The sequence below is a fragment of the Streptococcus caballi DSM 19004 genome (genome assembly GCF_000379985.1).
GTDB lineage: Bacteria > Bacillota > Bacilli > Lactobacillales > Streptococcaceae > Streptococcus > Streptococcus caballi.
This window is the reverse complement of sequence record NZ_KB904074.1, coordinates 1-115,343: the sequence shown is the minus strand read 5'-3', so window position 1 is coordinate 115,343 and position 115,343 is coordinate 1. Positions and strand designations below refer to the sequence as shown.

118 protein-coding genes and 6 pseudogenes (1 of these 124 running past the window's edge) are annotated in these 115,343 nt (G+C 41.3%); 23 read left to right on the top strand and 101 right to left on the bottom strand.

Features of this window, described 5'->3' with window-relative positions; all coding sequences use genetic code 11:
* Positions 1-804, top strand: partial view of a DUF6287 domain-containing protein gene (locus A3GS_RS0104970; RefSeq protein WP_018364320.1) — the 3' portion only. The gene continues 27 nt to the left of window position 1, outside the view; 804 of the gene's 831 nt are visible here — the last part of the coding sequence; its start codon lies beyond the left edge, outside the window; it ends in the stop codon at positions 802-804.
* 42 nt (positions 805-846) lie between these two features.
* Here A3GS_RS0104970 and smc read toward each other — a convergent pair whose 3' ends face one another.
* From smc to yycF, 6 genes and pseudogenes are all read right to left on the bottom strand, one after another.
* Complete coding sequence (smc, locus tag A3GS_RS0104965; protein ID WP_026216280.1) at positions 847-4,386, bottom strand: chromosome segregation protein SMC; 3,540 nt, start codon at positions 4,384-4,386, stop codon at positions 847-849.
* A 118-nt stretch (positions 4,387-4,504) separates the two neighbouring features.
* Positions 4,505-5,191 (bottom strand): ribonuclease III, encoded by a 687-nt coding sequence (gene rnc / locus A3GS_RS0104960; RefSeq protein ID WP_018364318.1) that lies wholly within the window; start codon positions 5,189-5,191, stop codon positions 4,505-4,507.
* A 463-nt stretch (positions 5,192-5,654) separates the two neighbouring features.
* Positions 5,655-6,014, bottom strand: a pseudogene (locus A3GS_RS11520) (YbaN family protein).
* A 1-nt stretch (position 6,015) separates the two neighbouring features.
* On the bottom strand, positions 6,016-6,825 hold the full coding sequence (locus tag A3GS_RS0104950; RefSeq protein WP_018364316.1) for an MBL fold metallo-hydrolase: 810 nt from the start codon (positions 6,823-6,825) through the stop codon (positions 6,016-6,018).
* Entirely contained in the window at positions 6,818-8,173 is a 1,356-nt protein-coding gene (gene vicK, locus A3GS_RS0104945; protein WP_018364315.1) for a cell wall metabolism sensor histidine kinase VicK, read from the bottom strand. The genes A3GS_RS0104950 and vicK overlap by 8 nt, the downstream gene beginning before the upstream one ends.
* Positions 8,166-8,879 carry a response regulator YycF gene (yycF, locus tag A3GS_RS0104940; protein ID WP_018364314.1) on the bottom strand — a complete coding sequence of 238 codons (714 nt, stop codon included), beginning with the start codon at positions 8,877-8,879 and terminating at the stop codon, positions 8,166-8,168. The genes vicK and yycF overlap by 8 nt, the downstream gene beginning before the upstream one ends.
* 239 nt (positions 8,880-9,118) lie before the next feature.
* On the opposite strand from yycF, the gene A3GS_RS0104935 reads away from it, so the two are divergent.
* The 4 genes from A3GS_RS0104935 to A3GS_RS0104920 are packed head-to-tail and all read left to right on the top strand — an operon-like array spanning position 9,119 to position 12,088.
* Complete coding sequence (locus tag A3GS_RS0104935; protein WP_018364313.1) at positions 9,119-9,883, top strand: amino acid ABC transporter ATP-binding protein; 765 nt, start codon at positions 9,119-9,121, stop codon at positions 9,881-9,883.
* An 11-nt stretch (positions 9,884-9,894) separates the two neighbouring features.
* Entirely contained in the window at positions 9,895-10,710 is an 816-nt protein-coding gene (locus A3GS_RS0104930; protein ID WP_018364312.1) for a transporter substrate-binding domain-containing protein, read from the top strand.
* Between the two features lie 17 nt (positions 10,711-10,727).
* A complete protein-coding gene (locus A3GS_RS0104925; protein WP_018364311.1) occupies positions 10,728-11,426 on the top strand; it encodes an amino acid ABC transporter permease in 699 nt (232 codons plus the stop codon).
* A gap of 14 nt (positions 11,427-11,440) precedes the next feature.
* A complete protein-coding gene (locus tag A3GS_RS0104920) occupies positions 11,441-12,088 on the top strand; it encodes an amino acid ABC transporter permease (protein WP_018364310.1) in 648 nt (215 codons plus the stop codon).
* Positions 12,089-12,108: 20 nt separating this feature from the next.
* Here A3GS_RS0104920 and A3GS_RS0104915 read toward each other — a convergent pair whose 3' ends face one another.
* Together A3GS_RS0104915 and A3GS_RS0104910 are read right to left on the bottom strand one after the other, a co-directional pair.
* Entirely contained in the window at positions 12,109-13,152 is a 1,044-nt protein-coding gene (locus A3GS_RS0104915) for a DUF3114 domain-containing protein (protein WP_018364309.1), read from the bottom strand.
* A gap of 69 nt (positions 13,153-13,221) precedes the next feature.
* Positions 13,222-13,959: a MerR family transcriptional regulator gene (locus A3GS_RS0104910; RefSeq protein WP_018364308.1), complete on the bottom strand. Its 738-nt coding sequence runs from the start codon at positions 13,957-13,959 to the stop codon at positions 13,222-13,224.
* A 124-nt stretch (positions 13,960-14,083) separates the two neighbouring features.
* On the opposite strand from A3GS_RS0104910, the gene A3GS_RS0104905 reads away from it, so the two are divergent.
* Positions 14,084-15,592, top strand: coding sequence for a hypothetical protein (locus tag A3GS_RS0104905; RefSeq protein WP_018364307.1), 1,509 nt, complete (start codon positions 14,084-14,086; stop codon positions 15,590-15,592).
* A gap of 233 nt (positions 15,593-15,825) precedes the next feature.
* Here A3GS_RS0104905 and thrS read toward each other — a convergent pair whose 3' ends face one another.
* The 5 genes from thrS to ccpA all read right to left on the bottom strand — a co-directional run bounded on the left by thrS (position 15,826) and on the right by ccpA (position 21,894).
* Positions 15,826-17,775: a threonine--tRNA ligase gene (thrS, locus tag A3GS_RS0104900; protein WP_018364306.1), complete on the bottom strand. Its 1,950-nt coding sequence runs from the start codon at positions 17,773-17,775 to the stop codon at positions 15,826-15,828.
* Between the two features lie 54 nt (positions 17,776-17,829).
* Entirely contained in the window at positions 17,830-18,150 is a 321-nt protein-coding gene (locus tag A3GS_RS0104895) for a nucleoside triphosphate pyrophosphohydrolase family protein (RefSeq protein WP_026216279.1), read from the bottom strand.
* A 288-nt stretch (positions 18,151-18,438) separates the two neighbouring features.
* A complete protein-coding gene (locus A3GS_RS0104890; RefSeq protein WP_018364304.1) occupies positions 18,439-19,773 on the bottom strand; it encodes a glycosyltransferase family 4 protein in 1,335 nt (444 codons plus the stop codon).
* A 4-nt stretch (positions 19,774-19,777) separates the two neighbouring features.
* Positions 19,778-20,782 (bottom strand): LTA glycolipid anchor biosynthesis glycosyltransferase, IagA/BgsA family, encoded by a 1,005-nt coding sequence (locus tag A3GS_RS0104885; RefSeq protein ID WP_018364303.1) that lies wholly within the window; start codon positions 20,780-20,782, stop codon positions 19,778-19,780.
* Between the two features lie 110 nt (positions 20,783-20,892).
* Positions 20,893-21,894: a catabolite control protein A gene (gene ccpA, locus A3GS_RS0104880; RefSeq protein ID WP_018364302.1), complete on the bottom strand. Its 1,002-nt coding sequence runs from the start codon at positions 21,892-21,894 to the stop codon at positions 20,893-20,895.
* Positions 21,895-22,122: 228 nt separating this feature from the next.
* Between ccpA and A3GS_RS0104875 the strand changes: the two genes are divergently transcribed.
* The 3 genes from A3GS_RS0104875 (at position 22,123) to A3GS_RS0104865 (ending at position 24,592) form a co-directional block, all read left to right on the top strand.
* Positions 22,123-23,208, top strand: a complete 1,086-nt coding sequence (locus tag A3GS_RS0104875; RefSeq protein WP_018364301.1) for an aminopeptidase P family protein — start codon at positions 22,123-22,125, stop codon at positions 23,206-23,208.
* A gap of 155 nt (positions 23,209-23,363) precedes the next feature.
* Complete coding sequence (locus tag A3GS_RS0104870) at positions 23,364-23,861, top strand: NAD(+) diphosphatase (RefSeq protein WP_018364300.1); 498 nt, start codon at positions 23,364-23,366, stop codon at positions 23,859-23,861.
* Between the two features lie 14 nt (positions 23,862-23,875).
* The gene (locus A3GS_RS0104865) at positions 23,876-24,592 is read left to right on the top strand and encodes a DUF554 domain-containing protein (protein WP_018364299.1); all 717 of its coding nucleotides are present in this window, start codon (positions 23,876-23,878) and stop codon (positions 24,590-24,592) included.
* A gap of 55 nt (positions 24,593-24,647) precedes the next feature.
* Here the strand turns inward: A3GS_RS0104865 and A3GS_RS0104860 are convergent, their stop codons facing one another.
* The 3 genes from A3GS_RS0104860 to A3GS_RS0104850 all read right to left on the bottom strand — a co-directional run bounded on the left by A3GS_RS0104860 (position 24,648) and on the right by A3GS_RS0104850 (position 28,027).
* On the bottom strand, positions 24,648-25,697 hold the full coding sequence (locus A3GS_RS0104860; protein WP_018364298.1) for an ArsR/SmtB family transcription factor: 1,050 nt from the start codon (positions 25,695-25,697) through the stop codon (positions 24,648-24,650).
* A gap of 4 nt (positions 25,698-25,701) precedes the next feature.
* Positions 25,702-26,943, bottom strand: coding sequence for an MFS transporter (locus A3GS_RS0104855; RefSeq protein ID WP_018364297.1), 1,242 nt, complete (start codon positions 26,941-26,943; stop codon positions 25,702-25,704).
* 175 nt (positions 26,944-27,118) lie between these two features.
* Complete coding sequence (locus A3GS_RS0104850) at positions 27,119-28,027, bottom strand: ROK family protein (RefSeq protein WP_018364296.1); 909 nt, start codon at positions 28,025-28,027, stop codon at positions 27,119-27,121.
* A gap of 112 nt (positions 28,028-28,139) precedes the next feature.
* Here A3GS_RS0104850 and A3GS_RS0104845 point away from each other — a divergent pair, with 112 nt between their 5' ends.
* Entirely contained in the window at positions 28,140-28,817 is a 678-nt protein-coding gene (locus tag A3GS_RS0104845; RefSeq protein ID WP_018364295.1) for an NAD(P)H-dependent oxidoreductase, read from the top strand.
* Between the two features lie 177 nt (positions 28,818-28,994).
* A complete protein-coding gene (gene gloA / locus A3GS_RS0104840) occupies positions 28,995-29,384 on the top strand; it encodes a lactoylglutathione lyase (protein WP_018364294.1) in 390 nt (129 codons plus the stop codon).
* A 118-nt stretch (positions 29,385-29,502) separates the two neighbouring features.
* Here the strand turns inward: gloA and A3GS_RS0104835 are convergent, their stop codons facing one another.
* The 31 genes from A3GS_RS0104835 to rplK form a co-directional block, all read right to left on the bottom strand.
* Positions 29,503-29,781, bottom strand: a complete 279-nt coding sequence (locus tag A3GS_RS0104835) for a hypothetical protein (RefSeq protein ID WP_018364293.1) — start codon at positions 29,779-29,781, stop codon at positions 29,503-29,505.
* A 272-nt stretch (positions 29,782-30,053) separates the two neighbouring features.
* On the bottom strand, positions 30,054-31,397 hold the full coding sequence (locus tag A3GS_RS0104830; protein WP_018364292.1) for a dihydrolipoyl dehydrogenase family protein: 1,344 nt from the start codon (positions 31,395-31,397) through the stop codon (positions 30,054-30,056).
* Positions 31,398-31,596: 199 nt separating this feature from the next.
* On the bottom strand, positions 31,597-32,064 hold the full coding sequence (smpB, locus tag A3GS_RS0104825) for an SsrA-binding protein SmpB (protein ID WP_018364291.1): 468 nt from the start codon (positions 32,062-32,064) through the stop codon (positions 31,597-31,599).
* A 2-nt stretch (positions 32,065-32,066) separates the two neighbouring features.
* Positions 32,067-34,478, bottom strand: coding sequence for a ribonuclease R (gene rnr, locus A3GS_RS0104820; RefSeq protein WP_018364290.1), 2,412 nt, complete (start codon positions 34,476-34,478; stop codon positions 32,067-32,069).
* 84 nt (positions 34,479-34,562) lie between these two features.
* Positions 34,563-34,799, bottom strand: coding sequence for a preprotein translocase subunit SecG (secG, locus tag A3GS_RS0104815; RefSeq protein ID WP_018364289.1), 237 nt, complete (start codon positions 34,797-34,799; stop codon positions 34,563-34,565).
* Between the two features lie 46 nt (positions 34,800-34,845).
* Positions 34,846-34,992, bottom strand: coding sequence for a 50S ribosomal protein L33 (gene rpmG, locus A3GS_RS12280; protein ID WP_083901871.1), 147 nt, complete (start codon positions 34,990-34,992; stop codon positions 34,846-34,848).
* Entirely contained in the window at positions 34,989-36,164 is a 1,176-nt protein-coding gene (locus tag A3GS_RS0104810) for a multidrug efflux MFS transporter (RefSeq protein ID WP_018364288.1), read from the bottom strand. Before A3GS_RS0104810 ends, rpmG begins: the two co-directional genes overlap by 4 nt.
* Before the next feature lie 118 nt (positions 36,165-36,282).
* The gene (gene coaE / locus A3GS_RS0104805; protein ID WP_026216278.1) at positions 36,283-36,882 is read right to left on the bottom strand and encodes a dephospho-CoA kinase; all 600 of its coding nucleotides are present in this window, start codon (positions 36,880-36,882) and stop codon (positions 36,283-36,285) included.
* Positions 36,879-37,700, bottom strand: coding sequence for a DNA-formamidopyrimidine glycosylase (gene mutM, locus A3GS_RS0104800; RefSeq protein ID WP_018364286.1), 822 nt, complete (start codon positions 37,698-37,700; stop codon positions 36,879-36,881). Before mutM ends, coaE begins: the two co-directional genes overlap by 4 nt.
* A gap of 74 nt (positions 37,701-37,774) precedes the next feature.
* Positions 37,775-38,215 (bottom strand): hypothetical protein, encoded by a 441-nt coding sequence (locus A3GS_RS12690; protein WP_156808873.1) that lies wholly within the window; start codon positions 38,213-38,215, stop codon positions 37,775-37,777.
* Positions 38,216-38,279: 64 nt separating this feature from the next.
* Positions 38,280-38,804, bottom strand: coding sequence for a mycothiol transferase (locus tag A3GS_RS0104790; protein ID WP_018364284.1), 525 nt, complete (start codon positions 38,802-38,804; stop codon positions 38,280-38,282).
* Positions 38,805-38,946: 142 nt separating this feature from the next.
* Positions 38,947-39,423, bottom strand: coding sequence for an NUDIX hydrolase (locus A3GS_RS0104785; RefSeq protein WP_018364283.1), 477 nt, complete (start codon positions 39,421-39,423; stop codon positions 38,947-38,949).
* 1 nt (position 39,424) lies between these two features.
* Entirely contained in the window at positions 39,425-40,324 is a 900-nt protein-coding gene (era, locus tag A3GS_RS0104780) for a GTPase Era (RefSeq protein WP_018364282.1), read from the bottom strand.
* A 27-nt stretch (positions 40,325-40,351) separates the two neighbouring features.
* A complete protein-coding gene (locus A3GS_RS0104775) occupies positions 40,352-40,804 on the bottom strand; it encodes a diacylglycerol kinase family protein (protein WP_018364281.1) in 453 nt (150 codons plus the stop codon).
* Positions 40,785-41,282 carry an rRNA maturation RNase YbeY gene (gene ybeY / locus A3GS_RS0104770; protein WP_018364280.1) on the bottom strand — a complete coding sequence of 166 codons (498 nt, stop codon included), beginning with the start codon at positions 41,280-41,282 and terminating at the stop codon, positions 40,785-40,787. Before ybeY ends, A3GS_RS0104775 begins: the two co-directional genes overlap by 20 nt.
* Positions 41,283-42,244: 962 nt before the next feature.
* Positions 42,245-42,826 carry a uracil-DNA glycosylase family protein gene (locus A3GS_RS0104765; RefSeq protein WP_018364279.1) on the bottom strand — a complete coding sequence of 194 codons (582 nt, stop codon included), beginning with the start codon at positions 42,824-42,826 and terminating at the stop codon, positions 42,245-42,247.
* 389 nt (positions 42,827-43,215) lie between these two features.
* A complete protein-coding gene (locus A3GS_RS0104760) occupies positions 43,216-43,722 on the bottom strand; it encodes a GNAT family N-acetyltransferase (RefSeq protein WP_018364278.1) in 507 nt (168 codons plus the stop codon).
* A gap of 226 nt (positions 43,723-43,948) precedes the next feature.
* Positions 43,949-45,001: a PhoH family protein gene (locus tag A3GS_RS0104750; RefSeq protein ID WP_026216276.1), complete on the bottom strand. Its 1,053-nt coding sequence runs from the start codon at positions 44,999-45,001 to the stop codon at positions 43,949-43,951.
* 79 nt (positions 45,002-45,080) lie between these two features.
* Positions 45,081-46,247, bottom strand: a complete 1,167-nt coding sequence (locus A3GS_RS0104745) for an MFS transporter (protein WP_018364275.1) — start codon at positions 46,245-46,247, stop codon at positions 45,081-45,083.
* Positions 46,248-46,819: 572 nt separating this feature from the next.
* Complete coding sequence (locus tag A3GS_RS0104740) at positions 46,820-48,076, bottom strand: LysM peptidoglycan-binding domain-containing protein (protein ID WP_018364274.1); 1,257 nt, start codon at positions 48,074-48,076, stop codon at positions 46,820-46,822.
* Between the two features lie 214 nt (positions 48,077-48,290).
* Positions 48,291-48,680 carry an NUDIX hydrolase gene (locus tag A3GS_RS0104735; RefSeq protein ID WP_156808872.1) on the bottom strand — a complete coding sequence of 130 codons (390 nt, stop codon included), beginning with the start codon at positions 48,678-48,680 and terminating at the stop codon, positions 48,291-48,293.
* Between the two features lie 86 nt (positions 48,681-48,766).
* Positions 48,767-49,558: an alpha/beta hydrolase gene (locus tag A3GS_RS0104730; protein WP_420805164.1), complete on the bottom strand. Its 792-nt coding sequence runs from the start codon at positions 49,556-49,558 to the stop codon at positions 48,767-48,769.
* Between the two features lie 40 nt (positions 49,559-49,598).
* A complete protein-coding gene (locus A3GS_RS0104725; protein ID WP_240430887.1) occupies positions 49,599-50,831 on the bottom strand; it encodes a PTS sugar transporter subunit IIC in 1,233 nt (410 codons plus the stop codon).
* Positions 50,832-50,916: 85 nt separating this feature from the next.
* Complete coding sequence (locus A3GS_RS0104720) at positions 50,917-51,132, bottom strand: YozE family protein (protein WP_018364270.1); 216 nt, start codon at positions 51,130-51,132, stop codon at positions 50,917-50,919.
* A complete protein-coding gene (gene msrA, locus A3GS_RS0104715) occupies positions 51,129-51,638 on the bottom strand; it encodes a peptide-methionine (S)-S-oxide reductase MsrA (protein ID WP_018364269.1) in 510 nt (169 codons plus the stop codon). Before msrA ends, A3GS_RS0104720 begins: the two co-directional genes overlap by 4 nt.
* A gap of 89 nt (positions 51,639-51,727) precedes the next feature.
* Complete coding sequence (locus A3GS_RS0104710) at positions 51,728-52,222, bottom strand: hypothetical protein (RefSeq protein WP_018364268.1); 495 nt, start codon at positions 52,220-52,222, stop codon at positions 51,728-51,730.
* A 23-nt stretch (positions 52,223-52,245) separates the two neighbouring features.
* On the bottom strand, positions 52,246-53,103 hold the full coding sequence (cvfB, locus tag A3GS_RS0104705; protein WP_018364267.1) for an RNA-binding virulence regulatory protein CvfB: 858 nt from the start codon (positions 53,101-53,103) through the stop codon (positions 52,246-52,248).
* Positions 53,104-53,150: 47 nt separating this feature from the next.
* The gene (frr, locus tag A3GS_RS0104700; protein ID WP_018364266.1) at positions 53,151-53,708 is read right to left on the bottom strand and encodes a ribosome recycling factor; all 558 of its coding nucleotides are present in this window, start codon (positions 53,706-53,708) and stop codon (positions 53,151-53,153) included.
* Between the two features lie 8 nt (positions 53,709-53,716).
* Positions 53,717-54,457: a UMP kinase gene (pyrH, locus tag A3GS_RS0104695; protein WP_018364265.1), complete on the bottom strand. Its 741-nt coding sequence runs from the start codon at positions 54,455-54,457 to the stop codon at positions 53,717-53,719.
* A gap of 140 nt (positions 54,458-54,597) precedes the next feature.
* Positions 54,598-55,287: a 50S ribosomal protein L1 gene (gene rplA / locus A3GS_RS0104690; RefSeq protein ID WP_018364264.1), complete on the bottom strand. Its 690-nt coding sequence runs from the start codon at positions 55,285-55,287 to the stop codon at positions 54,598-54,600.
* A 97-nt stretch (positions 55,288-55,384) separates the two neighbouring features.
* Complete coding sequence (rplK, locus tag A3GS_RS0104685) at positions 55,385-55,810, bottom strand: 50S ribosomal protein L11 (protein WP_018364263.1); 426 nt, start codon at positions 55,808-55,810, stop codon at positions 55,385-55,387.
* 171 nt (positions 55,811-55,981) lie between these two features.
* Here rplK and A3GS_RS0104680 point away from each other — a divergent pair, with 171 nt between their 5' ends.
* A complete protein-coding gene (locus A3GS_RS0104680) occupies positions 55,982-56,332 on the top strand; it encodes a DUF3397 domain-containing protein (protein WP_026216275.1) in 351 nt (116 codons plus the stop codon).
* Between the two features lie 45 nt (positions 56,333-56,377).
* Here A3GS_RS0104680 and A3GS_RS0104675 read toward each other — a convergent pair whose 3' ends face one another.
* Entirely contained in the window at positions 56,378-58,792 is a 2,415-nt protein-coding gene (locus tag A3GS_RS0104675; RefSeq protein WP_018364261.1) for a DNA translocase FtsK, read from the bottom strand.
* Positions 58,793-58,966: 174 nt separating this feature from the next.
* Between A3GS_RS0104675 and A3GS_RS0104670 the strand changes: the two genes are divergently transcribed.
* Both A3GS_RS0104670 and A3GS_RS0104665 read left to right on the top strand, forming a co-directional pair.
* On the top strand, positions 58,967-59,770 hold the full coding sequence (locus A3GS_RS0104670; RefSeq protein WP_018364260.1) for a peptidylprolyl isomerase: 804 nt from the start codon (positions 58,967-58,969) through the stop codon (positions 59,768-59,770).
* Positions 59,771-59,919: 149 nt separating this feature from the next.
* Positions 59,920-60,573, top strand: coding sequence for a metal-dependent transcriptional regulator (locus tag A3GS_RS0104665; protein ID WP_018364259.1), 654 nt, complete (start codon positions 59,920-59,922; stop codon positions 60,571-60,573).
* A 27-nt stretch (positions 60,574-60,600) separates the two neighbouring features.
* Here A3GS_RS0104665 and A3GS_RS0104660 read toward each other — a convergent pair whose 3' ends face one another.
* The 19 genes and pseudogenes from A3GS_RS0104660 to A3GS_RS13040 all read right to left on the bottom strand — a co-directional run bounded on the left by A3GS_RS0104660 (position 60,601) and on the right by A3GS_RS13040 (position 75,096).
* On the bottom strand, positions 60,601-61,290 hold the full coding sequence (locus A3GS_RS0104660; RefSeq protein WP_018364258.1) for a 5'-methylthioadenosine/adenosylhomocysteine nucleosidase: 690 nt from the start codon (positions 61,288-61,290) through the stop codon (positions 60,601-60,603).
* Positions 61,291-61,299: 9 nt separating this feature from the next.
* On the bottom strand, positions 61,300-61,620 hold the full coding sequence (gene macP / locus A3GS_RS0104655) for a cell wall synthase accessory phosphoprotein MacP (RefSeq protein ID WP_018364257.1): 321 nt from the start codon (positions 61,618-61,620) through the stop codon (positions 61,300-61,302).
* 2 nt (positions 61,621-61,622) lie between these two features.
* On the bottom strand, positions 61,623-62,174 hold the full coding sequence (locus A3GS_RS0104650) for an NUDIX domain-containing protein (protein WP_018364256.1): 552 nt from the start codon (positions 62,172-62,174) through the stop codon (positions 61,623-61,625).
* 109 nt (positions 62,175-62,283) lie between these two features.
* Complete coding sequence (locus A3GS_RS0104645) at positions 62,284-63,072, bottom strand: ABC transporter permease subunit (protein WP_018364255.1); 789 nt, start codon at positions 63,070-63,072, stop codon at positions 62,284-62,286.
* 1 nt (position 63,073) lies between these two features.
* Positions 63,074-63,901 carry an ABC transporter ATP-binding protein gene (locus A3GS_RS0104640; RefSeq protein WP_018364254.1) on the bottom strand — a complete coding sequence of 276 codons (828 nt, stop codon included), beginning with the start codon at positions 63,899-63,901 and terminating at the stop codon, positions 63,074-63,076.
* Positions 63,894-64,352 carry a hypothetical protein gene (locus tag A3GS_RS0104635; protein ID WP_018364253.1) on the bottom strand — a complete coding sequence of 153 codons (459 nt, stop codon included), beginning with the start codon at positions 64,350-64,352 and terminating at the stop codon, positions 63,894-63,896. Before A3GS_RS0104635 ends, A3GS_RS0104640 begins: the two co-directional genes overlap by 8 nt.
* A complete protein-coding gene (locus A3GS_RS0104630) occupies positions 64,342-64,794 on the bottom strand; it encodes a LytTR family DNA-binding domain-containing protein (RefSeq protein WP_026216274.1) in 453 nt (150 codons plus the stop codon). The genes A3GS_RS0104635 and A3GS_RS0104630 overlap by 11 nt, the downstream gene beginning before the upstream one ends.
* Before the next feature lie 131 nt (positions 64,795-64,925).
* Entirely contained in the window at positions 64,926-66,305 is a 1,380-nt protein-coding gene (gene glmU, locus A3GS_RS0104625) for a bifunctional UDP-N-acetylglucosamine diphosphorylase/glucosamine-1-phosphate N-acetyltransferase GlmU (RefSeq protein ID WP_018364251.1), read from the bottom strand.
* 625 nt (positions 66,306-66,930) lie between these two features.
* Positions 66,931-67,893 (bottom strand): Gfo/Idh/MocA family protein, encoded by a 963-nt coding sequence (locus tag A3GS_RS0104620; protein ID WP_018364250.1) that lies wholly within the window; start codon positions 67,891-67,893, stop codon positions 66,931-66,933.
* Between the two features lie 97 nt (positions 67,894-67,990).
* Entirely contained in the window at positions 67,991-68,962 is a 972-nt protein-coding gene (locus tag A3GS_RS0104615) for a ketopantoate reductase family protein (protein WP_018364249.1), read from the bottom strand.
* 11 nt (positions 68,963-68,973) lie between these two features.
* Positions 68,974-69,357 (bottom strand): hypothetical protein, encoded by a 384-nt coding sequence (locus A3GS_RS0104610; protein ID WP_018364248.1) that lies wholly within the window; start codon positions 69,355-69,357, stop codon positions 68,974-68,976.
* Positions 69,354-69,809 carry a LytTR family DNA-binding domain-containing protein gene (locus A3GS_RS0104605; RefSeq protein ID WP_026216273.1) on the bottom strand — a complete coding sequence of 152 codons (456 nt, stop codon included), beginning with the start codon at positions 69,807-69,809 and terminating at the stop codon, positions 69,354-69,356. Before A3GS_RS0104605 ends, A3GS_RS0104610 begins: the two co-directional genes overlap by 4 nt.
* 171 nt (positions 69,810-69,980) lie before the next feature.
* Positions 69,981-70,428 (bottom strand): annotated as a pseudogene (locus tag A3GS_RS12275) (ASCH domain-containing protein).
* 7 nt (positions 70,429-70,435) lie between these two features.
* Entirely contained in the window at positions 70,436-70,585 is a 150-nt protein-coding gene (locus A3GS_RS11515; RefSeq protein ID WP_240430889.1) for a DUF3977 family protein, read from the bottom strand.
* An 87-nt stretch (positions 70,586-70,672) separates the two neighbouring features.
* Positions 70,673-71,371: a 3-oxoacyl-ACP reductase gene (locus A3GS_RS0104595; RefSeq protein ID WP_018364245.1), complete on the bottom strand. Its 699-nt coding sequence runs from the start codon at positions 71,369-71,371 to the stop codon at positions 70,673-70,675.
* A complete protein-coding gene (locus A3GS_RS0104590) occupies positions 71,364-71,600 on the bottom strand; it encodes a DUF2829 domain-containing protein (protein ID WP_018364244.1) in 237 nt (78 codons plus the stop codon). Before A3GS_RS0104590 ends, A3GS_RS0104595 begins: the two co-directional genes overlap by 8 nt.
* 67 nt (positions 71,601-71,667) lie before the next feature.
* Positions 71,668-72,498, bottom strand: a complete 831-nt coding sequence (locus tag A3GS_RS0104585) for an alpha/beta hydrolase (RefSeq protein ID WP_018364243.1) — start codon at positions 72,496-72,498, stop codon at positions 71,668-71,670.
* Between the two features lie 182 nt (positions 72,499-72,680).
* A complete protein-coding gene (gene metG, locus A3GS_RS0104580; protein WP_018364242.1) occupies positions 72,681-74,672 on the bottom strand; it encodes a methionine--tRNA ligase in 1,992 nt (663 codons plus the stop codon).
* Positions 74,673-74,775: 103 nt separating this feature from the next.
* Positions 74,776-75,096 carry a hypothetical protein gene (locus A3GS_RS13040; protein WP_018364241.1) on the bottom strand — a complete coding sequence of 107 codons (321 nt, stop codon included), beginning with the start codon at positions 75,094-75,096 and terminating at the stop codon, positions 74,776-74,778.
* A 107-nt stretch (positions 75,097-75,203) separates the two neighbouring features.
* Here A3GS_RS13040 and tehB point away from each other — a divergent pair, with 107 nt between their 5' ends.
* Both tehB and A3GS_RS0104565 read left to right on the top strand, forming a co-directional pair.
* On the top strand, positions 75,204-76,082 hold the full coding sequence (gene tehB / locus A3GS_RS0104570; RefSeq protein WP_018364240.1) for an SAM-dependent methyltransferase TehB: 879 nt from the start codon (positions 75,204-75,206) through the stop codon (positions 76,080-76,082).
* Positions 76,083-76,264: 182 nt separating this feature from the next.
* Complete coding sequence (locus A3GS_RS0104565) at positions 76,265-77,092, top strand: exodeoxyribonuclease III (RefSeq protein ID WP_018364239.1); 828 nt, start codon at positions 76,265-76,267, stop codon at positions 77,090-77,092.
* Positions 77,093-77,579: 487 nt separating this feature from the next.
* Here A3GS_RS0104565 and A3GS_RS0104560 read toward each other — a convergent pair whose 3' ends face one another.
* The 6 genes from A3GS_RS0104560 to serC all read right to left on the bottom strand — a co-directional run bounded on the left by A3GS_RS0104560 (position 77,580) and on the right by serC (position 83,612).
* Positions 77,580-79,592 (bottom strand): M13-type metalloendopeptidase, encoded by a 2,013-nt coding sequence (locus tag A3GS_RS0104560; RefSeq protein WP_018364238.1) that lies wholly within the window; start codon positions 79,590-79,592, stop codon positions 77,580-77,582.
* Positions 79,593-79,695: 103 nt separating this feature from the next.
* The gene (locus A3GS_RS0104555) at positions 79,696-80,049 is read right to left on the bottom strand and encodes an arsenate reductase family protein (protein WP_018364237.1); all 354 of its coding nucleotides are present in this window, start codon (positions 80,047-80,049) and stop codon (positions 79,696-79,698) included.
* Positions 80,050-80,076: 27 nt separating this feature from the next.
* Positions 80,077-80,565, bottom strand: coding sequence for a methylated-DNA--[protein]-cysteine S-methyltransferase (locus A3GS_RS0104550; RefSeq protein ID WP_018364236.1), 489 nt, complete (start codon positions 80,563-80,565; stop codon positions 80,077-80,079).
* A gap of 73 nt (positions 80,566-80,638) precedes the next feature.
* Positions 80,639-81,820, bottom strand: coding sequence for a phosphoglycerate dehydrogenase (locus A3GS_RS0104545; protein WP_018364235.1), 1,182 nt, complete (start codon positions 81,818-81,820; stop codon positions 80,639-80,641).
* Positions 81,821-81,886: 66 nt separating this feature from the next.
* The gene (locus A3GS_RS0104540) at positions 81,887-82,441 is read right to left on the bottom strand and encodes a GNAT family N-acetyltransferase (protein ID WP_018364234.1); all 555 of its coding nucleotides are present in this window, start codon (positions 82,439-82,441) and stop codon (positions 81,887-81,889) included.
* A gap of 79 nt (positions 82,442-82,520) precedes the next feature.
* On the bottom strand, positions 82,521-83,612 hold the full coding sequence (gene serC, locus A3GS_RS0104535) for a 3-phosphoserine/phosphohydroxythreonine transaminase (protein ID WP_018364233.1): 1,092 nt from the start codon (positions 83,610-83,612) through the stop codon (positions 82,521-82,523).
* Positions 83,613-83,737: 125 nt separating this feature from the next.
* Between serC and A3GS_RS0104530 the strand changes: the two genes are divergently transcribed.
* Entirely contained in the window at positions 83,738-84,370 is a 633-nt protein-coding gene (locus A3GS_RS0104530) for a copper homeostasis protein CutC (protein ID WP_018364232.1), read from the top strand.
* Positions 84,371-84,851: 481 nt separating this feature from the next.
* Here A3GS_RS0104530 and A3GS_RS0104525 read toward each other — a convergent pair whose 3' ends face one another.
* From A3GS_RS0104525 to upp, 17 genes and pseudogenes are all read right to left on the bottom strand, one after another.
* Positions 84,852-85,193 (bottom strand): P-II family nitrogen regulator, encoded by a 342-nt coding sequence (locus A3GS_RS0104525; RefSeq protein ID WP_018364231.1) that lies wholly within the window; start codon positions 85,191-85,193, stop codon positions 84,852-84,854.
* Between the two features lie 12 nt (positions 85,194-85,205).
* On the bottom strand, positions 85,206-86,441 hold the full coding sequence (locus A3GS_RS0104520) for an ammonium transporter (protein ID WP_018364230.1): 1,236 nt from the start codon (positions 86,439-86,441) through the stop codon (positions 85,206-85,208).
* Between the two features lie 136 nt (positions 86,442-86,577).
* Entirely contained in the window at positions 86,578-87,450 is an 873-nt protein-coding gene (gene rsmI, locus A3GS_RS0104515) for a 16S rRNA (cytidine(1402)-2'-O)-methyltransferase (protein ID WP_018364229.1), read from the bottom strand.
* A 4-nt stretch (positions 87,451-87,454) separates the two neighbouring features.
* A complete protein-coding gene (yabA, locus tag A3GS_RS0104510) occupies positions 87,455-87,775 on the bottom strand; it encodes a DNA replication initiation control protein YabA (protein WP_018364228.1) in 321 nt (106 codons plus the stop codon).
* Positions 87,768-88,568, bottom strand: a complete 801-nt coding sequence (gene ricT, locus A3GS_RS0104505; RefSeq protein ID WP_018364227.1) for a regulatory iron-sulfur-containing complex subunit RicT — start codon at positions 88,566-88,568, stop codon at positions 87,768-87,770. The genes yabA and ricT overlap by 8 nt, the downstream gene beginning before the upstream one ends.
* The gene (locus A3GS_RS0104500) at positions 88,565-89,440 is read right to left on the bottom strand and encodes a DNA polymerase III subunit delta' (RefSeq protein WP_018364226.1); all 876 of its coding nucleotides are present in this window, start codon (positions 89,438-89,440) and stop codon (positions 88,565-88,567) included. The genes ricT and A3GS_RS0104500 overlap by 4 nt, the downstream gene beginning before the upstream one ends.
* Before the next feature lie 2 nt (positions 89,441-89,442).
* Positions 89,443-90,087, bottom strand: coding sequence for a dTMP kinase (gene tmk, locus A3GS_RS0104495; RefSeq protein WP_018364225.1), 645 nt, complete (start codon positions 90,085-90,087; stop codon positions 89,443-89,445).
* Positions 90,088-90,179: 92 nt separating this feature from the next.
* Complete coding sequence (locus tag A3GS_RS0104490; RefSeq protein WP_018364224.1) at positions 90,180-90,833, bottom strand: CBS domain-containing protein; 654 nt, start codon at positions 90,831-90,833, stop codon at positions 90,180-90,182.
* 103 nt (positions 90,834-90,936) lie between these two features.
* On the bottom strand, positions 90,937-91,647 hold the full coding sequence (locus A3GS_RS0104485) for an ABC transporter ATP-binding protein (RefSeq protein WP_018364223.1): 711 nt from the start codon (positions 91,645-91,647) through the stop codon (positions 90,937-90,939).
* Positions 91,647-92,411 carry an ABC transporter ATP-binding protein gene (locus tag A3GS_RS0104480; RefSeq protein ID WP_018364222.1) on the bottom strand — a complete coding sequence of 255 codons (765 nt, stop codon included), beginning with the start codon at positions 92,409-92,411 and terminating at the stop codon, positions 91,647-91,649. Before A3GS_RS0104480 ends, A3GS_RS0104485 begins: the two co-directional genes overlap by 1 nt.
* A 2-nt stretch (positions 92,412-92,413) precedes the next feature.
* On the bottom strand, positions 92,414-93,367 hold the full coding sequence (locus A3GS_RS0104475) for a branched-chain amino acid ABC transporter permease (RefSeq protein WP_018364221.1): 954 nt from the start codon (positions 93,365-93,367) through the stop codon (positions 92,414-92,416).
* A 3-nt stretch (positions 93,368-93,370) separates the two neighbouring features.
* Positions 93,371-94,240, bottom strand: a complete 870-nt coding sequence (locus A3GS_RS0104470) for a branched-chain amino acid ABC transporter permease (protein ID WP_018364220.1) — start codon at positions 94,238-94,240, stop codon at positions 93,371-93,373.
* 74 nt (positions 94,241-94,314) lie between these two features.
* Positions 94,315-95,493: an ABC transporter substrate-binding protein gene (locus tag A3GS_RS0104465; RefSeq protein WP_018364219.1), complete on the bottom strand. Its 1,179-nt coding sequence runs from the start codon at positions 95,491-95,493 to the stop codon at positions 94,315-94,317.
* 94 nt (positions 95,494-95,587) lie between these two features.
* Positions 95,588-95,848 carry a DUF2129 domain-containing protein gene (locus A3GS_RS0104460; RefSeq protein WP_018364218.1) on the bottom strand — a complete coding sequence of 87 codons (261 nt, stop codon included), beginning with the start codon at positions 95,846-95,848 and terminating at the stop codon, positions 95,588-95,590.
* A complete protein-coding gene (locus tag A3GS_RS0104455; protein WP_018364217.1) occupies positions 95,841-96,293 on the bottom strand; it encodes a YlbF family regulator in 453 nt (150 codons plus the stop codon). Before A3GS_RS0104455 ends, A3GS_RS0104460 begins: the two co-directional genes overlap by 8 nt.
* 108 nt (positions 96,294-96,401) lie before the next feature.
* Positions 96,402-96,995 (bottom strand): annotated as a pseudogene (locus tag A3GS_RS0104450) (ATP-dependent Clp protease proteolytic subunit); the annotation flags it as partial.
* 118 nt (positions 96,996-97,113) lie between these two features.
* Entirely contained in the window at positions 97,114-97,743 is a 630-nt protein-coding gene (gene upp, locus A3GS_RS0104445; protein WP_018364215.1) for a uracil phosphoribosyltransferase, read from the bottom strand.
* Position 97,744: 1 nt separating this feature from the next.
* Between upp and A3GS_RS13300 the strand changes: the two are divergent.
* Positions 97,745-97,939 (top strand): annotated as a pseudogene (locus A3GS_RS13300) (hypothetical protein); the annotation flags it as partial.
* Here A3GS_RS13300 and A3GS_RS0104440 read toward each other — a convergent pair.
* From A3GS_RS0104440 to A3GS_RS0104425, 4 genes are all read right to left on the bottom strand, one after another.
* Positions 97,919-100,465 carry a glycoside hydrolase family 68 protein gene (locus A3GS_RS0104440; RefSeq protein WP_018364214.1) on the bottom strand — a complete coding sequence of 849 codons (2,547 nt, stop codon included), beginning with the start codon at positions 100,463-100,465 and terminating at the stop codon, positions 97,919-97,921. The pseudogene A3GS_RS13300 and the gene A3GS_RS0104440 sit on opposite strands and share 21 nt — an antisense overlap.
* A gap of 167 nt (positions 100,466-100,632) precedes the next feature.
* Positions 100,633-101,796, bottom strand: a complete 1,164-nt coding sequence (locus tag A3GS_RS0104435) for a MalY/PatB family protein (RefSeq protein WP_018364213.1) — start codon at positions 101,794-101,796, stop codon at positions 100,633-100,635.
* Between the two features lies 1 nt (position 101,797).
* A complete protein-coding gene (locus A3GS_RS0104430; protein ID WP_018364212.1) occupies positions 101,798-102,892 on the bottom strand; it encodes a cystathionine gamma-synthase in 1,095 nt (364 codons plus the stop codon).
* Positions 102,893-103,271: 379 nt separating this feature from the next.
* Positions 103,272-104,915 carry a putative polysaccharide biosynthesis protein gene (locus A3GS_RS0104425; protein ID WP_018364211.1) on the bottom strand — a complete coding sequence of 548 codons (1,644 nt, stop codon included), beginning with the start codon at positions 104,913-104,915 and terminating at the stop codon, positions 103,272-103,274.
* 90 nt (positions 104,916-105,005) lie between these two features.
* Here A3GS_RS0104425 and A3GS_RS0104420 point away from each other — a divergent pair, with 90 nt between their 5' ends.
* From A3GS_RS0104420 to A3GS_RS0104400, 5 genes are all read left to right on the top strand, one after another.
* Positions 105,006-106,451: a UDP-N-acetylmuramoyl-L-alanyl-D-glutamate--L-lysine ligase gene (locus tag A3GS_RS0104420; RefSeq protein ID WP_018364210.1), complete on the top strand. Its 1,446-nt coding sequence runs from the start codon at positions 105,006-105,008 to the stop codon at positions 106,449-106,451.
* Positions 106,452-106,697: 246 nt separating this feature from the next.
* Positions 106,698-107,480: an ABC transporter ATP-binding protein gene (locus A3GS_RS0104415; RefSeq protein ID WP_018364209.1), complete on the top strand. Its 783-nt coding sequence runs from the start codon at positions 106,698-106,700 to the stop codon at positions 107,478-107,480.
* A gap of 23 nt (positions 107,481-107,503) precedes the next feature.
* The gene (locus tag A3GS_RS0104410) at positions 107,504-108,448 is read left to right on the top strand and encodes an ABC transporter substrate-binding protein (RefSeq protein WP_018364208.1); all 945 of its coding nucleotides are present in this window, start codon (positions 107,504-107,506) and stop codon (positions 108,446-108,448) included.
* 17 nt (positions 108,449-108,465) lie between these two features.
* On the top strand, positions 108,466-109,488 hold the full coding sequence (locus A3GS_RS0104405) for a FecCD family ABC transporter permease (protein ID WP_018364207.1): 1,023 nt from the start codon (positions 108,466-108,468) through the stop codon (positions 109,486-109,488).
* Positions 109,485-110,489 carry a FecCD family ABC transporter permease gene (locus A3GS_RS0104400; RefSeq protein WP_026216272.1) on the top strand — a complete coding sequence of 335 codons (1,005 nt, stop codon included), beginning with the start codon at positions 109,485-109,487 and terminating at the stop codon, positions 110,487-110,489. The genes A3GS_RS0104405 and A3GS_RS0104400 overlap by 4 nt, the downstream gene beginning before the upstream one ends.
* A 342-nt stretch (positions 110,490-110,831) precedes the next feature.
* On the opposite strand, the gene A3GS_RS0104390 is transcribed toward A3GS_RS0104400, so the two are convergent.
* The 7 genes and pseudogenes from A3GS_RS0104390 to A3GS_RS12675 form a co-directional block, all read right to left on the bottom strand.
* Positions 110,832-111,341, bottom strand: coding sequence for a YbhB/YbcL family Raf kinase inhibitor-like protein (locus tag A3GS_RS0104390; protein ID WP_018364203.1), 510 nt, complete (start codon positions 111,339-111,341; stop codon positions 110,832-110,834).
* 10 nt (positions 111,342-111,351) lie between these two features.
* A pseudogene (locus tag A3GS_RS11505) lies at positions 111,352-111,965 on the bottom strand (SAP domain-containing protein).
* 10 nt (positions 111,966-111,975) lie between these two features.
* On the bottom strand, positions 111,976-112,629 hold the full coding sequence (locus A3GS_RS0104380) for a DUF1803 domain-containing protein (RefSeq protein ID WP_018364200.1): 654 nt from the start codon (positions 112,627-112,629) through the stop codon (positions 111,976-111,978).
* Positions 112,613-113,137 carry a YiiX/YebB-like N1pC/P60 family cysteine hydrolase gene (locus A3GS_RS0104375; protein WP_018364199.1) on the bottom strand — a complete coding sequence of 175 codons (525 nt, stop codon included), beginning with the start codon at positions 113,135-113,137 and terminating at the stop codon, positions 112,613-112,615. The genes A3GS_RS0104380 and A3GS_RS0104375 overlap by 17 nt, the downstream gene beginning before the upstream one ends.
* Positions 113,138-113,265: 128 nt before the next feature.
* The gene (locus A3GS_RS0104370) at positions 113,266-114,201 is read right to left on the bottom strand and encodes a manganese-dependent inorganic pyrophosphatase (RefSeq protein ID WP_018364198.1); all 936 of its coding nucleotides are present in this window, start codon (positions 114,199-114,201) and stop codon (positions 113,266-113,268) included.
* Between the two features lie 150 nt (positions 114,202-114,351).
* Positions 114,352-114,969 carry a hypothetical protein gene (locus A3GS_RS0104365; protein WP_018364197.1) on the bottom strand — a complete coding sequence of 206 codons (618 nt, stop codon included), beginning with the start codon at positions 114,967-114,969 and terminating at the stop codon, positions 114,352-114,354.
* 207 nt (positions 114,970-115,176) lie between these two features.
* A pseudogene (locus tag A3GS_RS12675) lies at positions 115,177-115,343 on the bottom strand (IS4 family transposase); the annotation flags it as partial.

The following is a 115,343-nucleotide window of genomic DNA, read 5'->3' as shown; positions in this document are numbered from 1 at the left end:
GCTTCTAGTCTTGTTTTATTACTAGCTGGTACTGGACTAGTTGCCAATAGGCAGCTGATAAAAAAACAGCAAGCCAACGCTGGTATTAGCAGACAAGAACATCGTAAGAAGCAAAAACAATCCCTACAACAGACTACAGGTCTGACCGTTCGCTCAGACCTCGTCAGCAAACCAAGCCCCAAGGCTGTATCACAGGAGATGATTGCTGATGGGCAAAAGCTACTGGAAAATCGGAAGCTGACTGATAACCAAGTTTCATACTTTGATTTTAATGCCTTGGCAATTGGTGATTTTTCCAGCCTAGCTGGTCAGTGGACAGATGCCAATGGTTACCAATTTGAATTCTCTCCTCAAGGGCTAGTTGGCCAAGACGACTTGAGTATTACTTCTTTAACTTATGATATCAATGGTGAAGCTGTTTCTCAGATTAACAGACATTCGGGTGGGGGATTTATTTTACACTATTATCCTGCTGGCACTGAGATTCCAAGCTGGCATTTCCAAATTACCCAGTCTGACCCATCTGATATTGGCCGAGACCGTTTGGTTGCCACACAAATCAATCGTTTTGACTACGAATCTACTAATCAATTCGTCAGCAGTGTGTTCTACAAAACATCTGATAGCTATCGTCAGTCAACAGAAGATACCTCAAGTTCAGAAGCAACTGTTGAAGCTAGCCCAACAAGTGAGCTAGAAACCTCAGACAGCTTAGAAAGTTTATCAGGTAGCACAACAGAAAGCAGCTCAGTCATAGACACCCAGCAAAACGAATCTAAACTGACAGTAACAGCTATAGAATAATCCCAACTCCAAGGAATTGGGATTTTGATTTATAAACAGATTTTACTGTACCAGACTTTCAGCATCCTTGAGTTTGACCGATACAATCTTGGAGACACCAGACTCTTGCATGGTGACCCCGTAGATGCTATCAGCAGCAGCCATTGTCCCCTTGCGGTGGGTCACGACGATAAACTGGCTGGATTTGTCAAAGCGGTTGAGGTAATCCCCAAAACGCTTGACATTGGCCTCATCCAGAGCTGCCTCCACCTCGTCCAAGATAACAAATGGAATGGTCTTGACGCGGATAATAGCAAATAGCAGAGCTAGAGCTGAGAGTGCCTTCTCCCCACCTGACATGAGATTGAGAGACTGGATTTTCTTACCAGGCGGTTGCACTGAAATTTCCACTCCTGCTGTCAGCAGGTCACCCTCTGTCAAAATCAAATCCGCAGACCCACCGCCAAACATCTGAGTAAAAGTCGTCTTAAAGGACTCTCGAATGGCTTCAAAAGTCACCTTAAAACGTGATTTCACTTCGTCATCCATATCATTAATGGTATTAAGCAAGAGATTTTTGGCATGTACCAAATCATCTTTCTGACTGTTAAGGAAGTTCAGACGATTTGACACCTCATCATACTGTTCAATAGCATCCAGATTGACAGGACCAAGTGATTTGATTTGACGGCGCAGGTTTTGCAGCTCCTGTCTAGCGGCTGCACTATCTTCTAAGCTATTAGCCTGCTCTTTTGCCTCTTCAAATGTCATCTGATAGTCCTCTGACAAATTGTGGGCAAAACTGCGTAGCCTATCTTGAACTTGATTAAGATCGGCTTCCAGCTGAGCTTGTTGACGAATCAAGTTCTCGTTTTTCTGACTTTCTTTTTTTATATTCTCAGCTAGCTCTTCTAGATTAGCTTCGCAATCTTCCAATTCAAAACGCAGGCGAACAAGGGCCTCTTCGTCACTAGACTTGCGCTCCTTGGCTTGATCAAACTGGTTTTCCAACTTAGGCAGCTGGTCTTCTGATAACTGATTAGTTTGAGTTTCCATGAAGGATTGCAAGTTAGCTTTTTCATTTTTTACTTGAGACAAGCTGACTTCCAGACGTGTCTGATTAGCCTGCTCAAATTTCAACTCGCTCAAATAATCGCGTTCAACTAAGCGAGCCTGGGAGAGCTGTTCATTTAGGCTGTCAACTTTTTGATTGATGCTATCCTTGTCTTCCTTGATTTGGTCGATTTCAGCTGTTAAAGCTAATTTCTTGGCCTTGATGGCTTCTAGGTCAGCTTCCAACTGAGTCTGCCTAGTAGTCAAGCCATCTTCCTGACCATTTTCCTTAGCAGCTTGCAACCCTTGGTAGATCTTGGTCATGTCGGCTAAGCGTTCAGATAATTGATTGTACTGCAGCTCAGCCTTTTGCTCAGCCAATCGAGCTTCCTCCCCCTGGGCTTTAATGGCTTCCAACTGTGCCTGTTTGGTTTTAAGCAGTTTATTGCAGTCCTCAACACGATTTTCTTGATCTACCTGACCTGCTTTTAAGCTCTTCAATTCTTGCAAAAGATTATCCAGTTCAGGTTTGATGAAGGTTGTGTTATTTTGACGATTGGCACCACCAGAGAAGGAACCACCTGGACGAATTTCTGTTCCATCCAGAGTCACGATGCGTACTTGATAATGGAGTTGACGCGCAGCCTGATTAGCATGGTCAACTGTGTCGAAAATCACTGTCAGACCAAGCAAGTTTTTGAAAATATTGGACAAATGGCTGTCGAAGCTAACCAAATCACTGGCGATGCCTAAGAAACCTTGGCAGCTCCGCAATTTTTCCTTGTTTGGTGCGGAAAGTTGACGCTCTTTGATAGTTGTCAAAGGTAAGAAGGTCGCGCGACCCTGGCGATTTTTCTTCAAAAAGGCAATCGAACGTTTAGCAGCAGCTTCGTTTTCTACGATGATGTTCTGGCTGCTGCCACCCAGCGCAATTTCTAAAGCAGTTTGATAATTTTGGTCGAAGCTCAAGTGCTCACTAACCGCACCAATGATGCCGCCCAGCTGATGGGAAGCTTGTAAAACAGCCTTAACTCCAGCATAGAAATTGCTATGGCTTTTAAGAATGGCTTCCAGACTGGAGCGGCGAGCTTCCTTGGACTTAATCAAGTCCAATTGGTCGAACATTTTGCTCTGTTCTTGCTCATAAACCTTCTTAGCCTCATTAGCCTCACATGCCAAGGTTTGGTAGTCATCCAACAGGTCTTTGACCTTTTCTTTACTGGCCTGATAGACTTCCATGGCTGTCTTAGCCTGAGCCTTGATAATCTCCAATTGTTCTTTGGTTTGGGCTAATTCAGCTGATTTTGAAGCTGATAATTGTTTTTGATTGTCAATGTCCGCCAAAACAGAGGTCAAACGGTTTGAAGCAGCCGCCTCTTTCTGCATAAGATTAACAAAAGCTTCACGTAATTGCTCAATTACCTGATCAGGATCCGTCGAAAAACGCTGCAATTCTTCTTGCAGATTCTCAATCTGGTCTGCCACTTCTTGCCGTTTTTCCTTGAGACTGGTCATATGGTCCATCTTAGCTGCCAAATCCTGCTCCAGCTGACTTTCTTCCTCAGATAAATCAATCAAGCGCTGCTGAGCCTCTGCCTGTTTTTCTTCCTTCTGACTGGATTCCAGCTTGATCAAGTCCATCTGACGTTCCAAATCAGCAAGCAAGCTAGTCAGGTCAAGCAGGCCAGCTTGTTTATTTGCTATGGTTTCTGATAGCTGATGACGCTTATCTTTCAAACTCTGATTTTTTTCTTCCAGATGCTGACGCTCTTGGTAATAGGAAGTTAGGCTATCACGAACAGCAGATAAATCCTGCTGAAGTTGCTTGTGCCGCGCCTGATTGCCTTCGATGTCTTCCACCAAAATGTCCAAGTGAAGCTGTTTGCGCTTATCTTCTAAGGTCAAAAACTCCCTAGCAATCTTAGCCTGCTTTTCCAAGGGCTTAACCTGAGTTTCCAACTCATAAATGATATCATCCAAGCGGTCAAGATTATCTTGAGTTTGGCTTAGCTTGCTTTGCGTTTCTTTTTTACGAGTTTTGTACTTGAGAACGCCAGCCGCTTCTTCAAAAATAGCACGGCGTTCCTCTGCCTTGCTGTTGAATATCTCTTCAACGCGCCCTTGAGAAATAATAGAAAAGGAATCACGTCCTAATCCCGTATCCATGAAGAGATCATGAATATCGCGCAGACGCACTTTTTTACCATCAATCAGGTACTCGCTGTCACCACTGCGGTAAATGTGACGCTCAACACGGATTTCTTCCTTGCCATCCTTGATGAAACCATCAGAATTGTCCAATTTCACCAACACTTGAGCATAGTTGAGCGGTTTACGGTTTTCTGTTCCTGCAAAAATGACATCTGGCATCTTGCCACCACGCAGGCTCTTGGCACTGGACTCCCCTAGCGCCCAACGCAGACTCTCCGTAATGTTACTTTTGCCTGATCCATTAGGGCCGACCACTGCTGTCACGCCCTGATCAAATTCTATTTTGGTCTTATCAGCAAAGGACTTGAAGCCCTGCATTTCAATTTCTTTTAAAAACATAAAGTCGCTTGTCAGAGACCTAGCTTGAGAGAAAAAGGTCTCCTATTTCAGTTAGGAGGCTTCTTTTTCAGCAATTTTAAGTTAAACTCTCTGTTTCATTCCTTTCAGCGTCAGCTTTTCACTGCAAATCAGCCAAGGCTTTCTTAGCTGCATCCTGCTCTGCCAATTTCTTCGATTTGCCTACCCCTCGGCTCAAAACTTCACCGTCAACTGATACGGTCACTTCAAAGGTTTTAGCGTGGGCAGGACCAGTTTCGTTGGTCACTTGATAGTCAATCAGCACATTTCCCTTGGTTTGCAGGCGCTCTTGCAGACTTGTTTTATAATCCTTAACACGTTCATAATTGCCCAACTCCACCTGAGGAATCATCACCTGGTAGAGGAAGGTGTTGACTTTTTCGACACCCTTGTCCAATAGCAGAGCTCCTAAGAAGGCTTCAAAAAGATCTCCCAAAATGGTATCGCGGTTGCGACCGCCAGATTTTTCCTCTCCATTTCCCAGCTTGATATAGGCATCAAAGCCACAGTAACGAGAAAAGCCAGCCAAACTTTCTTCACGTACAATCATAGAACGCATTTTTGACAAGTCACCTTCAGGTTTCTTGGGGTATTTTTGAAAGAGATACTGTGAAATCAATAGTTGCAGAACAGCGTCTCCTAAAAATTCCAAACGTTCATTATGTGAAATGTTTAGGAGGCGATGCTCATTGGCGTACGAGGTGTGGGTAAAAGCTGTTTCAAGCAGATTTTTGTCATCAAAAACAATATCAAAATCCTGCTGAAGTTTTTCTTCTAAGACTTGCATAAGATGCCCTTTCCAATTTTTTCTATCTTTATCTATCTACTTCATTCAAGACCTCTCCATTGTAACATAAAAAGCCAATCTAGGATACTACCACCTTATCCCAAGTCTAAACAAGGTAGATTTGGAAAGTTTACTCAAAAAAGCTCATCTCTTTGAAAGACAAGGAAGTATACACTCCTAAATAGAATTTACCAGAACAAACGAGAAATGTCTCACTCAAAAACTATCTTTGTTAAAGCAGACAAATTCTGTCATCAGCATTGGGAGGATTTTCTTTTACTATCGGTTTTAGAAAGTCGGCTAACAGGACATTTGATGAAAAAAAAGAAGTTTTGGGATAGAGTAGCTATATCTTTCAGGGATTTTTCAAAAATTTAGTCAGAAAAAGGAGCAGTCTTTCACAGAGGCGCCCCTTTCTATTTGTTTTTCCTTTTCCTCCTAAGAAAATGCCCTGCCTCATTCCTTATCGGGAATGAATGACCTTGAAAAGATAATAGGTGATAAAAACAGTCAGAGTAAAGAGCGCCCCTTTCACCTAAACGATAAGCGCAAAAAAGATTGAAATCCCCATGAGCAGGTAAATCTGCCAGATAAATTTCTTTTTGTCCTCAGCTGAAATACTCTTGGTCTCGGCATCATCAGCTACGCAAAACTCATAAATCTGGGTCTTGTGCAACCAAGTATCGAACTTTTCTGAGCTCCTAGCAAAGCAAAAGCCTGCTAGCAAGAGAAAAGGTATCGTTGGTAGGACTGGTAGGATAACACCAATGATACCCAGCCCAAAACTAATAAAACCAGCAATCAAATAAGCCAGTCTTTTCATCTTAAATCCTCGTTAATGGGGTAGCTGTGTCAGGTGATGTATCAAAGACTTTGAAATCATTGTTAACACCGAAATCTGCCTGTATGAGGTTGTTCTCCATAGTCATATGAGCTAATTCTTTGATATTATTTTCCTTACTCAAATGCCCCAGATAAATCTTCTTGGTGCGGTTACCTATAGTGCGAATCATGGTTTGAGCCCCATCGTCGTTGGACAAGTGTCCTTTGTCTGATAGGATACGCTGTTTAAGTCGCCAAGGATAGGCACCTGAGCGTAAGATCTCGATATCATGATTGGATTCAATCAGATAGCCGTCAGCATTCTCAATTAGCCCCGCCACACGGTCACTAACATAGCCTGTATCAGTTAACATAACAAAGGATTTGTCATCTTTCATAAAACGATAAAACTGCGGATCTGCCGCATCGTGACTTACTCCGAAACTTTCAATATCAATATCACCAAAGGTCATGGTTCTGCCTCGTTCAAAGACATGTTTCTGAGCAGCATCCAGTTTACCAATCATATTGCGCTCATCCATAATTTTCCACGTCTTCTCATTAGCATAGACATCTAGATTGTACTTGCGAGCCAAGACACCTACACCCTTGATATGGTCAGCATGCTCATGTGTTACTAAAATAGCATCTAAATCTTCTGGTTTTTTATCAATTTCAGCAAGAAGACTGGTAATTTTCTTACCAGTCAAACCTGCATCAATCAACAAACGTTTTTGAGATGTTTCTAAGTAGAAACTATTGCCTGTCGAGCCTGATGCTAAAATACTATATTTAAAGCCTTTTTCAGTCATTTTCTTCTTCGTCATCCCACTCATCGTAAATTTCCGAATCCTTTTCGTAAGGAAGGACGATGGTGAATGTTGATCCCTTTCCGTAATCACTTTTAGCCCAGATAAAGCCCTTGTGCTGCTTAACAATTTCCTTTGCGATGGCTAAGCCCAGACCTGAACCACCTTGTTGACGGCTTCTGGCCTTATCCACACGGTAAAATCGGTCAAAAATCAGTGGTAAATCCTTCTTAGGAATGCCTAATCCTTGGTCTGAAATCGAAATAATCAGCTGCGTTTCAGTTGTCTTCATACTAACCGTAATTTGACCGCCATCAGGTGAGTATTTGATGGCATTATTTAAAATGTTATCTAAAACCTGATTCATCTTGTCCGTATCAATTTCTACCCAGATAGATTTGATAGGATAATCTCTGATAATCTCATATTGCTTGTCACTAACCGTATGCTGGTTCTTGATTTGGTCGAATCGGTTAAGAACGGAAGTCATGAAAGCCGTAAAATTGGTCATTTCAATATCTAAATGCGTCACTTGATTGTCAATCCGCGACAGATTTAACAAATCCGATATCATTCGCATCATACGATTGGTTTCATCCAGCGATACCTTGATAAAACTAGGTGCTATGTCTTCTTTCAGAGCTCCTTCATCCAGAGCTTCCAAGTAAGATTTGACAGAGGTCAGCGGTGTTCGCAGTTCATGGCTAACATTGGAAACAAAAAGTCTGCGTTCGCGTTCTTCCTTTTCCTGTTCAGTCGTATCGTGCAAAACAGCGACCAATCCAGAGATAAAACCACTTTCACGTCGGTTGAGGGCGAAGCGGATACGTAAAGTGATAAATTCACCTGTTTCGTCACGTCGGTTGAGAACTACCTCAGGCATTGTAGAAACCAAGTCGTGATAAGTATAGTTGTTATCTGGCCCCAAAATGTCAATGATGTTCAGCTTGAGAGCTTCTGAACGCGTCAAATCAAGCTGATTGCGTGCCGTTTCATTGATCATGGTAATATTTCCGGCACGATCTGTTGCCAAAACGCCATCTGTCATATAAGCCAAGATGCTGGCCAGACGATTCTTTTCCTGCTCTAGATTTTCATGTGTTAAGCGAAAGACTTTGGATAAATCGTTGAGATGCTCAGCCAATTCCGCCAAATCAGGGTCTCTTTGAATGGTAATATCATCCGAATAGTTGCCTGTAATCAACTCTCTGACCTTATTGCTCAACAACTTAATATTCCTAGACGTTCTGAAGTCTCTAAAAGCCAAATAAACAAAGTAGACAGCCACAAAAGCTAGCAAACAAAGCAGGGCCAGTTCAAAAGCCCTTAAATTTGCAAAAATATTATTCATAAGATTTCATGTAGTAACCAACACCGCGGCGAGTTAGAATGTATTCAGGACGACTTGGAATGTCTTCAATTTTTTCACGTAGACGACGGATGGTCACATCCACTGTACGCACATCACCAAAATAATCATAGCCCCAAACAGTTTCAAGCAAATGTTCACGTGTCATGACTTGCCCTATATGAGTTGCTAAGTGATGAAGCAATTCAAATTCGCGATGGGTCAGTTCAACCTCCTGACCACGCTTTTTAGCTACAAAAGCATCTGGCAAAATACGCAGTTCACCAATACTAATCTCAGCTGTACTATTCTCAGAAGCATTTTCCTCAGCCACTGCGCTCTCAATATTTTCAGTACGTCGTAAGTGTGCCTTAACACGCGCCAACAATTCACGGTTAGAGAAAGGCTTAGTCACATAATCATCAGCACCGATTTCAAGACCGATAACCTTATCAAACTCGCTGTCCTTGGCAGACAGCATAATAATAGGAATATGACTCGTTTTACGAACTTCTTTGGCCACTTCAAGACCATCAAGTTCAGGCAACATCAGGTCCAAAATAATTAAATCAGGCTTTTCCTCTTCAAACTTAGCTATAGCCTCGCGACCATCAAAAGCAGTCACTGTATCATAGCCTTCCTTGGTCAAATTAAATTTAATAATATCTGAAATAGGTTTTTCATCATCAACGATAAGAATTTTTTTCATATTTTCACCTCTTAAGAATCTTACTCAATCATCCATTTAAGCACTTGTAAATGGATGCACTCTCCTAGATTATATCAAAAATAGCCTTAAATGGAAAATCTTGCACATCTAGCGATCCCTCTTTACTTTAAAAACACCTTTTATCTAAATTTTCAGATAATATTTGACAGTATATACTCTCTATGATAAACTGTATATATTCATGTGAGAAAACATGACAAAAAATAAAGGAGATGACTATGGCACTTATTGAATACAAAAACGTAGAAAAGTATTATGGTGATTACCATGCACTTCGGGATATAAATTTAGAAATTGAAAAAGGACAGGTTGTCGTTCTTTTGGGACCTTCTGGCTCAGGAAAATCAACTCTGATTCGAACCATGAATGCCCTAGAATCTATCGAAACAGGCAGTCTAAAAGTCAACGGACATGAGCTTGCCAATGCTAGCGCTAAAGACTTGGTTCAACTACGCAAAGAAGTTGGTATGGTCTTCCAGCACTTTAATCTTTATCCCCATAAAACAGTGTTAGAAAATGTCACCCTAGCGCCCATTAAGGTTCTCGGAAAATCTCAAAAAGAAGCGGAAGCTATTGCTGAGAAATATTTGACTTATGTTAATATGTGGGATCGTAAAGATTCATACCCAGGCATGCTGTCGGGTGGACAAAAACAACGTGTTGCCATCGCTCGCGGCCTAGCTATGCAACCTGAGCTACTCCTCTTTGACGAACCAACATCTGCCCTAGACCCTGAAACCATAGGTGATGTTTTAGCGGTTATGCAAAACCTTGCTAAAGAAGGAATGAACATGGTTGTCGTGACACATGAAATGGGATTTGCCCGAGAAGTGGCCGACCGTATCATCTTTATGGCTGAAGGACAAATTTTGGTAGATACAACTGATGTTCAAGGTTTCTTTGACCATCCAACTGAGCCACGCGCTCAACAATTTCTCAGCAAAATTATCAATCATACCAGCGAACGCGTTGCGGTTAAATAGGAGGTCAATCTATGACGATCAAAAAAATGTTAACCTTCCTTGCTGCAGCTCTTCTCTTACTTTTAACCGCTTTGGGACAACCTCAAACTACTCAAGCTGACACACAATCTGCTCAAATCCAAAAAATTCAAAAGGCGGGTGTTCTAAAAGTCGGTGTCAAACAGGATGTGCCAAACTTTGGTTACTATAGTGCAGAAACAGGTAAATACGAAGGTATGGAGATTGACATTGCTCGTAAGATTGCCAAAAGTTTGGACGTTAAAATTGAGTTCACTCCTGTAACCGCACAAACACGTGAGGCTGTTATGGATAACGGTCAGGTTGATCTGGTTATCGCGACCTACACCATTACGCCAGAGCGTCAGGCTTCTTACAGCTTTAGCACTCCATATTATACCGATGAAGTCGGCTTTCTTGTTAATAAATCTAGCGGTATATCTAACATCGCAGATTTGAACGGCAAAACAATCGGTGTCTCTCAAGGTTCTACAACCAAGGTCGCTATCGAAGAATATGGCAAAGCTCACAACCTCAGTTTTAAATTTGTACAACTTGGATCTTATCCAGAATTAGCGGTCTCTCTCTACGCCAAGCGCATTGATGCCTTCTCTGTCGACAAATCTATCTTGTCTGGTTATCGCAGTGAAAAAACAAAAATCTTATCTGGCGGATTTAATACGCAATTGTACGGGATTGCCACTAAGAAATCCAACACTGAGGTTACTAGCTATATCAATAATCTGATTAACAAGTGGTCAAAAGATGGCAGCCTGCAAAAGATTTACAAAAAATATGATTTGAAACCTGCTACAACCGATAATAATTAAGAAAGGGAGAACACAATATGACCATACTCACAACAAGTCCATTTGCCCTTTCACGTTGGGCAGCTTTCTTTAGCAATTTTGGTGAATTTGCTAAGGGATTTCTCTATACTTTAGGAATGTCAGTCGGTGCACTCATCCTAGCTCTCATACTTGGTATCATTTTCGGTGCTATGTCTTCTTCAAAAAATAAAGTACTCAAAGCCATCGCTCGTGTCTATGTTGAAGTCTTTCAAAACACGCCGCTATTGGTTCAGTTTGTCTTTGTTTATTACGGCTTAGCCATTTTGTCCAATAGTACCATCATGATTTCAGCCTTTTTCACAGCCGTGCTCTGTGTAGGCGTTTATCACGGTGCTTATATCGCGGAGGTCATTCGTTCAGGTATTGAAGCTGTGCCAAGAGGGCAGACTGAAGCAGCACTTTCTCAAGGATTCACCTACAGCCAGACCATGAGCATGATTATCCTGCCTCAAGCCATTCGAACCATTTTACCACCGATGACCAATCAGGTTGTTAATTTGATAAAAAATACATCAACTGTTGCCATCATTTCTGGTGCTGATATTATGTTCACGGCCAAAGCTTGGGCTTACGACACAACCAACTATGTACCTGCCTTTGCTGGTGCAGCTCTCCTCTACTTTATCATGTGCTTCCCACTGGCAACCTGGGCGCGTCGTAAAGAAGAAGCTAATAAGAAATCCTACTCACTTTAAGAAAGGAGAAAAACATGTCAGTTTTAACACCAACTAATATCAAGTTCATTCTCCAAGGCCTAGGATTGACGCTTTACATTTCCTTTTTTGCTATTGTCTTGTCAACAATCTTAGGAACAATTCTTGCGGTCATGCGTAATGGTAAGAATCCTTTTTTCAGATGGATTTCCAGCATCTACATAGAATTTGTCCGTAATGTCCCTAACTTGCTTTGGATTTTCATTATTTTCCTTGTTTTCCAAATGAAATCAACACCAGCTGGTATCACTGCTTTCACAGTCTTTACCTCAGCTGCCTTAGCCGAAATCATTCGAGGAGGTTTAAACGGTGTTGACCATGGGCAAACGGAAGCTGGTTTAGCTCAAGGGATGACAGGTTTTCAGATTTTTATCTACATCGTCTTTCCACAAGCTTTTCGTAAGATGCTGCCGGCTATCATTTCACAATTTGTCACAGTTATCAAAGACACTTCTCTCCTCTACTCTGTTATTGCCATCCAAGAACTTTTTGGTAAGAGCCAAATCCTCATGGGACGCTATTTTGAGGCGAGTCAGGTCTTTACCCTCTACGCTCTCATTGCTGCAATCTACTTTGTCATCAACTTTCTCATCTCAAGCTTCTCACGCCGTTTGGCCAAAAAATGGGAACAAGCTGCGGAATAGAAAAAAACCATATGTTTTCACTAAACATGTGGTTTTATGATATTTTTAATTTGTCGCTTAAAAGACCTAGTCTCTTTATCAATCAGCTTTTTAGGGCTTCTATTGTCTACAGCATAGAGGCCTCTTTTATTAAAATAGCTGTGCTCATAATCAACTGGTTTCTTCAGCAACCTAACTTTCCCATTGTTGGGGGAGCGATAGCCTTTACATGCCAATTTTCGAAATTGAGGGTCATGAACTTTAACAGGATTGATATCTAGTTGCCTATGGCGACTGTCGTTTCTGGATGCATAGTTAAAACTGGCTCCGTTGATAATACCTTTCTGACTAACTTTTTCTGCGTCTACCTCATTGAGGAAATTACCTTGGCTATCCAGAATAAATTCCGTATGAAAGCCTAGCAGGATTTTAATATTGACTGACATTTGTCCATCGGGGTAGATTATTTCTCCTTCTTCAAAGGAAACTTTATTGTGGAGGCGAGCAGACTCTGTCAAAGTAAAATCAAAGTTCTTACGCCAGCGTCTTTCCTGACGCTTGCCCTTTAAAAATCGAGCTAAAGCTTGCCCATCTGTCATGTCTGCTTTTCGAAAATGCTGCCGAACATATTGAGCCTGTTGACTGGAAATGACGTAGCGAAGCTGGTGTACTTTTTTGGCTAATTCATCAGGCTGAGACAGACTGCCCGCAGGAAAAGCTAAATGAACTAGCTCAGCCAACTGAGACCAGAAAGCGTCATCTGGTGCCAAGTCGGCTGAGAAACGTCCGACCAAGAACTGATTATCAGCCAAATCACCCGATAAATCATCCGGTAAAGCCGCCATGTTTAGCAAGATAGTCAGCAATTCTTTAGCAGGCTTACTAGTCAGAGCATTCTGCCACAAGATTTTAAAGGTCGGCGAACCAAGGTGATCATCCGACAAATCAAGCTTGTGCCGCAATAAGACCTGTAAGTCCCTCAGCGACCAACCAAAATCACGCCAAATTAATAATTGTTGAGCTTGCTTGTAACGCTGCTTTAGATTTTCTTGATTAAATTGATTTCTAGGAAAAATTGACCACATGTGCTCGCCTCCTTTCAAAATTATATTATAACAAAAATGAAAATTGAAGACGAGTTTTCTAGGTCAGGCTTATCTGTGAGAGGCAACATAGGCTTCAATGACGTGACTAGCGTAGTCAGCCACGCCTGTACCAAATTGATCAATGTTATGCTTGAAATCTGGATTAGCAGCATAGCTCTTACCAATATAGTTAAAGACTTCAATAGAGCAATCAAAGGCATACTCGTTAATAAGATGATAGAGCTGGTCAGCTAAAGCTTGATTGACAGCATCGATAACATCCATATTATCAGTAAGATGCTGAGCAAAACTAGCAAAGACCTGGTTAAAGGCAGTCATCATTTCTTCCTCCTTGCCGACTTGCTTTTGTCTTGCCCTATCCATAACTTCTTTGCCATATTTTTGAACGGCTTGGTCATAATAACCAGTATGGTTGTCATAAGTGAAACCAGTAAATTTTTCTTTAGTTGTCATTGTAACATTTCCTTTCTGCGCTTGAATAGTTTTTTGTAAGGTATCAATCAAGATCTCCAAGTGATCTTTTTCTTTTTGCAGCAAATTAAGCTGCCTAGAAAGATGTGACAAAAGGTCTGACTTCTTCTCGTTTAAGAGCTCTGCGATTTCTGCCAGAGAAAATCCTAGGTATTTATAAAAGAGAATAACCTGCAAGCGCTCTAAATCCGCCTCGTCATAGTAGCGATAGCCATTATCCCCCTTTTGAGGAATCAACAGACCTATCTTGTCATAGTGGTGCAAGGTTTTGACAGAAACCCCTGAAAGCTGCGCAGCTTCTTTGATAAGATACATGATAAACCTCCTTACAAGATTATGATAAGCCCTGACCTTAGAGTAGAGTCAAACATTTTCTTAAGGTAAAATTAAGTTCTTTAAGGTATAATGGTGGTATAAGTAACAAAAAAGGGGCAAAGGAATGAGATATTCTCAAGCTTGTAAACAACTGCTCATGCTAACAGTCGCGGGACTTCTAGTCAGTTTAACTTGCTTCTCACAATTTTCTGTATTTGCTGCTGAAAAGGCAGGGGAACAACCCAAACCAGCTGAGTCTGAAAACACAGGAAGCCTTACAAACAAGTCTGAGTCAAAAATGAGTGCTGTCCTACACGCTGATGCAAGCGAGGTCATTTCCAAAGAAGAAAGCGATGCAGTTAATGCTGAACAAACAGCTGCTTTAATTGAAAATGGTGGTAGTCTAACTCTCAATAAAGCCTTCTTAACTAAAACTGGTGACAGCCAAGATGATGCCAGACTAGGCTACAATGCTATCTTACACGCTAAAGATAAAAATAGCAAAGCTTATCTGGTTAATTCCAAGCTGAGCGCCGATAGTTTGAATAGCGCTGGACTTTTTTCAACCGAACAAGCTCAGATCTATGCCAACAAGACAACTATTTCTACCACTGCTGACCAATCAGCAGCTCTCTACGCTAGTAAAGAAGGACAAATTCTAGTTAATAAATTGACTGTCGCAACACAAGGAAAGGATAGTGCAGGGATAACAGCTGACTTGGGCGGACAGATTTCAGCCACTAATTCTGTCCTCAGCACCAGTGGCAGCCAGTCTCCTCTTTTAAGTTCTAAGGGGCAGCTTGAGGTTAAGAATATAACAGGATCCGCTGGCACTAGCCCCATTGCCAGTCTCATTGGTTCTGGAAACCTTCTTATTCAAGATTCAGACTTGACCAACAGCACCGATGATAGATCAGCAGATACGGCAGATCAAGAAACACCTAGCCCAATCTCTATTTACAGTGAGGATGCTTATCAGGATGAAGAAAACAGACCAACAGCTTCTCTAAATATTAGCAACTCCAATATCAGCTCTGCTATTTCCTCAGGAGACCTAATCTACCTCACCAATACACAAGCAAACATCACCCTGAATAACAATCAGCTGACTTATAACAATGCTAAAGTTAACCTTCTGAAACTGGCAGGTAACAACAAAAATATGGGGCTGGCAGGAAGTAACGGTGCTCAGGCTAACTTACTCTGTCTCAATCAGGATTTAAAGGGAGACATTGAAGTAGATAGCATTTCCAGCCTCAATCTTACCCTCAAAGAAAAATCCATCTATACAGGAAAAACAAAAATTAGCTTAAACGCAGTTAACACCAATCCCAGCGATAATCCCATCACTGTTAACATCTCCAAAAATAGCAAGTGGATTATGACAGCAGATTCTACCATCAGCCAACTCAACATGGAAAAAGGTGCCAAAATCCTTGATAAAAACGGTAAAAAAGTTAATATTAGTTTAGCTGGGCAAAACCTAGTCAAAGGCAACAGCAAGTATACCTTAACCGTCCAAGAAAGCTACAGCCCTTCCATACCAGAGCAAGCTGTTGAAGAAGACAAGGTCATGATTGACCGCAACGATTTTGATAACTATTTCAAAACTTCAACTAATTTCGCTAATTAAGTCAAAAGGTCTATCTCAAACGAGATGGACTTTTTCTCTTCCTTAGAAAGTTGTTAAACCTACTTCAGACAGATTCATTTTCCTTGAACTATACTGTCAAAATTATTTTAGCAACCAAAGAGAGGTGGTTAATCAATCTTGGTAGAAAATTAGTCAAGATAAACTGATTTTCTTGCGCGACTAACCACTATTTGCGGTAAGCAAAAGAAGCCCACATGGACTTCTTCTTTTACCTATTCAGCATCAGCTGGTTTTGATTTACGAGCAATATCAGCTAGGATATTTTCTGTAAATTCTGCCATGCTTTCTGTGTGGGTGGCTTTACTACCATAGCGGCGGACGTTGACAGTGCCGTCTGCCATTTCTTTGTCCCCAACGATGAGTTGGTAAGGAATTTTTTGGGTTTGGCTGGCACGGATCTTATACTGCATTTTTTCGTTGCGTTCATCCACTTCTACACGGATACCGCGGTCACGAAGCGTTTTTGCGACTTCCCAAGCATAGTCAATGTGAGCTTCATTTGAGATTGGGATAACAGTGACTTGTTGGGGAGCCAACCAAGTTGGGAAAGCTCCCTTGTAGTTTTCAATCAGGATAGCAGTAAAGCGTTCCATTGTGGAAATGACACCGCGGTGAATCATGACTGGACGGTGTTCTTCTCCGTCTGCACCGACATATTTGAGGTCAAAGCGTTCTGGCAAGAGGAAGTCCAATTGGATGGTTGACAAGGTTTCTTCATTACCAAGGGCTGTTTTCACTTGAATATCGAGTTTTGGACCGTAGAAGGCTGCTTCTCCTTCTGCTTCAAAGTAATCTAATTCCATGTCATCCATGGCTGCTTTGAGCATGGCTTGGGCATTTTCCCACATTTCGTCGTTGTCATAATATTTGTGCGTATCTTTAGGATCGCGGTAGGACAGGCGGAAACGGTAATCCGTCAAGTTGAAATCTTCGTAAACGTCAATGATCAACTGAAGCGTCTTTTTAAATTCGTCTTGAATTTGTTCTGGTGTCACGAAGGTATGACCATCGTTCAATGACATTTCACGCACACGCTGCAGACCAGTCAGGGCACCAGATTTTTCATAGCGGTGCATCATACCGATTTCAGCAATACGGATCGGCAGTTCGCGGTAGGAATGCACATGGTGTTTGTAGACCTCAATGTGGTGTGGGCAGTTCATTGGACGAAGGACAAATTCTTCACCGTCACCCATGTCCATAGTTGGAAACATGTCTTCGCGGTAATGATCCCAGTGGCCTGATGTCTTGTAGAGGTCAACAGAGGCAATCGGTGGCGTATAAACGTGTTGGTAGCCCGCAGCAATTTCCTTGTCAACAATGTAGCGTTCTAGTGTGCGACGAATAGTTGCACCATTTGGCAGCCAGAAAGGCAGACCTTGACCAACTTCTTGTGAAATCATGAAGAGATCAAGTTCTTTACCAAGTTTACGATGATCACGTTCTTTGGCTTCTTCCAGACGTTTGAGGTAGGCTTTAAGATCTTTCTTGTCAAACCAGGCTGTACCATAAATACGTTGCATCATAGCGTTATCAGAATTTCCGCGCCAGTAGGCCCCAGCCACATTGAGCAAGTGGAAGACTTGGATACGACCCGTTGATGGCACGTGTGGGCCACGGCAGAGATCCACATATTCACCTTGGCGGTAGATGGTGAGACCACCTTCATCTTCTGAATGTTCTTCAATCAATTCTAATTTGTATGGATCGTTTTTGAAGATTTCACGCGCCTCATATTTAGTTACTTCTTCACGAATAGAAGGGAAGTTTTCTTTGACGATTTTCTTCATTTCTTCTTCGATACGCGGAAGATCTTCGTTAGAAATTTGACCTGCTTGATTGTCCGTGTCGTAATAGAACCCATCTTCGATAGCTGGACCGACACCCAGATGAATATCGGGGAAAAGACGACGCGCAGCTTGGGCAAAGAGGTGAGCAGCTGAGTGACGCAAGATTGGCAAAGCATCCTCATGGTCAGGCGTAACAATCTCGATACTGCCATCTTCTGTAATCGCACGTGTCGTGTCAATCAGTTTACCGTTAAATTTACCTGCTAAAGCTTTCTTGGCAAGAGAATTCGAAATACTTTGAGCAATTTCAAAAGTTGTAATACCAGACTCAAATTGACGCACAGCGCCGTCTGGAAAAGTAATGTTTAGCATTATAGTCTCCTTTAGTTTTATTTTCAAATAAACAATTATTAGATCAAAGAGCGGTCAGTTCTTGTTAATATGAAGCATCTGTTCTTTCTCAGATAGGAAGTTCTCCATTTCTGTTTGGATATCCACTTCCAAACGATCTGACAATTCCAAAAGCCACCAGATGTTTTCAGCTAATTTGGACTCTAGCTGATAGGGCGTCTCATCATAGTAGCGACCTTGCTTGGTCATAACCAAACGATTGAGATTGCCAATATCATTAGATAGGGCGAGAAGATCCTCCTCGACAGACCATTCTTTTCCGTGATGCTTGATTTCAAGCGCATGATAAGCCTGCCGAATCGCTTTACTTCTCTCTAATAAGTCGTCTGGAATCATCTTTTCCCCCTTTGCATAGAACAAAAACAAAACGACATCCTTAAAAAGGACGTCGCAACGTGGTTCCACCTTCATTCGTGTACAGCAAAAAAGAAACTGCTGCCACCTCAAGTTTGGCTGTAACGTAGCCACCGTTTTATGTTTGCATAAAAGCTAGGAAGGAGTATCAAGTCTTGCCTCATGCGCTCTTCTCACCAACTAGCGCTCGCTCTAATGATAAACAATAACTTAACATGTCTTCATGTGCTATTATAACACGATTAAAAAAATTTTCAAGACTTCATCTTTTTAATCCAAAAAGTCTTTGATAGAAGTAATCATTTTACGCGGAGCCTTGACAACCTTGACAGACGTTTTGGCGGTAACCTGAACGGCTCGTTTAGGTAAGTTAGCTGCATTTTTAGCTAATTTAATAGAGCGTTCTGTCCGACTACCCCTAACTGTCATAGAAAGTTTTTCAGGTTTCTCATTTTGCTCGGAAATGATAGTGTCCAAGTAAAAAGCATAAACCGATTTGGCAAAATGCTGGGCTGAAATATCATACAACTTTTCTTGATATTTTTCCTTTGTTATGTGTGGTGTATCTACGATAGCATCCAAAATGGCATCTGCTAAATCAGCCTCATGATAATAAAGCGTCCCAAACATTTTATCATCAATGACATCATCTAAGTAAGGATTGCCGTGCGCGATAATAGGACGGCCGCTAGCCAAACTCTCAATATAAGTTAGCCCTTGCGTCTCACTAGTTGAAGCTGAGATGAAGAAATCACAGGCCTTATAGTAAAGTGCAGCATCTTCATGCTTAACCATGCCAGTAAAAATAATATAGTCTGTTAAATCAAGCTGCTCTGCTTGTTCCTTCAAATCATCCAAATAAGGCCCATCACCAACAATGACAAGTTTGACCTTAGCGTTTTCGCTAATAACTGCTGGGAGACTTTTAATAACCGCTTGAATATTTTTCTCAAAAGACACGCGCGACAGGCTCAAAAGCATGGTTTCATCTGACAAAATACCAAGCGACTCCCGTAAATTTTCGGTATCTTCCTTGGTAATATCTTCTCTCACGTATTTCTCCACAGGAATACCAGTTGGAATAATACGTTTAGGAATTTTGACTTCGTAACCGTCCAACAAATTATAGACAATACGTGACGGGCAAATAACTCCATCCAAATCATTGAGGTAACCGCGCACAATATACTTTACCATGCTAGGCCTGATAATTTTACCATTTGCAATATAGCTGACGTAATCTTCATATTGAGTATGGTAGGTATGGATAACAGGGATATGAAGTGCCTTCGCCACCATTTTCCCCAATAGCCCCACACTGAACTCTGTTTGGGTATGAATGATATCCAACTGATACTGCTTGGCTATTTTATAAGACGAAATCAACCCGCGATAAACAATCCGTCTATCGGTAAAGGAAATAAAAGGGACACTAGGCAATCTGATGATGGTTGGATCTTCATATCGCTTAACCTCTGGGTCAGTCGTTGTAAAAACATAAACTTCGTGCCCCTCTTTTTCTAGCTCCTCTTTTAGGGTTCTGATACTGGTTGACACCCCCGAAACTTGGGGAAAATAAGTGTCAGTAAAAAGACCTACTCGCATCTTATCACTCCATTCGTTCCATCACTTTTTCATAAACCGAGACTAGCTGGTGAGAAATTTTTTCAATGCTGCGACTCTGCGCCACGCGGTATCCCGCTTCTTCTTTATGACTTTGTCCGCTTAATACCTTGTTTAGGGCAGCGACAAAGCCATCCACATCAGTCGCTAGTTCAGCGGAACTCTCATCAATCCATCCATGATAAACAGGAATATCTCTCAGAACGACATGTTGATGACTGGCTAAAGCTTCCAGAACAACAATTCCTTCTGTTTCTTCGCGACTTGGGAAGAAAAAAGCATCACTAGCGGTCATAGCACCTTCGTAAACATCCCCCTTAATATAACCTGCAAAGGTTACATTTTTAGGATGCTTTTTAGACACAATTTGTCTAACCTTGTGCGGAATAACCAATTTATTTGTCTCTCCGAACCAGATAAAGCGCACATCAGGCATCTTCTCTGCGACTTGGACGAACTCATCAATGCCCTTACGCATGAAATAGAGACCCGCACACATGACAACCTTCTGACCCTCTTTAATCCCAAAGTAATCTCGAAAGGCCTTTTCCTTCTGAGCTGAATAGCTGTAACGTGTCAAGTCAATACCATTTGAAACAGCATAAATAGGATTCTTAATGCCATAACCCGCAATCAAAGATTTTGAGTATTCTGTTGGTGTGATAATGGCATCCGCTTCTTGATAAAAACGGCAGAGATACCATTTAAAAAGAGGCGAAATCAGATTGGATCCTATAAAGGAGTTTCTGAAATCTTCCTCAGTCGAATGACCGTGCATGATAACCTTCTTACCAGCCTTCTTGGCCTTGGACATCAAGCGCCAACTTTTATAGCCATATGTATTGATATGGACTAAATCATAGTCTTCCTGGGGGTTGGTCGTATAGTCTTGTCCCGCCAAAGTAAGAGCTCGTTCTTGATGCTTAATTGCTCGGCCGATACCCGACTTTCTTAAATACTCCTCAGCCTCTAAATACAGTAAAACTTTCATAAAGTCTATTATAGCTCATTTTTCAGGATTTTTCATCCAACAAGGCCCATTTCAGTCTTAAGGCGGAGAAATAAGAAAAAGCAGCCGACATAAATTCGACTGCTTACTTCTTACTTTGTACTTTGACGTTTAGTAATGCCGTGATTAAGCAAAATTTCTTTATCATCTAATTCTTCTTTGTTCATGATTTTGGTTAACATGCGCATGCTAACAGCACCCAAATCATAGACAGGCTGACTAATGGAGGTCAAATTAGGACGTGTGTAAAGAGTAATTGGTGAATCATTGCTAGTAATGATTTCAAAATCTTCCGGAACACGTTTGCCAGCTGCAAAAAGACCATTCAAGAGACCTGCTGCCAACTCGTCTTCACCAACAAAAGCCGCCGTTGCACCTGAGTTAATGACACGTTGTGCCAGCTCAAAACCTTCGTCGTATTTATACTTAGCTTCAAAAACCAAACCTTCTTTGAAAGAAAGATTGTTCTTTTTCAAACCTTCCTTGTAACCAGCCAAACGAACCTTGCCATTAATATCGTCGATGAGCGGACCAGAAACAAAGGCGATTTCTTGATTATTTTCAGCCAAGATATTGACTGCATCTTCAACTGCACTCTTGTAGTCAATGTTGACGCTTGGTAGTTGATGTTCTAAATCAACTGTACCAGCCAAGACGATTGGTGTGCGTGAACGAGAAAATTCAGCACGAATTTTTTCAGTCAAGTGATGCCCCATAAAAATAATACCATCCACTTGCTTGGCAAAGAGAGTATTGACAACATTAACTTCCTTGTCATCGTCTTCATCACTAGAAGCTAGAACAATATTATATTTGTACATAGCTGCAATGTCATCAATCCCTTTAGCTAAAATAGAAAAGTAAGAATTTGCGATATTAGGAATAACGACACCAACTGTTGTCGTTTTCTTGCTCGCTAAACCACGGGCAACTGCATTAGGTCGATAATCTAGGCGATCAATCACTTCAAGCACTTTTTTACGAGTATTTTCCTTAACGTTTTTATTTCCATTTACAACACGACTTACTGTTGCCATGGAAACGCCCGCTTCACGGGCAACGTCATAGATTGTAATCGTATCATCAGTATTCATGTCTTCAACTTCCTTTCTAATTTGAAAATTACGCTTTCAAGATAATTTTAACACCTTTTGGAAACACTTTCAAGTGATATAACTTTATTTTTTGAAAAAGTTTTCAAAAACTTTTCCGAGCACTTGATTTTTTTATTAATTTTTGAAAGAATATTAGATGAGCAATGAGTTGATCTAAACCTTTAAAGCTAAGGATTAAACAGCTCATCATTGGAAAGAAGGTTTACCATGACAAAATTAGATCATATCCGAGCTTATCTCAATCAAGAAGAAGCAAACATCGCGATTTTCTCCGATCCTGTTACTGTCAATTATCTGATTGGCTTCAACTGCGATCCGCATGAACGTCAGATGTTTTTATTTGTCTATAATGACTTGGCTCCCGTTCTCTTTGTGCCAGCCCTTGAAGTGGCGCGTGCTGAGAGTATCTTAGACTTCCCAGTATTTGGCTACATGGACTCTGAAAATCCATGGCAAAAAATCAAGGCGGTGCTGCCAAGCACTGATAGCAAAAAGGTCCTAGCAGAGTTTGATAATCTTAACGTCACAAAATTCCAGGGCCTGCAAACTGTTTTTGATGGACGTTTTGAAAACCTGACCCCTTATGTCCAACACATGCGTCTCATCAAATCCCAAGACGAAATTGAAAAAATGCGCCTTGCGGGTGACTATGCTGACAAGGCTGTTCAAATTGGTTTTGATAATATCTCCCTCGATGTGACTGAGACTGATATCATAGCCCAAATTGAATTTGAAATGAAAAAAATCGGCATTAACAAAATGAGTTTTGATACCATGGTCTTGACTGGTAACAATGCAGCTAACCCTCACGGCATTCCAGGCACCAACAAAATTGAAAACGATGCTCTACTTCTTTTTGACTTGGGAGTTGAAAAAAATGGTTATATGAGTGATATGACGCGCACTGTTGCTGTTGGTAAACCCGACCAATTCAAGAAAGATATTTACGAACTCTGTCTTGAAGCCCAGCTGACAGCTCAAGACTTCATCAAACTTGGCGTTACAGCTGCTGAAGTGGATGCGGTAGCCCGCAATGTTATTGAAAAAGCTGGTTATGGCGAATATTTCAACCATCGCTTGGGACACGGCATTGGCATGGATGTCCACGAATTTCCATCCATCATGGCTGGCAACGACTTAGTCTTGGAAGAAGGCATGTGCTTCTCTGTTGAACCAGGGATTTACATTCCTGGTAAGGTGGGTGTCCGCATTGAAGATTGTGGACATGTGACCACTTCAGGTTTTGAAGTCTTTACTAAGACACCAAAAGATTTACTCTATTTCGAAGGCTAAAAAAAGCATTCTAAATGTTGATGCTAAGACCTAGTTAAGATTCAACAAGTCTCATCATCCAGTAGTTAAACCACTTAAGGGTCATGTAAGTTTTCACTTACTGACCTTTCCTTTTTATTCTCATCATTATTTTTACTACTAAGAAAGGTTTGCTAATGACTTATAAAACGATGACTTACTGTGTTGACTGTGGTACATCTCTTGAAAAACGTTTTTTGAAGGAAGAGGGGCTCATTCCCTACTGTCCCAATTGTGAGCTGTTTCGCTTTCCTATCTTCAACACAGCTTGCAGCATGATTATCATGAACCAAGAGCAGGACAAGATTCTCTTGATTAAGCAATATAACCGACCAGATTATATTTTAACAGCTGGCTACATTAATCAAGGAGAGGATGCTGAAGCGACTGTTCGCAGAGAAATCAAGGAAGAATTAGGCCTTGAAGTCACTAGCAGCCATTTCAATCAGAGTCAATATTTTGAAAAATCCAATACACTCATGCTTAACTTTGCAGTAACCGTCACAGGACAAGTCACCCCCAACCATGAAGTTGACGAATGGACTTGGTTTGATCACGAAGAGGCTAAACTTGCCATCAAAGATGGGAGCTTAGCTGAACATTTTTTACTAACTTACCTAACAAAGACTAGATAAATAAAGGAGTAATTATGCCAGCTGGTATTATTATCAACTCACTCGCTATCGCTCTGGGAGGAATTCTAGGAACTCTTTTCGGTGATAAATTAACCGACGAATTTAAGCAGAACCTCAACATGATTTTTGGGCTCTGCTCTATCGGAATGGGAATTTCATCCCTCATCAACATGGTTTACATGCCAGCCGTTATTTTCGCTGTAGTGATTGGAACATCATTGGGTCTGTTGACCAAATTCGGACAGAATATTGAGCGTGGTGCTAGCTTCGCCTCACATATTTTTAATAATAAAAACCGTAGCTTGGCTGAAAAAGAATTTCTCATTAGCCTTGTCACTGTGGTTGTTCTCTTCTGTGCCAGCGGTACAGGCATTTATGGGAGCTTGGATAGTGGGATGACTGGTGATGCAAGTATCCTCATCTCAAAATCCATTTTGGACTTCTTTACAGCCGCCATCTTTGCTTGCAGCCTTGGCTATGTAGTATCTGCTATCGCTATTCCACAATTTATCATCTTTTTCATTCTCTTCCTACTAGCTAAGTTTATTCTGCCTTTGACCACACCAGACATGATTAGCGATTTTAAAGCCTGCGGTGGCTTTCTCATGATTGCAACTGGCTTTCGCATTCTAGGGTTAAAACTTTTCCCAACCGCTGACATGATTCCTGCCATGATTATCGTCATGCCTATCAGCTGGACTTGGGCTAATATCATCTTACCCATTTTATAAAATAGCAGAGCAACAAAACCCATCTTCTTCAGTCAAGTAGATGGGCTTTGTTATGTTATAAATCAAGGTCCCTTTTCAATCGGTCGAGACTTTCTCGTAATAATGTTTTATTGAGCTTATATTTAACAGACGAAGAGTCTTTGCTATTGAAAAGGATAATATTGGCATTGATGAGCTTCTGGGTATGGAAGGAGACGTTAGCCGCTGTGATGCCCAATCTTTTTGCAATGTCTTTTGACTTTGCCTTGGGCTGCACAATTTCAAGGAGGACCTTATAACGATTTTCATCCCCTAATAATTTCAAAATATTGGTCAAACGTTCGGTATCCAGCTTGTAAGACGTCGATAAAATCTGAAAAATGCGGCTATCCATCATCAGGTAAGCTGGCGCCTCAGTCTGATTCTTTTGATAAGAAATTGAGGAAAAATTAAACCAAGGACTTAAAATGATAACTTCGCAATCCTCTTTTCCAGTGGCATCCAACAGTTCTTTCAGCGGAAAATGATAATTTTGAGTCTGCTCAAATAAGTCGTCTATCTTTAAATGATCTGCTAGATAATCTCGCTCCTTTTGGTAAGCCTCAAAATATGGCTGATACAGGGGGAGGAGTTCCTTATAAAGCGAGACCAATCCCTGCACAGTCTCTGCTAGATGCTGTCTTGCCCAAACCCAAGCCCATTTAAGGGCAGGCTGATCCGTCAAATTATCCAACTGTCCCAAGAAATTGCCGTCGTCAACTACTTCTTGCACTTCATCTGATAGACAGTCAAAGAAAACATCCTCTAACTCTTCTTTAGTCAGCTTGTAAAAGCTATCATAGACCTCTTCTATTGTTTTTGGATCCTGTCCCTTATTCAAGAGCTTTTTATACAAGTTAACTGGAAAACTCACATGCTGAATACTCAAATAAAAGCGCTCAACCCTAGCTTGATAAGGCCGAAAAGCTTCCTGAATCTTATCCAAAGCCTTGTAGGCATCTTCCAAGACCACCAGAGACTCTGTCGAAAAGAGTTTTTTTTGTTCCTCTTGATTTAAAGCCAATAAAGATGGGCTCAAAAGTAACTCTATCAACTGACTATGATGTTTGTAATAATGATATTTCATGTTGCTAATCCTTTTTTCGTGAACTAAATAAAGTATACCCCACTAGGAGGAGAGAAAGCAAGAGACAGAAAACGACAAGAAGCTGAGCTGACAAAATAAGAACCAAACCAGACAAAACAAAGTTGAAGATAAAGGTTCCCAACATAAAATAAGTCGTCAAACTATTACTCATCAAAGCCATTTTATCTTCCGGCAAAGTATTGAGCAAGTAAGCATACATTTTAGGATTGACAATACCAACTGTAATCCCAATCAAAAATAGACTGATTAAAAGAGCAGCAATATTGTGACAAAACATAGAAAAATAAACCATCAAAAGCAAATAAATACTGCCATGGAGTGCTTTCATGATACCCAAGTCCTTGAGAACTGTCGTGACCAACAGATTTCCCAAGATTTGTCCCAGTGTTAAGACCATACTGACACTAGCGATAGTTGTGGCAGAATTAAAAAAGATAAAGCCTTTATCCGCACTCATCACCAAGACTAAAATTGTCGATAAGCCATTTAAAAGAGCATTCAGACAGGGAACGATAACCAGACAGAGACGAATAATTGGTATTTCCACCATAATGGCAACCATAGACTTAAAATCTCCTATAAATCCTTTAATAAATGACTTCTGTTTTTGGTCAGGAGTGATAGGTTTCTGATTAAGAAGAGCATTGAGCTTAGGAGATAAACGGGTCATCAACAAAGCACAGACAGCAAAGGTTGCTGCGTTGATATAAGCCAGTTGGCTGTAGGACATAATCCCGATCAAAATAGCTCCGCTGGCATTAAATAAAATGGAAAAAGTTGATTTTAAAGAAGAGGAAAAAGCTGTCGCCATCTCTCTGTCCTGATCAGACACTAGCCTCAGGCTGATTGGAATATAAAGACCATTCTCATACTGACCTGCCATGGCCGCCAAGAGATTAACAAAGGCTGCAACAATGACGACCCCTAGCGCGGGTTGAAAAGACATGACCCGACCGACCAAAATATAAAGCAGCAACCTAAAAACTTGAGTGGCAATAATTGTATTAACCTTTTTTGACGTTTTATCTGCCAAATATCCCCAGAAAATACCTGAAAGGATTGGAAAAGTTTCGGAAAAGCTGACTAGGGCCAAGGCATATTTGGTGTCTGGCAGTAACAAGACGTAATTCATCAGAGCTAGATAATAAAGTGTATCACCTAAATTGGATAAAAGATCCAACCCCAAAATAGAAAGATAGAGTTTATTGCTTAAAAGAGATTTCATAAAGCACCAACTTTATTTTTATTAAGTAATTACTTAATTTCAAGTTTATACCATTTCATTTAAGAAGTCAATACTTTATTTATTGCTTATATTTCTTTATTTGGAAAGTAAATACTTTATTTTTCAAAGTAAATCAATACTAAAAAAGCTGAACTAATCTTTCAGCATTCTTTTCCTATGATGATCTTAGTCTCTTATTCTCGTGTAAAAAGTAGGCGGCACCGACCAAATTAGCACCATTCCGATGTTTACAAGCCATGATTTCTGGGCGACGAACAACCGCGAAGACAAGTCCGCCTTCTGATTCCAGTTGATCTAGCTGAGTTTCCAATTCAGTAAGCAAAATTTCCTGTCCACTGATACCGCCACCAATAACCACGCGCTCCACATCAAGCACCGCCTGTAAATTTACAATGTAAGCAGCCAAATAGCGGCAATAACGTTGAAAAATAGGATAAACACGTAAATCTCTACGCTTGATATAATCAAAAACAGCTGGCCCATCTGTCTTATCTTCCAAGCCTAGAGCTTGGGCACAGTTAGCAATCATGGAGACTGCTGAAACATGCTGACCAGCAAAGTTGCCGTCTTCAATAGGCTGGCTTTGCGCTGGAACCATAAAGGTCAATTCGCCTGCTTGGAAGTGTGATCCTTGGTAGAGCTGACCATTGATGACAAGACCTCCTCCTAGACCCGTTCCCAGAACCATGGCCAGGCCATTTTGCTGCCCCTGAAGATTTCCCGTGGCCAATTCTGCCAGCACAGCTGCTTTGCCATCGTTAAGCACAGCAAATGCCTTGCCATATTTGTTCTCAAAATAGGTTTTTGCATCAAATTCGTGTAAAAAGCGCAGCATACCACCATAATAAACCACTCCGCTATCCGTATCAACAGTTCCTGGACAAGATAAGGCAATGCCGTCAATTCTTTCAAGAATTGGCTGAACTAAATGATCAATAATATCAAGGCAATCTCCCAGATTATCAGTAGAGGGTTGAGCTGGAAACTGCTCCACAATCTGATAAGACTTATCAACTAAGGCACTCTTTAGCAGTGTCCCTCCTAAATCAATGGCAAAAATCATACTTTTCCCCGCTTCACTTTCTTTCTACACATCATAGTAGCATAATTCTTTCAAAATTGTCAGCCTTTTTAAAATGTGTTATCATAAAAATAAGCAAGCAAAGGAGGAAATCATGGAAAAAACAGCTATTAAAAAGCAGGTTCGCGCGGCCTTTGACCACCGTGTAGCGGTGCGTGTTTATAATGATCAAGAGATTGAGCGTGGTGACATGGATTATATTTTGGATACAGCCTGGCTCAGTCCCTCATCCATCGGCCTGGAAGGCTGGCGCTTTCTCGTTTTAGACAGGAAGCACGTTGCAGACTTGAGAGATGAACTGAAAGAAATTGCTTGGGGGGCCCAAGCTCAACTAGATACGGCTAGTCATTTCGTCGTTCTGCTGGCTGAAAAGGATGTTCGCTATGACTCTGAGAGCATCAAGGACAGCCTGATTCGTCGTGGGCTTGGAGAGGGTGATGCTTTAGACAGTCGCATAAAACTTTATCAAGACTTTCAGACAAGGGATATGGACATGGCTGACAATCCGCGTGCCCTCTTTGATTGGACAGCCAAGCAAACCTACATCGCTCTCGGCAATATGATGACAGCTGCCAGCATGATTGGCATTGACTCTTGTCCTATTGAAGGCTTCAATTATGACAAGGCTAATGCTATCTTGGCTAAGCATGGTCTCATCAATCCTGACAAGGAAGGCATTACTTCCATGGTGTCATTTGGCTACCGCCTCAGGGACCCTAAACACCCTCGTTCACGCAAAGCACGTCAAGACGTTATCGTTTGGGCTGATTAAAAGCTCTGCTATAATAGTCTATTATAGTTATTTAGTTTATCTGCTGTTAATTCTAGTACTTCGTTAACTCGGTTTGATTTCCCCCTCAAGAAAACTGCGCCTCATTACGACATCAATTTACTTGGGTCGATAATAACAAACGGAACACCTATACCACAAATCAGAAAGGAAACTACCATGCCCTTTTTACATACTTGTATCCGCGTCAAAGATTTGGACGCTTCTATCGCTTTTTATCAAGAGGCTCTCGGCTTCAGGGAAGTTCGTCGCAATGATTTTCCCGAATATAAATTCACCTTGGTCTACATGCAGCTAGCTGACGACCCAAATTATGAGTTGGAATTAACCTATAACTACGGCCACGAAGCCTACGACTTGGGCAACGGCTACGGTCACATCGCTGTTGGCGTCGATGATTTGGAAGCAACCCACGATGCTCACAAGGCAGCTGGTTTCTCTGTCACTGACCTTTCTGGTCTGCCTGGAAAGCCTAAGATGTACTACTTCATCACCGATCCAGATGGCTACAAGATTGAAGTCATTCGCCTTAAACAATTTAAAGAATAATAATAACTGAATCTCCCTGAGTTTATTACTCAGGGAGATTTTTTGCTTTAGTAAAGGATAGATTAGATGGAGCATGTTGTTTAAGACCCTGAGGAAATTGAGATTGGTGGTTCAGAATCTAGTTGCTACATAGCATAAACAGGTTCAGATGTTGAAATAGGTGCAAAAAACAAGGTAACATCATCTGTTTTATCACCAAATCAACAGGCAAGAAGAGATAGAGTAGGCTTGACAACACCGCCGCCATAAAGCCAAGGCGTTGCAGCATTCGCTGCACTTGGGAAAAAGTCATGACAAAGGGCAGAACAAAAGTAGCAATGTTAAAACTAAAACTTTGGATTAGAACGATAGCCTTGGCATCAGGCTTGTCACTCTTTTCAAAGTAATGAACAACCATATCCAAAAACACCTGCCCAGCATCCCAAAGAAACAGGCAATCAAAAGCTGGAGTGTAACGGTCAGTTGGTGCTCAGATGACAAAATAGAACAAGGCAGAATCACATTCATAAGAACAACCGACAATTGCCACCATCCTTCCTCCTAAAACCATAGCGATGCTTGGAAAATAACCCAAATAAATAATCAAGAGAAAAGACCTAAAACAAACTCAGCAATTAAACTTCAACTTTGTTTTAAGTCTCTTGTGTTAAGTACCCAAAGACTCTTTACTCATCTCATGGCTGTTTTAAGAGCATTAATCAGCCCATTGGTTGTGCCTGGGAAGGCAAAAATGATTTGGCTGAGGTCAGCTGCTTTGATTTTCTGGTTGATGACAAGGGTGAGGAAGTTAATCATTTCACCAGCTTCATTGCCCAGTAAACTAGCTCCGACTAATTCTTTTTCTTGGTTGATAATGAGGGTGATATGGGCTTCGTCTTCCAATTTGGTTTGGAATTTAAGTTGTTGACCAAATGGAATGGCAACTACCTTGTATTTGTCAGGCTCCGATTGGGCCTCCTCAACTGTCAAACCAACTTGGGCTATGCGTGGGAAGGTAAAGACTAAGTTCGGCACAACAGGATAGTTGATTGGCTCAGTATTTCCAAGAATTTGTCCTGCAATATAGTCTGATTCAAAGCTAGCTGTCGGTGTCAAACGTGGAATGGTCTTATCAATAACATCTCCGCTGGCAAAAATATTTGGCACAGCTGTTTGCAGGTGGTCATTGACGACGATTCCTGAGCGATTAAATGCGATTCCTAAGTCTTCCAAACCAATGTTTTCTACGTTAGAGATACGACCTGTCGCATCCAAAACATAGTCAGTCTCGATTTTCAAGCCTTGGGCTGTTGTCACGCGCAGGCTATTTCCCACAGAAATAACGGTTTGAACAGCCTGACCAAAGTGGAAGGTCACTCCTTCTTGGGTCATCTTATCCACGACAGTTTTCACGTAATCAGCAGGGTAGGCAGCCAAGGCCTTGTCCGCAAATTCAACAATATGAACTTCTGAACCAAGTTTGGAAGCCATTGTGGCGAATTCCATGGAGATGATGCCCGCTCCGATGAAGACCAGACGCTTTGGCATAACATCTAAGTCAAGAAAATCACGGCTATCGTGAAGTAATTCCTTGCCTTCAATATTAAGTCGAGCTGGGCGTTGCCCCGTACCAATCACAACGTAATCCGTTGTAATCTTTTGGTCGTCAACGGCTACTGTATGGGCATCCACAAGTTTTCCATAACCCTTGAGCAGGTCAATCTTGAGCTGAGCAAACATGCCCTCCATAAATGGTGCATAGGTTGGAATTTCTTGCTTCTTCATTGCCATCAAGGCAGACCAATCTAGGCTGCCATTGCTGGCGATACCTGCTTTTTCATAGCGTGCAAGACCGTCCAAAAACTCAAAAGGCGTATCTAACAAAAACTTAGCATTACAACCATAATTGGTACAAGTCCCAGCCGTCACATCCTTCTCCACAACGGCAATCTTTTTACCCGCTTGCGCTAAAGTTACCGCCGCATGCCAGTTAGCATGACCCGAACCGATAAAAACAACATCATATTGATACATTTTATTCCTCATTTCTAAGCCATCACCATAGTGACGCAAGAACTAGTTTAGAATCTTCTAACAAGCTTGTCAATTGATTTGACTGTTAATGTATGCGAACAGAAAATCGGAACCTTTCTCATCAGTCCGAAGAAACGTGCTGATGTCCGCACTAACTAAGAAAAAATTACAGAAAAAGCCTAGGAAAATCCTAGACTCATCATCTCCGATTCATACTCTTCATGACACGCTTAATATCTCTGTCCTGCTCACGGCGTTTGATAGATTCACGTTTATCATAGTCATGTTTTCCTTTGGCCAGACCAATTAAAACCTTGGCGAAGCCATCTTTAAGATAAACTTTGAGCGGCACCAAGGTCATACCTGTCCCTTTAAGTTCATTTTCTAACCTAACAATCTCCTTCTTTTTGAGCAAGAGCTTGCGCGTGCGTTCTGGATCTTGATTCCAGATATTCCCTTGCTCAAAAGGAGAGATATGAACATTGATTAACCAGGCTTCCCCATTTTTTATTTGTGCATAGCCATCCTTAAGCTGGATACGAGCCGCGCGAACCGACTTAATCTCCGTCCCCGTCAGTACCATTCCCGCTTCGATTGTATCGACAATGGTATAATCATGCCGCGCCTTTTTATTCTGCGCGACGACATTTCCTTCACCCTTAGCCATACCTACCTCCTTTTCTTAGCTCTCTTTGCGACCTCCTTGTAGAAAGGCTTTTTTGATTTTTTCTTTTTAGAAGAAAGAGCTGATATCTCACTTCGCTTATTGTTAGAGTTGCTGTCGCTATTCCTCTTACCTTTACGTTTTTCAGAGCTGCGCTTGGCTCTTTTATCAGAAATCTTATTACGTCCTCTATCCTTTTGCTTGTCGTCTCGACCAGCTCTGCCATTGCCACGGCCAGACTTTCGACTTCGACGATCAGATTTGGCAACTTTTTCAATGACATCATAATCACTTGGCAGGTATTCAAAGTCGATGTCGCCTGTTTCCTTTTCAGCACGAACCAGCTTAATCTTGATTGGCTGACCTATGCGGAAGACCTTGCCAGACTTCTCACCTTGTAGGGTCAGCGTGCGCTCATTATAATTGTAAAATTCAGGTAGGGTCGTCACATGAATAAGTCCTTCTATGGTATTAGGGAGTTCAATGAAAAGTCCAAACTTGACCACACTGGACACCACGCCGTCAAATTCCTGACCGACGTATTCTTCCATGTATTCAGCCTTCTTCATAGCCTCAACAACACGCTCTGCATCAATAGCGCGGCGTTCCAAGGTTGAGGATTGCGTAGCAATCTCTGGAATGACTTCCTTGAAGTGCTCAATCTTGTCTTCGGTTAAATGGCTGTATTCACGTACCATGCGATGCACTAGCAAGTCAGGATAGCGACGAATGGGGCTGGTGAAATGTGTATAATATTCAGCCGCCAAACCATAGTGACCGTGATTGTGTTCAGAATAGCGAGCCTGTTGCATAGAACGTAAGAGCATCATGTTGAGCACTTCTGCGCCAGGCTTACCTTCCATCTTAGACATAAATTCTTGCAGGGCAGACTGGCTGATTTTATTAGCCGTCCCGTGAATATGGACACCAAAAACAGAGGCATAATCCAAGAATTTCTGAACTTTCTCAGCCTTGGGTTCTTCGTGAATCCGATAGATAAAAGGGAGTTTGAGACGAGTGAAATGCTCAGCAACACATTCATTAGCAGCCAACATGAAGGATTCAATCATGCGTTCTGCAATACCGAGACTACGCAGGACAATATCTACTGGCATGCCCTTGTCATTGACGATGATTTTTGCTTCACTAGTGTCAAAATTTAGAGCGCCACGACGTTCGCGCATGCTTTCCAAAATCTTATGTAGAGCCACCATGTGATGGATGGATTCAACGATTGGTTGATACTGCTCAATCAATTCTTCATCGCCTGCGATAATGTCATTGACCGCACTATAAGTCATACGAAAGGTCGTCTTGATGACTGACTGGCAAATCTGATGATTGACCACATGACCATTGCGGTCAATTTCCATGATAGCCGACTGAGTCAAACGGTCCACATTAGGGTTTAGCGAGCAAATACCATTTGACAAGCGTTCTGGCAGCATTGGCACAACGCGGTCTGTCACATAGACAGAGGTTCCGCGATTAAGTGCTTCACGGTTGAGAGCAGAGCCTTCCGTCACATAGTAAGACACATCTGCTATATGGACACCCAGTTCAAAATTGCCATTGTCTAAGAGCTTGATATGTACCGCATCATCCAAATCTTTGGCATCTGCACCATCAATGGTAAAGGTGACTTCATTGCGCAGGTCAACACGTCCAATCATGTCCTTGTCACTTGGCGCATCAGGTACCGCATTTGCCTCAGCCAACACGTCTTCTGGAAATTCAGAAACGATGTCCATTGACTCTAAAACTTCTAGAACATCTATCCCGACATCCCCCTGGTGACCAACAATATCACGCACGCTGGCTACAAAATAATCATGCTTACGCGTTGGGTATTTGTCAATATCAACCTTGATAATCTCTGTTCCATCAAGAGCAATGGGTTCTTTCTTGATATAGATTTTCTGCTGAATCTTTTGATTTTTGGATTTGATGTAGCCAGCGTATTTAGGCTTGTCATCATCTAGGATAAATTTTCCGACAACGGTCTTGATGCTGCGCTCCACAATACCAACGACACGCGCCTCAGCTGCTGTTCCCTTGAGACGATCAGCAGGTTTCTTAACAACCACTTCAACCGTATCACCATCGATGGCATGCCCCACATCATTGCGCCCAATGAACATATCCTCTTCATCGTCATCAACGCTGAGAAAACCAAAGCCTGCCTTGTTGGCACGAAAAATTCCTTGAACAGTGATAAGCTTCTTAGTCTCCTCTTTAGGACGTAAATTAAGGTTGCCATCGTTATCAAAACGTAACTTACCCTTACTTTCTAAACTGGAAATAGCCTTGATCAGACGCGGAAACTTCTCCGCACCAGCCATGTCAAGACCAGCTGCCAAGTCATTAATATTTGACTTGCCGTTTCTTTCTAAATAAGTAATAATTGCTTCTTTCATATTTTCCTTTACTTGTTTAAATTTATTGATTAACTTACTAACCATTAAAAAATGAGCCAGACCAACTCTGTCAAGCTCACTTTTTTATTTACTTGATAAAATCGCAAGAACTAAAGCAATGGCCAACCAGAAGAAAACCAGAACTGCTGTAAAACGTTGCATAAAGGCTTCAAAGCCACGTGCTTTTGTTCGTTCAAACAGTGCTTCCGAACCAGAATTATCAAATACATTACTGCCTGGATTTTTTTGCGGTTGCATAAAAATAGCAATAACAATAATCACTGACAAAATAAGCAGTGCAGTAAGTAGTAAGTTGTACATATTTCATCCTCCACTATGGTCAAAGCTAATTTTAGCATAATTTACTTCAAGATTCAACATGTAGGGTTACTTTTCTCTCCTTAGGACAATACTTAGGCACCTGAATTTTCTCAGGGTGACTGACCTTATTTTTGCTGGTCAGATAATTTTTACTGCCACAGGAGCTGCATTTTAAATTAATTTTTACTCTCACACGATTTCCTTAACATTTAAATATTTTCGAAAGTTGGTAAAACTCCACACAAAATTGGTAAAGACAATGAGGCTGGTCACATAGAAAACCGAACGGTAACCCAGACTTGTCGCCACAGCCGAACCGATAAATGGTCCCAAAACTTGTCCTATATTACTAAACATCTGATTGTAGGAAAAAATACGTGAAATGCCCTCCCGAGGTGTGATTTTAGTTAAGAGAGAATTGATACTCGGCATAAGAGCACCTGTCCCAAAACCGTAGAGAAAGCGCACAATTCCTAGCTGCAATGGCGATTGACTGAGGGCACATAGGACATACATACTAAAACTGTAAAACAGTGCCAGCAAGAGTAGGCGATGATTACCAAGTTTGTCACCAATTTTTCCTAAAGTTGAACTGGACATCATGCTAGAGAAGCCCATGGCTGAGACAATCAGACCTGACACAAACATGAGGTTCTCCCTTTGCCCAAGATGTCGAATGTAAAGGCTCAAAATAGGAGCTACTGACTGAGCCGAGATTTGAATAATCATGCTGGTCACAAAAAGTCCCAGCAAAACTTGTCTGTCCTTGACCTTTTTTAAAACCTGACGCGTTGGCATGACATCTGATTTTTCCATCGGTTGAAAATCTTCCTTAACAAAAAAGACTGTCATCAGGTTACAAATCAGTAAAATGAAACCAACCAATAAAAAGACCTGACGAATACCCAGCAGGTCAGCTAAAAAGCCGCCCAACAGTGGACCAATCAGACTTCCTGCCGTTACTCCTGTTGCCAAAGTTCCCAATGCATAACCAGAATGCTGCCTAGGAGCCTGACTAGCAATCAAGGCTGTCGAATTAGGCACATAACCTGAGAAAAGACCATTTAGCACCCTTAAAAGCAAGAGCCAGAAGACGTTTGGTACAAAGGCCAGTCCACCCATGGTGAAGGTCATGACCAAACTAGCTCGGATCATCATCGGCTTACGCCCATACCGATCAGCTAACCTTCCCCAGACAGGAGCAACTAAAGCCGATGCCAAGGCTGACAAGGAAACCGCTAAGCCAGCGTACCATTCCACCCTATTTTTAGGAGCACCTAGCTCCTCAACATACAAAGCCATAAAAGGCATAACAAGTGAAAAGCTTGCCCCAGTAAAGAAATTACCAAGCCAAGCCACCCTCATATTCTGCCTCCAATTTACTTCAGAAACTGCCTGCTCACTTATAAGTCATCATCTTCTTTCCAAAAAAAGTTCATTGATTATTATAACACAGACTTGGAACTTTTGGCAGGTCACCTGCCTACTTTTGTGCTGTCAGGTCTGTCAAAGCTTGACTGACCTGCTCCACCAGCTCAGTCAAGGTGCCATTATTGTCAAGCACCAAAGTTGCCTGCTTCTTCTTTTCTTCTAGTGGCATTTGGGCAGCAATTCGGAGCTCCGCTTCTGCTTTGCTATATGCATTTCGTGCCATCAAGCGCTTGATTTGCGTCTCCTTATCCACAGCCACCAACCAAATCTGATCAAACCAGTCCACATAATCTAGCTCAATCAAAAGCGGAATATCCATGAAAAAAATCTCTTGACTTTGTGCTAGCTGATCACGCCTTGTCGCTAACTCCTGACGAATGATTTTATTTTGCAACTTCGCAGATTTCTCCCGATTCTCAGGACTAGAAAAAATCAGCTGGGACAATTTAGGCCTGTCCAGCTCACCTGCCGCATTCAAAATACCAGTACCAAAGGCAAAGATGAGAGCTTGATAGAGTTTGCCGCCTTTAGCCTGCAGCTCATGGACGACACTGTCTGCATCAATGACCTCATAGCCCGCCTTGCGGATTTCAGCTACCACAGTGGATTTTCCCGAGGCGATACCACCCGTAACTCCGATAATTTTTGTCATAATCTTTGACACTTGGGACAAAAATGACTGCCCCGTCCTCCTACATGTTTCTTAACAATGCTGGTGCCGCAGCGCGGGCACGGTTCGCCCCTACGACCATAGACTTGCAAGCATTCCTGCATCGTTCCATCCTCCCCCAAAGCATTGCGATAGGTCCGAATGGTCGATCCGCCCTTGTCAATGCCTAGTTGTAAGATTCGAATCGTCTCATCATGCAGTCGCTTGATTTCCGCCTTTTTAAGACTGTTAGCTAGACGCTCCGGATGGACTTTAGATGCCCACAAAACCTCGTCCACATAGATATTCCCCAGCCCTGCGACCAGCTTTTGCTCCAAAAGGAGCGGCTTTATGAGTTTTTTAGATGATAGCAAAGCTCGCTCAAAAGGCGCTCGTTTGAAATCTTTCGCATTGGGCTCTGGACCGATTTTCTTTTTGACAAAGTAAGTTTCTTCTTCTGACTTTGACAGCAACTCAAAGGTTCCAAACTTGCGCACATCTTGGTAAACCAAAGTTGATCCATCATCCAAACTGAAAAAAACATGAAAATGTTTATTGTCTAGCACTTGATCAGGAAAGAGCAAATATTTACCTTCCATACGTAGATGCGAAATCAGCACTTGTTTTCCTAAATCAAAAATCAAATACTTACCACGGCGACGCATAGCCTCGATGGTCTGGCCAGGCAAGTCCAATTTAAAGCGGTCAGGGTCTGTTTTAACCATCTTGGGCACACGCAGATCTACCGCTTTTATCATTTTTCCAACTACCAAGCGCTCTAACCCGCGCCTGACTGTCTCCACTTCAGGTAATTCTGGCATAATCACATTATAAAGGGCATTGACGCTGTATTAACTTTGCATCTAATCACAATCTACCCTAACCTTTCTATATATTAGTCCATTTTTGAACAGTTCTTATAGGTATCCAAACAATAAATCATTGACAAAGTCGCAACAATTAAAAATAAAGAGAATGTCACCACCGCAACAACCGAAAAAGTCACTGACAAAGTCTCATAATGAGGTGCTTCGTCTACCATACGTTTCAAGGGAAAATCTTGACAGGCAGCTATCAAAGCCGGTAAGACCGTTAAACTGCACAGATAACTCAAGAGGACAGACCACCAACTTTTTGCTTTAAACATGTAGCCGCCTAAAGCAGGAAGAAGCATCAAGAACAGAGGGATACCAAATGTAAAAAGGCTTATAAATAAAATCGTGCCTCCAATCCAAAAACAGAAACACAAAAGCACCAATGTACAGGTGATAGTGTACAGGGAAGCCAGTAAGTCACAATATCTTTGTTCTTTTTTGTCATTATCAGATGTCATCATTTCTCTAAACTCTCCGTAAGAAGGTAGCCTACAGCATCATTGTTGCTCTGCTATTTCCAAAATCCTAATCTTTCAAGCCTAGTAAGCGTCTCGCGTAGATAGCTTGTCCTGAATGCATGACCGCATCGTCAATGATCGAGACGAGACGAACGCCGCGTGTCACCGCAGGTGTCCAAGATTCATCAACAATGTCTGATAAGCTACTTTCGTCCAGATTTTGCAGGTAAGTAATAGCCGCATCTGCCGCAGCATTGAGATAGCCTCGCAAATCTTCTAGGTCATCAGTCACAATGCGCTGCGCTTCTTCCAAGCTATGATTCCAACCATCTTCATTTTCCGCCAGTTCAAAGGAAAACTTTGCCTGCCAATCCTGACTCTTCCAAATAGAGTCCTGACCAGCTAAGGCCGCAATCTGTAAATCCAATTCACGCGCCGTGTGCCAAGTCAACCAAGTCAATGATTTGAGCTGTGCGGAAGTGCTAGCAGCAGGAAAGGCATTGGCTTGCACCAAAGAAACACCTTCCAACATGCGCAAAAAGCGTTCTCTGGCACGATTAACACTATCCACTAACATATCCAAATAAGTCATAGGAGACCTCCTTCTGATTATCACAGAAAATCAAGCGAAATAGGAGCCGTTCATTTCGGTCATGGTCGCAAAAACCTATCCTTTTGATTTTCAAAAACTATAAAAATAGGGAGGACGTTTTGTGCCCCACCCCAACTCACTATCAATGCCCCATGACAAAGCTGTTTGTAAAATATTCATCCAGCATGAGACGATGTTTGGCAGAAACTGACTCTAACTGCTCCATTTCTTCTCTTGAAAAATAGCGGAGCTCGAGGGTTTCTTCATTGTGAAACCCCTCAATAGTGATTTCTGATATAGCTTTCAGTTCATAAATGAAAACGACTGTCTGCACCGCATCACCATTGGGATAAACTTCCTCAAAATTAGTATAAACATTAAGCAGACGAGTCGCTTCAACCTCTATGCCTGTCTCTTCCAGAAACTCACGCTTACAAGTATCCAAAGACGACTCACCTAATTCCATGGTACCACCAGGAATGGCCCACGTCTTTTTATCACCGCGTAGCTGCATAAGTACCTTACCTTCATTGTCGGCTAAGATGCCACCAGCGAAGTTGAGAATCACCTTGTCGTGTCCAACCTTTGAGCGGATGTAGGAAATATAGTCCTCTGTCATCCTAGTATTCCTTCTCATTATAGCCAAAGTCAGCTAAGTCCAATTTCTTATCGCGCCAGTTTTTCTTGACCTTGACCCAAGTTTCTAGGTAAACTTTATCACCCAGCATGATTTCAATGTCACGGCGAGCCATTTTACCGATTTTCTTGAGCATAGCCCCTTGCTTACCGATAATAATCCCCTTTTGGCTGTCACGTTCCACCATAATTGTGGCGCGAATATGAACCTTATCTGTTTCCTCGTCGCGTTTCATTGACTCAATGATGACAGCAACAGAGTGAGGCACTTCTTGCTCAGTCAATTTGAGGATTTTCTCGCGAATCATCTCTGACACCAAGAAACGTTCTGGGTGATCAGTAATTTGATCTTCTGGGAAATATTGGAAACCTTCTTCCAAATTGTCCTTGAGAATGGTCATGAGGGTTTCAACATTATTTCCTTGCAAGGCAGAAATAGGCACGATTTCCTTGAAGTCCATTTGCGAGCGGAAATCATCAATCTGCTCCAAAAGCTGGTCAGGATGAACCCTGTCAATCTTGTTGATGACTAGGATGACAGGAATTTTTGCCGCTTTGAGACGCTCCATGATCATATCATCACCCTTACCGCGCTTCTCGTCGGCTGGTACCATAAAGAGAACCGTTTCTACTTCGCGAAGCGTGGAGTAAGCCGACTCCACCATGAAATCTCCCAGTGCTGTTTTAGGCTTATGAATTCCTGGCGTGTCAATAAAGACGATCTGCTCAGTGTCCGTCGTATAGATACCCATGATTTTATTGCGCGTCGTTTGCGCCTTGTCACTCATGATAGCTATCTTTTGCCCCATAACATGATTCAAAAACGTTGATTTGCCGACGTTAGGACGGCCTAAAATGGCTACAAAGCCAGACTTAAATGTCATTTTACTTCCTCTTATTGTTTTTCTTTTTTAAAATAGCAGAGCCCAGACCTTGGGTAGGAAAATCAGCATACCGATAATGATGGCTAAGATTGATACCATCAACACCGCTCCTGCTGCCATATCTTTAGCCTTCTTGGCACGCATGGAAAAATGGTAATCACTCGCCAAATCCACCACATTTTCAATAGCAGAGTTGACAATTTCAAAAGTAATCACCAAAAAAACGCACAAAGCCAACATCATCCACTCAACAATGGATACCTTAAAAACCAAGCCCGCTACAAGCACCAGAAAAGCTGAGACAGCATGCTTACGCATATTGCGCTCTTCAGCAAAAGCTGTCTTAATCCCTGTCACAGCAAAAGAAAAACTATCTAAAAAGTTGGTGTTTTTCCATTTCTTCTTGGTCGCTTCTGGCTCAATCTTCCCTGATTTCTCGTAAACCTTAACCTCGTTTGCATCATTCTCTCTTAAGTCCATAGGCAGTCAATATCTCTTCCTGTAAAGTAAACATTTCTTTTTCTTCTTCGGGTGTGTAATGGTCATAACCGTTGATGTGAAGGAAGCCATGGACAGCCAAGAAGCCCATTTCACGCTCAAAAGAATGACCATAATCTGCTGCCTGTTCACGCGCCTTATCAATGGAAATAAAGAGCTCACCGATATAACTGTCAAACTCATCCATCATCTCTGCTAGTTCAGGATTGTCTTCCAGGTCTTCCTCATCAAAAGAAAAAGGAACGTCTGGCTTATACTCTAAACTAATAACATCCGTTGGGCGGTCGGTGTCACGATAGGCTAGATTAAGTTCGTGGCTGCGCTCATTAGTAATGAAAGTCACCGCCATTTCCTTGTTTTCCTTACCAATCTTTTGAGCTGCAAACTCCAATAAATCCAAGGTTTGCTTCTTAATTTCTTCAGAAACTTGACCAGTTTCATCAATCATTTCAACATACATTCACAAATACACAGGACTCCTCAAATCATTCAGTAAAATTGAAGCCCTTACCCTTCCTATTCGTTCTACATTTCTCACCTCCCATTATACCACAAGCCTAACAAAAAAACAGGATAGTCCTGCTTTTATAAGGTGTGATACTAGAAGGTATTACAGATCATTCTCCATTCAGAAAGATTTATTTTTCATTTCTCCAGTTATTTATCTTATAGTTTTAAACTTTAACTCCGTCTTAAAAATTACTCTTTTCCCCCAAAAAACAGTAATCGGTTATAATAAAATATTACTAAGTAAACAAGGAGGAATTGCGAGGATGCCATCAACTTCTATCAGCTGAATGTTAGCCGTTTTAGTGGAAATTTGTGAAGCTGCTAACTATGGACAATTGATTTCCTTGCCCAGCATATCACGCCAATACTATATTGATTAACTAACTCGGCAAATTTCTAGGAAGGCTGAGGACAAGGAGCCTTCTGACCCAGAAACTCTTCAAGACGAAATCAAGAAAAAAAGACTAATTTTATCTCTTAGAACCTGTATTCACACGCAAAGTGCTTATAGATCAGAGATAGTTTTTCGCTAATCAAGGCAGTTTCTTGAGGGAATACTGACTGTATTTTGAAAAAACTAACGATGAGTAGCTGAAAATCTAGCCTTAGATAGAAGTGCTGAACTGTGAATACAGGTTCTTATATCTTCATTTTTTACCAAGTCATAACCACCCGTGAAAACGGGTGGCTTGTACACCAGCTATAAGCCGTTTCCCTCCAGCGACGTCTAAAGACCTTCGCTGAACTTCGTTCAGACTAGTGCTATGATTTACTTGACTAAAACCCGTAACAACGGGCTTTTATCTTGTTAGGGATCCGATCCATAACAAAACCTCTAGCGCTTGCTGGGCACTAGAAGTTCTTATCTCTTATTGATTTTTTAGCAATAGTGAACTTCTCTTCTTACTTATCTTAACTGGGTTGACTTAAAATGCTGGCCACCTTTTCTTTCAAGATAGGCAGGAGGTCTTCTTCAAACCAAGGATTCTTTTTCATCCACATTTGATTGCGAGGTGATGGGTGAACTAAGGGCAGATAATTAGGGAGATAGTCTTCAAAATGGTGAACCGTCTCGGTCAAATTCTTCTTGAAATTATCTTTGAGATAATATTTTTGTGCATAAGCACCGACCAGAATGATTAACTGAACGTCAGGCATTTGCTCCAAGAGCAGTGCATGCCATTTTTCCGCAAAACCCTTACGAGGTGGTAGATCACCTGATTTCCCCTTACCTGGATAGTAGAAATCCATAGGAATGATGCCAAAAAGTCCCGAATGATAAAAAGTCTCGTCATCAACGCCCATCCAGTCACGCAGACGCACACCGCTACGGTCATTCCAAAAGAGTCTGGTCTCCTGCGCCACAATGCCTGGCGCCTGCCCAACGATGACAATGCGAGCCGTCCTTGGTGCCGAGTAAAGCGGTTTGATACCATCTAAAGTGTACTGTTTATTTTGCTCATCTTGCATGATGGCTTGTGTGATTTTATCCATGTCTCCTCCTATTCTCAGTGTCGCGGTTTTTCTAAACTAAGAAACGCACTACCATTTTACAAGTATTAGACTTTTTTATCAAATGGAACTTTCTTTCTGAACAAGCTCAATCTATGAATGCAATATGGCGCCAAAAAATATTAGCTGAAAGATAAGAAAACAATCCGATCCTCAATGAAATTGATAAGGCCTAAGACAATAAGAATAATGTCCTGGTAGTAGTTCAGATAAAGAAGATACTGCGCATGTCCCAGCGGTATGTTGCCCAGATTTAGCTGCTAGCCACGGAACTCCTTATTATAGAGAGCATACTAAAGAAAAAGAAGCCTTGGTACGACTTCAGGTTCAAAAGTGTTACTGTCTATTTTTGACGCCAATATCAATCATGCTTATTTCCCTAAGTTTTTCTCCATAATGACAACTCTATACAAGTCCTGCTCCACCTCAACGCCAGTCGGCTGAAAACCCTGATTTTCCCAAAAATGCTGAGATTGGGGATTTCCTTTGACATATGCCAATCGAACCTTTTGAAAGTTTTCTGAAAAATGGGCTAGCGCTTCTGCTACAAGCTGACTACCAAGGCCTTTTCCTTGATAAGACTGATTAAGCATAAACAGACCAATAAAAATCGTCTGCTCATCAGGATAAGCATAGACAAAATCCATGACAGCCGCTAAATCAGCACCGTTCCAAAAACCTACAAAGAACTTATCAGTCTTCGTTTTACCATCAGGTAACCGCTCTATGTCTTCTCTCACACTGTCCAAACTTGGTTCTGGCGGACAATACTGAAAATACAGAGGATTACTTTCATACAGAGCTAAAACAGCTGGAAAATCAGCTTGCGTCACCCTGCGACAATTATAATGTTCAGACAAATTTTCAATAGCAACCACTATTCAATTTCTCACTTTCTATATCCTGTAATAACGGTGCAAGATGAGGCATTGATGGTCAGCACAATCTTACCATCGGTCACGTAATCATTTTTTCTTGATGACTAATTCTACTATTAGCTCTTTGGATAAAATCCCTGGTCCACAAAATTGGATTCCCAGCTCCAAAGGCAGAGGCTTCTGCAAGCATACTTACCCTCGTTCAGCCGTATGCAACTTACCCCAATCAGTCAAGAGGATTTATAGCTTGGCTACCTTCTAGTTCCTTGGCTGGCTCACCAATACTTTCATAACTAGTCAAGCCTGATTTTTCTTCTGAAAAATGGCTACCTTCCTCGTAAGCATTGATGATTTCTGCAACGACGGGGTGGCGCACTACATCCTTGGCTGACAGGTAAACAAAATCAATCTGCTTAATCTTTTTCAATTTCTCTGTCGCATCAATCAAACCCGACTTCACATTACGAGGTAAATCAATCTGACTAATATCCCCATTGACAATCATCTTGGAATTGAAGCCTAAGCGGGTCAAGAACATCTTCATCTGCATGATGGTGGTATTTTGCGCTTCGTCCAAGATGACAAAGGCGTCATCCAAGGTCCGTCCACGCATGTAAGCCAGTGGAGCAATTTCAATGATTTCTCGCTCCATAAGACGGGTTGTTTGCTCCTTACCTAAAATCTGATAGAGAGCATCGTAGACAGGACGCAGGTAAGGATCAACCTTCTCCTTGAGGTCTCCGGGCAAGAAACCAAGACTTTCACCTGCTTCTACCGCAGGGCGGGTCAAGATGATACGCTTGACTTGTCCGCGCTTGAGAGCCGTGACCGCTAGCGTAACAGCTAAGAAAGTCTTCCCAGTCCCTGCTGGGCCGATACCAAAGACCACATCGTGGTTCTTAACGCTATCCACATAAATCTTTTGCCCTAATGTTTTGACGCGGATAGGTTTGCCATAGCTGTCCTTGATGATCTCTTCTTCGTAGAGGGCAACAAACTTGTCAATCGTTCCATTTTGTGCCATGGAAAGGGCTGTTACCACATCAGAGGTATTGACAATCATGCCACGCCCAACCAAGACAAGGAGAGCCTGGATGGTCAAGCGAGCCAATTCGACAGCTTTTTCGTCATCACCTAGAATCTGAACGCGCTCGGTGCGAGCATGGATAATGACCCCTAAATTTTCCTCCATCAACCGCAGGTGACGCTCGTTGGAGCCAAAGAGCGCCAGCATGTCATCAGGATGTTGTAAAGCAATTTCACTAGAAAATTCTTGCAAATTCATTCTCTTTTCTTCTTGTTGGTGACTTCATTATACCAAAAAATCACGCAAAAGCGTGATTCTGGCCAATTATTTGCTAAAATAGCTGCGCCCCCAAAATGAGCAAGGGAACACAAAGGATAAGCAGAATTCCCAGCGCGAGGAAGGTCAAGGAAAAGCCCAGCGTGTCAATCAGGAAACCTGTCAAGGGGAAGATAACAATCATGGACAGACTGAAAAGCATGGCATTGACGCTGAGCATGGTGGCTCTCACATCACTTGGAATCAGTAGCTGCAAGTCATTGCTGTAAATGGGAACAAAGAGGGCGTATAAGCCGTCCGTCAACAAGTAGATCAAAACATAAACAAGGGGTAAGCCTGTCATGGCAAATAGGTAAATCAGACCTGTCAAACCAACTAAAATTGGAAACAAACTGAGCGCTCTGCGATTTTCCCCAATCTGGCTAGCCAACCAAACAGCCGCAATGTTAATGGCACTGGAAACTAACATGATTAGGCTAATCTGCCACGAAGTCAGACTTTCCAACTCATTTTGATAGTAAAAATAAAACATGCACATAACAGCACTGATGATTTGGCTGGTGACCAGCCAAATGAGAAGATTGGGATTACGCTTAAATTCTTTCAGAACGATTTTAACAATCTTATGCAGACTGGCAGATTGCCTAGCTTCTTTCTTGACAGTCGGTTCTTTCATGAGGAAGATGAGAAAGACAACCACCAGTGAACAAGCGATTTGAATAAGATAAGTCAGTTCTAGCAAGCCATGAACAAAGAATCCCGCTGCCACTGTACCCAAGGTTCTAGTGCCTTCTGAGATGCCTGAAAGAAAGCTGGAGATTTTGAGAAATCTCTTTTCCAGCCCAGCTTCTTTAACAGACTCAAAGAGCATGGCTGCGCTCGTCCCCGAATCAAAATTGTAAGACCAGGCGTTGAGAATCATGCCCCCAGCATAAATCCAAAAGTTGCCCTGACCAGCTAACATCAGCAGGCAAGACAAGATGGAGGTCAGACGACTGAGGTAAAGATTGGTTCGATAGCTAAATCGGTCAGCCAAAAGACCTGAGGGGACTTCTGACAAGAGGCTGGTCGCGTGAAAAAGGCTCTCCAGCATCCCAATTTGCCACAGGCTCATACCGTGCTGACTCAGAAAGAGCAACCAAAAACTGGTAATCCCAAAGAAACTAAAAAACTCTGTTGCCCCCAAAAGAGCAATATTATGATGATACGATTTTTGAAACATAGAAAATTTCCTTAATATAATACTAGTGCCACAAGGGTTGGATTAGAGAGCAATCTGTAAAAACAAGCAGATTGCTCCAACATCTTTCAAGAAAATCAAACGATACTAGAGCAAGTGTCAAACCTATCTGATAACAGCGACAATGTAAAACACTTTTCGGATCGCCTGTCACTTGCAGAGATGGCAATCTGAAACAAAAATACAAAGCCGCTAAGCGATACAAAGGAAAATAGGGAAGTTGACGAAGATACATTAAACATCTAGGAAGATTCATCTTTTTCCAAAGCATCGTAAGCATGTTAAGTTCTCAACCAAGTATCATTTTGATTTTCACTGAGTGTTAAATTGTACCAAGTACGCGCATATAGCCCACTCTCCTTCAGTATTTTCTATGTTCGTATCAAAAACAGTCCCATTATAACATAAAAACAGCCACTTAAAAAGTGACTGTCAGAACGAAGATAAACGATGGTCTTGAAATGAATGAGTGACAAGTTCCTCTGGAAAAAGATAAATTGCTATTCTATGAGCCCAGCGACCCCAAAATAGCAGTTTTTTAAATGCTGCTAATCTTAATTAAAAGACACATGTACATGATCGTAGTGGTTGGCTGTCACGCTGCCACGGTCTGGCATTGGATTCCAAGTATTAGCAGGTCCGTAGATGCTTGCATATGGAGCATAGAACCGCTGTTTCCAAATGATGTAGGAAATACCTCTGTCAGCCATGTGATTAATGGCATACTGGGCAACCTGATCTCCGAGAACTGAACTTTGCGGCACCATAAAGTCAATGGCCAAACCTGAACCGTGGTCGTCAGAGGCCCCAGCACGATAGCCACTAAAAGAAGTGATGCCAAAGGTGTTGGCTACTTCTTCTTTAAAAGCTGCCGTTTGTGATTGCAGACCCGTGTTATCATCCGTTACAGAGCTCGTTTGACTAGCTGAATTCGCACTGGTTTCCACCATCTGCTTGATTGCCTCTTGAAGGGGCTGACTGGATTGACCATAGCTTGTTTGACTGTCCTTGCTCTCAACGATAGCTTGAGTCGCACTTTCAACCGTCGGGATGGTCGTCTGGTTGGCATTAGTTTCTTCAGTCGTGCCGGCTTGACTTGGTTGATTATGACTCTCTGCCACCGGAGCAGTTGTCTGGCTATCTGCTGTGATAGATGAACTTTCTTGACCAGTCTCAACTTCTGAATCGGCACTGGTTGCCTCAGCTGCCACCTCTTGACTGACTTCTGGCGCCACCTCTTGGCTACTTTCTTGAACTTGATTTTCAGTCTGCTCTAAACTTGCTTCAGTTGTGGAAGATGGCTGAACTTCTTGTGAAGATTCACTTGTGCTTACTTTTGTGGTACTGTTTGCCTGATTGGCTTCAGCCACCGATTGCAAATCACCGATAGCCACAACTTCATTGCCAACAGTGACCTCATTTTTAGCCAAATCAGCCGAAGCAGAGATGGTCTCGTCAGAACCTGCTGCAGCTGGTGTCTCCACTGTAACAGAAACCACTTCCTGCTTGTCATCATAGATTGTCGTCAAGATGGCATCAGGATAGATCAAATCAATATTAGCAATTTTATTGATGTTGGCTAAGACAACCATATCAATCCCCATCGCATCTGCAATGGTACTTAGGGTATCACCGTATTTCACGGTGTAGGTTTTTTGATTGTCTTGGCTAACAAGGTCAGCCTTGATTTCTTCTACCGAACGAGCTGTCCAGGCGCTAGCATTTTCATCCGCCTTGACCTGACTAGCCGCAAAGACCGATAAAACGAGAGTTGAAAATAAAAGTGATTTTTTAGTAAATGTATGAGACATAGTGTCTTTTCCTTTTCTGCTTTTTAAGAGTATGGAATATATCATACCATAATGAAAGGTAGAAAAGATGCCTTTTAAGTTTTCTTAAAGAAATTGCTTTCTGCTTGTAAAGGACTTCATAGTTTGATACATCGTACTAATATCTTGTCACATTTGCCATCTTTGTAGATAAAGAAACGAATCACGCCTAGCGTGACTCGTTGACAACTCATTCTCAAATAAAGCTGAAATTCTGAGGTAATTCCTTAACCTCTTTCAAGAACTTAGGATAAATGTCTCCTTGATTGATCTGGTCAAGAGGTAACCACATATAATCTATCCAGCTGTCTTCATCAACTTGTCTAAAGCTCTTTCCCAAATTTGTCTGTCTGACGTTCACTTGTAGGTAAAGAGTCAGATCATGAAAGGCATTCTTTTGAAATCCTTCTGCAAACCATAAAGGCCTGACAAGCTCTGCTTCATTGTCAAGGTCCAGACTTTGCTTTAGCTCTGCCAGAAAACTTACTTCTGCGCGCTCCGTCATGTCAACACGACAACTTGGTAAATAGTAGGCTGGAAAAAGTTCATTTTTAGATAGCAAAATGTTATCGTCATAAAACACCACAGCTGCCACATTATAGAAAATCGTCCATCTTGGGTGTTAAAAGAAATTTTCATCTTCTGTCTCTTTCATCTATGTTGTCTTCAACTCTAGAAAGGCCTGATAGACTTATTGCCCTTCATTTTGATATTTAAAATATGCTCTGATATCAAGGCCAAAACTTCCTCGTTTTGAGGTAGGTCAGAATGCTGGGCATCGTCTCCTGTTACAGTGATTTGCGTGTAGTGCTTAACCTGCTTTTGAAAAATATACTTGCCTGACTCGACACTAGCAATGGGAACAATGTAATCACCATCGTAAGAATTGGTTCCTGCAACATTATAAACCGTTAAATCTTCTGGCAATTCCTCACGATTAGCAATTAAGTCTGTTAGCATTTGGGTACGGTGAGAACTAGACTCCAGCTCAAAATTGTAAGGTGAGCCAATAGTCATCAGTTTCATCATATGAAAAGAACTATCGTCATAATATTTTTCTAGGTAAAGGGTCCAATCCAGACCGCCATTGGAATGACCGATGGCATTGAAACTTCTAAAACGATACTTCTTTTGCAACTGAGTCAAAGCCAGCTGCAACCACTTAGCCTGCTTTTTAATGGTAGTATAGCTGTCAGTGTTATCCTCAAAGGCAATGACAATATAGGGCTGCTCATCATTAGCTGCTAAGTGACCACTATAAGAAATCTTATTATCTTTCTTAACTGTCAGCTTGAGCAGGCTGTGCTTTTTACCTGTTTTGTTGAGTGAGCTAACCATACTATTAAAGCGCTCCTGAGTGGCGCTTGAACCCGGAACCAAAATGGTTGGTCTCATTCTTGAACGATAAATTTGGCGCGTAAACTTAGTCGTTCCGACAAGATGCTGGCGGCCAACCACAGCCATAAAGATAAATAGACAAAGGACCAGAAGTCCTAACAAGCGACTAAGCCACATTTTCATGACAAGCCTCCCTTTCCAGTATTTTCCTGACAAAAGGATAATAAATACCAGCTGAAACGACTAGAATCACGCCCACAACTAACAAATAACGCCAGTCACCATTGGAGGCTAAAAAGCCAAAAAGTAAGTTGGGCGTTCCAGCAGGAACATCATAAATAGCAGGCTTCAGAAATCCTAATGACAAGCAAATCGCTCCTGAAGCTTCCGCCAAAGCTGTTGATATTGCCATTGGGAGCAAAAGCAAAGGCTGAAATAAAATAGGAAAGCTCATCAAAAAGGGTAAAGGCTGGTCGAAAACCAAGGGTAGAGCCGACAAAATCAGATAGGTCTTGCTCTGACCAGCAGACTTCTTTCTAAAAACGATAAGAATTGCCAAAGCCAAGGCTAACAAAATTCCTACGCCACCAAAAAGGGCAAAAGAAGATTGTAAGGTATAAAGGGTCATTAAGTGCTCTACCTTTCCCGAAGAATGGCTGAGCACCGCATTAAGATTGTCCGTCACCACAGGCAGGTAAAAATCCGCTCCTGTTAGAGAGGCTGGATTGGGAAAACCGAAAAGCTGAAAAAAGACTGCCAATAAAGACCAAACCAAAACCGTAATAAACTGAGTCGGACCATTACCAATCAAGTCAAAAAAGAGACTTTGCCAAGCATAGTTTAGGTCTAAGTTGGGAAAAAGATTGGCTAAATCGTTAAAACTCGTTGACAGATAAACAAGGCCTATAATTGGGAGCCAAACCAACAAGGGCGTTTTTCTTTCCCAACGTCTTGCCCAATTGCTAAGAAAAGAAAAGAGAATTGTCACAAGTATAGAGAGAAACCAGAAAGGCTGGGCCAACAAATGATTATTGAAAAGCACATTGGATTGCCCCAGACAAAACCAAATAAAGATAAAAAGAAAAAGGCTAGATAAAAAAGATTGCTCTGATTCCCTACTAACTAACTTCTTCAGTAAAAAGGCTGAAAAAAGCCCCATCAGCAAGTCTAAAACCAAACCATTAATAGACAGCAAACGATCAGCAAAAGTAGACAGCCAACTATTTTTATATAGGTTTAGAGACAAAGTCTCCGAAAAAAAGCTGCGCTCTGTCAGAAAGAGACTTTGAATGATACAGATATAAGAATAAATGAGAGCAATAGGAACAAATCGCTGCATGCTCTCATAAACCATTTCTCGCAAGTTATTAAATCGCATTTGATCACTCCAATCTGCCAAAGTCTCTCTTATTATAACACAGCAAGAAAGACAAAAAAAGGAAAGCAACGAGCGCCTTCCTCCACTAACACAAAACAATCCGATGTTAATGCGCTAAATAGTCTTCCCAAATCTGGTCAAATTGACTGAGATTAAAGGAAAAATTAGCCTCATCCTCTAAATAACGACTGACTTCTTCAAAATCATCTGTATGTTTAGGAAAAGTCGTGTCATCAAAAGCCAAATCAGCTAAAATAGCGACTGGATCATGGCTTTTGGGATTTCGCTGGGTCATGAGCCAGCTATAAAATGATTTTCTCATTGCCACTTCTCCTTTAAAAATGAATGTCTAATAGCAGAGCTTTGCTCATAACGTTGTGGATTCTTTTTATAGAAAGCTTGATGATATTCTTCAGCTTCATAAAATGGCTGCGCAGGCTCAATCCTGGTCACGATAGGCTGATCAAAACGACCTGAAGCTTGCAAGTTAGCCTTAGACTGCTCTGCTATTTTCTTTTGAAGATCATTAAAATAGAAAATAACAGGACGATAATTATCCCCACGGTCTTCAAACTGACCAAGAGCGTCTGTCGGATCAGTCTGTGTCCAGTAAATTTCCACTAATTCAGCAAAGGAAATCTTACTACTGTCAAAAATAATTTCGACGGCTTCGGTGTGACCAGTTGTGTGCGAGCAGACCTCTTCATAGCTTGGATTGACTACATGACCGCCTGTGTAACCAGACCTCACTGACAAAATTCCATCTAATTCCTCGAAAGGCTGCACCATGCACCAAAAGCAGCCGCCCGCAAAAATTGCACGTTCCATTTGGCACCTCTTAAATTATAATGCTTTTATTTTAGCAGAAAAATCCCAGAAAGTCTGAGATTTTACTATATAAAATAACTTATACCTACTTACAAAAAATTCACACATTGATAGATAAGCCCCATCATAGGACAAACGATCAGCGGCCAAAATAGCAAATGCTCCGGCAAACCCAGACTCATCATCCATTCTTTAGTTTTCCAGATCGGACAATCTTCTGTTCCCACGATCATGAGCTTCCACAAGTATTTCTTTCGAAAGAACCAATCCAAGCCAATCAAATCACCTAAGTTAACCAAAAACATTTGCCAATAGCCTATCCGGAAGAGAGGTATAAAACCTCTAATCTGAAATAAAGCTGTTGTCATCAAGCCAATGGCTAAAATGAGCAAATAAAGGAAAAACAAGCTCCACCTGACCCTACATAATGGCTTAGGGTCAGCTTTAGGAGCTAGCGCTTGAATTTCTTTAGGTAACATGTTGACCACAGCAGCTGGGTAAGCCAGCCAAAGACGAGCAAGTATGAAATTAAAGATGAAACTCATGACCATACCGACCAAAGTCACTTTTAAAAAAATGGTCATAAAGTACCCCTTCTTTCTCAAAACTAGTCAATCAATTCTGTACCAAACTGATCTTGCTTAATTTTCTTAGCTTTCATAAGCCCGCCTAGAGCTTTTTTAAATTGTCCCTTGGAAATACCGAAAGTTGCCTTGATATCATCTGGTGAAGATTTATCATTCAATGTCATAAATCCGCCATTTGATTCCAAGTAGGTCAGAATCATCTGAGCATCATTTTCCAACATTTCAAACGAACGCGGTTTAAGAGACAAATTCAGGGTACGGTCAACTTCTCGAAAACCAATAACACGAGCATTAACGACTTCACCTAGACGAGGTTCCGCATAACGCTCACTTGGGTGGATAAAGCCAAGCATATTGTTTTCTGGCAAATAAACAAAAGTTCCTGATAATTTCAAACGATAAACAATAGCTGGCCAGGTTTGATTTTGCATATTATTGTAGGCAGGTGCAGCCATCTTTTGGAAAACTTCAGGTTGAGCAGGAATCGCCCAAATACGGCCTTTTTTGTCCACGTCAAGACGCACATAAAGTTTGTCGCCTTTTTTAGGCCAAAGTTCCTTAAGCTCAGGCAAGATGTCCAGCGATACCACAAATTGCTTATCTTTAAGACCAGTGTCTAAAAAGACACCCAAGTCACGACGCACATCGGTTACCACCCCCCAGCCATAACTTGTCCTGCTAGTTGCCACTGGAACAGTTGTCAGCCTTGCTTTCTGATGTAAGTCTGTGTAAACAAAGCCCTTAACCATTTCACCAATCTGGTGCTGACCCTCTGATTTATCTAAGGCGAAGGTCACACCATCTTTTTGGACAAAGTAGGACTTATCATTTTCATCTGTCACCAAACCTGTGATGACGGTTGCAAGTAAATGATTCATAATTTCTCAATTCTATAAAAATAGGAGCGGGGCACAGCCCCAACTCCTTACACTTCCAAGAGTTCTTTTTCTTTGTTGGCTGTCATGCTATCAATGTGTTTAACAGCTTCATCTGTCGCTTTTTGAATGTCTTTTTCAAGAGTTTTCAACTCATCTTCAGTAATTTCTTTTGCCTTTTCTTGCTTTTTAGCCTCATCCATTGCATCGCGGCGAATGTTGCGGATAGCAACTTTTGCATTTTCACCAACTTTTTTCACTTCTTTAGCCAAGTCACGGCGTGTTTCTTCTGTAAGAGCTGGGATAACCAAGCGGATAACAGAACCATCATTAGCTGGATTGATACCAAGGTCAGATGCGTTGATGGCATGTTCAATATCTTTCAATGATGACTTATCGAAAGGTGAGACTAAAAGCACACGCGCTTCAGGTACCGTAATAGAAGCTAATTGGTTAAGTGGTGTTGGAGCACCGTAGTATTCAACTTGAATACGATCCAAAAGACTAGCATTAGCACGACCTGCACGGATAGATGCAAATTCACGTGCTAATGATTGGTGAGATTGTTCAAAGCGTTCTTTCGCTTTTTCAATAATAGCATTTACCATAATATAGATTATTCTCCTTGTTCAGTTGATTTATTGGAAACAGTTGTACCGATATTTTCTCCAAAGACAACACGCTTAATGTTACCTGGTTCATTCATGTTGAAGACTACAAGGTCAATATCATTGTCCATTGACAATGTGGAAGCTGTTGCATCCATGATTTTAAGGCCGCGTTTAATAACTTCAACGTGTGTCAATTCGTCAAACTTAACAGCATTGGCATCCTTCTTAGGATCGGCATTATAGACGCCATCCACACCATTTTTAGCCATGAGAATAGCATCCGCTTCAATTTCAGCCGCACGAAGAGCAGCCGTTGTATCGGTTGAAAAATAAGGCGAACCAATACCAGCACCAAAGACAACGATACGACCTTTTTCCAAGTGACGAAGGGCACGTCCGCGAATATATGGCTCTGCTACATTTTGCATTGGAATAGCTGTTTGCACACGCGTATCAACACCATATTGTTGCAAGCTGTCTGCCATAACAAGGGCATTCATAACCGTACCAAGCATACCAGTGTAGTCTGCTTGAACACGATCCATACCAGCTTCTGCAGCAGGTTCACCACGCCAGAGATTACCACCACCAATGACAAGTGCAATTTGGACACCTGAACTATGTACTTCAGCAATTTCTTTAGCAATTTGTTGCACAGTTGGAAGGTTAATACCTATACCTTTTTCCCCAGCCAAAGCTTCACCAGATAACTTAATCAAAATACGTTTGTACTTAGGTTCTACCATTTTATTACTCCTTATTTTACCCATACTATTTTACCATAATTTAGGGGAATTACCTAGAAAATATTTTAGGATTACAAGACTTTCACATGATAAATCGACTACAAAAATGGCTACCTCAAACGAGATAGCCATTCAACTCATTAAAGTGAGTTTGTATCAACCTTGATACCAACACCTTGTGTAGTTGTGATTGAAAGGTTAGTGATGTAAGTACCTTTAGCAGTAGCTGGTTTAGCTTTTACAATAACGTCGTTGAAAGCTTTGAAGTTTTCAACAAGTTTGTCTGCGTCAAATGATACTTTACCAATAAGAGCTTGAACGTTACCAGCTTTGTCAGCACGGTAAGTGATTTTACCACCTTTAGATTCTTCAACTGCTTTAGCAACATCCATTGTTACTGTACCAGTTTTAGGGTTCGGCATTAAGTTACGTGGACCAAGGACACGTCCAAGACGTCCAACAACTGCCATCATGTCTGGAGTTGCGATAACAACATCAAAGTCTAACCAACCACCTTGGATTTTTTGAACCAAGTCATCTTCACCAACGAAGTCTGCACCAGCAGCTTTAGCCTCTTCAGCTTTAGCACCACGTGCAAAAACGAGAACACGTTGAGTTTTACCAGTTCCGTTTGGCAATACCATTGCTCCGCGGATTTGTTGGTCTGCTTTTTTAACGTCAATGTTAAGATTGTAAGCAACTTCAACAGTTGCGTCAAATTTTGCAAAGTTAGTTTCTTTTGCAAGAGCTACAGCTTCTTCTACGCTGTATGCTTTTGTGCTGTCGATTTTTTCAAGAGCAGCACGTAAGTTTTTACTTTTTTTAGCCATTTTAATTTTCTCCTTGTAATGTGGTCATATCGATTTGATTTAAAATCTCCCACGTCACTTAAGTTACTGATGAAGTGAGCGGGTCTAGGGGGTTGTTTTAGTCAACAACAGTGAATCCCATAGAACGAGCTGTACCTTCGATCATACGCATTGCAGATTCGACATTTGCAGCGTTTAAGTCTGGCATTTTAGTTTCAGCAATTTCTTGTACTTGTGCACGAGTAACTGTTGCAACTTTAGTTTTGTTAGGTGTCCCTGAACCTTTTTCAACACCTGCAGCTTTTTTCAAAAGAACAGCAGCTGGTGGTGTTTTAGTTACAAAATCAAATGATTTATCTTCATACACTGAGATAACAACTGGGATAATCATACCAGCTTGGTCAGCTGTACGAGCGTTAAATTCTTTAGTGAATCCCATGATGTTAATACCTGCTTGACCAAGAGCTGGTCCAACTGGTGGAGCTGGTGTAGCTTTACCAGCAGGAATTTGAAGTTTAACAACTTTTTCGACTTTTTTAGCCATTTAAAAAATCCTCCTGTTGTGGTTTTGGCGGTAATTAAGATTTTTACCTCCCACAGATATGCTAAATAGCATACTAAATTAGTATAACTCATTTCTTGAAAAATGCAAGGATTTTATATCTTTTTCCAGGAAAAAGTTTACTTTCAAAGTATTTCAGTATAAAATAAGACTATGATGATTTACAAGTTAATTGCCTTGGTCTTTGTTATACTGACACCTATTTTTTCACAAATAATCATTAGCCTATTTAAACTTAAAAAACATGGCATTCTTTTTACCGATTTGTCTTTTCCTTTGTTCGCTTTGGAAATCTTTCTCGTTTCAAGTAAATTTTTAACGCACAGTCTCATCCCCTATTATTTAATTGCCTTATCTCTGCTGGCTATTTTATTAACCATTCATCTTATTAGACGGACAGAAAACTTCTCCTACAAACGCTTTTTCAAGTTTTTCTGGCGGACAGGGTTTTTCCTAACTCTTGCTTTTTATCTGGTACTTCTAGTTATTATTTTTATCGTTTAAAGCGACAAAAGAGGTGGTTTCCCATCTCTTTTTTGTATTTAAATTTTATTCGGTATTGGTCATGAGAACTTTTCGTGGTTTAGTACCTTCGGCTGGGCCAATGACGCCTGCTGCTTCTAATTCTTCCATAAGACGTGTAGCTCTATTGAAGCCGACTGACAGGCGGCGCTGTAACATTGAAGCGCTAGCCTTTTGCGTCTCAAGTACCAGAGCCTTAGCTTCTTCAAAAAGGGGGTCTCCCTCAGAAGCACTGCCATTGCCCGCCATATCCTCACTTTCTGAAACCTCACCAGGATCAAAACTGTGGTCGTAATCTGCCTCAGCTTGCTCTTTGATAAAGCTGACAATGCGTTCAACATCGTCATCCGAGATGAAGGAACCTTGCAAACGGACAGGATGATTTTCATCAATAGGCTTGAAGAGCATGTCCCCACGCCCCAGAAGTTTCTCAGCGCCATTTTCATCCAAAATGGTACGGCTGTCTGTCCCAGAAGAAACTGCAAAGGCCACGCGCGAAGGCACATTGGCCTTGATTAGACCACTAATGACGTCAACTGATGGACGTTGTGTGGCCAGAATCATATGAATCCCTGCGGCACGCGCTTTTTGTCCCAATCTTATGATCGCGTCTTCTACTTCCTTGCTGGCCACCATCATGAGGTCCGCCAACTCGTCCACGATAACCACGATGAGAGGCAGTGGAATTTGTTTTTCCTGAGAATGAGCATTGTATTCTTCTACCTTAGCATTGTAGCCAGCAATGTTACGGACACCTAGATGGCTAAATAATTCATAGCGGTTTTCCATCTCGTCTACAACCTTCTGCAGCGCCTTACTAGCCTTGCGCGGGTTGGTGACAACAGGAATCAACAAGTGGGGAATATCATTGTAAACCGATAATTCAACCATTTTAGGATCGATCATCATAAACTTGACTTGGTCGGGACGCGCCTTCATGAGGATACTAGCAATAATACCATTAACTGCAACAGATTTTCCTGAACCAGTCGAACCCGCAACCAGCAGGTGGGGCATGCGCGCCAAGTCAAAGCTACGCGCGGTACCATTAACGGCCTTACCAAGTGGAACCTCCAAGAGTTTGTTTGGGTCGGTCTTGGCCTGCTCCCAAAGTTCACGGAAAGTGACTGTGGCAATTTCTGAGTTTGGCACTTCAATGCCGACCAAGGATTTCCCTGGAATAGGCGCCTCAATGCGGACATCCTTGGCTGCCAAGGCCAAGGCTAGGTCATCAGCCAAATTTGAGATGCGATTGACGCGAACACCGACAGCTGGCTTAACTTCGTACTTGGTGACCGAGGGACCAATCTCTGCCCGCTCTACTTTAACGTCTATGCCAAAGCTCTTAAAGGTATCTTCTAAAACCTTGATATTCTTGCGAACCAGACTTTTCTCCCTAGATTGATTTTTAGGCTTATCAGGCGCAAAAAGGTCAATAGTGGGCAGTTTATACAGCAGATTAGCCTTTGGAGTAAAATCAACTTCCAGCTGTTCATCAGAATCGTCGTCATCAAAGCTCTCTTGATCGTCTTCGTAGTATTCTTCCTGATAATAAGGCTGCTTTTCTGAGTAATCATCCTCTGCCAGAGCATCCATATCAATATCGTCAAGATTACCAGCTCCTAGAATCTCTGGCTGATAGTCCTGCGATAGGTCTTCAAAAATAGGAATATCTTCTGAAGTTGATGCATCCAAGATTTCACCAGTTTCTTGGTCAACCACAAGACTATCCAAGCCTTCTTCTTCAATTTTGGCTGCCTCTGCTTCTGCTGCCAAACGCTTTTGCTCAGCTAAAGCTTTGGCCTCTTCCTTTTTCACAAAACGTTCTTGCTTTTTAATCTCGTGCTTAGCACTGATTTTTTGCAGACCTTGCTTAACAAAATTGGTCACATCATAGACATCCCATGAGCTCATCATAAAGAGCCCTAGTACAATGAAAAGAAGACCGATTAAGAAAGAGCCTAGGTTAGAAAATAGGAAGGCAACCGGCTTATAAATCAAAGCTCCCAACATGCCACCACCGATAAAATGAGTCACCTTGAAGGCAATCAGGTCTTGAAAAATCAAATTGGCCGTCGTTGAGAAGACTTCTTTGCTGCGATAGGCTGACAAGGAGAATAAATAGGCATGCCACTCAATAAGTAAGCCCAAGGTTGTCATAACAAAACCACCAACCAATCCTTCACGCTTGTGAAGAGCCTTAAAAGCAAAGATATAAATCAAGACCGCAAATATAACAAAGTATGCTAGGCTGCCAACTGCAAAGCGAACAACGTTATAAGCCGTCACACCGAAAGCACCTAGGCGAATAATGGCAAAGAAAAGAATAAAAGCCGTTATAAGGGCTACAATTAGCCTTTTAACCGCTTTTTGCTTCTCTAGCTCAGCCTTTGTTGGACGCCGCGTTCGACGTCCTTTTTTAGAATTTTTTGTTTTAGCCATAGAACTACTGTCCACTACTCCTTATTCTTTTTCATTCTGTGCAAGTAGCTTTATTTTAACATAATTTGACCAATAGCCAAAATATTCGCCTTTGGTGAGACTAGGGCATCTTTGGACGAAGTCGGGGCTTTTATGCTAAAATAGAACAAAGACATCACTAAGGAGTTCTATCGTATGAAAAAATTGCTTTATCTTGGTCTGGCAGCTCTCAGCCTCAGCACACTAACAGCCTGCGACAGTATCACCAAGGCTCTCAAAGGTGAGGACTATGTAGCCTCCAGCCAAGCAGCCAAGAAAAAATCCCAAGCTGAGGAAACTTATCAAAAAAACTTAAGCAAGGCTCTCAAGGCTGACCAGTCGGCCTTTCCACAATTATCAACAACTGTCGCCAAGAATGAAGCTCAAGTTATCATGCACACTTCCATGGGTGACATCACACTCAAACTCTTTCCAAAATACGCTCCGCTAGCTGCGGAGAACTTCTTGACCCACGCAAAAAATGGCTATTACAACGGTTTGACCTTTCACCGTGTTATCGCCGACTTTATGATTCAGACAGGAGACCCTAACGGCGACGGCACAGGCGGTGAATCCATCTGGAAAGGTAAGGATAGCAGTAAGGACTCAGGCAATGGTTTTGCCAACGAGATTTCACCTTACCTTTACAATATTCGCGGTGCCTTGGCCATGGCAAATGCTGGCGCAGACACTAATGGTAGCCAATTTTTCATCAATCAGAATGCTAGCGACCAGACTGCCGACTTGAGCAGCAGCAAGTATCCCAAAAGCATCATCAGCGCTTACAAAAAAGGTGGCAACCCTAGTCTAGACGGCAACTACACCGTCTTTGGGCAGGTCACCAGTGGCATGGATGTAGTTGACAAAATCGCTGCCGTCAAAGTTGACAGTAATGACAAACCTGAGAACGCCGTCACCATCACCTCCATCCAAGTCGTCAAAGACTATCAGTTTAAATAAAACGTAACCTCTCGTTGAACTCAAGACGAGAGGCCTTTTTATGGAAAATAGCTAACGCAGGAAAACAGCCAACAAAGGAAAGATTAACAATAAACTCGTCAACTATTCAGCGAAAATTTGTTATAATAGTCTTCGAGAAAGGATGGCTCATGACTCCAAACAAAGAAGATTATCTCAAATGTATCCATGAACTTGGAGAACATCAAGAAAAAATCAGCAATAAACAAATTGCTGAACACATGACGGTTTCTGCTCCGGCAGTGTCTGAAATGATCAAAAAAATGATTGCCGAAGAACTGATTGTCAAGGATAAGAAGCTGGGCTACTACCTGACGCAAAAAGGGCTGCTGCTGGTGTCTGAGCTCTATCGCAAGCACCGTTTGATTGAAGTCTTCTTGGTCAACCATCTGCACTACTCTGTTGATGAAATCCATCAAGAGGCCGAGGTTTTGGAGCACACGGTTTCCACAACTTTCGTGGATCGATTGGATGAGAATCTTAGATTCCCTCCATTTTGCCCACACGGTGGTACAATTCCCAAAAAAGGCGAATTATTGGTGGAAATTAACCATATCACCCTAGCGCAGATTCATGACTTGGGGCATTACCGCATTAGTCGCGTTCATGATGAATTCATGCTGCTCAAGTACTTGGAAGAGCAAGGATTGGGTATCAATTGCGACTTTGAGCTGGTTCAGATTGATGATTACGCGCAGACTTATACCATCTCCTATCAAAGTAAAAGTCTAGCCATTCCAAATAACATTGCTAGGCAAATCTACGTTAGCCAAATAACTCAATGAAAAAAAGTCTGGAAAATATCAGACTTTTTATAGTACTTGCAAGAAATGCAGCAAAATTGCTGCTGATTTTTTACCTGCTTGAATGATAAATTCATCAAAGGTGATGTTGGCATCATGAGCAGCTGTGTCAGACATGGCACGGACGACGATGAATGGTTTGCCAGCGCTGTATGCGGCTTGGGCAATCGCAGCGCCTTCCATTTCAACAGCTAAGGTCTGAGGAAAATGCGCCTTGATGGCATCAATCTTATCCTGCCCTGCAATAAAAGAATCTCCTGTAGCAATCAAGCCAACTTTACTCGGAACAACTTCCTCAGCCAAGACCTGCTCAAATGTTTTGACAAAATGCGGGTCAGTTTCAAAATAAAGAGGTTGCATAGACATCTGGCCGTAGTTATAGCCAAAGGCTGTCAAATCAACATCGTAGTAAACAAGCTTGTCTGCCACAACGACATCTCCAATATCAAGGCCTTGAGCCACCGCACCAGCTGAACCTGTATTAATGAGAGCATCAACTGCAAAATGATCCAGTAAAACAGCAACTGACATGGCAGACATGACCTTACCAACACCAGACTGTACCAAAACAACTTCATGCTGACCTAGTTGCCCACAATAATAAGTGTTGGCCAGGACGACTTCTTCTTTTTTATCCACCAAATTTTCCACAAGCAGTTGCAGTTCTTGTTCCATGGCGGCAATAATTCCAATTTTCATATAATTCCTTTATAATTTTAAAATGGCAAAAATCAAGATAGCCAGAAGGAGAATAATCACCAAGAGAAGCTTGTTAAGTTTACTTTGAAACTCTGAGCGTTTTGCGTTTTCAATACGACGACTCTTGTAAACCATCTGATCCTTCTCATCTTCCCTTTTCAAAGAATCGAAAAATCTTTTTTCCTCATGCTTGACCGCATCGCGTGGACTAGTCTCGATAATCTTGGTTGCTTCCCTATCCTCATTTTCCGTGAAAGGTTCTGTCTGGTCAAAGGATTCCCCTCGATTAGCACGTTCGATAATCTCATCTGTTAAGAGTGGTTTTCCCATGACTATTTTCCTCCAAAATGCAGAGCAAAATACTGAAGCGCAATGATAGTCTTAGCATCTTCAATGGCGCCTGATTTAACTAAATCCATGCACTCATCGTAGGTCAATTCAAAGAGTTCCAAAACTTCGTCCACATCTTGAGGACGTGGATTGGGAACTTTTTTCAAATTAGTCGCCAAATAGAGCTTGATATGCTCATTACAAAAGCCGATGGCAGTGTAAAACTCATGAATCAACTCCAAGTCACCTGTATAGCCAGTTTCTTCTTCCAATTCACGCAGGGCAGCTTCTTTTTCAGAGCCATTTTCTCCAAGCTCCAACTTGCCTGCTGGAATTTCATAGGAAATCTTTTCAATGGCTTTACGGTATTGTTTAACGATAACAAGTTTATTGTCAGGTGTAACCGTCAAAATGGAAACCGCACCACGATGAAAAACCAGTTCACGTTTAGCTTGACCAAGGCCATTTGGCAACTCCACATCATCAACCGCTACCTTAAAAATTTTCCCATCAAAAATCTCTTGACGCTTTATTGTTTTTTCTTCAAACTCCATGATTTTGCTCCCTTATCCAGATTACACCCTACAATTTTACTACATTTTAGCTAGAATTGCTATTTTCAGCTTAGTCAACTTGCAAAGTTTCCTTGATAAAAGACCGTTTTCATGCGGTTAGGTCGCGTTTTTGATAAATGGCAAAGCTAAGAAGCAGACTGACACTACTGATAGCCAAAGCAAGGATCGGCAGCCAGCTGTTTAGTTCAGCCTTACTGAAAACATCAGCTCCATTGGCAAAATAATAAGGCGTGACATACTTGATTTTCTCAAGGTCAGGAATAATGCGCCCCATCATGTCCATAACATAGAACAAGAGGGTCAAACCCAGCGCAGCACCAAGCTGTCTGCGACGGCTCAGAGCTGAAATCAAAAAACAGAGACTGGCCAGCTCAAGCTGCATGATAAAAGCCAGCGCATGATAGGTCACAAAGGATCTAACAGAAAAATCTAAACCAGTCTGCCACAGCCCCAAACTTTCCAAACCTACACACACCAGATTAAAGATGACTAGTATGATGATCAGACTGACAAATTTCCAAGCCAAAACCATAGCACGACTATGGGGCAAAGTATAGAGAAATTCGCTGGTATGCCCTTCTTCCTCCTTGGACAGGATGCCCGCTCCCATCATACTGGCAAACATCCCCGCCCCCAGTCCAAACATGAGGGCAATTTCTGTTGCAAAATACCCATCCAAAGTGGCAATGCTGACTTTATCCAGACCAATAGCCTTGCTCATATCTCCCATTTTGGCATACATATCAGCCATACCAGCGATACTGTCTTCTAAACTCTGGTAAAGCAAGATACAGCCATAGCAGGTTATGCCAACCGCCAAAGACCAAATCAAGAGACTCTTAAGCATTTGCTTACATTCATGTTTTAACAAAACCATATCAATCCTCCTCATAATAATGCCTAAACAAGTCTTCCAAAGAAGGCTCTTCCACCAAGAAATCATCTGGCTGCAGGCTATCTAATTTCTTCAGCAAGTCGCTGCTGCTGCCCGCAAAAGAGAATGTTTTCTCCTGTTCGCCTTTCCAGACAGTCACACGCTTGGACTGGCTGCGTGTCAAATTTTCGAGTGTATCAATTTTAAGGATTCTTCCTTCTTTGATGATAGCTGCGCGCTGGCAATAGTTTTTGATTTCGGAGAGGACATGCGAAGACAAAAAGCAAGTACTGCCAGCTGCGCAAGCCTCCTGAACCAACTTGAAAAAGCGCTCCTGCATAAGAGGATCAAGACCTGAAGTTGGCTCATCCAAAATAAGAAGCTCCGGCTGGTGCTGCAAAGCGCAGACAATCCCGACTTTCTTGCGATTGCCTAGCGACAACTCCTGAATTTTCTTGTCCAGAGGAACTTCTAAAAGCCGACAAAGACGATTGGCCTCAGCGCTGCAATCCTTTTTCCTAACCTTGGCCGCAAAAGCAATGACATCCTTGACCTTCATATTGGGATAAAACATGGCTTCTGATGGCATATAGCCGATATGACTGAGATTTTCAGTCAACGAACCATAACGGCCTCCAAAAAGCTTCACCTGACCGCTACTGGGCTTGATCAACCCCAAGAGACAGCGAATAGTCGTTGATTTCCCAGCACCATTTGAGCCTAAAAATCCAAAGATTTCGCCTTTTCGTACTGACAGACTCACATCTTCTGCTCCCATGTGCTTGCCGTAGTATTTTTTTAGATGCTGAATATCAATTACCGTTTCAGTCATGATATCTTTCCTTTCCTTGTTTGTAAGTATCCAAAAGCTGATTAAGCTTCTTGCTGTCAATGTTGCGTTTGATTTTGTTGGCAATAAAAATAGTCAGGTATTCCAGCATCACATAGATGATAAAGCAAGCAGCTGCTAACAGATTGCCATCAAACCAGCTCAGCCATTGCCCCACAAGACCATAGAGGCAGGAACAAACGATTAAACCTAACAGCTCTCTACCTGCTAACCTGTCGGCCTCATCAAAGTTTTTAAACAGGAAAACCTGAATCTGCGTGATGACATAGGCCGCAATGACCATTTCGATTAAATAATAGATATTAGCTGTTGTTCTTCCCTGCAAAAGCTGGTAAGCAGCATAGAAAAAATAAACGCAAAAGCAATAGACAGCTGTCTTATATTCATTGGCAATTTCCTGACTTAAGAAACCTTCCCACCACTTAGTCTTCATCTGTCATTCCCTCCTGCAAGACCTGTCTGAGTTTATTAGCGTATTTGCGCGAAATAATAATTTTTTCGCCGTTATACAATGTGGCTTCAATTCGTCCATAAGCCTGACTTTTGAAAGACTGAATCTTGTAGATATTAACCACCATAGCCTTGGCGCAGCGAAAGAAGCCACGCTTGCGGTAGCGTTCTGCCAACTCCCCCAAGCTCGCAGCAATCTGATAAATGCCTTTGTCTGTGCAGGCAAAGGTTTTGCTATCAACACTTTCAATATACAAAATATCATCTGCCCTCACATAGCTTTGCCCCTTTTCAGTGAGTCCCAGAAGCTTTGCCTCTTCCTGTGTTACAAGATCAGCCAACTGTTCTACTTGTGCTGTCATCTTCCGATAGCGAATGACGACTTCCTCGTCGCCATCAGCAATCTGCTCCAATCTTAGTCTCACAGGCTACCTCCTTTTGTTTACAAGTATAGCAAAATACTTTCAGGGTGCAAGAGCAGATTCTCTAAAGTGCAAAAATATATCCTAAGTTGCGACACACAAAAAAGCAAGGCCTAGCCCTGCTTTGATAAATCTTATTTTGTTGAAGGATGATGGGGTTTCCCGATAGCATAGCCGTCTTTAATGACCTGACGTTCGCGGCCAATAGCTAGCGCATCTGTTGGGACATCTTGGTTAATAGCTGACGCTGCTGCAATTAAGGCGTTGTCACCGATGGTTACAGGAGCAAGGAGGGTTGAATTGCTACCGACAAAGACATTGTTACCGATGGTTGTGGTATATTTATTCTTACCATCATAGTTGGCAAGGATCGTTCCCGCACCAAAATTAACATTCGATCCGACTTGACCATTACCGATATAAGTCAAGTGACCAGCCTTAGTATTTTCACCTATGCTCGAACCTTTAACTTCCACAAAGTTACCGATATGGGCATCTTTACCAAGAACTGATTTTGGACGGATGTGAGCAAATGGACCGATGGTTACACCATCTTGGACTTCTGATTCTTCAATCATTGAGTTGGTCACAACCACATGGTCACCAATCACAGAATCAACGATGTAAGTCCCATTAGTCAAAACTGAAGCCGCACCAATCTTCGTTTGACCTTTTAGGGTCACATTAGCTTCTACAACTACATCTGGAGCAATAGCAACATCGACATCAATGTAAGTTGCCTCTGGATTTTGGAAAGTAACTCCATTAACCATGTGAGCCTTGTTGATACGACGGCGCATGACACTTTCAGCTGTCGCTAACGCAACACGGTCATTGACACCTAGACTTTCGTTGAAATCACGCAACTTGTAGGCACCGACTTTTTCGCCAGCTTCTTTGAAAATACCAATAACATCAGTCAGGTAATACTCCCCTTGAGCATTGTTGGTATTGATATTTTTAAGGGCTTCAAAGAGGCGTTTATTGTCAAATACATAAGTTCCCGTGTTGATTTCCTTGACTTGTTTTTCAAAATCATTGGCATCTTTTTGCTCAACAATCTTCACCACTTCGCCATTGTCGTTACGGATAATACGACCGTAACCGAAAGGATTGTCAGCTTCTGCAGTCAAAATAGTAGCCACATTCTTGTGATGAACATGAAAATCAATGAGATTTTTTAAACTTTCTCCAGTAATCAATGGTGTATCACCAGCAATAACCAAAGTCTGACCGTCAAGTCCAGCCAATTCATCTTCTGCCATCATAACCGCATGACCTGTACCAAGCTGCTCAGTTTGGAGGACAAATTCTGATTGACTAGCTAAGACTTCTCGAACCAATTCGGCCTTGTGACCAATAACCGTCACATTTTTTTGTGGTGCAATAGCTGCAACACTTCTGAAAACATGCTCAAGCATAGTAATACCGGCCACTTTGTGCATGACCTTTGGCAAATCAGATTTCATGCGAGTTCCTTTACCCGCTGCCAAGATAATCGCGTAATTATTCATATTTTGCTTCCTTTTTATCATTTTAAAACCAGTTTATTATAGCATATTTTGGCTATTTCTAAAAATTAGGCCCTAATATACAAACCATTTACAGGTAAAATTGAGGCCCTTTAGCTTGTTAGGAGCTCTATTAGATGATATTAAGACCAGAAAAAATGCATAGCAAATTTGCAATATGACATGGAGATTGTACAAAATACACAGTAACTTTGCCATGTGAAACTGAGGCGGTACAAATTAGGCGGCCACTTTGACAACTGAAACCAACTCCATATAAGTTATACCGCAGATTTGTCAAATAAAGTTGTTGCGGTGCAAAGTGTGTGATGGTTTTACCATATGTATGAAGTCAAGTGCAGAAGAATTCTCGCCTGTTTATCAATAACTATCCGTGACTCCAACAACTTACCACGACTCATTGATAAATACTTGCCAGCAATGCGAAAAGTTTGCCATTCATTAAAAATACCCATCACCAGTGCAGAAAGCTTCTCGCTATTAAACAATAGCTATCAACAAGTGTGGATGGCTTGTCTCAACTTTGATTCTGTTCGTCAAACATTTTGACAGACAGGTCCGTTGTTGGAAATAAAGGTAAAGGAAAAAGGAGTCTCATCTCCTTTTTCTATATGCTAGCGATGGCTTCCTCTAAAACTTGCATGACAGCTCTGCTATGTTTCAAGGCTGCCTTTTGGCTGACAAAGTCGCGGTTTTCTATCATGTCTTGGAAAGCGACAAATTCATCATACATGCGGTGATTAAGACTATTTTGATTGACAATATCAAATCCTTGACCATTTAAACTGAGACAGACTTCTGGCATGGCATTGGTTGCTCCCAATACTGCCAGCGAGCCCTTGTTCCCCTGAATAGTCGAGCGGATTTCAGCGTTGCAATCTTTGGCTCCGATACAGACACACTTGAAACTACCATAGTCCATAACCAGTATTCCCGACGTATCCACTCCACGCTCCATGTTAGCCAGATAATGCACCTTTTCAGGCTTACCAAAGAGACCGACAACCAAGTGAATATTATAAATATTGAGGTCACGCAAAGCTCCTCCTCCCTGTTTAGGATCAAAAGCTGGCGCAATTTCCCCACGTTTGAAAGCATCATATCGCGAGCTATACTGAGAGTAATTGCACTCGACAATCTTAATATCCCCCAGTTTTGGCAGATTGGCTTTCAGATAGGCAAAATTCCCCAAGTATTGGTTGGTGATAGCTTCCACGAGAAATAGCTGACGCTCCTTAGCCAGCGCAGCCAATTCTTCAAACTCCTCCAAATGCAAGGTAAAAGGTTTCTCACAAATCACATGTTTTCCAGCCAGCAAAGCCTTTTTAGCATAAGAAAAATGTAAATGGTTGGGCAGACCAACGTAAACTGTATCCACCTCTGGATTGCTTAAAATATCTTCGTAGTCGCTGCTTGCCTGCGCCAAACCGTAAATCCCAGCTAGCTCACGCGCCTTATCCAGACTGCGAGGCGTTGACAAAATCGCAACCAGTTCAATCCCTTCAATCTCCTTCAAAACAGGCAAGACTTCCTTAACAATCATGCCTGTGCCCAGTAGTGCTAGTTTCATCTCTCCACCTCCACTTTTTACTACCTTTACTATAACGAAAAAGCCTAGAAATTTCTAGACTTAGGTGACCTTTAACTGAAAATAAATGAAACAGAACTTAACCGGCAGACAACTGGCTCATTTTCACCTCTAACGCTTCAATGTTTTTATAAAATAGCGGAGCTGGTACCCACTGGGCTTTGCCTTCTTCATACAATGTTCGGCAGACAAAAAGCAGGTCTGGTAAATTGCAATGCAGGGTCATGATTTTTCGAGAAAGGATGTTTTTGGCAAACATACGTTTCATAAGCGGTGCGGAGATGATGGTTGGCAGTTTGTAAGGTAGCAGTTCGTCCTTATAGTTTTTCAGTTCAACACCCCGACTAGCTACAATTTGCGACGTTTCCCGAATAGACTTGACCGCCATTTTTAAATAATGGGTGGAGTCCATAAGCATTTCTGCTGCTGCACTTGCTTCTTCTGGATTGGCATAGCTCCCCATGACAGAGATAACTCCAGCATTGATGGCCATGTGCAGCCATATCCATTCCAGCATATCATAGGGTTGCTCCAGCTTGATATGGCAATCCGCAAAAAGCTGCGCCAAGTCAGGATAGTTGGGAATGTCTGCTTTTTCTTTTCTTTCTAGCATAAAATGATCAAAAAGGCAGCAGGTCAATTGATGATCAATAATATTGCCGCCAGCGACAGGATAGCCAAGAATATAGGGATAATCCCTGACCAGTTTTTCAACTTCCCTTCGTTCCTGCCAAATCCCACAGGCCAAAATCAAAGTTCCAGAAATACCGTCAGCTGCCAAACTGTCTATGACATTGGCAACACCGCCAGAAGGAACACTGACAAAAATAAAGTCATATTTCTTCTGAGAACAAGGATTCACCTGATAAACAGCCTGACTTTCTAAGCCTCTGGCATCAAAGCGGCCGTCCAGCAAGTCTACTTGCAGCTCTCTAAAGGCAAGCTTTGGACTGTCTTTTCGAATATAATGTTCTACTTCATGTCCTGCCTCTTGAAAAGCATAACCGTAAATAGACCCAATCGTCCCTAAACCGACTACTAAAATGTTCACTTTGCTTCTCCTTATCGTCTGCGTCTTTTGATAAGTGCGTTGATTTCCTGCGCTTCCTGACTAAGATCAAAAAGATCTAAAGCCTGGGAAGCCACATAGACAAGAAAGCCAATCAAAAGAAGCACCCTGTCATCAGCATTCCAGTCAAAAGGTTTGCTGGATACAAACAAAATCCCCTCAATGATGATAATGTCAAGTAAGCTGCTGATGAGAGCTGATTTTAGCTCAAACTTTTTTTTAGCAAGAAGACTGAGATGGATGAGTATATTGACCAAAAGGACTTGAAAAATCGTGACTAAAAGCAGCCAATGAGCTTTCAATAGCAGGGCTGCCACAGCCAGTACAATCAAGGAAATGCCTGTTGAGGCAAAGATATGTGTTAGTAATTTTTTCATTTTTCTCCACCTCGCAAAGCAGCCTTCACACCATTCAAATAAGAACGGTTGACAATCACTTTTTCTCCATTTATCAGCGTCGCTTCCATGCGGCTATTAAAGAGCGGCCGTATACTTTCCAGCGCATTGACATTGAGTATACAGGCCTTGCTAATTTGAACGAAACCGCTGCTGCTCAAATCATTTAGGAGCTGGTAGAGCCGCAAATTCGTCTGATAAACCCTATCCGCCAAATAAACAAAGGTCTTTTTATCCACGCTTTCAATATAATAAATATCGGACACATTGACCAAATGCTCTGCACCATCCTGATAACAGCTGAGCTGCTTATCTACTGTCTCTAAAAAAGAGAGAATCCGCTCAACCAACTTATCCTTCTGAGCATAGTGGATGTGAACCTCTAATTCTTCATACTTGCTGTCTTGCTCGATCCCTAATTTCATAGTCTCCATTATAGCACAGCTTTCCCAACAAAAAATCCCACATCAACCAAGATGCAGGATTTTGGGAGTGAGATACAGATATCAAATTAGTCTCTCCCTTGACTAACCACACTTTTCTTTCGAGAGATCATTATACTTAATCTTTAAATCTCCAAGATTCTTCAAGGAATAACGTGAACTTCATTTTTCAGGATAAACCACTTCAAACTCTTCCAAAACAATCTTAGAATCCGCTGTGAAAATCAAGCCACACTCTTTAAAATAAGGGGCAAAGAAATCTTGATGAGCCTTACGCCACCAAGCTAAACTTCAATCGCCTTCACCTTCTTTGAAGGCATAGTCAGCAGAAACTTGGTTAAACGGCACGATTGACATGACACTTTCTTGATTTGAATAATGCAGATGGCGTCACCATTACCATCTAGCACCACATCGTAGGAACCAGCCTCTGGAAGAGGTTCCTTTTCTAGCTCATATAAATCACAGGCTGACGCGGTCGCTGTTTTGTACCCGCTAAAACCAACTGAGCTTAGTTGGTTAGGGCCGCACCAAAAGACCACGCGTCCATATCTTGATCAATCTCTGGGTGTAATTCTAAGAATTGCACCCACATGTCTTTAGCTGTCATGCTTTATCTATACCTCCGATGCAATGCCACAAATAAATTTTCTAGCTCTGCGATTTTTGGGCTGTTTTTTAACACTTTCTTTCAAATCCCAAATATAAACTTGCTGACCAAGCCAGACACGCAAGTAAATGGACGTAGGTTTAACTTTACCAGCGATTTCCTTGACTTCATCCTCAGTCTTATCAGCCCGCTCAAACTCAGTACGCAGCCATCACGTTTACCATAACCGAGCTTGATGTCTTTTTCATTTCAAACTCCAACCGCCGTCAATCTTGACGATTTCTCCCTGCATTGAACTGGCCTTGCCTGTGGCTAAAAAAACTGTCAGCTCTGCGATTTCGCTGGGCTGTGACCAGCGCCCAATAGGTGTCTCTTGAGCTACCCAATCGGCGAGACCCCCAGGCTCAAAGTCGGCTTGTGTCATGGCGGTTTGTACGGCACCTGGTGCAATGCCGAAAACCTGAACCTTGTCCTTGGCATAGTCCAATGCCAGCTGGCGCGTGAAGCCAGCAAGAGCATGCTTAGCACTTGTGTAGGCAGCGCCACCGCCACCCGCTATGAAGCTAGCGATAGAGCACATGTTGATGATAATCCCTGACTGCTTAGCCACCATTCCTTTGAGATAGTGGCGAGTAATCTTGACTGTCGCAAAAAAATCAACTGCAAACAGAGCGCCAAACTCCTCATCCGAGACATCCAGCAAGGGCTTGTAATCATCTAAAATACCAGCTGTATTGCAAAGGATATCGACTGTGGGTAACCATGTGAAGAGAGAGGATAAATCAGTGGATAAGTCTAATTGAAGAAAGTGAAAGTCACCCTCAAGCGGTGGACAAGTCGATTTATCCACACCATAGACGCAGTCACCCTTCTCTAAGAAATACTGCGCCTGTGCATAACCAATACCGGATGCACAGCCTGTTACTAAAACGGTCCTAGTCATTGACCTCAACCCAGTCTTCGGCTAGCACATCGCAAGGTGTCGGGCTCCACATGGAGAAGCCTTCACCGTCACCCGAAACATTGATGAGGAAGTACGGTGTTGCTTCCAATTGTTGCCCATTGACTTCAAGCGTATCAAAAAGCTGCACATAGTTTTCAGCACCGCCCCAACCTGTACGAACGTATTTTTTCTTAGCTTTGAGTCCTGGTAGAATTTCTTCAAATGTCATGGTTTTCTCCTTTGTTTTGATGCTTCTATTATAACAAAAAAAGAAGGCAGACGCCTTCTTCATCTCACTAGCCCTTAATGTTATCCGAAGAAACACCTGAATGGTCATCTTCCAATCCAAGCCAGTTAATAAATTTTTCCACAGATTTATCCCAAAACGCCCACTCGTGGCCGCCTATCCAGGTTTCAAAGGTGTGGGCAACTTTGTTTTCTACCAAACTATCCACAAATTTTTGATTAGCTTGTAAGAGTGAGTCCTCGGTTCCGCAAGTGATGTACATTTGAGGTATAGCTGCGCTGGATTTACTTAATTGCTGTGCTTGATAGGTTGGATTTTTATCTGAGTCTAAAACCTTGCTCAAATCGCCAAAGATAGCTTGATAATAATCACGACGTTGGAAGGGGAATGGGGAGTCGTCAGTGCTAGCGATAGCTTCTTCCAAAATCAAACCACTAGAGAAGGCCCCGATAGCGCAGAAATTATCATGATACTTAAGGCCATTGTGGAGTGCGCCATAGCCTCCCATAGAAAGGCCTGCAATGTAGGTATCCTCGCGCTTATGAGAAAGGGGAAACATATTGCGGGTCAAATCCAGCAGTTCTTGACCGATGAACTGGCTGTAGTTGTTCATATGGTCAGGCTGATCTAGATAAAATTGATTTTCTCCAGCTGGCATAACGACGGCAAGATTGTGATGCTTAGCAACCGAAGCAATACGTGTACCCACCAGCCAATCGTTTTGATCTCCGATAATGCCATGAAGAAGATAGAGGGTCTTGTAAGGTGGCTTAGCAATAAGATTGCCCGCCATATCTACCTTGTCAGAAGGGAGGTAAACATTAAAGGTCACGGTTCGCATGAGGGATTGGGACATGGCGTTGACGGTTAATAGGGTCATGTGAGGTCTCCTTTTTGTTTTTATAGGGATATTGTATCATTTTTAAAAATGATTGGGGAAATTCACTAAAATGACTATATATTTTTCCAAAATCTGAATGAAGTCCTCCAATTGACTATTTTTTACAGACTCTTACAAGCGACTATACAAAAAATCAGAGCATACGCCCTGGTTTTCCTTATTTATCCAATAATCGCCCCATTCGGCACACTTGGATCAACTGTCAACACAGCCAATTTCCCATCATGTTCCGCAGAGAGAATCATGCCTTGGCTGACGTATTTTTTCATCATTTTGCGGGGTTTGAGGTTGGCCACGATTTGGAGTTTTTTACCGACCAATTCTTGTTCATTTGGATAGAATTTGGCAATTCCTGACAGGATTTGGCGGTGGTCAGCATCTCCTGCATCCAAGCGGAAGCGGAGCAATTTGTCTGATCCTTCCACCTTTTCAACTTCGATGACCTCAGCAACGCGGATCTCTACCTTATCAAAGTCGTCAAACTTGATTTGTCCCTTACTTGAGGTCAATTCGACTTCTTCTGGCACCCATTCTTTTTCAGCAGGCGCTTTGCCAGCATTCATTTGCCCTTTGATGTAGGCAATTTCTTCTTCCATGTCAAGACGTGGGAAGATTGGTGTACCTTTGGCAACGACTTTGATATCAGTTGGAAGGCCTGATAGTTCAAGGTTTTCAAGGTCAAAGGCAGAGCCAAGTCCCAATTGTTCCATAATGGCATTTGATGTTTCCATCATGAATGGTTGAATGAGATGCGCTACGACACGAAGGCTAGCTGCCAAGTGAGCCATAACCGCCGCTAATTTGTCGCGATCAGCTTCGTCCTTGGCAAGTACCCAAGGAGCAGTTTCATCAATATACTTGTTAGTGCGAGAGATAATTGTCCAGACAGCATCAAGCGCTTTTGGATAATCAACAGCTTCCATTTGTTTGTGATAGGCTGCAATATTGTCAGCCACAACTGCTGCCAAGTCAGCATCAAATTCTGTTGCAGTCGCAAAGGCTGGAACCTCACCACCAAAGTATTTGTTAATCATGGCAACCGTACGGTTGAGCAGATTTCCAAGGTCATTAGCAAGTTCATAGTTGATACGGCCAACATAATCTTCAGGTGTGAAAGTCCCGTCTGAACCAACTGGAAGTGAACGCATGAGGTAGTAACGGAGTGGGTCAAGACCGAAACGTTCTACCAACATTTCTGGGTAAACGACATTACCTTTAGATTTAGACATTTTACCATCTTGCATGACAAACCAACCATGCGCTACTAAACGTTTTGGCAATGGTAAATCCAGCGCCATAAGCATGATTGGCCAGTAGATGGAGTGGAAGCGAAGAATATCTTTACCAATCATGTGGATATCAGCAGGCCAGAATTTATCAAAGTTGGCCTGATCTTCTTGTCCATAGCCAATCGCAGTAATATAGTTCATCAAGGCATCAATCCAAACATAAATAACATGTTTTGGATTTGATGGTACCTTAACCCCCCATGTGTATGTCGTACGAGAAACGGCTAAATCTTCCAAACCAGGTTCGATGAAGTTTTTGAGCATTTCGTTCATACGACCATCTGGTTGGATAAATTCTGGATGTTCTTTGTAGTAGGCCACTAAACGATCAGCATATTTGCTCATGCGAAAGAAATATGACTCTTCAGAAACTTTTTCCACTTCGTGACCTGACGGAGCCACCCCACCAATCATATTGCCATTTTCATCACGATACACTTCTGCCAATTGGCTTTCGGTGAAGAATTCTTCATCAGAAACGGAGTACCAACCTGTGTATTCACCAAGGTAAATGTCCCCTTGCGCCAGCAATTTTTCAAAAACTTTAGCAACTGCTTCTTCGTGGTATCTGTCAGTCGTACGGATAAATTGATCATAAGAAATATCAAGCAAGCTCCACAATTTCTTGACATCTCTAGCCATGCCATCAACGTAGGCTTGTGGGGAAATGCCTGCTTCTTGAGCTTTTTGTTGGATTTTTTGGCCGTGTTCATCAAGACCTGTCAAATAGTGCACATCAAAGCCCATCATGCGTTTGTAACGTGCTAAAACGTCACAGGCAATCGTTGTGTAGGCAGACCCGATGTGTAATTTACCAGATGGGTAATAAATCGGTGTGGTAATGTAAAAATTCTTTTCCGTCATTTTCTAATCCTTTCAGGCGCAAATGAAACGCCATGTTAATCACTCACCATTATAACATATTTTTATAGCCAGCTCTAACTATTTCAAAGACTGTGCTCAATCATCAGATGAGGGCAAGTACCAGCAAGACTGCCATGATGATAATTAACACTCCTACACCAATAATTGTCAGCCAAAAGCCGAGCGGATTTCTGGGATTGACACTGATACCGACACCGATTCTCTTAGGAATCCAAAATGGCTCCAGTGGGTCTAGTTGTCTAGCGCAAGCCAGCGCTGAAAACCACATTTCCATTAATACAATAAAAAATATCGCAATAACAGTCAGTTTAGTGTCAAACTGCTTGAGAAAAACTTGTCTAAAGATGACAAGGACTAAAGGTAAAAACTCGGCTAATCGTAAAAAGCTCCGCCATTTTTTCATAAGAGTCACTCCTTTTTCTCATATTATAAGCCTCTAGCTTCTCAAGAGCAACTGCTTACCTGCTTTTTTGCTATAATAAAGTATCAAAAATAAAGCGAGGACAACCTATGCCTAAAATAGATACTGACCAACTACTTGCCTATAAGCGCCTACCCAAGTGGAAGGTTGATGACATTCCGCAAGCCTTGCTTGAACGTCACAATACCAAAGTCGGCACTTGGGGAAAGCTGACCATCTTATCTGGCTCACTAAACCTCTATTTTTTTGATAAGCAGGATCGAGTTTTAGAAAAAACGACCTTTGACAAAAATTCTGATATTCCCTTTGTTGAACCACAGGTTTGGCACAAGATTGAGGCGGCTTCCGATGACTTAGAATTTTACTTGACCTTCTATTGCCAGAAGGAAGACTATTTCCATAAAAAATACGGCATGACAAAGACGCACTCAGAAGTAATCTTTTCTGCTCCCTATCTCAAGGAAAATAGTAAAGTGCTTGACCTTGGTTGTGGTCAGGGGCGTAATTCTCTCTACCTGACCATGTTAGGACATGATGTGATCTCCGTTGATGCCAATGGGCAGAGCCTGGTGCAGTTGGAAAATAGGGCTATGGAGGAAGAACTTCCTAGTAAAATCGATTGGTACGACATCAACAGTGCCAACTTACAAGACAAATATGATTTTATCCTATCAACCGTTGTCTTTATGTTCCTCGATGATCAAGCTGTGCCTGATATCATCCAGGACATGCAGAAGCATACGAACATAGGCGGCTATAACCTCATCGTCTGCGCTATGGACACCACTGCCTACCCTTGCCCGATGCCATTTCCTTTCACTTTCAAGGAAGGTGAGCTCAAGGAGTATTACAAGGATTGGGAATTCATCAAATATAATGAAAATGTAGGCGAACTGCACAAAACTGACGCCAATGGCAACCGCCTGAAAATGCAGTTTGCAACTATGTTGGCTCAAAAAGTGAGATAACACTCAATGAAAACTGTAAAAATCCTAGCACTTAACTAGGATTTTTTAATAAAGTCACAGGCAGTACAGCGGCTAGCAATAATACTCAGATTTTTACCCACGTTTCTAACAATCCCCAAACTCGCATAGTCTGGTCTTTTTTGCTAGAATAAGAAGAAAGTAAACTAGAAAGTGATCTAATTATGAAACTCATTTCTTGGAATATTGATTCTCTCAACGCTGCTCTTACCAGCGATTCTGCACGCGCTCTCCTGTCCCGTCAGGTGATTGATACCCTTGTGGCTGAAAATGCTGACATCATCGCCATTCAAGAAACAAAGCTTTCTGCCAAGGGACCAACTAAGAAACACCTAACCATCTTAGACGAGTATTTCCCCAATCACAAGGTCGCTTGGCGTTCATCCGTTGAACCTGCGCGAAAAGGCTACGCTGGTACCATGTTTCTCTATAAGAACGAGCTTGAACCTGTCGTTACTTACCCAGAAATTGGTGCCCCGACCACAATGGACAGCGAAGGCCGCATCATTACCCTGGAATTTGACAACTTTTTTGTCACCCAGGTTTACACCCCCAATGCTGGTGATGGCCTGAAACGTTTGGAGGATCGTCAAATTTGGGACGTCCGCTACGCAGACTACCTTGCAGAGCTTGACAGCCAGAAGCCCGTTCTTGCTACTGGTGATTACAATGTTGCCCATGAGGAAATTGACCTGGCAAATCCAAACAGCAATCGCCGCTCTCCTGGTTTCACCGACGAAGAGCGCCAAGGCTTTACCAACTTGCTAGCTAAGGGCTTCACAGACACTTTTCGCTATGTTCACGGTGATGTGCCAAATGTTTATTCTTGGTGGGCACAACGCAGCAAGACCAGCAAGATCAATAATTCAGGCTGGCGCATTGATTACTGGCTAACATCCAACCGTATCGCAGACAAAGTCACGACTTCTGACATGATTAATTCTGGTGAGCGTCAAGACCACACACCAATCAAGCTAGAGATTGATTTGTAGGAGACAAGATGGCTTGTATCTTTTGAAGTCCTAGCCGTTCAGCCTAGTTTTATTTTTTACTAGACAGAGCACAGTAAAATTGTTGATAACATTGATCTCATTTAGACAGATCATCTACTGCTGATTTTCATTTTCATAGAAATATCTTGATAGAGTTAACGTAAGAAGCTGTACTCACAACATCATAATGCTCTTAAAATAAGACTAATGTGTGATAAACGGATTACTCTAGGATAGAGTGAATCAAAAACAGCGATGAACTGGCTTCTCCTGACTGGAGTGAAGTGAAAACCACGGTAAACGAACTTCTCTCATTTGGAAATAGTGCAAACTATGCTTTTGATACTACTTTTATGTGAGAATAGTTCAAAATAAATTTTGGTTTTGCTGCTCCTTATTCTAACTCTAATCTAATTGATAGGAACACTACCAACACAAAAAAAGCCAAGTTGAAGCAACTTGGCTTTTTGATTTATCACAAAGAAAATCACCAGATGCTGACACGATCTTTCTTAGGCAGATACATGTCATCACCTTTTTTGATTGAATAAGCTTCGTAGAAAGGATCAAAATTCTTAAGTTGAACATTAGCTCTGAGTTCATTTGGCGCATGAACGTCCAAGCTCATAGCATACTGAGCATATTGAAGGCTGGATTTCTGACGCCAAATACGAGCCCAGTTTTCAAAGTACTCCTTGGCTTTAGCATCCTTGTCTGCACTTTGCAGAGCTTGGTAGGAAGCTGATAGACCACCAGCGTCAGCAATATTTTCACTAACAGTCTGTTTACCGTTGACCGTTTTGCCATAAATTTTAATGCCATCAAAGAGATTTTGCATAGCTTTGGTCTTCTGTTCAAAAGCCTTATAATCAGCTTTTGTCCACCAATCCTTCATATCTCCAGCCTCATCAAACTGGGCACCATTGTTGTCAAAGGCATGGGTAATCTCGTGACCGATGACTGTTCCAATACCGCCATAGTTGCTAGCGACTGACTGCTTCTGACTGTAAAACGGTGCCTGCAAGATGCCAGCTGGAAAATAAATAGCATTTTCAACTGGTGTATAATAAGCATTGACATCATAGGAAGCCATACTCCAAATAGACTTATCAACTGGTTTATTATAGTTATCAAAATTATATTTGACCTGGACACGTGTGACATTTGCTAGGTTTTCAAAATAAGTTTTCTGCTCGTCAACATCAAAGGACTTGGTCAAATCAGACACCTTATCAGGATAACCAATGTAGTAGTGCATCTTCTCTAACTTATTAATTGCTTCTGCCTTAGTTTGATCGGACAGCCAATTATTCTGTCTGAGACGACTCCTGTAAACATCAATGATATGGTCAATCATATTGGTAACATCGCTCTTAGCCGCTTGGCCAAAATGTTTTTGACCATAGTAGACACTCAGAGTTTCCGTAAAGACACCTGTCGTCGAACTAAAAGCACTGTCCACCTTAGACGGAGCCTTCTTGGTACCGCTGATGTAGAGACTATATTCTGCGCTAGCCTGTCTCAATTTTTCTGTCAAAGCTGGGGCATCGCTCATGGCTTCCTGCACAAGCATCCAAGACTTCATGAGTCTAAAATTTTTAGCATTGACCACCTTAGACAAGTTCTTAAAATACTTTGGGGTCGTTATATTGGCTTGTGCAACATCTTGGTTAACAAGTTGATTCATGACTTGATCAAGGGCAACTCCATTATCATAGGCGTGAATATCCTTACTCTCTGTCACATGGATGCTATTTTTGACCTCACTTAGTTCCTCACTAGAAGGAATATAAGGCACCATTAAACTATCAAACTTGATAGCTTCCTTGACAATTTTCTGAGACTCTTTTCCCTTATAGCCCATGAGTTTCAAAACCTTAGTGGCTGATGATTCATAGACTGACAAGAGTTGTTTTTTACTAGCCTCGTTCTTATAATAAGTCACATCTGGCAGAATAGTAGATGGACTGGATAAATAAAGCATGCGCTGATTAGAGTTTTCTGGATTCGACGATACACTAATTGCAAAAGGCAAGGGGATATTTGCCAAAACAAAATCTGGAATATTTTTTGTGAAATCGTCATAGGAAGACAGACCTTCAATCTTATCCAGATAAGGCTTAACTGGCTTGATACCATCTTTTTCACGCTTTTTAAAATTAGTTGCCATCTGGTAAAGATCGGTAAATTCTTTCTGGTCATTGGACGTCAGTTGATCTTTATGAGCAACCATTTGCTTGACGTCTTTTTTCATCTTTTTCTTAATTTTGTTCGATATTTCACCAAAGGCATTTTGTGCTGGTTGGTCACTTGGAATTTTGGTCTTTTCCAACCACTTTTTGTTAATGTATTGGTAATAATTTGACTGTACAGTTGCATTCTTATCCACAGCGATTTTCTGTGGCACAACGGTCTTATAAATATAGTAGCCACCACCTGCTAATCCTAGAACAAGCACAGCACCAGCAGAAGACAAGATAATTTTAGTTCTCTTTTTCATAAATTCCCTCCTTTTTGTACCACTATTTTAATACAAAAATAAGACTTTCACAAGTCAAAAAGATTAAAAAGGCATGACATTTTCTAATGTCATGCCTTTTTGATCATAAAATAAGATTTTCATAGGCTGTTCGATAACCAATTTGTAAAAGTTTACCATCCTTCAACAAAATTGGTCGCTTAATCAGCATGCCATCACTGGCCAACAAATCTGCAGCCTCTTGTGCTGACAAATTGTCAATCTTATCTTTAAGCCCTAAAGCTCGATAAGATTGACCGCTGGTATTGAAGAAATTCTTAATCGTATAGTCAGATGACTCCATCCACTCCAAAATAAGTTCTGCCTTGGGCGGATTTTCTTTGATATCAATACTAGTGAAGTCTTTTCCTAGTTTCTCAAGCTCTGCTCTGGCCTTTCGACAAGTAGAACACTTAGGATATTGGTAAAATGTAAACATATGTTTCTCCTTTTAATCGTCTATGGTCTATTCTTTAAAAGTGGCACCTTCCTGTTTCAGCAACCAGGCTTTTTTAGCCAGACCGCCTGCATAGCCTGTCAAACTACCATCTGCACCTAGAACTCGATGGCAGGGGATAAATAGGCTGAGCGGATTTTTTCCAACTGCACCACCCACAGCCTGAGCAGACTTGCAACCTATTTGCTCTGCTATTTGCCCATAGGTCAGCGTATGACCAACAGGAACTTGAGTTAGAACCCGCCAAACTTTTTTTTGAAAAGTGGTCCCCTGTGGCGATAGCATCCGGAGAGGCTGAAGATTTTCTCCCGCAAAATAAGCATCTAGCCAAGATCGCGCTACTTGCAAGGAATCAATATCACAATCCTCTACTTTGTCAAGATCAAAACCACGTCCTTCATACTTCTGTCCGACAAACCAAGCCCCCAGCAAAGCCTCTTCATTGGCCAATAAAATGATATCACCCAAGGGCGAATAATAATTGGTCTTGTAAAGCATAGCATCCCCCTATAGATGACATTATATCAAAAAAGCTGGAATAACTCCCAGCTTAGCTTTTGTCATTTATATACTATTTTTTCAACTCGATGAGTCGGACACGGACAATATTGTCATTAGCTTCAAAGTTAGCAACCAACTCTTCTACTTTGCTCTTATCGCTTTCATCTAAATCAAGAATGGTATAGGCATAATCACCTCTTGAACGGTTCAAGATATTGTCAATATTGATGTTCAAGTCAGAGACGGCTGTTGAAATCTTAGCCACAATGTTTGGGACATTCTTGTTGATTAAGGTAATACGGAAAGGCGCATCCTGAACTTGGTGCATATTAGGGAAATTGACAGAATTGGTAATTTCACCTGTTTCCATAAATTGGCGAATTTCTTGTCCAGCCATGATAGCACAGTTAAGCTCAGCTTCTTCTGTTGAGCCACCTACGTGTGGAAAAACAGTAATCTTGTCTTTATTGAGCAATTCTTCTGAGCCAAAGTCTGTGATATAGCGTTTAACCACACCAGCCTCGATTGCATCAAAGAGCGCAGCATTATCCACCAACTCTGCACGGGCAAAGTTAATAATAGTCGTCCCTTTTTGCATAAGGTCAAAGGCTTCTTTGTTGAAGGTATGCTTAGTGTCAGGCGTTAAGGGTACATGAATAGTAATGTAGTCACAGTTAGCAAAGATTTCTTTGAGCTCTTTAACACGACGAACGTGATGAGAAATATTCCAAGCTGCTTCAATAGAGACGTAAGGGTCATAGCCAAAGACTGTCATCCCCAAACGACGTGCGTCGTTAGCAATACGAGAACCGATGGCACCAAGTCCGATAACCCCCAATTTTTTACCACGAATTTCAGTGCCGGCAAATTGTTTCTTACCAGCTTCAACTTGCTTAGGCACATCATCACCTGAAAGCGTATTGGTCCAAGCGTTGGCTGCAATATAATCACGCGCTGACAAGAGGATAGAAGCCACAACTGCTTCTTTGACCGCGTTAGCGTTAGCACCAGGTGTGTTGAAGACAACAATACCTGCAGCAGTTGCTTCATCAATAGGAATATTATTTGTTCCAGCACCCGCACGCGCAATAGCTTTCAAATTTGACGGGAAATCCACACCGTGCAAGTTTTGACTACGAATGATATAGGCATCTGGGTTCTCAGCCTTATCACCATCAATTTGGAACTGGTTCCCCAATTCTTTCAAACCAACTTGATTAATATTATTAAAGGTTTTTACACTATATACCATCTGATTCACACAAAGGCTAGTTGGTGCTAGCCTTCCTTTTCTTCTTTTATTTTTTGTTCAAAGATTTTAGAAACTGTGGTAGGTAGCCTCGTCCACTTCTTGGTAGAGAGCCTTTTCTGCCTTGGTTTTGATTTTTTGGTAAGCCAGGCGCTCACCATCAATAGGAACTTTACCACAATAAACATAACCTAATTTTTCAAGAATATGCTGCATGGCTAGATTCTTCTTATGGGTATCGCAACGAAAATCATGACCATCAGTTCCCTCAATCAGACCTTGCAAGAAAGTCTGAGCGACCTTCTGACCTTGGAAGGCATTGAGCACGGCGATGCGATGAAAGACAATGTAACGATGGTTATCATGCTTCCATGCGCCATCGTAGATCCTTTCATAAGCGGGATCAATCCCGTCAATCACAGCTGCATAAGCAACAATTTGACCATCTATCAAGGCAACATATCCTTGCCCTTGTAAAATATCGTCAAAAATATTTTCTTGGCTGGGGTAACCATCGTCTCCCTGCCACTGACTGCTACCGGACTGAGCCAAGGTTTGTCGGGCAGACTCAATCACTACCATAATAGCATCTAATTCATTGGGAAATGCTTGTCTAATATCCATCTTTTACCTCTTTCGTGAAAGTTATGCTTTTATCATACTCTTTTCTGGAAAGCCTTTCAAGAAAGAGATCTTGTTTTGCTTAGCTATTTTCAGCTTCGAATTTTTTCATGAAGTCAATCAAATCAAGCACACCTTGGCGTGGGAAAGCATTGTAGAGGCTAGCACGCATGCCACCTACTGAACGGTGTCCCTTGATGTTTTTGAAACCAAGAGGTGTTGCTTCTGCTACGAACTTGGCATCCAATTCCTTACTTGGCGTTACAAATGGAATATTGGCCACTGAACGGTCCGCTGGATTTTTAACTGGACTAGTATAGAAATCAGACTGTTCAATGAAATCATAGAGCAGACCTGATTTTTCACGGTTGATTTTTTCCATTTCATCAACTCCGCCCATTGATTTAACCCATTCAAAGACTAACTTAGCAATGTAGATTGAGTAAGCTGGGGGAGTATTGTAAAGAGATCCCGCATCAGCTTGGATACGATAATCAAGCATGCTTGACAGGGTCGGTTCATCATTGAGAAAATCATCGCGAACGATAACAACAGTAACACCGGCAGGACCGATATTTTTTTGCGCACCACCGTAAATCATGGCAAAACCTTCTACATTATAGCGTACTGCCAAAATATTTGAAGACATATCAGCCACAATCGGTACACCATTAGTATCAGGAAGATCATAGATTGCTGTTCCTTCAATGGTGTTGTTAGTTGTTAGATGAACATAAGCAGCATCAGGATCAATGTCCTTAGCATCAAAGTTAGGAATATGGTCGTAAACGGTATCCTCTGATGATGCTAGCAAAATTGGTTCAAATGGAATTGTTTTTGATAGTTTAACAGCTTCTGCGTAGGCTTTTTTCCCCCATGAACCACCTACAAGGTAGTAGGCTTTACGCCCTTTGGCAAAATTCAAAGGAATCATCGAAAACTGAGTAGAAGCTCCACCTTGTAAAAAGATAACACGGTAATTATCAGGAATTGCCATCAATTCGCGCAGCAGTTTTTCGGCATCTTTAATAATATCATCAAATTCTTTGGAACGGTGGGACATTTCTAAAACACTCATGCCACTACCTTGGTAGTCAAGCATTTCACGTTGTGCCTGTTCAAGCACAGGTTTTGGCAAGACTGCTGGACCTGCAGAAAAATTGTAAATTGTCATAAAAATACCTCCGTATAATAACTCAGATTATAACACAATTTTCTGAATTTTGTAAAGATTTTTACAGTAACTTCCTTAAAAAATCCATGTTATAATGGTAAATGACGAACAATAAGGAGTATAAAATGATTTCAAAAGAATTTTGCGCTGAAAATTTAAGTCAGCTGCCTCAATTATCCAGCGACAAGGTCCAACGTGTGGAGCTCTGCGATAATTTAGCAGTGGGTGGCACTACTCCCTCTTATGGTGTTATCAAGGAAGCTGCCGGCTATCTGCACGAAAAAAATATTAGTCTGGCCGTTATGATTAGACCGCGCGGAGGCGATTTTGTATACAATGACTTAGAGCTACGCGCCATGGAAGAGGATATCTTACGTGCTGTTGAGCTAGAAAGCGATGCCCTTGTTCTGGGGCTACTGACTAAAGAAAATGAGATTGACAGCGAAGCTATTGAGCAACTTCTCCCAGCTACTCAAAGACTACCCCTTGTTTTCCACATGGCCTTTGATCTGATTCCCCAAGATAAGCAAAAGGATGCAATAGACCAATTGGTTGAGCTAGGTTTTGTCAGAATACTGTTGCATGGATCGGCTGACAAGGATGACATCTTCAAAAACATTGATCACATCAAAGACTTACTAGCCTATGCTGGTAATCGTATTGAAATCATGTTAGGCGGTGGCGTAACAGCTCAAAATCTTCAAAAATTGTGTCGAGAGACAGGAGTTAAAGCCGTTCACGGCACCAAAATCATTTAATATTAAAAAAGCAGACTGCACAGCCAATTTTAGGCTCAAACACGCCTGCTTTTTTCATTTTTTGCCTGATTAAGATCAGGATGAAGGAAGAAAGGTTAATAGACCTCCCGCGCTAATTTAGTCATAATTTCAGATTCAACAATACTCATCTCTAATTTGGAGAAAAAATATCGTGGTAAACAAGATACTCCTGTCTGGAGTGAAGCGAAAAACGCAATAAACGCCTTACTCTACTCTAAAATATGTCAAAATAGCAGTACTTGTCTTCCTTTTTCAGAAGTAAAGCAAAATACTAGTAGGCAGGCTCACTTTCCACTGAAACAATCAAAATCCGTCACAAACGGGTCATTTTACCATAATTTTCTGACTTAAGAGAAATATCTTCTACAACTAGCTATCTCCTTTGGTCTAGCTACAAAAATTAAAGGAGCCTTCACTTTTAATAATGAAGACTCTTTTATCGTTAATATAGCAATAATCATTAAATAGCATCGCCATCTCGTTCGCCAGTGCGGATGCGGATGACTTCTTCAACAGGGAAAATGAAGATTTTGCCATCTCCAACTTCCCCTGTTCGCACGGTTTTACATATTAAATCAGCAATTTCTTCAGTGTCCATATCATGGACAATCATTTCGACCTTGACCTTAGCCAGCAAAGTAGGTACGATTTTTTGACCGCGTACATATTCCGCAAAACCTTTTTGATTTCCATAACCCAGAACTTGACTGACGGTCATGCCCTTAGCAAATCCTGCCTTGGACAGGGCATCTTTGAGATCTTCCAGCTTTTCTGGACGAATAATAGCTTCAAGTTTTTTCATGCGATTTCCTTTCTATGAATCAAGTCCCATAAAGGTTGGGTAGGCTGTTTCTTCATGCTCACTATCATCAAGGCCGATAGCTTCCTCATGGTCAGTTACACGGATTTCTGTGAAGTGGCTAATGACCTTAATGATAATAAATGTAGCTAGCGCTGACCAAACAATGGTGAAAATAATAGCTGCAAGGGTCACCAAGAAAAGATGAGGATTGCCATAAATCAAACCAATGTTCCCCTTATCAAGCGCTAAGCTAGGGCTAGTGAAAATACCTGTCACCAGACCACCAAAGATACCGCCGATACCATGACATCCAAAGGCATCCAAAGCATCATCATAACCAAAGCGACGTTTAAGTACAGCAATGGCATAGTAACAAACAGGACTGACCAAAAGACCGATAATCAACGAACTCCAAAGTGTCACATAACCAGCTCCAGGTGTGATAGCAACCAAACCAGCCACCAGACCCGTAGAAGCACCAACCAAGGAGAACTTACCTGTTTGATATTTTTCAAGCAAGAGCCATGACAACATGGCTGCAGCTGCTGACAAGTGAGTTGTCAGAAAAGCATGAACCGCCAAGCTATTAGCTCCCAGGCTTGAACCAGCATTGAAGCCAAACCAACCGAACCAAAGGATACCAGCCCCCAGCAAAACAAAAGGCACATTGTGGGGACGGTATTCTAAGCGGTCATAGTCACGACGTTTGCCCAATAACAGAGCGAGAACCAATCCCGATACCCCTGAGGTGATATGAACCACATCACCACCAGCAAAATCAATAGTTCCCCACTTAGCCAAAAGCCCTTCATCCCAGACCATATGAGCAAATGGGAAATAAACTAGCAACAACCAGATAGGAATAAAAATCAACAGTGGAACAAAACGCATACGACCTGCTGCAGCCCCTGTCAGAATGGCCACCGTAATGATTGGGAACATCATTTGAAAAGTCGCGAACAAGGCATCTGGAATAGACAAGCCACGTGTACTTGCCGTTTCACTGACACCATTGAGGAAAAGATGTGACAGATTACCAATCCATTTCCCACTACCAGAGAACGATAGAGAATAACCAAAAACAACCCACATAACCGTCGCAATGGCAATTGGTGCCACACACATCATCATGTTGTTAATCACATTTTTACGTCTGCCAAGTCCTCCGTAGAAGAATGCTAGCCCAGGTGTCATAAAAAAGACCAAGGCTGAACAAATTAACATAAAAGCAATACTTCCTGTATCCATAAAGTGACCTCCTTTAAAACTATGTCACTTAATATAACACCATTTCAAAGAAAAGTAAATAGATTTTATCGCATTTTTCTGAATTTTCTAACTTCCCTAACATGGATTGTCAGCCAAAAAAGAAAAAATCAACAGATTAACTGTTGATTCCATGATAGTCATTATAGACATCTTGTCTTGATAAACTTAGGTTTTTAGCGACTTTTTTTATAGCATGATTGGGTTTCATGCCTTGATCAATTAATTTCTGAACAACTTGCTTAACATCAACATCAGATGTCAGATTTTCTTCCGTAATACTTCCGTCATTTCCAGCGACGATGAGTAAACATTCACCTTTAAGAGGTACTTCTGCAAGGTAATCTAAGATTTCTGAAATCCTTCCGCGCTGGTATTCTTCGTAAAGTTTAGTCAATTCGCGGACAAGCACAACCTGACGATCACCATAAATAGATAACATATTCTCAAGCGTATCAGCCACACGATATGGAGATTCGTAGAAAATTTGTGTTTCAGTATAGGCCTTCTTGCTATCAAAGAAGTCTTTTTGTTGCCCTGCTTTACGCGGTAAAAATCCGTAGAAAATATGGGGCTGCGGCGCAATACCTGATGCTATCAAAGCTGTGATGCCAGCGGAAGCACCTGGCAAAGCAATAACAGGAATATCTTCTGCGATAGCCGCCTTGACCAAATCGTGTCCTGGGTCAGAAATGGAGGGCATTCCCGCATCGGAAACCTGCGCCAACGATTTCCCATCCTTAAGAAGGTCAATCAAACTAGGAATTTTCTCATAAGCATTGTGCTCGTGAAAGGAAATTTGCTTGGTATCAATCTCAAAATGCTTGAGGAGAAGGCCAGTGTTGCGGGTATCCTCAGCACAAATGAAATCAACATTCTTGAGTGTTTGGACAGAGCGGAAAGTCATATCTTGCAGGTTACCAATCGGGGTCGGCACCAGATACAAGCTACCAAAGCTGGTTGATCCTTTAAAACTTTTTTGTACTTGCATGCCCCTACTCTCTATCTAAAACTTCCATACAAAACATGCACTCTTCGTCATTCTCACGGCGTTGACCGTAGTAATCATTGCAGATATGGAAACCGTCACGGTAGATACCTTCAATGTATTTTTTCCCTTGCTTAGACGGTTTGATGGTTTGTTCTTCTCCCAGTTGACCTAGCCGCACGCGCAGCTTGCTGTTTTCCAATCGCAGAGCTGTATTTTCATTGACCAGATTTTGAACCTGCTTTTTCATGGCTTCAATATCAGCCAAGGTCACCATTAGATTTTGGGAAAAACCGTCAAAAGCATCAAAAAGATCTTTTTTATCCATTTATAAGAACCTCCTCCAAGGCGTAAACTAAAGGGGTTGTTTTATCTTCAAGCTGAATTTTAAGAGTTTCAGAAAAGACGTCAATACTTCTGACAACACCTTGACCATCTTTGGTCTGCACCTGAGCCCCCACATCAGGAAATTTTTCCTTAGATTCTTGGTAAAAATGATCTTCAAAACTAAGGCAACAGAGAAGGCGCCCACAAAGGCCGCTGGTTTTCCCAGAATTCAAAGACAGGCCTTGATTTTTAACCATTTTGATAGAAACAGGAGGAAATTCGCCTAGAAAAGTTGAGCAGCAAAGCGGACGTCCGCAAAGTCCCAATCCTCCGTAGATCTTAGCTTCTTCGCGACTGTTAATCTGATGTAATTCAATTCGTGTTCGAAAGTAGCTAGCCAAGTCACGCAACAATTGACGAAAATCAACACGTTCTTCAGCTGAAAAAGTGATGAGAACAAAACTTCTATCCAAAGGAAAAACGATATTAACCAATTTCATTTTTAAGCCGTTTGCTGCAATCAAGCGTTCCACCTGAGGTGCAGACTCTCTAGCTTCCACAAGATTAGCCTCATAGGCCTTGCAGTCCATGCTTGTTGCCAATCGTTTGACACTATCTAGTCCTGTTGGCAAATGTGCCTCGTCTATTTCTATTTTTTCCGCAACGACTTGCGCCAGTCGGCTGCCTTTTTTATTATTAATAACGACTAAGTCATTTTTTTGATAGGGCTGCTCTGTTGTAACCAGAACAACATTCCCCTCTTCTTCGTATTTTATTCCAATTAGGTTTGTCATGAAATCACCATATATTCTATCGCATTTTGGAAACTCACATTACTTTGCCACATGAGGCGAGCTTGATAAAGCGCCTGCAAATAAGTTCTTGCCTGTCTAACTTCCTTATCCTTGGCTAAGAGTATGGTTAAGATTTTAAAAACCAAATCTTGATCCGCCTTCTCAGGAACAACCTGAACTAGACGCCCCACTTCTAAATAAACGTCTTCTGACTTTTTTAATAATATCCCTGTAAAACGCTGGCAAACTTGTAGCAAATCAAGATTTTTCTTATTTTGCAAAAGTTCTTGCAAATTCTGCGGACTGCTAGCCAGTTCAGCCATGGTTTCTGCCTGACTTTTGAGCAGTCCAGCCTGCTGAGCCTGCTCCATTAACAGCTCTTTATTTTTAGGAAAATGGAAAATCTGGGTCCGGCTTTTGATGGTCGGCAAAACCTTACTTTCATCGCTCGTCAACAAAATCATGTAGGAAGAACTTTGCGGCTCCTCAATAAATTTGAGGAGACTGTTAGCTGCATTGGGATGCATTTTTTCACAATCTCTGATAATAAAAACCTGTGCTGAACCTTCAAATCCTGAACTAGAAAATTCACGCATCAAGCTTTTGATGGTATCTGTCTTAATGATTTGTCCAGTCGGTTCAACAATTTTCAAATCTGTAAATTCTCGTTTTTCGATGAGATGGCAAGAACGACAATGACCGCAGGGCAATTTATCCTGTAAATTATCGCAGAAACGACTTTGGGCCAGATAAAGAGACATTTCAAAGCTGGCAAAGTCTCCCGAAAAAAGATAGGCATGATTCATCCTATCTGATTGCAAAATAGCTTTAAATTCATTAAAAAGTTTGGGCTGTAAACGCTCCAAATCCATTTCTATTGTTCATCCTTCTCTATTTTTGCCAAGATGGTTTGTAAAGCATCTTCCACAACATCGTCCAGAGGTTGTGAAGCATCAATCGTCACGATACGCTCCTTATTTTGCGCAGCGATGTCCAAGTATCCTTGTCTAACACGCTGATGCATATCCAGTTCTTCTAAATCCAAGCGATTAACTTCACGCCCCTTATTCTGCTCAATACGAGCTAAACCAACCTCTGAATCCACGTCAAAATACAAGGTCAAATCAGGTTCATAACTTTCAATTGCATAGTGATTTAGCCAAGAAATCTCATTTTTATCTAGCCCTCTTCCTGCGCCTTGATAAGCTACAGAACTATCAATAAAGCGGTCAATTAAGACAATCTTTCCAGCTTCAATTGCAGGAAGAACCTTCTCAATCAAGTGCTGACGGCGAGCCGCGATATAAAGCAAAAGCTCTGTCTTACTGTCCATGTTAGTATGATTAACATCCAAAATGACGTCCCTAATATGCTCTGCGATTTCAACACCACCAGGTTCCCTAGTGGTTACAACGTCTTTTTTTAAACGCGACTGAAGAAGAGGCACCAAACGCTCCAAAACCGTTGTTTTACCAGCACCATCTGGTCCTTCAAACGAGATAATCATTCCTTTTTTCATGAGACTTCCTTAATATATTAATACCTTTATTTTACCAAAAATCAGGCAAAAAAGACACTGCCAAGTTTAGCTGGCAGTGCCTCCTTTTATTATCAGATTAATTTAGCTTCTGTTTTTTCAAGCGATTCGACATCAATGCCTTGCTCTAGTAATTTTTCTTTCAAAGCTGCTAAATCGACTGAACCTTGTAATTGTAGTTCAATGACAGCCCTTTTCTGACGATTGGCAACCACTATACGTTCGATATTAAGATTGACACTAGAAATAGTCTCCGCTAACTTAGCCAGCACACCAACACTATCATCCGCTGAAACAACCAAACGAATACCATCCTGACCATAACCAGAAATTTCTAGGAAGGCTTTGTAAACGTCTTTGTCAGTAATAATACCATAAACTTGGTCGTTGTCCACTACTGGCAAAACTCCCACACTATGCTTCATCATAAGGTAAATAGCATCTTCCAAACTAGCATATTGAGAAACGGTCACAACTTCCCTAATCATGATATCTCGAATTTTAGTCTTGTTAAGCAGATAGTTCATTTCGTAAATAGACAAGCTAGTCGCCTTAGATGGGCTAGCTTCAGCCATGGTACCTTCAGTCACAAGGCCGACCAATCTATCATTTTCAATCACCGGAAGACGACGCAGCCCCTGTTCACGCATCTTATCAGTTGCATGAGCAACGGTTGTATCAGGTGAGACGTAGACGACTTTTTGGGTCATAAAATCTTTTACTGGCATAATAAATCTCCTCAACTCTATTTTCTGTTTGTATTATACCCTTTTTTGAAAGCATTTTCAAATATTATGAAAAGAGTTGAGAAAAAACTCAACTCTTTATATCTTAACCACCAAGATATGCCTTACGAACCTCATCAGAAGCTAACAATTCTTGACCAGTACCAGTCAGAACGACTTTCCCAGTTTCAAGGACGTAACCACGGTCAGCGATAGACAGCGCCTTGTTGGCATTTTGCTCAATCAAGAGAACGGTCGTCCCTTGTTTTTGAATATCTTGAATAATATCAAAAATTTCTTGAATGAAAATCGGAGCAAGCCCCATTGAAGGTTCATCTAGCAACAATAGCTTTGGTTTACTCATGAGAGCTCGTCCCATGGCAAGCATTTGTTGTTCCCCACCTGATAAGGTTGCCGCATCTTGATTTTTACGTTCCTCAAGACGTGGAAAACGGTCAAAAACCATTTTCAAATTTTTTTGATTTTCTTCACGATTATTATTTAGGAAAGCTCCCATTTCCAGATTTTCCAAAACTGTCAAGCCAGAGAAAACGTGACGTCCTTCTGGAACCTGTGACAGACCACTTGCTACAATTTTACGGGCAGGTGATTTTTGGATTTCTTGACCTAGAAACTCAATTTTCCCAGATTTTGGGCGAACTAATCCAGAAATAGTACGAAGAATTGATGTTTTACCGGCTCCATTGGCACCGATAAGAGAAACAACTTCACCTTCTCTAACCTCAAAAGAAACGTCCTTGACAGCTTCAATTGCGCCATAGCTGATGGAGAGATTATCAATTTTTAACATAGTCATTAGGCTTCACCTCCAAGATAAGCTTCAATAACGCGCTTGTTTTGCTTGATTTCATCAGGTGTCCCATGAGCAATCAAACGACCATATTCAAGAACGTAAATACGTTCGGTAACCTCCATAACAAGGCTCATATCATGTTCAATGAGGATAATAGTAATACCAAACTCTTCCTTAACTTGACGGATAAGCGCTGTTAATTCAGCTGTTTCTTGCGGGTTCATCCCTGCAGCAGGTTCATCAAGAAAGAGAATCTTAGGTTCAGTTGCCAAGGCACGCACGATCTCCAGACGACGTTGCTGACCGTATGGCAGATTTTTAGCCAAAACATCAGCATCACCATCCAAATGGAAAATAGCTAGAAGTTCCATAGCCTTTGTTTTCAGCTCTTTTTCATTGCTGTAAAATTTTGGCAAACGCAAGAAAGAAGCAAAAACATGCGAACTATGCTTATTATCCATCCCAATCAAAACGTTATCCAAAACAGTCATATTTTTGAAAAGGCGGATATTTTGGAATGTACGCGACAAACCAAGCGAGGCAATTTTATAAGGAGTTTTACCATTTAAAACAGTATTATCAAGTGTTACAGTACCTTCGGTTGGTTCGTAAACACCTGTCAAAAGGTTAAAAAGCGTTGTTTTCCCAGCACCGTTAGGACCAATGAGACCAACCAATTCACCTTCTTTGAGCTCCATACTCACATCACCAACGGCAGTCAAACCACCAAAGTTTTTAGTTAAATTTTTAACTTCAAGAAGTGCCATTTTTATTTGCCCTCCTTAGATTTTTTATCAAAAAGTTTTGAGAAACTAAACTCCCATGTTCCTAACAGACCACCTGGGCGGAAAACCATAACCAAGATCAATGCCAATGAATAGATAATCATGCGTAATTCTGAGAAGTTTTGCAAGTACATATTCAAAATTCCTAGAACAATAGCTGCAACAATAGTACCTGTAATAGAACCTAGGCCACCAAGCACTGCGATGATAAGATAATCAATTGATTTCATGATAGTGAAATCTTTTGGAGCAACTGCACCGATATAACCGACAAAAAGTGAACCTGCAATCGCTGAAACAATGGCTGCCAAGACGAAAACTGTTACTTTGATTTTTGTCGTGTTGACACCCATAGCCTCTGCAGCAATTTCGTCTTCACGAACCGCCAAAACTTCACGACCCATTGGACTACGAAGGAAATTTGTCAATAAAATTGTAATCAAAACAACAAAAATAAAGACAACTGGCCATGTGGTATATTGGAGAACCCCAGTCAAACCTGCAGCACCGTTAGTCAATTCACCACCGTTGATAATGGCAATACGAATGATTTCAGCGACACCCAAAGTGGCAATGGCAAGATAATCCCCTTTAAGTCGAAGAGTTGGAATCCCAACAACTAATGCAACCAAGGCCGCAACCAAAGCACCAACCATCATCGAAATATAAAAGCCGGCATAGGTTGGCATTTGCTTGGTCAAAATAGCTGTTGCATAAGCTCCGATAGCCATGAAACCAGCTTGCCCAAGAGAAAATTGTCCTGAGAAACCAAGAATCAAATTGGTTCCCAAAGCCATAATCATTGAGATTCCAATTCCCATCAAAATTTGGACATAGTAAACTCCAAGAACACCCGTGCTAACAAGTACCGAAATCAGAGCAAAGGCAAGAACAATGACAGCCAGCCAAGCTAAAATGGATTTTAGATTTTTCTTCATTGTTTACACCTTCTCTTTCACATTTTTACCCAAAATACCTGCAGGTCGAACCAAAAGGATAACAATCAAGATGGCATAAACAACCGCATCACGATAGCTTGATAAACCAATTGAAACTGAGAATGTTTCCAAAAGGCCGATGATAAAACCACCAATAGCCGCACCAGGAATAATTCCAATACCACCTAAAACTGCGGCAACAAAAGCTTTGATACCAGGTGTCATACCCATCAATGGTTCAATTGAATTATAGTAAAGTCCAATTAAGACACCAGCTGCACCAGCTAAGGCTGAACCAAGGGCAAAGGTGAAACTAATTGTTGAGTTGACATTAATTCCCATCAATTGTGCTGCATCAGAATCAACAGACACCGCACGCATAGCTTTCCCCATTTTTGTTTTTTGAACAATATAGGTCAAAGCTAACATCAGAATGATAGAAACTCCAAGAATAGTTAATTGGACATTAGTAACTGAGAAAAGTCCCAAATCAAATCGAACTGTTTTCAAAGCTTGCGGGAAGGCACGAACATTGGCACCGACCAAGTATACCATGCCATACTCAAGGAAGAATGACACGCCAATAGCGGTGATTAGGTTAGCAATCTTAGATGAATTTCTCAATGGACGATAGGCCAAGAATTCGATAACCACACCAAGACAGGCAGTCAAAATCATTGTCAAAATAAGAGCGAGGAAAAAATTCATGTGATAAACACTGATGAGATAGTAGCCAATGAAAGCTCCCATCATATAAATATCACCATGGGCAAAGTTAATTAACTTGATAATCCCATAAACCATGGTATATCCTAAGGCTAGAAGTGCATAGACACTTCCTAGGATAAGACCATTAACAAGTTGTTGAAGCATGTATTCACCAAACTTTCTATAAAATAATAATATCTGGGAAGGCTGTTGTCTCCCCAGACGTATGACTTAATAGCTTATTTTTTAACTTCAACGGCTTCAGCAGTTGCTTCTTGACCATTGTTAAGTCCAATCATAATAGCTGATTTAATTGGGTTGTGTTCCTTATCAATTGTCATCTTACCAGTAACCCCTTCAAAATTTTTAAGTGAAGCAAGGTTTTCAGCAATGTCTTTTGAAGTCTTAGCACCTTTTGCAGCGTCTGCAATCATGTAAACTGAGTCATAAGTAAGGGCTGCAAACATATTTGGTTCTTCACCATATTTAGCTTTGTAAGCATCGACAAAAGCTGTTGATTTACTTGACAAGCTAACTTTTGTTGAGTAACCAGATACATAGAAAACATTGTTTGTATTGGCAGCTCCAGCTGATTCGATGAATTTGCTATCTGCGAATCCATCAGGCCCAAGGATTGGTTTATCAATGCCCATTTCACGAGCTTGTTTCGTAATCAAACCAGTTTCAGTATAGTAACCTGGCATGACAACAGCATCAAATTCTTTCCCTTTGATTTTTGTCAATGCAGCTTGGAAATCGGTGTCTTTAGATTGGAAGGTTTCTTCAGTTACAATATCACCTTTATAATGTTTCTTGAAGTTTTCCGCAATACCTTTAGCGTAATCACTTGACGAATCATAGTAGAGTACAACTTTTTTTGCTTTTAAGTTATCGGTAGCGTACTGTGCCAAAACTTGACCTTGGAAACTATCTTGGAAAGTTGAACGAAAAACATACTCGTTAACTTTACCTTTACTTGAAACAGTCAATGAATCTTGTGTTCCTGAAGGTGTAACAAGTGGAACTGCGGCACTAGTTGCATTTGGTGTTGCAGCAGCAACTGCTCCAGATGTTGCAGGCCCTACAATAGCATTAACTTTACTTTCTGTAGCAAGGTTAGTTGTTACGGTTGCTGCTTCGGTGTTATCAGACTTGTTGTCTTTTGAAACAACCTTAATCTTTTTACCATCTACGCCACCAGCTTTGTTGATTTCAGCAACAGCAAGATCTGCTGCATTCTTTTCAGCTTGACCATAAGCCGCTACAGTACCAGACAACTCAAGGTTGTAACCAATTTTAATATCGTCACCGATTTTTGTTCCACTAGTTGATGAGGAACCACCAGGTGCAGCACCGCATGCTGCGAGAACTGCTGTACTTACAAAAGCAACTGCTGCTAATGCAAATTTCTTTTTCATTCTTTTTCTCCTTAAATAATTTGTTCTTTTAAAATGTTCGTTAATAAGAATACTGAATTATCTGAAAATTGTCAAGGACTTTGTTTAAAAGTTCTCAGATATTCTCTTCTTTTTGCAAGCTACCAACAAAATCTCGATTAATATCAGCTAAAGGGGAAAGAACCGCTTCTTTGACGAATTTCATCTCAGACAATTCTGCCAGAGTTTCTTTAGCCTTGCTCTTGTCAAGATATAAAACTAAGTAACGTAAACGCCGTGAATGGTAGATGATATCGCCATATTTGCTCAACTTTCTAGCATCACGATTATAGTAAAGATAGACAGCTAGCCCAACACGCTCATTTTTTTCAAACATCCTTATTCCTTTCTTTTATATTATTGCCACGGCCTGGTTTGTGCGGAGATTTATGGGAATCAAACGGGAGCCCCGTATCAACAAAAATATCAGCTGAAACAGCCTGTGATAGTTCTTTTGTCAATTGTGCTAAAAGTTTTTGAAGTTCTACCTCACATTGTCTCAAATGAATGAGATTATCGTTAAGGTCAATTCTTCTCTTCTGCTCAAAGAGCTCACGACGCATTTTCGACACTTCAGGGCGGAAATTTGCAAACTCCTTCACCTTATCGTAATTTTCTTTTAAATTTTGAAAATATAAAATATCTGTTTGAAGTTCTTGGTCAGCAAGAAAGTCCTGTTTGGCTTTCTTGTAAGCTCCTGCTGCCTCTAGCTGCACAATTTGAGCAACCACCTGATCAATAGCTTCATCAATTGCCACTAATTGGTCGTTAATTATAAGCATAAAATGATTATATCATAAATCTTTCCAAAATTAAGGCAATAAGAGACAAAGAAAAAAGAGTCCCTCAAGCAAATTATAATAGCTAGAGGCAACTCTTTTATTCTATTATTATTTCAAAGCGTTATTTGCCATAATTTCATCGATAAAGCCGTATTCAAGGGTTTCTTGAGCGCTCATCCAGTTATCACGTTCAGCATCTGCATGAACTTTTTCAAGACTTTGTCCTGAATTATCAGCCAAAATTTGCTCCAAGTTTTGACGTGTTTTCAAGAGATGTTCAGCAGCAATAGCCATGTCTGTTTGTTGGGTACCACCACCAGTACCGCCCATTGGTTGGTGAATCATGTATTCGGCATTAGGCAGCATGAAACGTTTGCCCTTTGCCCCTGATGAGGCAATGATTGTTCCCATTGAAGCTGCCATTCCCATAACAATAGTTTGTACATCAGATTTAATGAAGTTCATAGTATCCACAATAGCAAGCCCTGCTGAGACAGAACCACCAGGTGTATTAACATAAAGATAAATATCTTTGGTATTGTCTTGGGCATCCAAGAATAATAGCTGAGCAATAATTGAGTTTGCCATATTATCCTCAACTGGACCAGTCAACATGATAATGCGGTCTTTCAAAAGGCGAGAATAAATGTCATATGAGCGTTCGCCACGGCTCGTTTGTTCAATAACTACAGGAATCATAGAAAATTCTCCATTTCTTTTTTCTGATTGTCATTATTATAATCAATTGGTCAAAAAAGGTCAAATAATTAACTTACTTTTCTCAAAAAACTTTCTGATTTGCACCAGAAAGTTTATCTTCTTATTTTGTACCAAAGAGACGATCTCCAGCATCCCCAAGACCTGGGACAATATAACCATGTTCGTTTAGTTTTTCATCAAGAGCTGCTGTGTAAATGTCAATGTCTGGATGCGCATCTTGCAACGCCTTAACACCTTCTGGCGCAGCTACCAAGCAGACAAATTTGATATTGGCCGCACCGCGTTTTTTGAGGGAATCAACAGCTAAGATAGCAGAACCACCTGTCGCCAGCATCGGGTCAACAACAAAGATTTGACGGCGGTCAATATCTTCTGGCAATTTCACCAAGTATTCTACTGGTTGAAGCGTTTCCTCATCACGGTACATGCCAATGTGTCCAACCTTCGCAGCTGGAACAAGACTTAAGAAACCATCAACCATCCCGATACCCGCACGAAGAATGGGAACGATGGCTAACTTCTTACCAGCTAATTGTTTTTGGACAGTTTTGGTAATTGGTGTTTCGATTTCAACATCTTCAAGTGGTAAATCACGTGACACTTCATATCCCATGAGCATAGCAATTTCATTGACTAACTCACGAAAATCCTTAGTTGATGTGGTCGTCCGACGCAAAATAGATAACTTGTGCTGAATCAGCGGATGTGAAATAACTTGAAATTTTCCCATAATGATACTCCCTTTTCATTATTTACATTGTTACCATTATAGCAAAAAATCAATAAAAACGCTTGCTAAAATTAGGCAAACGTTAAATTTTTATTTTAGAAATACTTTGACAAGCCGCCCGTCGGCTTCTACAGCAATAAAAAAGAGAGAAAACCAATTTTCTCTCTTTCACTTATTAACGATTATATTTACGTTTGTAACCACTATAAGCAACATAAGTAGCCATAGAACTCAAAATAGCAAATCCCAAGATAGCCGCAGCACTTTGACTGTCACCAGTTGTTGGAAGCGTAGCAGCTGATACTACAGGGGCATCAACTGGTATACCAGGATTAATGTGACCTCCACCGCGTGTTGGAGTGCTAGGTGTAGTTGGTACATCTGGCGTATTTGGAGTTGTTGGGGTGGTTGGCACATCTGGTGTATTTGGAGTTGTTGGGGTAGTCGGTACATCTGGTGTATTTGGCTCTGTTGGAGTCACAGGAACCGTAGTATTATTATAGTGATGAGGTGGTAAACCATAGTTTCCAACGGTGTACCAATCAACAGTATAGTCCTCATTTGGTAGACGAGAATTATTATTATCACCAACATGCTTCAAAGTGTTGCTACTGTCATCCCAAATCCAATCGCCTTGATTAGTCATATATGGTAGAACTTCCGTTGTTCCATCATCATTAATTTGAACAAGGAAACTTGGTGCCCACGTTGATTTATTCTCAGCTCCTGCAATACCACCACGATTTGTCATATAGGCTGTAATTAAAACTTTATTTGTGGAGCCTTCAACAGGAACAGCATAGTATGAATATGTTGATGTTCTCCAATCTGCAGGGACAGAAGCGGTCAACACGACTCCTGAACCATTCAAACGCTTATAACTTCCCATAAGACTATCTGAAACAAATCCGAGCATAACAACGTCATCACCAACAGCTTTACGAGCAGCTACGGTCCCCTCAGCATCTGATGACTTATTAATACGCGATGCTGTAAATAGGTAATATTTATCTCCAAGTTTTACAACACTTGGACGTTCCACTTCATCAGTAACCATATGACTAGTCATTAATGGTGTGTAAACTTGAGATACAGATGGATTTTTCTCATTATCATCAAGTTTCAAAATACCGATAGCTCCATTAGCCCACGATGCTAGCTTATGAAGATCTTTATTTCCTGTGACATTCAAAAGGGATGAAATATTAAAATGGTCATCACCACCATAGTTAGCCCAAGTGTAAATTTGGTTTTCGCCTTGATAATTTTCAGTACCTGTGTTGGCTTCAAAAACAAGATAACGGCTACCATCAACCTCAATGACATGAGGATCACGTAAAGTGTAATTATCTGTACGATCTGCATCACCATCATGGTTTAAATCATCATTATAAGTTGCAGAAAATTGTTGATAGTTTTGATAGTGGTAGCCATCACCCGCAAACAGTTGATGATCGTTGTCAACAGATTTGATAACCACTTGACCATTTTCAACAGCTAAATTTAAAGTAGCAGTTGCCAAACGCTGCCAGTTCAATTTTCCTTCACTTGTGTCATTTTTAGTATAGAATAACTGAATTGAACCATCCGAGTTTACTGTCGCTGAGCCAGACCATTGTTGTTCATCAGCGATAGCATTGTATCCAAAGATTGGCCCTGCATTACGCCAGTTTGCAAAATCATTATTTCCATACTCATTATAAAGCAAGTAAATGTGATTTGAATTCTTATTAGCTGCACCAGCCATTGCTACAACTAGTTGATAACCATTCCAGTTACTAACAACACCTGTAACCGCATCTTGTACTGGCCATGAATCCCAAATATCCAGCTCCTCTTTTTCCATAGTTTGAGCATCTACAGTATTCATAGCTGGCATATTAACAATCGTATCTGCCTTAAAGTATGGAATAGCATATCTACTATCTTGCTTCAAGAAAGTTGCAACAATATCTTTAAGGTTCTTATAGGTCAATGAAGTTCCTGTCCCTACGACCCTGTTGTCAGTAAAATCAATTTTATTTAATGTGTCGATTTGTTCATCTGTAAGCTTGAGAATTTCATCTGTACTTAACCCAGACGATACAACCCCACGAACCTTATCATTCAATCGCGATAACACCAATTCGGCATCCAAACTACCTGTATCGACTGTTGAATTAGACTTAGCTGCATCAGATTGAGAAGCTGCAGTTGTTACTGTCGAACTTTTTGTAGAGGCCACACTACCACTGCCGTCGGATTCATCTGTAGCTTTAGCAACTGTAGCTGAATCTGTCGTTACACTACTGTTATCTTCAACTGGTTGAGCAGTTTCAGTTGCCGCTTGGTTTTCGGAAGTAGCAGCACTTACTTTATCAGTATCTTGACCTGCGGTTGTGGTTTCTGATGAAGTTGATTGTGGTTCTTCAGTTGTTGTACCAGTATCACTTGACGCCTCCGGTGTAGCAGCGACAGCTTCAGCTGTTGTCGTCACTTTTGTAGCTTCAGCCGATTGAGAATCACTCTCAGTAGATACAGCACTTGGCGCCTTGCTCACTAAAGTAGTTGACGCATCTGCGCTAGTTGCCTCATCTGCTTGTACATTTGCACTTGCAAAACTAAGTGTCCCAATCAGCGCTGATGTTGCACCAATGGCAGACACCTTGCGAATACTATAACGTTGCTTCTGAAGTTTAGCTTGCTGTTCAGCCTTCAAACGAGCTACACGTGAATATGTCATCTTTTGTTCCTTCTTTTCTTTTATTAGTAATTACAAAGTACCAACTATATTGTAACATTAATTTTATATTTTAACAATTTTTTATTATATAAAATATAATTATTAAACTATTTTAATATATGATTGATATGAAAAGCCGAGAATTTCTTGTCCCTCAGCTTTATATTTTATTTTGAAAATACTCTGACAATCCGCTGAATAGCTTCTTTCACAGTTATAAAGGGTGCCGCAACGTTAAAACGAGCATAAGTTTGACCTTCTTTACCAAAAGAGGCTCCGTTGTTAAGAACGACCTTAGCTTCTTTTTGCAATCTTTCATCAAGTTCTGGTTGCTCAATGCTATAGGCTGAAAAATCCAACCAAATCAGGTAAGTCCCCTCTGGTTTCATCACCTTGATTTTAGTCTTTTGACTTAGTTCATCTACAACATAATCAATATTTTTCTCTAGGACTGTCTTCAATTCTTCCAGCCATGGCTTACCATAAGTGAAGGCGGCCTCAGTTGTAATGAGACCAATCGTTGGCACCTCATGCTGATTGTTAGCTAACTGCTGTCTCTGGAAAGACTTGCGCAGCTGGTCGTTTTCAATAATAGCAAAGCTATTCTTAGTGCCTGCAATGTTAAAAGTCTTAGTCGCGGATGACAAAATCAAGCTAAAATCTTTGAAACTGTCATCAAGTGTATTGAAAGAATGGTGTTTGTTGCCAAAAAGAGCCAAATCTTGGTGAATTTCATCTGAAACCAGAATGACGCCATGTTTTTGACAGATTTTACCAATTTTTTTCAGTTCTTCTGCTGTCCAAACACGTCCTCCAGGATTGTGAGGGCTACAAAGCACATACAATTTAACATCATTCTCAACAATATCCTGTTCTAACTTGTCAAAATCAATCTCAAAATGGCTATCCTTGATAAGCAGAGAATTTGAAATCAAGCGTCGGTTGTTGAGACGGATAGAGCGAGCAAAGGGTGGATAGACTGGTGTATTAATCAGAACACTGTCACCTTCTTTAGTAAAAGCTTGAATAGCAACTGATATAGCCGGCACCACACCTTCAATCAAAACAATCTTATTCTTACTGGTTTCATAACCATGCTCTGCTTTTTCCCAATTAATAATAGATTGATAGAGCGCATCGCTAGGATAAGGATAGCCAAAAATGTGTTCTTTCCCATAATCAATAACGGCTTGCTTAATTTCTGGCACCGGGAGAAAATCCATATCAGCGACCCACATTTGCAAGAGGTCAGGATTACTTTCACTGCTATGCCATTTCATAGTATGTTGATTTAAACGGTTTGGTCTAGTTGTGAAATCATATTGTCCCATCTTATGCCTCCAACGCTGCCTTCAAATCATCAATCAAATCTTGGGCATCTTCGATACCAATGGATAAACGAAGCAAGTCATCAGTTAATCCATAGGAAGCGCGCACATCCGCAGGAATGTCGGCATGGGTCTGAGTTGTTGGATAGGTGATGAGAGATTCAACACCTCCCAAACTTTCTGCAAATGTAAAGACATCCAAACGATTAATCAGATTTGGAATCTTGGTTTGGTCTTTGACTTTAAAGGAAATCATACCGCCCTTGCCAGGATAGAGAACTTCCTTAACTTCAGGTTCATTTTCCAAGAATTTAACCACTTCAAGAGCATTCTGAGTAGACTTTTCTATGCGAAGTTTGAGGGTTTTAAGACCGCGCATCAACATGTAAGAATCAAATGGCGATAGGTTTGGTCCTGTCGTGTTAAGATTGTAAAAGAGTTTATCATAAATTGCTTGATCGTTGGTAATGACCACACCAGCCAAAACATCGTTGTGCCCGGACAAGTATTTTGTGGCAGAATGAACCACGATGTCAGCCCCAAGAGGAATTGGATTTTGATAGATAGGGCTGTAGAAAGTATTATCCACAATAACCTTGGCTCCCCTGTCATGAGCAATTTTGGCAATCTTTTGAATGTCAAATTCAATCATGAGCGGATTAGTTGGAGTCTCAATATAAACAATATCCGTATCTTCGTTGATTGCTGAAATCATTTCAGATTGGCTATTAGCATAACTAAAGAAAAAACGTCCTTCTTTTTCCTTATCATTAAACCAGCGGAAAGAACCACCATAGAGGTCACGCGCAGCCACCACCTTGCTGCCAACTGGAAAGATTTCAAATGCCAAGACAATCGCACTCATGCCAGAACTAGTTGCAATGGCATAGTCAGCCTTTTCAATAGCTGCTAAGGTTTTCTCCAAGGTTGCCCGAGTCGGATTTTTAGTTCTAGTGTAGTCGAAACCGGTCGAATGCCCGAACTCTGGGTGTTGATAAGTTGTAGAAAAATGAATTGGTGCCGCTAAAGCCCCAGTTGCTTCGTCTGATTTAATTCCTGTATGTGCTAAAATAGTTTCTAAACGATATTCTTTTGTCATCCTATAACCCCTTTTCTAAGTACGTTGATACTATTCTACCACTTATTCACTATTTTCAGGGACATTTGTATTATTCTATTTCTCAATAATTAGCTATAAAAAATAACTATAGCCCAAATTTACCAAATCAGTTGACATTCAGGCGAAATTAGTAACAAGGATAAATTTTCCCTAACAATCATAGGAACTTGGCAGATCAAAACAGTACTTGGCAAGTTTTCAACTGAGCTCTACAAAAATAAGAATTTCCCATCTGAAAGGCAGAAAAACCTGTCTGTAATCGGATTTATTCAGTAAGCATATGTTCTAGTGAGATTAGGACAGGTTGAGAGTATGAAAAAGAGCCAAGCCTTTGTGACTTAGCTCTGCTATTATCCGACTAACGGATAGCTTTGATGCGCAATTTTTGGCGCAGGTCTTCTGCTTTAGAACCCAACAATTTGTCCAGCTGGCGGGTCAGGAGAGTCAGAAAGCCATAGACGATGATGCCCAGAGCGCCGATAATGACCAAATAGAAGACGCTGGCGATACGTCCATTACTTGGTAGAATGAGATTGAGTAGCCAATTCCCCGCAAAAACCACAGCTGCCATAAGGAAGGCTAAAATCAGAACCAGCTGTGCGTTGCGACTGACAGCCTTTCGATTGAAACCTGTAATCTCATGAATGCGACGATACATAAGTACGATTGGTAAAATCAAAGCTACAGCTGTTGATAAGATTGGTCCATAAGCGTGGAAGAGATAGATTAGTGGCACTTGAAGCACTAGTTTAACAACAACACCATAGGCAAAATAGCGCATAGCTTTGCGATTTTCGAAGAGAGCTTGCAGCATTGGCGCCAAAACAGTGTAAATTGATAGAATAATAGTCTGCAAAAGCGAAGCAACAAAAAGTCCTAGTGCCTGACCTTGCGGTAGGCCATAAAAGACAGTGTAGAGCGGTTTAGCCAGTATAACGGAACCCATGATAGCTGGAATGATAAAAATCGTCAGCATTTGAAGATTATTAACAACCAAACGCGCCGCAGCTTTGCGATCCTCTTTGACATAATTTTCGGTCAACAGGGGAATACCCACACCGGCAATAGCTGTCGCAACAGCAATTAAAATCATAGTTACCTTGCCAGGATTAGATGAAAAGTAGGCAAACATAACCTTTAGCTCACGATTTGAATAATCGGTGAAAAGCGCCATGGTATTTCCAAAGGTAAATTGGTCAATGAGCTTAAAAACCTGAATGGCTGAACCTGTAATGATAAAAGGAATAGCTTCCTTAACTGTCTCAATGATCAATTCCTTGGTATCAATATCAATGTTAGCTGGCTTCTTGCCAAAAAGGCCTGATAGCAGATTGGTCTTCCAAAGGAAGTAGACCAGCGTAGCAATGCTGGCAAACATCCCGATAAAAGCAGCAAAGGTTGACTGAGTCACAGCATTCAGGTAATTGCCAGAACCCATCTTCATAATAAAGAAAGTCGTTAATAACATCCAAATCACACGGACGACCTGTTCTGCGATTTGACTAACCGCGTAAGGTTTTAAATTATTAAAACCTTGAAAAAAGCCACGCAGGACACTCATAGATGGAAATACCAGAACAGCCAGCGTCAGACTGCGCAAGACCGGGACTAATTCTTGACCACCGCGGCTCATGCTGGCAAAGAGAGGCGATCCCACATACATGATGACTGCAAAAACGGCTCCCAAGATTAACATAAAGTGTAGAATCTTACGAACCAGATAAACACTTTTTTGGGGATCACCCAACGTATTATACTTTGAAACCTGCTTGGCTACGGCAACAGGAATGCCTACCGTTGAAATCAATAAAAAGAGGGCATATATTTCGTAGCCCATTCCAAAAAGAGCATTGGCTTCTGCTGCATATTTGCCCATCCAGGCATACCAAGGAATGATATAAGCAGCTCCCAACAAACGGCTGATAAAATTACCTGCGGTCAACCAAGCGGTTCCCTTGACCATCTGTTCCTGTTGAGACAATTTTGTGTTTTTTTCAGACATACATTTTCTTTCCAAAAGTTAGTAATAAATTCATTATAAACTTTTGCTTGAGACTTGTAAAACGCTAACTTAAAGTCTAAAATAGAAACTATGATTAGTATCGAAAAAACATTAGATGTCTTAAAAAATGACCACAACCTGCGAGAAGTCATGATTGATGGGCATTACCATTACAACTTGACAAGTCTGACTTTTGAAAAACTCAGTTATGACAGCCGCGACGTGGATGAGTCTACACTCTTCTTTGCCAAGGGATCAACTTTCAAGAGCGAGTATTTGGAAAAAGCGGTGCAGGCAGGTCTTAAGTGTTATATTTCCGAAATAGATTACCAAGTTGGCATTTCTGCCATCATTGTCAATGATATCAAACAAGCCATGAGCCTTGTTGCCATGATCTTCTATGGTAATCCCCAAGACAAACTCAGAATTCTAGCTTTCACTGGCACTAAGGGTAAGACAACAGCAGCTTATTTTGCTTATCACATCCTTAAGCAAAGTCACAAGCCAGCCATGTTCTCCACCATGAACACAACTCTTGATGGTAAAACTTTCTTCAAGTCACAATTGACAACACCTGAAAGTTTGGATCTCTTTAGAATGATGGCTGAAGCAGTTGACAATGGCATGACCCACCTTATCATGGAAGTCTCTAGCCAAGCTTATCTCGTTAAACGCGTTTACGGTCTAACGTTCGACCTTGGTGTCTTTCTTAACATAAGCCCTGACCACATTGGACCGATTGAGCATCCAACTTTCGAGGATTATTTCTATCATAAGCGCCTTTTAATGGACAATAGCCGAGCTGTTGTAGTTAATGCTGGCATGGATCATTTTGATGTAGTGGCTGAGCAGGTTGCGTCTAAAATCCATGATTTCTATGGCAAGCAAACTGAGAATAGCTTCTCAAACAGTTCTGCTTTTACCTTTGACTTAACAGGTAAACTAGCTGGACATTATGATATCCAATTGATTGGCTCTTTTAATCAAGAAAATGCTGTCGCAGCTGGGCTTGCTTGCTTACGTTTGGGAGCAAATTTAGCGGACATCCAAAAGGGTATTGCAGAAACGAGCGTACCTGGTCGTATGGAGGTGCTGACTCAAAAAAATGGCGCCAAAGTTTTTGTGGATTATGCCCATAACGGTGATAGCCTTGAAAAACTCTTATCCGTTGTTGAAGAGCATCAAAAAGGTCAGGTCATTCTTGTCTTAGGGGCTCCAGGTAATAAGGGCGAAAGTCGTCGTGCTGACTTTGGTCACGTCATCAATGCCCATCCTAATCTAACAGTCATTCTAACGGCTGACGATCCTAACAATGAAAATCCGCAAAAAATTTCAGAAGAAATCGCCAGCCATATCACACGGCCAGTTGACATTATCGTTGACCGCGAAGAAGCTATTAAGGTTGCTCTGCTCATGACTACAAGTGAAAAAGATGCTGTCGTTATTGCAGGAAAAGGCGCTGATGCCTTCCAAATTGTAAAAGGTCAGCGTGCAGCCTACGCAGGCGACATTGAAGTAGCGAAAAGATATCTCTAAAGCTGCTAAATAATAATCATTCTTGATATTATTTTTAACCATTCTAAACAAGTTAAAAAATTCTGAAAATATCGCAAAAAGGCTTTTTTAAGCTTTTTTTCTATGCTATAATGTTTAGACATATTTGATGCTAAAAGAAAATCAAAAATAGACAAGCCGACAAAGTATAGACCATATAAGATATGCAAGCTGATGGCAACACGTATACCTTTGATTTTCAAAGAGTATCTAGAAAGGAGAAAATAAATGTCAACTGTCCGTGCAGAAAATATTTCCGTATCCTATGATAAGACGACCATCATTGAAAATCTATCTCTAGAGATTCCGTCGCAAAAGATAACGACCATTATTGGTGCTAACGGCTGCGGGAAATCTACGCTTTTGAAAGCTTTGACCCGTATTCAGGCTATAAAAGATGGCCAAATCTATCTCGATGGTCAGGCCATTGCGACTTTGCCAACTAAGGAAGTCGCCAAGAAAATGGCTCTTCTCCCTCAGGTCTTGGAAGCTGCCGAAGGGATTTCTGTCTATGAATTGGTCTCTTACGGGCGCTATCCTCACCAAAAATACATGGGCAGCCTGTCCAATAAAGATCGAGATAAAATTCATTGGGCTATGGAAGTGACCCGCATCAGCCAATTTGCTAATCTGGATGTGGATGCTCTTTCAGGCGGTCAACGTCAGCGCGTTTGGATTGCTATGGCCTTAGCTCAAGATACGGATACCATTTTTCTGGACGAGCCCACAACCTATCTGGACATGAATCATCAGCTTGAAGTCTTGGAATTGTTGCAACGTCTTAATAAAGACACGCAGAAAACCATCATTATGGTGCTTCATGATTTAAATCTATCTGCTCGCTTTTCGGATTATTTGGTGGCCATGAAAGATGGCGCCATCAAATACAAGGGGAGCGTGCAGGAAGTCATGACTACTGCGATTTTAAAAGATATTTTTAAGATTGATGCCCAGATTATAGAGGACCTTATCACTAACCGCCCTATTTTACTGACTTATCAGTTACTATAAAACTTTTCTAGGAGAATAGAAAAATGAAAAAAATTCTTATGACTATCACTGCTCTGCTAGCAGTCTTTACTCTTGCTGCTTGTGGCAATAACTCATCATCTAAGACAAGCAAGGAAAACAGCTCTGCTATTTCCAAAATGCCAAAAATTCAAGGTTTCAAATACTATGGTAAGATTCCTGAAAATCCTAAGAAAGTAGTTAACTTTGCATACTCTTATACTGGTTATCTTTTGAAGTTGGGAGTTGATGTTTCCAGCTACTCACTTGATCTTGAAAAAGATAGTCCTGCTTTTGGCGACAAACTCAAAAATGCTAAGAAGTTGACATCATCTGACACCGAAGCCATCGCCGCAGAAGAACCTGATTTAATTATTGCCTTTTCAACCGATGAAAATATTGACAAACTGAAAGATATTGCTCCCGTTTTAGTTATCGAATACGGAAAGAGCAATTATCTAGACATGATGACCAAGCTTGGTAAAGTCTTTGGTAAGGAAGAACAAGCTCAAAAATGGCTGAAAAACTGGGATAAAAAGGTGGCTGCTGCTAAGAAAGAATTGAGCGGATACTTGGACAAAAATACGACATTCACCGTTATGGATTTCTACGATAAAAATGTTTATCTCTACGGTAAAAATTGGGGTCGTGGTGGTGAATTGATTTACGACTCTCTTGGCTACTCTGCACCAGAAAAAGTTCAGACGGATGTTTTCAAGCCAGGTTGGTTTGGTGTTTCTCAGGAAGTCATCGGAGATTACATTGGTGACTATGCTGTCTTAAATGTCAACAAATCAACCAAAGAAGCTGCTGCCTCTCTTAAAGAAAGTGATGTTTGGAAGAATATTCCAGCAGTAAAAAATGGTCATGTCTTGGAAGTAGACTACAATCTCTACTACTTCTCAGACCCAATGTCACTAGATGATCAGCTGAAAGCATTTGTTGATACTATTAAGAAAGCTAATCCTTAATCACAGAAAGTTAGCCCATGCACGCACAATTATCATATCGTGGACAAAATAAGCCAAATCATCTTTGGCTTGTTTTTGTCATTATTCTCTTTTTATTTATTAGTGGCTGGTATTTAGGCTTGCGTTTTGGCGCGGTCAATTATAGCCATACTGATTTATTAACCGTTCTCAAGCATCCCTTGCGTGACAGCAAGGTGCAAGATGTCATTTTTGATTTGCGTTTTCCGCGTACAATCGCTGCTATCTTAGTTGGTGCAGCCATGGCTGAGGCTGGCGCTATCATGCAGGGTGTTACTCGTAATCCCATCGCCGATCCTGGTTTGCTGGGAATCAATGCTGGAGCGGGACTGGCCTTGATTATTGGCTACTCTATTTTCGGCAGTATGCATTACAGTCTGATTCTCTTAGTCTGTTTGCTAGGCTCATTTACCGCAGCTTTGCTAGTATTTGGACTAGCTTATCAGCCTCGCAAGGGCTATAACCAACTACGTCTTATCCTAGCAGGAGCCATGATTGCCACTCTCTTTAATGCGATTGGCCAAGCCATCACCCTGTACTTCAATCTGTCAACAGCAGTTATCGGCTGGCAGGCTGGGGGACTAGCTCAAATCAACTGGAAGATGCTGGCTATCATCAGTCCTTTTATTATCTTAGGAATGTTGCTGGCGCAGGCTTCCGCTCATCAATTGACCATCTTAAGTTTAGATGAAATGGTCGCTAAGGCATTGGGACAAAAGACCTTTGCTATCACCGTTTTCCTGCTCTTCATTATCCTCTTGTTATCATCAGGTGCCGTTGCCTTGGTGGGGTCCATTGCCTTTATCGGTCTAATCATTCCCCATTTCATTCGCATGTTCGTTCCAAAGGACTATCATCTTATTTTACCTTTATCGGCTTTTGCTGGCAGCTGTTTTATGCTCTGGGTGGATCTCTTTTCACGCCTTCTTAATCCACCAACTGAAACACCTATTAGTGCCATCATTAGTATCGTTGGTTTACCTTGCTTCCTCTGGTTGGTTAGAAGGGGGAAAAATCTATGATAATTCAAAAACGAACGGCACGCCTCTTCATTTTCCTGTTACTGTTGACTATCACTTTATTTATTATTTCTTTGTCAGTGGGATATAGCAGAGCTTCTGTGTTAGATGTCATTGATTTCTTCTTAGGACGTACTTCTGCTTCAACTAGTCTGATTATCGGAAGAATCAGATTACCAAGGATTCTAGCTTGTGTACTGGGGGGCGCTTCCCTAGCCATGAGCGGCATACTCCTGCAAACACTCACTCGTAATCCTCTGGCAGATTCAGGAATTTTGGGCATCAACACGGGAGCTGGGCTGGCGGTTGCCTTGGTCGTCTCACTACTAGACATTAACCAGTCACTTGTCATGTCCAGTATGCCTCTTTTTTCCATGTTAGGTGGTGGAGCAACCGTTCTCTTAGTCTATCTCATCTCGCGCAGACCCAATCGCAATATCAGTCCGACGCGTCTCATCATTACAGGAGTAGGGATTTCTACTATGCTATCAGGTATCATGGTCTCTATCATCAGCAAAATTGATGATTACAAGGTAGATTATATCGTTTCTTGGCTTAGTGGAAAAATCACGGGCGACGATTGGTCTACCTTGATTATCATGGCTCCTCTGCTTATTATTGTATGGCTTTTAACCTACTCACGTAGTCACCCCCTCAATATCATGAACCTCAATGAACAAACTGCCCTTGCTTTGGGACTTAACTTACAAAAAGAACGTTTGATAAACTTAGTTCTATCAACAGCACTAGCAGCTTTCAGCGTTGTCTTAGTTGGTAATATCACCTTTGTCGGTCTCGTTGCTGGTCATATCAGCAGGCGCTTTGTTGGCAGCAACCATCGCCTTAGTCTCCCTGCTAGCATGTTAATCGGAATTATTATTCTGCTAAGTGCCGATACCGTCGGCCGACTGTTCTTGGTTGGTACGGGTATTCCAACAGGTTTAGTCGTATCCTTTATCGGTGCACCTTATTTTCTTTATCTTATGACTAAGTTGGAAAAATAATACTTGCCCACGAGTCAAGTAGAGCTAAGTCTCAAGTCAGCAAAACACGATTCATTTCTGTTATGAAATCATAATAGAACCAGCCTTTTTAAAACTGCTTCTATTATGATGGTACTAAGTTAAAATCACTATTAGCATTTTATACTTCCTTAGGTAGTGCGGGCGTAAGCAAACTCCATCGAAGTTTACTCACTTATTTTTGAGCTATAGTTCCAAAAATTCCGCTTTGGACATTAAGGCTTATCGAAAATAAGTGAGTTTCTAACTCTTCATCATATAGCAAAAAAAAAAACGCTGGCATCAGCGTTTTTTTACTTTCTTTGATTTTATTTATTATGATCTTCATATCATCATTGTCTCAGGCTCTGAGTTCCATAATTTATTACTGCCAAAGCTGGCGATTAATTGTCCTTCTTGTAGAACATGACCTTTCATGGCTTTAATAAGCTGTGATTTTCGTGTCCAAGTACCCAAGTCAAAAGTTGTGTCCAAAGCATAGACTGTGAAACGATAGCGATGAGTCTGGCCAAGTGGCGGCTTAGGACCTGCGTAAACATGCCAGCCATAAGCAATACCTTGGTGAGCACCTTTTAGCTCGGCGACATCATATCCTGCTGAAAGATTGGCTGGAATATGACTGCTGGCCGGAATATTCCAAATCAACCAATGGGTAAAAGACTTCTTTATTGGGTGATCCAAGTCTTCTAAGAGAATAGCTAGACTGTGTGCTTGAGGGGAAAGATTCTGCAAGAAAAACTCAGGTGATTGATCAGCTCCTCGTCCTGTATTATCAAGAGGAAATTCACCTCCCTCAAAAAAACCAGGACAAGTAAAATTAAGTTTTTCAATCATATCAATCGCCTCATTTCCTATAAGTTTCGATTAAATCCTCGTATTGTTCTAATAAATCCGTTGAATAAACTTTAGCCCATCTTTCTTGTTTAACCTTTTGCCAAAGGATAGCCGCAACACTCATTTTTTGTTTGAAATACCGACTCCGCCGGTCTGCACAAAAATCTTTGACAAACTGATTCCACTGACAAACTCGGTTATTATGCTTAGCATAGTCTGATTGACCTTTGTAAATAGCTAGCATATCTTGAATAGTGAAGATCTCATCCTGCTCCCCTTTAACCTTACGCCAAGCGGTCGCCATATCAGCTGTAAATTTAAACGGAAAATTACCTGTCACTTGCCCAAAATAGCCTCTAAATTTCCGGTTGAAAGCAAAGCCACAAGTTAATAAAGGCGTCGTCAGAGATAGCTTAGCCGCTTCTTTTTAGGCATTGCTTTAGACCTCTTGGGAGCAATCGCCACTCCTTTAAAATAAGCTTCCAGTATGTTATTCAGATCTTGCTTAGTACCATAATGGGGCAGGCCTAAAGAAGAACAAATTTCTTCTAGTTCCTTGCGATACCAATAATACTGTTGAAATTCTTCATAGGTTGTCAGACTTGAAAATGCAGGACGTTCCATCTTGGTCTCCTTAGTCAACTTTAAAAACTAAAGTCTCCTTATCAAACTTCATATTAAGAGCATAGGTTTGCTCGTCAACTACCTTCAAATACCCCAGCATCAACAAGGCTTGCATAAAAATATCTGATCTTTTTTGCTTAACCAAGTCTCTCCGTCCAAATTTGAGTAGGAAGGTCGTCATATACTTGAGGGCATACTCCTGATTAACATCACCCAAAATAGCATAGAGTTTTTCTTGTTCGGACGACAAGGGTTGCGCTGTTCGCAGTTTGTGGAAATAGTTGGACAAGGTTAATTGATTTCTGGCAAAATCTGTCTTTTCTTTGATAATAGCTTGGTTGGTCGCGTTAGCCAGCTCCGTTTCAAAAGTGAGCGCCTGCAGCTCCTCATAAACTGGTGATTCTGTATCAACAAATATCATCTGATCTAAAGTGACCTGCTCTGCCTTTTCCAAAAGAGGCAAAGTCAAGGTATAGCGCTTATCTTGACGGGCAACATAGCCTGCCTGCACATAGTCTTCAATGGCACGGTCCAGTTTTGGAATTTCTGGGAAATCGCGCTTAATTTGGCGCAAGGTGACATCATCATGCGTCTGTAAATAATTCGTCAGCTCTTGAAAAAAAGACTGGCGCGTTAGTTTGTCAGGGTTATAGGTAATGAGCATCTAGTTCTCCTAAGTAGGTTAAGTTTTTGGACTGGGCAAGTTGACTGGGATTGGTCCCTGGCTGACCAAGTGGCACTGGTAGTTGCAGCTTTTCAAAATAATGTTGCCAAAAGTCAGAAATCAGCTGCTTGCCATCGCCAAATGACATAGGAATGGTCTCAAAAATAGGTAATATTTGAGCAATATATTGGGAGCAATAAAAAGCACTCTTATCTGGATAAAAGCTGTAATTGTAGGGTTTCCCCAGATGTTTCTCCGCAACCTTTAAAGCAGCTAAACGATCCATTTTCTCATAACGATAAACAACTGTTCTTTGATTTTCCTCTGCAAGAAAGTTCTCTAGACTCTGCTTAGAAACACCATTCTCTTTTGTAGCCTCGTAAACCATGCCAGCCAGATAAATGGCAACATGGCTATAAGCCCCTGTCGTATTCTGAATAGCCTGTCCCATATCTGATTGATCAGCAGTAAAAAGCAAATCACCGCTTACCAAGTCGTGAGTTTTCATACTTCTATTGTAACACAAAATGAGACAGAAGATTTTCCCGAAAATTGATAAGCCACAGACTGCGTTTTATCTATTTTTATTTTCATCAGAATATACAAAAAAGACGGCCAACCGTCTTTTTACTATTCTTAGGCATTAAAACTTTCTGTTAATTGGGGAACAACTTGTTTCTTACGTGAAACAGCCCCCTCAAGGAAAGCGTGATTGTTTTCAAGAGCAAAGTTAAAAGCAGCTTCAACCTTATCCATGTTTGAACCAAGTGCCAAAATTTCTGAGTTTGAGTTGACAATGTCTGTAATCATAAGAACAAAGTCTGAGTAACCATCGGCTGCACGCGCTGCTTCAATGGCTGCTTCAATTTCAGCTTGACGCTCCAAGACTTCGTTAATGTCAACTGTATTCACTTGGGCCACGCGAACTTGGTTACCGTTGAGGTCAAAAGTTTTCGCATCAATATCAATCAATTCTTCTGCTGATTTGCTTGAAAGGTTTGTACCAGCTTTAAGCATTGCCAAACCGTACTCTTCTAAATTAACACCAGCAATTTCAGCCAATTCTGCTGCTACTTGTGGATCCGTTGGGTGAGTGGTCGGTGATTTAAGAAGAAGTGTATCTGAAATCAAACCTGATAGCATCAGACCAGCAATTTCTTTTGGTACAGCAAGATTATTTTCCTTAAACATACGGTAAACGATTGAGCTTGCTGAGCCAACTGGTTCCAAACGCATGAAAAGTGGGCTTGCTGTTTCAAAGTTTGCCACGCGGTGATGGTCAACCACACCGTAGACTGTCACATCTTTGATGTCAGAGATAGATTGTTGAAATTCATTGTGGTCTGTTAAGATAACTGTATCCACACCTTCAGCCTTAGCTGATTCTACCACACGCGGTGCTTCCACACCAAAGTAATCAAGTACAAAAGCTGTTTCTTCATTAGGTGTTCCCAAAGCAACGGCTTCTGTATCAAGTCCCCAAGCCTCTTTTGCCAAGCAAGCAAAAGCTACTGATGACCCGATAGCATCAGAGTCAGGATTTTGGTGACCAAAAACTAAAATTTTAGACATGTTCTTTACCTCATTTATTAGATTCAACCTTATTTTAGCAAAAATCTTGACAGATAGCAAAGCTACCAGCCAAATTACCCCTATATAAATAAAAAAGGACCAGGTACATGATGAGCTCTTAACTAGTTCATCATCCCTAATCATTTTAGTTTAATGCTTTTCTTTTTCTTCCTCTGCCTCTTGTGCTGGTGTCGCTTTTACTTCTGTTTCAGTTTGAGGCTTTTGCTTTTCAACTTTCTCAATCTCATCTGGAATCAAAATAACTTTTTGGCCTTGCTTTTCTTCTTGTGAATTTTGTGCAGCCTGTTCACGTTTCCTAACCCAAAGCCTTTTGCCTCTCTCTAAAAGACGGAGAGCCTGCAATCCTCTGACTAATAGTCGCCAGACAAAGACAATCGACGACTCTATGAAAAGGAGTATTTCAATGATAATAACTCCAAGTAAACTCCAAGCCATAAACAAGGTAACCAAAAACTGAGAAAAAAGCTTTTTTAAATTACCTAAATCATTATTATGAATGGATAAAGTTTCTAAAAAGAGATTCAAAATGCCTTGCAACAAATCTGACTTGACCGATTTCTTATCCTTCAAAACCAAATCAACTTCTTCTTGATGAGGTAGAACAAGAGTAAGATCGCCATCTTGATAAATGTCAACGAGTTCTCCAAGTTCGATCTCGAAATCAAAAAGTTCACGACTTAGTTTCTTTATCTTTGTGTCCTGAATAAGGTAGACACTATCTTTATCATATTTTAAAATTTTATACATCATTAACCTACTTCGCTTTCTAGCATACCAAAGTTAGAAATACCTGTCAATATAAAAAAGCAGGGGGCTCTGCTCCCAATGTCATTAAGTTAAGCAACTAAGCAATTGAAGAAACTATTCCCGTCTGAGCAGTTGACGACAAGACGGGAATAGTTTTTGTATTTAGGGCGCACAAAAAGGAAGGTTTTTAACCCAATTTTTTAACTATTATGATATTCTATAAGTGAAGCTTACGGGAGCCTGGCTTTTTATCTTTCTTTGGAAGGTTCGATTGGGTCGAATAATAGATAGGTGCTTGGCAATGTAGGTTTCTAATTGGAAGGAAGTAAGTTCTTCTCTAAGAAATTTTCGACAGGCATAAACAGCGTCTGAAA

Excerpts from the sequence above, each read along its gene's own strand:
- smc (WP_026216280.1), bottom strand. The coding sequence starts at position 4,386 with ATGTTTTTAAAAGAAATTGAAATGCAGGGCTTCAAGTCCTTTGCTGAT.
- rnc (WP_018364318.1), bottom strand. The coding sequence starts at position 5,191 with ATGCAAGTCTTAGAAGAAAAACTTCAGCAGGATTTTGATATTGTTTTT.
- A3GS_RS0104950 (WP_018364316.1), bottom strand. The coding sequence starts at position 6,825 with ATGACTGAAAAAGGCTTTAAATATAGTATTTTAGCATCAGGCTCGACA.
- vicK (WP_018364315.1), bottom strand. The coding sequence starts at position 8,173 with ATGAATAATATTTTTGCAAATTTAAGGGCTTTTGAACTGGCCCTGCTT.
- yycF (WP_018364314.1), bottom strand. The coding sequence starts at position 8,879 with ATGAAAAAAATTCTTATCGTTGATGATGAAAAACCTATTTCAGATATT.
- A3GS_RS0104935 (WP_018364313.1), top strand. The coding sequence starts at position 9,119 with ATGGCACTTATTGAATACAAAAACGTAGAAAAGTATTATGGTGATTAC.
- A3GS_RS0104930 (WP_018364312.1), top strand. The coding sequence starts at position 9,895 with ATGACGATCAAAAAAATGTTAACCTTCCTTGCTGCAGCTCTTCTCTTA.
- A3GS_RS0104925 (WP_018364311.1), top strand. The coding sequence starts at position 10,728 with ATGACCATACTCACAACAAGTCCATTTGCCCTTTCACGTTGGGCAGCT.
- A3GS_RS0104920 (WP_018364310.1), top strand. The coding sequence starts at position 11,441 with ATGTCAGTTTTAACACCAACTAATATCAAGTTCATTCTCCAAGGCCTA.
- A3GS_RS0104915 (WP_018364309.1), bottom strand. The coding sequence starts at position 13,152 with ATGTGGTCAATTTTTCCTAGAAATCAATTTAATCAAGAAAATCTAAAG.
- A3GS_RS0104910 (WP_018364308.1), bottom strand. The coding sequence starts at position 13,959 with ATGTATCTTATCAAAGAAGCTGCGCAGCTTTCAGGGGTTTCTGTCAAA.
- A3GS_RS0104905 (WP_018364307.1), top strand. The coding sequence starts at position 14,084 with ATGAGATATTCTCAAGCTTGTAAACAACTGCTCATGCTAACAGTCGCG.
- thrS (WP_018364306.1), bottom strand. The coding sequence starts at position 17,775 with ATGCTAAACATTACTTTTCCAGACGGCGCTGTGCGTCAATTTGAGTCT.
- A3GS_RS0104895 (WP_026216279.1), bottom strand. The coding sequence starts at position 18,150 with ATGATTCCAGACGACTTATTAGAGAGAAGTAAAGCGATTCGGCAGGCT.
- A3GS_RS0104890 (WP_018364304.1), bottom strand. The coding sequence starts at position 19,773 with ATGCGAGTAGGTCTTTTTACTGACACTTATTTTCCCCAAGTTTCGGGG.
- A3GS_RS0104885 (WP_018364303.1), bottom strand. The coding sequence starts at position 20,782 with ATGAAAGTTTTACTGTATTTAGAGGCTGAGGAGTATTTAAGAAAGTCG.
- ccpA (WP_018364302.1), bottom strand. The coding sequence starts at position 21,894 with ATGAATACTGATGATACGATTACAATCTATGACGTTGCCCGTGAAGCG.
- A3GS_RS0104875 (WP_018364301.1), top strand. The coding sequence starts at position 22,123 with ATGACAAAATTAGATCATATCCGAGCTTATCTCAATCAAGAAGAAGCA.
- A3GS_RS0104870 (WP_018364300.1), top strand. The coding sequence starts at position 23,364 with ATGACTTATAAAACGATGACTTACTGTGTTGACTGTGGTACATCTCTT.
- A3GS_RS0104865 (WP_018364299.1), top strand. The coding sequence starts at position 23,876 with ATGCCAGCTGGTATTATTATCAACTCACTCGCTATCGCTCTGGGAGGA.
- A3GS_RS0104860 (WP_018364298.1), bottom strand. The coding sequence starts at position 25,697 with ATGAAATATCATTATTACAAACATCATAGTCAGTTGATAGAGTTACTT.
- A3GS_RS0104855 (WP_018364297.1), bottom strand. The coding sequence starts at position 26,943 with ATGAAATCTCTTTTAAGCAATAAACTCTATCTTTCTATTTTGGGGTTG.
- A3GS_RS0104850 (WP_018364296.1), bottom strand. The coding sequence starts at position 28,027 with ATGATTTTTGCCATTGATTTAGGAGGGACACTGCTAAAGAGTGCCTTA.
- A3GS_RS0104845 (WP_018364295.1), top strand. The coding sequence starts at position 28,140 with ATGGAAAAAACAGCTATTAAAAAGCAGGTTCGCGCGGCCTTTGACCAC.
- gloA (WP_018364294.1), top strand. The coding sequence starts at position 28,995 with ATGCCCTTTTTACATACTTGTATCCGCGTCAAAGATTTGGACGCTTCT.
- A3GS_RS0104835 (WP_018364293.1), bottom strand. The coding sequence starts at position 29,781 with ATGGTTGTTCATTACTTTGAAAAGAGTGACAAGCCTGATGCCAAGGCT.
- A3GS_RS0104830 (WP_018364292.1), bottom strand. The coding sequence starts at position 31,397 with ATGTATCAATATGATGTTGTTTTTATCGGTTCGGGTCATGCTAACTGG.
- smpB (WP_018364291.1), bottom strand. The coding sequence starts at position 32,064 with ATGGCTAAGGGTGAAGGAAATGTCGTCGCGCAGAATAAAAAGGCGCGG.
- rnr (WP_018364290.1), bottom strand. The coding sequence starts at position 34,478 with ATGAAAGAAGCAATTATTACTTATTTAGAAAGAAACGGCAAGTCAAAT.
- secG (WP_018364289.1), bottom strand. The coding sequence starts at position 34,799 with ATGTACAACTTACTACTTACTGCACTGCTTATTTTGTCAGTGATTATT.
- A3GS_RS0104810 (WP_018364288.1), bottom strand. The coding sequence starts at position 36,164 with ATGAGGGTGGCTTGGCTTGGTAATTTCTTTACTGGGGCAAGCTTTTCA.
- coaE (WP_026216278.1), bottom strand. The coding sequence starts at position 36,882 with ATGACAAAAATTATCGGAGTTACGGGTGGTATCGCCTCGGGAAAATCC.
- mutM (WP_018364286.1), bottom strand. The coding sequence starts at position 37,700 with ATGCCAGAATTACCTGAAGTGGAGACAGTCAGGCGCGGGTTAGAGCGC.
- A3GS_RS12690 (WP_156808873.1), bottom strand. The coding sequence starts at position 38,215 with ATGATGACATCTGATAATGACAAAAAAGAACAAAGATATTGTGACTTA.
- A3GS_RS0104790 (WP_018364284.1), bottom strand. The coding sequence starts at position 38,804 with ATGACTTATTTGGATATGTTAGTGGATAGTGTTAATCGTGCCAGAGAA.
- A3GS_RS0104785 (WP_018364283.1), bottom strand. The coding sequence starts at position 39,423 with ATGACAGAGGACTATATTTCCTACATCCGCTCAAAGGTTGGACACGAC.
- era (WP_018364282.1), bottom strand. The coding sequence starts at position 40,324 with ATGACATTTAAGTCTGGCTTTGTAGCCATTTTAGGCCGTCCTAACGTC.
- A3GS_RS0104775 (WP_018364281.1), bottom strand. The coding sequence starts at position 40,804 with ATGGACTTAAGAGAGAATGATGCAAACGAGGTTAAGGTTTACGAGAAA.
- ybeY (WP_018364280.1), bottom strand. The coding sequence starts at position 41,282 with ATGTATGTTGAAATGATTGATGAAACTGGTCAAGTTTCTGAAGAAATT.
- A3GS_RS0104765 (WP_018364279.1), bottom strand. The coding sequence starts at position 42,826 with ATGGATAAAATCACACAAGCCATCATGCAAGATGAGCAAAATAAACAG.
- A3GS_RS0104745 (WP_018364275.1), bottom strand. The coding sequence starts at position 46,247 with ATGTTTCAAAAATCGTATCATCATAATATTGCTCTTTTGGGGGCAACA.
- A3GS_RS0104740 (WP_018364274.1), bottom strand. The coding sequence starts at position 48,076 with ATGTCTCATACATTTACTAAAAAATCACTTTTATTTTCAACTCTCGTT.
- A3GS_RS0104730 (WP_420805164.1), bottom strand. The coding sequence starts at position 49,558 with ATGGCTGTGGTTGGCCGCCAGCATCTTGTCGGAACGACTAAGTTTACG.
- A3GS_RS0104720 (WP_018364270.1), bottom strand. The coding sequence starts at position 51,132 with ATGAGAAAATCATTTTATAGCTGGCTCATGACCCAGCGAAATCCCAAA.
- msrA (WP_018364269.1), bottom strand. The coding sequence starts at position 51,638 with ATGGAACGTGCAATTTTTGCGGGCGGCTGCTTTTGGTGCATGGTGCAG.
- A3GS_RS0104710 (WP_018364268.1), bottom strand. The coding sequence starts at position 52,222 with ATGACCATTTTTTTAAAAGTGACTTTGGTCGGTATGGTCATGAGTTTC.
- cvfB (WP_018364267.1), bottom strand. The coding sequence starts at position 53,103 with ATGAATCATTTACTTGCAACCGTCATCACAGGTTTGGTGACAGATGAA.
- frr (WP_018364266.1), bottom strand. The coding sequence starts at position 53,708 with ATGGTAAATGCTATTATTGAAAAAGCGAAAGAACGCTTTGAACAATCT.
- pyrH (WP_018364265.1), bottom strand. The coding sequence starts at position 54,457 with ATGGTAGAACCTAAGTACAAACGTATTTTGATTAAGTTATCTGGTGAA.
- rplA (WP_018364264.1), bottom strand. The coding sequence starts at position 55,287 with ATGGCTAAAAAAAGTAAAAACTTACGTGCTGCTCTTGAAAAAATCGAC.
- rplK (WP_018364263.1), bottom strand. The coding sequence starts at position 55,810 with ATGGCTAAAAAAGTCGAAAAAGTTGTTAAACTTCAAATTCCTGCTGGT.
- A3GS_RS0104680 (WP_026216275.1), top strand. The coding sequence starts at position 55,982 with ATGATGATTTACAAGTTAATTGCCTTGGTCTTTGTTATACTGACACCT.
- A3GS_RS0104675 (WP_018364261.1), bottom strand. The coding sequence starts at position 58,792 with ATGGCTAAAACAAAAAATTCTAAAAAAGGACGTCGAACGCGGCGTCCA.
- A3GS_RS0104670 (WP_018364260.1), top strand. The coding sequence starts at position 58,967 with ATGAAAAAATTGCTTTATCTTGGTCTGGCAGCTCTCAGCCTCAGCACA.
- A3GS_RS0104665 (WP_018364259.1), top strand. The coding sequence starts at position 59,920 with ATGACTCCAAACAAAGAAGATTATCTCAAATGTATCCATGAACTTGGA.
- A3GS_RS0104660 (WP_018364258.1), bottom strand. The coding sequence starts at position 61,290 with ATGAAAATTGGAATTATTGCCGCCATGGAACAAGAACTGCAACTGCTT.
- macP (WP_018364257.1), bottom strand. The coding sequence starts at position 61,620 with ATGGGAAAACCACTCTTAACAGATGAGATTATCGAACGTGCTAATCGA.
- A3GS_RS0104650 (WP_018364256.1), bottom strand. The coding sequence starts at position 62,174 with ATGGAGTTTGAAGAAAAAACAATAAAGCGTCAAGAGATTTTTGATGGG.
- A3GS_RS0104645 (WP_018364255.1), bottom strand. The coding sequence starts at position 63,072 with ATGGTTTTGTTAAAACATGAATGTAAGCAAATGCTTAAGAGTCTCTTG.
- A3GS_RS0104640 (WP_018364254.1), bottom strand. The coding sequence starts at position 63,901 with ATGACTGAAACGGTAATTGATATTCAGCATCTAAAAAAATACTACGGC.
- A3GS_RS0104635 (WP_018364253.1), bottom strand. The coding sequence starts at position 64,352 with ATGAAGACTAAGTGGTGGGAAGGTTTCTTAAGTCAGGAAATTGCCAAT.
- glmU (WP_018364251.1), bottom strand. The coding sequence starts at position 66,305 with ATGAATAATTACGCGATTATCTTGGCAGCGGGTAAAGGAACTCGCATG.
- A3GS_RS0104620 (WP_018364250.1), bottom strand. The coding sequence starts at position 67,893 with ATGAAACTAGCACTACTGGGCACAGGCATGATTGTTAAGGAAGTCTTG.
- A3GS_RS0104610 (WP_018364248.1), bottom strand. The coding sequence starts at position 69,357 with ATGAAAAAATTACTAACACATATCTTTGCCTCAACAGGCATTTCCTTG.
- A3GS_RS0104605 (WP_026216273.1), bottom strand. The coding sequence starts at position 69,809 with ATGGAGACTATGAAATTAGGGATCGAGCAAGACAGCAAGTATGAAGAA.
- A3GS_RS0104595 (WP_018364245.1), bottom strand. The coding sequence starts at position 71,371 with ATGACTAGGACCGTTTTAGTAACAGGCTGTGCATCCGGTATTGGTTAT.
- A3GS_RS0104590 (WP_018364244.1), bottom strand. The coding sequence starts at position 71,600 with ATGACATTTGAAGAAATTCTACCAGGACTCAAAGCTAAGAAAAAATAC.
- A3GS_RS0104585 (WP_018364243.1), bottom strand. The coding sequence starts at position 72,498 with ATGACCCTATTAACCGTCAACGCCATGTCCCAATCCCTCATGCGAACC.
- metG (WP_018364242.1), bottom strand. The coding sequence starts at position 74,672 with ATGACGGAAAAGAATTTTTACATTACCACACCGATTTATTACCCATCT.
- A3GS_RS13040 (WP_018364241.1), bottom strand. The coding sequence starts at position 75,096 with ATGAAAAAATGGCGGAGCTTTTTACGATTAGCCGAGTTTTTACCTTTA.
- tehB (WP_018364240.1), top strand. The coding sequence starts at position 75,204 with ATGCCTAAAATAGATACTGACCAACTACTTGCCTATAAGCGCCTACCC.
- A3GS_RS0104565 (WP_018364239.1), top strand. The coding sequence starts at position 76,265 with ATGAAACTCATTTCTTGGAATATTGATTCTCTCAACGCTGCTCTTACC.
- A3GS_RS0104560 (WP_018364238.1), bottom strand. The coding sequence starts at position 79,592 with ATGAAAAAGAGAACTAAAATTATCTTGTCTTCTGCTGGTGCTGTGCTT.
- A3GS_RS0104555 (WP_018364237.1), bottom strand. The coding sequence starts at position 80,049 with ATGTTTACATTTTACCAATATCCTAAGTGTTCTACTTGTCGAAAGGCC.
- A3GS_RS0104550 (WP_018364236.1), bottom strand. The coding sequence starts at position 80,565 with ATGCTTTACAAGACCAATTATTATTCGCCCTTGGGTGATATCATTTTA.
- A3GS_RS0104545 (WP_018364235.1), bottom strand. The coding sequence starts at position 81,820 with ATGGTATATAGTGTAAAAACCTTTAATAATATTAATCAAGTTGGTTTG.
- A3GS_RS0104540 (WP_018364234.1), bottom strand. The coding sequence starts at position 82,441 with ATGGATATTAGACAAGCATTTCCCAATGAATTAGATGCTATTATGGTA.
- serC (WP_018364233.1), bottom strand. The coding sequence starts at position 83,612 with ATGACAATTTACAATTTTTCTGCAGGTCCAGCAGTCTTGCCAAAACCT.
- A3GS_RS0104530 (WP_018364232.1), top strand. The coding sequence starts at position 83,738 with ATGATTTCAAAAGAATTTTGCGCTGAAAATTTAAGTCAGCTGCCTCAA.
- A3GS_RS0104525 (WP_018364231.1), bottom strand. The coding sequence starts at position 85,193 with ATGAAAAAACTTGAAGCTATTATTCGTCCAGAAAAGCTGGAAGATCTC.
- A3GS_RS0104520 (WP_018364230.1), bottom strand. The coding sequence starts at position 86,441 with ATGGATACAGGAAGTATTGCTTTTATGTTAATTTGTTCAGCCTTGGTC.
- rsmI (WP_018364229.1), bottom strand. The coding sequence starts at position 87,450 with ATGCAAGTACAAAAAAGTTTTAAAGGATCAACCAGCTTTGGTAGCTTG.
- yabA (WP_018364228.1), bottom strand. The coding sequence starts at position 87,775 with ATGGATAAAAAAGATCTTTTTGATGCTTTTGACGGTTTTTCCCAAAAT.
- ricT (WP_018364227.1), bottom strand. The coding sequence starts at position 88,568 with ATGACAAACCTAATTGGAATAAAATACGAAGAAGAGGGGAATGTTGTT.
- A3GS_RS0104500 (WP_018364226.1), bottom strand. The coding sequence starts at position 89,440 with ATGGATTTGGAGCGTTTACAGCCCAAACTTTTTAATGAATTTAAAGCT.
- tmk (WP_018364225.1), bottom strand. The coding sequence starts at position 90,087 with ATGAAAAAAGGAATGATTATCTCGTTTGAAGGACCAGATGGTGCTGGT.
- A3GS_RS0104490 (WP_018364224.1), bottom strand. The coding sequence starts at position 90,833 with ATGCCAGTAAAAGATTTTATGACCCAAAAAGTCGTCTACGTCTCACCT.
- A3GS_RS0104485 (WP_018364223.1), bottom strand. The coding sequence starts at position 91,647 with ATGACTATGTTAAAAATTGATAATCTCTCCATCAGCTATGGCGCAATT.
- A3GS_RS0104480 (WP_018364222.1), bottom strand. The coding sequence starts at position 92,411 with ATGGCACTTCTTGAAGTTAAAAATTTAACTAAAAACTTTGGTGGTTTG.
- A3GS_RS0104475 (WP_018364221.1), bottom strand. The coding sequence starts at position 93,367 with ATGAAGAAAAATCTAAAATCCATTTTAGCTTGGCTGGCTGTCATTGTT.
- A3GS_RS0104470 (WP_018364220.1), bottom strand. The coding sequence starts at position 94,240 with ATGCTTCAACAACTTGTTAATGGTCTTATCCTAGGAAGTGTCTATGCA.
- A3GS_RS0104465 (WP_018364219.1), bottom strand. The coding sequence starts at position 95,493 with ATGAAAAAGAAATTTGCATTAGCAGCAGTTGCTTTTGTAAGTACAGCA.
- A3GS_RS0104460 (WP_018364218.1), bottom strand. The coding sequence starts at position 95,848 with ATGTTTGAAAAAAATGAGCGTGTTGGGCTAGCTGTCTATCTTTACTAT.
- A3GS_RS0104455 (WP_018364217.1), bottom strand. The coding sequence starts at position 96,293 with ATGCTTATAATTAACGACCAATTAGTGGCAATTGATGAAGCTATTGAT.
- upp (WP_018364215.1), bottom strand. The coding sequence starts at position 97,743 with ATGGGAAAATTTCAAGTTATTTCACATCCGCTGATTCAGCACAAGTTA.
- A3GS_RS0104440 (WP_018364214.1), bottom strand. The coding sequence starts at position 100,465 with ATGACATATTCACGTGTAGCTCGTTTGAAGGCTGAACAGCAAGCTAAA.
- A3GS_RS0104435 (WP_018364213.1), bottom strand. The coding sequence starts at position 101,796 with ATGGGACAATATGATTTCACAACTAGACCAAACCGTTTAAATCAACAT.
- A3GS_RS0104430 (WP_018364212.1), bottom strand. The coding sequence starts at position 102,892 with ATGACAAAAGAATATCGTTTAGAAACTATTTTAGCACATACAGGAATT.
- A3GS_RS0104425 (WP_018364211.1), bottom strand. The coding sequence starts at position 104,915 with ATGTCTGAAAAAAACACAAAATTGTCTCAACAGGAACAGATGGTCAAG.
- A3GS_RS0104420 (WP_018364210.1), top strand. The coding sequence starts at position 105,006 with ATGATTAGTATCGAAAAAACATTAGATGTCTTAAAAAATGACCACAAC.
- A3GS_RS0104415 (WP_018364209.1), top strand. The coding sequence starts at position 106,698 with ATGTCAACTGTCCGTGCAGAAAATATTTCCGTATCCTATGATAAGACG.
- A3GS_RS0104410 (WP_018364208.1), top strand. The coding sequence starts at position 107,504 with ATGAAAAAAATTCTTATGACTATCACTGCTCTGCTAGCAGTCTTTACT.
- A3GS_RS0104405 (WP_018364207.1), top strand. The coding sequence starts at position 108,466 with ATGCACGCACAATTATCATATCGTGGACAAAATAAGCCAAATCATCTT.
- A3GS_RS0104400 (WP_026216272.1), top strand. The coding sequence starts at position 109,485 with ATGATAATTCAAAAACGAACGGCACGCCTCTTCATTTTCCTGTTACTG.
- A3GS_RS0104390 (WP_018364203.1), bottom strand. The coding sequence starts at position 111,341 with ATGATTGAAAAACTTAATTTTACTTGTCCTGGTTTTTTTGAGGGAGGT.
- A3GS_RS0104380 (WP_018364200.1), bottom strand. The coding sequence starts at position 112,629 with ATGCTCATTACCTATAACCCTGACAAACTAACGCGCCAGTCTTTTTTT.
- A3GS_RS0104375 (WP_018364199.1), bottom strand. The coding sequence starts at position 113,137 with ATGAAAACTCACGACTTGGTAAGCGGTGATTTGCTTTTTACTGCTGAT.
- A3GS_RS0104370 (WP_018364198.1), bottom strand. The coding sequence starts at position 114,201 with ATGTCTAAAATTTTAGTTTTTGGTCACCAAAATCCTGACTCTGATGCT.
- A3GS_RS0104365 (WP_018364197.1), bottom strand. The coding sequence starts at position 114,969 with ATGTATAAAATTTTAAAATATGATAAAGATAGTGTCTACCTTATTCAG.